Source organism: Kitasatospora sp. NPDC001095 (assembly GCF_053598615.1).
In genome coordinates this window covers 1-113,621 of record NZ_JBSFKQ010000019.1, presented here as the reverse complement: position 1 = coordinate 113,621, position 113,621 = coordinate 1, and the positions used below count along the sequence as shown (strand labels likewise).

86 protein-coding genes and 4 pseudogenes are annotated in these 113,621 nt (G+C 72.0%); 34 read left to right on the top strand and 56 right to left on the bottom strand.

Going from position 1 to position 113,621, the window contains the following annotated elements:
• Window positions 1–323 precede the first annotated feature (323 nt).
• The 6 genes from ACWDBB_RS18535 to ACWDBB_RS18510 all read left to right on the top strand — a co-directional run bounded on the left by ACWDBB_RS18535 (window position 324) and on the right by ACWDBB_RS18510 (window position 6,753).
• Window positions 324–698 (top strand): type VII secretion target, encoded by a 375-nt coding sequence (locus tag ACWDBB_RS18535; protein ID WP_449790611.1) that lies wholly within the window; start codon window positions 324–326, stop codon window positions 696–698.
• Window positions 698–2,470: an alpha/beta hydrolase gene (locus ACWDBB_RS18530; RefSeq protein ID WP_449790610.1), complete on the top strand. Its 1,773-nt coding sequence runs from the start codon at window positions 698–700 to the stop codon at window positions 2,468–2,470. The genes ACWDBB_RS18535 and ACWDBB_RS18530 overlap by 1 nt, the downstream gene beginning before the upstream one ends.
• Complete coding sequence (locus ACWDBB_RS18525; RefSeq protein ID WP_449790609.1) at window positions 2,467–3,087, top strand: hypothetical protein; 621 nt, start codon at window positions 2,467–2,469, stop codon at window positions 3,085–3,087. The genes ACWDBB_RS18530 and ACWDBB_RS18525 overlap by 4 nt, the downstream gene beginning before the upstream one ends.
• A 65-nt stretch (window positions 3,088–3,152) precedes the next feature.
• On the top strand, window positions 3,153–3,632 hold the full coding sequence (locus ACWDBB_RS18520) for a hypothetical protein (protein WP_449790608.1): 480 nt from the start codon (window positions 3,153–3,155) through the stop codon (window positions 3,630–3,632).
• A 43-nt stretch (window positions 3,633–3,675) separates the two neighbouring features.
• Window positions 3,676–4,047, top strand: a complete 372-nt coding sequence (locus ACWDBB_RS18515; RefSeq protein WP_449790614.1) for a transposase family protein — start codon at window positions 3,676–3,678, stop codon at window positions 4,045–4,047.
• Between the two features lie 156 nt (window positions 4,048–4,203).
• Window positions 4,204–6,753, top strand: coding sequence for a collagenase (locus ACWDBB_RS18510; protein WP_449790607.1), 2,550 nt, complete (start codon window positions 4,204–4,206; stop codon window positions 6,751–6,753).
• A gap of 163 nt (window positions 6,754–6,916) precedes the next feature.
• Here the strand turns inward: ACWDBB_RS18510 and ACWDBB_RS18505 are convergent, their stop codons facing one another.
• From ACWDBB_RS18505 to ACWDBB_RS18485, 5 genes are all read right to left on the bottom strand, one after another.
• Window positions 6,917–7,369, bottom strand: a complete 453-nt coding sequence (locus tag ACWDBB_RS18505; RefSeq protein WP_449790606.1) for a hypothetical protein — start codon at window positions 7,367–7,369, stop codon at window positions 6,917–6,919.
• Between the two features lie 192 nt (window positions 7,370–7,561).
• The gene (locus ACWDBB_RS18500; RefSeq protein ID WP_449790605.1) at window positions 7,562–7,831 is read right to left on the bottom strand and encodes a hypothetical protein; all 270 of its coding nucleotides are present in this window, start codon (window positions 7,829–7,831) and stop codon (window positions 7,562–7,564) included.
• Between the two features lie 512 nt (window positions 7,832–8,343).
• Window positions 8,344–8,880 (bottom strand): hypothetical protein, encoded by a 537-nt coding sequence (locus ACWDBB_RS18495; protein WP_449790604.1) that lies wholly within the window; start codon window positions 8,878–8,880, stop codon window positions 8,344–8,346.
• Window positions 8,881–8,921: 41 nt separating this feature from the next.
• Window positions 8,922–9,491 carry a hypothetical protein gene (locus ACWDBB_RS18490; protein WP_449790603.1) on the bottom strand — a complete coding sequence of 190 codons (570 nt, stop codon included), beginning with the start codon at window positions 9,489–9,491 and terminating at the stop codon, window positions 8,922–8,924.
• Between the two features lie 15 nt (window positions 9,492–9,506).
• The gene (locus tag ACWDBB_RS18485) at window positions 9,507–9,941 is read right to left on the bottom strand and encodes an ATP-binding protein (protein WP_449790602.1); all 435 of its coding nucleotides are present in this window, start codon (window positions 9,939–9,941) and stop codon (window positions 9,507–9,509) included.
• 161 nt (window positions 9,942–10,102) lie between these two features.
• Between ACWDBB_RS18485 and ACWDBB_RS18480 the strand changes: the two genes are divergently transcribed.
• Window positions 10,103–11,050: a helix-turn-helix domain-containing protein gene (locus ACWDBB_RS18480; RefSeq protein WP_449790601.1), complete on the top strand. Its 948-nt coding sequence runs from the start codon at window positions 10,103–10,105 to the stop codon at window positions 11,048–11,050.
• The gene (locus ACWDBB_RS18475; protein WP_449790600.1) at window positions 11,013–11,150 is read left to right on the top strand and encodes a DUF397 domain-containing protein; all 138 of its coding nucleotides are present in this window, start codon (window positions 11,013–11,015) and stop codon (window positions 11,148–11,150) included. The genes ACWDBB_RS18480 and ACWDBB_RS18475 overlap by 38 nt, the downstream gene beginning before the upstream one ends.
• Before the next feature lie 58 nt (window positions 11,151–11,208).
• On the opposite strand, the gene ACWDBB_RS18470 is transcribed toward ACWDBB_RS18475, so the two are convergent.
• Window positions 11,209–11,586 (bottom strand): nuclear transport factor 2 family protein, encoded by a 378-nt coding sequence (locus ACWDBB_RS18470; RefSeq protein WP_449790599.1) that lies wholly within the window; start codon window positions 11,584–11,586, stop codon window positions 11,209–11,211.
• An 88-nt stretch (window positions 11,587–11,674) separates the two neighbouring features.
• Here ACWDBB_RS18470 and ACWDBB_RS18465 point away from each other — a divergent pair.
• Window positions 11,675–11,833: pseudogene (locus tag ACWDBB_RS18465) on the top strand (ATP-grasp ribosomal peptide maturase); the annotation flags it as partial.
• A 223-nt stretch (window positions 11,834–12,056) separates the two neighbouring features.
• Here the strand turns inward: ACWDBB_RS18465 and ACWDBB_RS18460 are convergent.
• From ACWDBB_RS18460 to ACWDBB_RS18400, 13 genes are all read right to left on the bottom strand, one after another.
• Entirely contained in the window at window positions 12,057–12,830 is a 774-nt protein-coding gene (locus ACWDBB_RS18460) for a hypothetical protein (RefSeq protein ID WP_449790598.1), read from the bottom strand.
• A 4-nt stretch (window positions 12,831–12,834) separates the two neighbouring features.
• Window positions 12,835–19,350: an RHS repeat domain-containing protein gene (locus tag ACWDBB_RS18455; RefSeq protein WP_449790597.1), complete on the bottom strand. Its 6,516-nt coding sequence runs from the start codon at window positions 19,348–19,350 to the stop codon at window positions 12,835–12,837.
• A gap of 89 nt (window positions 19,351–19,439) precedes the next feature.
• Complete coding sequence (locus ACWDBB_RS18450) at window positions 19,440–23,855, bottom strand: LamG-like jellyroll fold domain-containing protein (RefSeq protein WP_449790596.1); 4,416 nt, start codon at window positions 23,853–23,855, stop codon at window positions 19,440–19,442.
• Window positions 23,856–24,137: 282 nt separating this feature from the next.
• Window positions 24,138–25,316, bottom strand: coding sequence for an MAB_1171c family putative transporter (locus tag ACWDBB_RS18445; protein ID WP_449790595.1), 1,179 nt, complete (start codon window positions 25,314–25,316; stop codon window positions 24,138–24,140).
• Window positions 25,309–25,827, bottom strand: coding sequence for a ParH-like protein (locus ACWDBB_RS18440; RefSeq protein WP_449790594.1), 519 nt, complete (start codon window positions 25,825–25,827; stop codon window positions 25,309–25,311). The genes ACWDBB_RS18445 and ACWDBB_RS18440 overlap by 8 nt, the downstream gene beginning before the upstream one ends.
• A 107-nt stretch (window positions 25,828–25,934) precedes the next feature.
• Window positions 25,935–26,357 (bottom strand): XRE family transcriptional regulator, encoded by a 423-nt coding sequence (locus ACWDBB_RS18435; RefSeq protein WP_449790593.1) that lies wholly within the window; start codon window positions 26,355–26,357, stop codon window positions 25,935–25,937.
• Window positions 26,358–26,565: 208 nt separating this feature from the next.
• Window positions 26,566–26,757, bottom strand: coding sequence for a hypothetical protein (locus ACWDBB_RS18430; protein ID WP_449790592.1), 192 nt, complete (start codon window positions 26,755–26,757; stop codon window positions 26,566–26,568).
• A 22-nt stretch (window positions 26,758–26,779) separates the two neighbouring features.
• Window positions 26,780–26,965 (bottom strand): hypothetical protein, encoded by a 186-nt coding sequence (locus ACWDBB_RS18425; RefSeq protein WP_449790591.1) that lies wholly within the window; start codon window positions 26,963–26,965, stop codon window positions 26,780–26,782.
• 22 nt (window positions 26,966–26,987) lie between these two features.
• Entirely contained in the window at window positions 26,988–27,179 is a 192-nt protein-coding gene (locus tag ACWDBB_RS18420; RefSeq protein ID WP_449790590.1) for a hypothetical protein, read from the bottom strand.
• A gap of 22 nt (window positions 27,180–27,201) precedes the next feature.
• Complete coding sequence (locus ACWDBB_RS18415; RefSeq protein ID WP_449790589.1) at window positions 27,202–27,387, bottom strand: hypothetical protein; 186 nt, start codon at window positions 27,385–27,387, stop codon at window positions 27,202–27,204.
• A gap of 46 nt (window positions 27,388–27,433) precedes the next feature.
• Window positions 27,434–27,625, bottom strand: a complete 192-nt coding sequence (locus ACWDBB_RS18410) for a hypothetical protein (protein WP_402399431.1) — start codon at window positions 27,623–27,625, stop codon at window positions 27,434–27,436.
• Between the two features lie 89 nt (window positions 27,626–27,714).
• Window positions 27,715–29,925, bottom strand: a complete 2,211-nt coding sequence (locus ACWDBB_RS18405; RefSeq protein WP_449790588.1) for a peptidase domain-containing ABC transporter — start codon at window positions 29,923–29,925, stop codon at window positions 27,715–27,717.
• On the bottom strand, window positions 29,922–33,314 hold the full coding sequence (locus ACWDBB_RS18400; RefSeq protein ID WP_449790587.1) for a type 2 lanthipeptide synthetase LanM family protein: 3,393 nt from the start codon (window positions 33,312–33,314) through the stop codon (window positions 29,922–29,924). The genes ACWDBB_RS18405 and ACWDBB_RS18400 overlap by 4 nt, the downstream gene beginning before the upstream one ends.
• A gap of 309 nt (window positions 33,315–33,623) precedes the next feature.
• On the opposite strand from ACWDBB_RS18400, the pseudogene ACWDBB_RS18395 reads away from it, so the two are divergent.
• Window positions 33,624–34,011 (top strand): annotated as a pseudogene (locus ACWDBB_RS18395) (IS30 family transposase); the annotation flags it as partial.
• Between the two features lie 108 nt (window positions 34,012–34,119).
• On the opposite strand, the gene ACWDBB_RS18390 reads toward ACWDBB_RS18395, so the two are convergent.
• Window positions 34,120–35,349 carry a helix-turn-helix domain-containing protein gene (locus ACWDBB_RS18390; RefSeq protein ID WP_449790586.1) on the bottom strand — a complete coding sequence of 410 codons (1,230 nt, stop codon included), beginning with the start codon at window positions 35,347–35,349 and terminating at the stop codon, window positions 34,120–34,122.
• A 511-nt stretch (window positions 35,350–35,860) separates the two neighbouring features.
• Here ACWDBB_RS18390 and ACWDBB_RS18385 point away from each other — a divergent pair.
• From ACWDBB_RS18385 to ACWDBB_RS18350, 8 genes and pseudogenes are all read left to right on the top strand, one after another.
• Window positions 35,861–36,070: a hypothetical protein gene (locus ACWDBB_RS18385; protein WP_449790585.1), complete on the top strand. Its 210-nt coding sequence runs from the start codon at window positions 35,861–35,863 to the stop codon at window positions 36,068–36,070.
• 67 nt (window positions 36,071–36,137) lie between these two features.
• Window positions 36,138–36,485, top strand: a complete 348-nt coding sequence (locus ACWDBB_RS18380) for an ATP-binding protein (protein WP_449790613.1) — start codon at window positions 36,138–36,140, stop codon at window positions 36,483–36,485.
• An 88-nt stretch (window positions 36,486–36,573) separates the two neighbouring features.
• The gene (fxlM, locus tag ACWDBB_RS18375) at window positions 36,574–37,785 is read left to right on the top strand and encodes a methyltransferase, FxLD system (protein ID WP_449790584.1); all 1,212 of its coding nucleotides are present in this window, start codon (window positions 36,574–36,576) and stop codon (window positions 37,783–37,785) included.
• Window positions 37,786–37,834: 49 nt separating this feature from the next.
• Window positions 37,835–38,056, top strand: a complete 222-nt coding sequence (locus ACWDBB_RS18370) for an FxLD family lanthipeptide (RefSeq protein WP_449790583.1) — start codon at window positions 37,835–37,837, stop codon at window positions 38,054–38,056.
• Between the two features lie 82 nt (window positions 38,057–38,138).
• On the top strand, window positions 38,139–41,213 hold the full coding sequence (locus ACWDBB_RS18365; protein ID WP_449790582.1) for a lantibiotic dehydratase: 3,075 nt from the start codon (window positions 38,139–38,141) through the stop codon (window positions 41,211–41,213).
• Window positions 41,210–42,403, top strand: coding sequence for a lanthionine synthetase C family protein (locus ACWDBB_RS18360; RefSeq protein WP_449790581.1), 1,194 nt, complete (start codon window positions 41,210–41,212; stop codon window positions 42,401–42,403). Before ACWDBB_RS18365 ends, ACWDBB_RS18360 begins: the two co-directional genes overlap by 4 nt.
• 22 nt (window positions 42,404–42,425) lie before the next feature.
• The gene (locus ACWDBB_RS18355) at window positions 42,426–43,235 is read left to right on the top strand and encodes a thiopeptide-type bacteriocin biosynthesis protein (RefSeq protein WP_449790580.1); all 810 of its coding nucleotides are present in this window, start codon (window positions 42,426–42,428) and stop codon (window positions 43,233–43,235) included.
• 57 nt (window positions 43,236–43,292) lie between these two features.
• A pseudogene (locus ACWDBB_RS18350) lies at window positions 43,293–43,502 on the top strand (IS30 family transposase); the annotation flags it as partial.
• Between the two features lie 105 nt (window positions 43,503–43,607).
• Here the strand turns inward: ACWDBB_RS18350 and ACWDBB_RS18345 are convergent.
• The 5 genes from ACWDBB_RS18345 to ACWDBB_RS18325 are packed head-to-tail and all read right to left on the bottom strand — an operon-like array spanning window position 43,608 to window position 55,371.
• On the bottom strand, window positions 43,608–44,303 hold the full coding sequence (locus ACWDBB_RS18345; protein ID WP_449790579.1) for a formyltransferase family protein: 696 nt from the start codon (window positions 44,301–44,303) through the stop codon (window positions 43,608–43,610).
• 40 nt (window positions 44,304–44,343) lie between these two features.
• The gene (locus ACWDBB_RS18340) at window positions 44,344–45,594 is read right to left on the bottom strand and encodes a cytochrome P450 (RefSeq protein ID WP_449790578.1); all 1,251 of its coding nucleotides are present in this window, start codon (window positions 45,592–45,594) and stop codon (window positions 44,344–44,346) included.
• A 2-nt stretch (window positions 45,595–45,596) separates the two neighbouring features.
• Window positions 45,597–47,381 carry a beta-ketoacyl synthase N-terminal-like domain-containing protein gene (locus ACWDBB_RS18335; protein WP_449790577.1) on the bottom strand — a complete coding sequence of 595 codons (1,785 nt, stop codon included), beginning with the start codon at window positions 47,379–47,381 and terminating at the stop codon, window positions 45,597–45,599.
• Between the two features lie 53 nt (window positions 47,382–47,434).
• A complete protein-coding gene (locus ACWDBB_RS18330) occupies window positions 47,435–49,294 on the bottom strand; it encodes a non-ribosomal peptide synthetase (protein WP_449790576.1) in 1,860 nt (619 codons plus the stop codon).
• Complete coding sequence (locus ACWDBB_RS18325; protein ID WP_449790575.1) at window positions 49,291–55,371, bottom strand: acyltransferase domain-containing protein; 6,081 nt, start codon at window positions 55,369–55,371, stop codon at window positions 49,291–49,293. Before ACWDBB_RS18325 ends, ACWDBB_RS18330 begins: the two co-directional genes overlap by 4 nt.
• 551 nt (window positions 55,372–55,922) lie before the next feature.
• Between ACWDBB_RS18325 and ACWDBB_RS18320 the strand changes: the two genes are divergently transcribed.
• Entirely contained in the window at window positions 55,923–57,320 is a 1,398-nt protein-coding gene (locus ACWDBB_RS18320) for an MFS transporter (RefSeq protein ID WP_449790574.1), read from the top strand.
• Window positions 57,321–57,534: 214 nt separating this feature from the next.
• Here ACWDBB_RS18320 and ACWDBB_RS18315 read toward each other — a convergent pair whose 3' ends face one another.
• Both ACWDBB_RS18315 and ACWDBB_RS18310 read right to left on the bottom strand, forming a co-directional pair.
• Window positions 57,535–58,260: a helix-turn-helix transcriptional regulator gene (locus ACWDBB_RS18315; RefSeq protein WP_449790612.1), complete on the bottom strand. Its 726-nt coding sequence runs from the start codon at window positions 58,258–58,260 to the stop codon at window positions 57,535–57,537.
• A 464-nt stretch (window positions 58,261–58,724) separates the two neighbouring features.
• Window positions 58,725–59,396, bottom strand: a complete 672-nt coding sequence (locus ACWDBB_RS18310) for a TetR/AcrR family transcriptional regulator (protein ID WP_449790573.1) — start codon at window positions 59,394–59,396, stop codon at window positions 58,725–58,727.
• A gap of 214 nt (window positions 59,397–59,610) precedes the next feature.
• Between ACWDBB_RS18310 and ACWDBB_RS18305 the strand changes: the two genes are divergently transcribed.
• The 4 genes from ACWDBB_RS18305 to ACWDBB_RS18290 all read left to right on the top strand — a co-directional run bounded on the left by ACWDBB_RS18305 (window position 59,611) and on the right by ACWDBB_RS18290 (window position 64,061).
• Window positions 59,611–61,095 (top strand): MFS transporter, encoded by a 1,485-nt coding sequence (locus ACWDBB_RS18305; protein ID WP_449790572.1) that lies wholly within the window; start codon window positions 59,611–59,613, stop codon window positions 61,093–61,095.
• Between the two features lie 240 nt (window positions 61,096–61,335).
• Window positions 61,336–62,154: a TIGR03084 family metal-binding protein gene (locus tag ACWDBB_RS18300; protein WP_449790571.1), complete on the top strand. Its 819-nt coding sequence runs from the start codon at window positions 61,336–61,338 to the stop codon at window positions 62,152–62,154.
• A gap of 39 nt (window positions 62,155–62,193) precedes the next feature.
• Window positions 62,194–63,564, top strand: a complete 1,371-nt coding sequence (locus ACWDBB_RS18295; protein WP_449790570.1) for an FAD-dependent oxidoreductase — start codon at window positions 62,194–62,196, stop codon at window positions 63,562–63,564.
• Between the two features lie 128 nt (window positions 63,565–63,692).
• Window positions 63,693–64,061: a YciI family protein gene (locus ACWDBB_RS18290; protein ID WP_449790569.1), complete on the top strand. Its 369-nt coding sequence runs from the start codon at window positions 63,693–63,695 to the stop codon at window positions 64,059–64,061.
• Window positions 64,062–64,133: 72 nt separating this feature from the next.
• On the opposite strand, the gene ACWDBB_RS18285 is transcribed toward ACWDBB_RS18290, so the two are convergent.
• On the bottom strand, window positions 64,134–65,294 hold the full coding sequence (locus ACWDBB_RS18285; protein WP_449790568.1) for an acyltransferase family protein: 1,161 nt from the start codon (window positions 65,292–65,294) through the stop codon (window positions 64,134–64,136).
• Window positions 65,295–65,584: 290 nt separating this feature from the next.
• Window positions 65,585–67,171 (bottom strand): MFS transporter, encoded by a 1,587-nt coding sequence (locus tag ACWDBB_RS18280; RefSeq protein WP_449790567.1) that lies wholly within the window; start codon window positions 67,169–67,171, stop codon window positions 65,585–65,587.
• 211 nt (window positions 67,172–67,382) lie between these two features.
• Here ACWDBB_RS18280 and ACWDBB_RS18275 point away from each other — a divergent pair, with 211 nt between their 5' ends.
• Both ACWDBB_RS18275 and ACWDBB_RS18270 read left to right on the top strand, forming a co-directional pair.
• On the top strand, window positions 67,383–67,745 hold the full coding sequence (locus ACWDBB_RS18275; RefSeq protein WP_449790566.1) for a YciI family protein: 363 nt from the start codon (window positions 67,383–67,385) through the stop codon (window positions 67,743–67,745).
• Between the two features lie 4 nt (window positions 67,746–67,749).
• Window positions 67,750–69,000, top strand: a complete 1,251-nt coding sequence (locus ACWDBB_RS18270; protein WP_449790565.1) for an RNA polymerase sigma factor — start codon at window positions 67,750–67,752, stop codon at window positions 68,998–69,000.
• A gap of 85 nt (window positions 69,001–69,085) precedes the next feature.
• On the opposite strand, the gene ACWDBB_RS18265 is transcribed toward ACWDBB_RS18270, so the two are convergent.
• The 16 genes and pseudogenes from ACWDBB_RS18265 to ACWDBB_RS18190 form a co-directional block, all read right to left on the bottom strand.
• Window positions 69,086–69,790, bottom strand: coding sequence for an EboA domain-containing protein (locus tag ACWDBB_RS18265; RefSeq protein WP_449790564.1), 705 nt, complete (start codon window positions 69,788–69,790; stop codon window positions 69,086–69,088).
• A 628-nt stretch (window positions 69,791–70,418) separates the two neighbouring features.
• Complete coding sequence (locus ACWDBB_RS18260; RefSeq protein ID WP_449790563.1) at window positions 70,419–71,972, bottom strand: benzoate-CoA ligase family protein; 1,554 nt, start codon at window positions 71,970–71,972, stop codon at window positions 70,419–70,421.
• Complete coding sequence (locus tag ACWDBB_RS18255) at window positions 71,969–73,222, bottom strand: acyltransferase family protein (protein ID WP_449790562.1); 1,254 nt, start codon at window positions 73,220–73,222, stop codon at window positions 71,969–71,971. Before ACWDBB_RS18255 ends, ACWDBB_RS18260 begins: the two co-directional genes overlap by 4 nt.
• Window positions 73,223–73,313: 91 nt before the next feature.
• A complete protein-coding gene (locus ACWDBB_RS18250; protein ID WP_449790561.1) occupies window positions 73,314–74,429 on the bottom strand; it encodes a serine hydrolase domain-containing protein in 1,116 nt (371 codons plus the stop codon).
• A gap of 137 nt (window positions 74,430–74,566) precedes the next feature.
• Window positions 74,567–74,791 (bottom strand): DUF6052 family protein, encoded by a 225-nt coding sequence (locus ACWDBB_RS18245; protein WP_449790560.1) that lies wholly within the window; start codon window positions 74,789–74,791, stop codon window positions 74,567–74,569.
• Window positions 74,772–76,100, bottom strand: a complete 1,329-nt coding sequence (locus ACWDBB_RS18240) for a phenylacetate--CoA ligase family protein (protein ID WP_449790559.1) — start codon at window positions 76,098–76,100, stop codon at window positions 74,772–74,774. The genes ACWDBB_RS18245 and ACWDBB_RS18240 overlap by 20 nt, the downstream gene beginning before the upstream one ends.
• Window positions 76,097–77,899, bottom strand: a complete 1,803-nt coding sequence (locus tag ACWDBB_RS18235) for an FAD-dependent monooxygenase (RefSeq protein WP_449790558.1) — start codon at window positions 77,897–77,899, stop codon at window positions 76,097–76,099. Before ACWDBB_RS18235 ends, ACWDBB_RS18240 begins: the two co-directional genes overlap by 4 nt.
• Before the next feature lie 5 nt (window positions 77,900–77,904).
• Window positions 77,905–78,741 (bottom strand): tryptophan synthase subunit alpha, encoded by an 837-nt coding sequence (locus ACWDBB_RS18230; RefSeq protein ID WP_449790557.1) that lies wholly within the window; start codon window positions 78,739–78,741, stop codon window positions 77,905–77,907.
• Between the two features lie 3 nt (window positions 78,742–78,744).
• Window positions 78,745–79,452, bottom strand: a complete 708-nt coding sequence (locus ACWDBB_RS18225; RefSeq protein WP_449790556.1) for an indole-3-glycerol-phosphate synthase — start codon at window positions 79,450–79,452, stop codon at window positions 78,745–78,747.
• Between the two features lie 82 nt (window positions 79,453–79,534).
• Window positions 79,535–80,599: pseudogene (gene trpD / locus ACWDBB_RS18220) on the bottom strand (anthranilate phosphoribosyltransferase); the annotation flags it as partial.
• Complete coding sequence (locus ACWDBB_RS18215) at window positions 80,577–82,985, bottom strand: methyltransferase (RefSeq protein WP_449790555.1); 2,409 nt, start codon at window positions 82,983–82,985, stop codon at window positions 80,577–80,579. The pseudogene trpD and the gene ACWDBB_RS18215, both read right to left, overlap by 23 nt.
• A 148-nt stretch (window positions 82,986–83,133) precedes the next feature.
• Entirely contained in the window at window positions 83,134–83,934 is an 801-nt protein-coding gene (locus ACWDBB_RS18210; RefSeq protein ID WP_449790554.1) for a tryptophan 2,3-dioxygenase, read from the bottom strand.
• 169 nt (window positions 83,935–84,103) lie between these two features.
• Window positions 84,104–85,291, bottom strand: coding sequence for a kynureninase (locus ACWDBB_RS18205; protein WP_449790553.1), 1,188 nt, complete (start codon window positions 85,289–85,291; stop codon window positions 84,104–84,106).
• The gene (locus tag ACWDBB_RS18200) at window positions 85,288–86,151 is read right to left on the bottom strand and encodes an alpha/beta hydrolase (protein ID WP_449790552.1); all 864 of its coding nucleotides are present in this window, start codon (window positions 86,149–86,151) and stop codon (window positions 85,288–85,290) included. The genes ACWDBB_RS18205 and ACWDBB_RS18200 overlap by 4 nt, the downstream gene beginning before the upstream one ends.
• Before the next feature lie 60 nt (window positions 86,152–86,211).
• Complete coding sequence (locus ACWDBB_RS18195) at window positions 86,212–87,369, bottom strand: epoxide hydrolase family protein (RefSeq protein WP_449790551.1); 1,158 nt, start codon at window positions 87,367–87,369, stop codon at window positions 86,212–86,214.
• Between the two features lie 85 nt (window positions 87,370–87,454).
• Window positions 87,455–87,868, bottom strand: a complete 414-nt coding sequence (locus ACWDBB_RS18190) for an SgcJ/EcaC family oxidoreductase (RefSeq protein WP_402399514.1) — start codon at window positions 87,866–87,868, stop codon at window positions 87,455–87,457.
• Window positions 87,869–88,130: 262 nt separating this feature from the next.
• On the opposite strand from ACWDBB_RS18190, the gene ACWDBB_RS18185 reads away from it, so the two are divergent.
• The 4 genes from ACWDBB_RS18185 to ACWDBB_RS18170 all read left to right on the top strand — a co-directional run bounded on the left by ACWDBB_RS18185 (window position 88,131) and on the right by ACWDBB_RS18170 (window position 93,250).
• Window positions 88,131–89,309: an acyl-CoA dehydrogenase family protein gene (locus ACWDBB_RS18185; protein WP_449790550.1), complete on the top strand. Its 1,179-nt coding sequence runs from the start codon at window positions 88,131–88,133 to the stop codon at window positions 89,307–89,309.
• A gap of 92 nt (window positions 89,310–89,401) precedes the next feature.
• Window positions 89,402–90,634 carry a cytochrome P450 family protein gene (locus ACWDBB_RS18180; RefSeq protein WP_449790549.1) on the top strand — a complete coding sequence of 411 codons (1,233 nt, stop codon included), beginning with the start codon at window positions 89,402–89,404 and terminating at the stop codon, window positions 90,632–90,634.
• A gap of 21 nt (window positions 90,635–90,655) precedes the next feature.
• A complete protein-coding gene (locus tag ACWDBB_RS18175; RefSeq protein ID WP_449790548.1) occupies window positions 90,656–91,675 on the top strand; it encodes an alcohol dehydrogenase catalytic domain-containing protein in 1,020 nt (339 codons plus the stop codon).
• Between the two features lie 183 nt (window positions 91,676–91,858).
• The gene (locus tag ACWDBB_RS18170; protein WP_449790547.1) at window positions 91,859–93,250 is read left to right on the top strand and encodes a multicopper oxidase family protein; all 1,392 of its coding nucleotides are present in this window, start codon (window positions 91,859–91,861) and stop codon (window positions 93,248–93,250) included.
• Window positions 93,251–93,330: 80 nt separating this feature from the next.
• Here the strand turns inward: ACWDBB_RS18170 and ACWDBB_RS18165 are convergent, their stop codons facing one another.
• From ACWDBB_RS18165 to ACWDBB_RS18120, 10 genes are all read right to left on the bottom strand, one after another.
• On the bottom strand, window positions 93,331–93,693 hold the full coding sequence (locus ACWDBB_RS18165) for a YciI family protein (protein ID WP_449790546.1): 363 nt from the start codon (window positions 93,691–93,693) through the stop codon (window positions 93,331–93,333).
• A gap of 256 nt (window positions 93,694–93,949) precedes the next feature.
• Window positions 93,950–94,666: a DUF2306 domain-containing protein gene (locus ACWDBB_RS18160; RefSeq protein WP_449790545.1), complete on the bottom strand. Its 717-nt coding sequence runs from the start codon at window positions 94,664–94,666 to the stop codon at window positions 93,950–93,952.
• 38 nt (window positions 94,667–94,704) lie between these two features.
• Window positions 94,705–95,478: an SDR family oxidoreductase gene (locus ACWDBB_RS18155; protein ID WP_449790544.1), complete on the bottom strand. Its 774-nt coding sequence runs from the start codon at window positions 95,476–95,478 to the stop codon at window positions 94,705–94,707.
• A complete protein-coding gene (locus tag ACWDBB_RS18150; RefSeq protein ID WP_449790543.1) occupies window positions 95,471–97,024 on the bottom strand; it encodes an FAD-binding oxidoreductase in 1,554 nt (517 codons plus the stop codon). The genes ACWDBB_RS18155 and ACWDBB_RS18150 overlap by 8 nt, the downstream gene beginning before the upstream one ends.
• 162 nt (window positions 97,025–97,186) lie before the next feature.
• Window positions 97,187–98,701, bottom strand: coding sequence for a class I SAM-dependent methyltransferase (locus ACWDBB_RS18145; protein ID WP_449790542.1), 1,515 nt, complete (start codon window positions 98,699–98,701; stop codon window positions 97,187–97,189).
• Entirely contained in the window at window positions 98,698–99,561 is an 864-nt protein-coding gene (locus ACWDBB_RS18140; protein WP_449790541.1) for a class I SAM-dependent methyltransferase, read from the bottom strand. Before ACWDBB_RS18140 ends, ACWDBB_RS18145 begins: the two co-directional genes overlap by 4 nt.
• The gene (gene hppD / locus ACWDBB_RS18135; protein WP_449790540.1) at window positions 99,551–100,633 is read right to left on the bottom strand and encodes a 4-hydroxyphenylpyruvate dioxygenase; all 1,083 of its coding nucleotides are present in this window, start codon (window positions 100,631–100,633) and stop codon (window positions 99,551–99,553) included. The genes ACWDBB_RS18140 and hppD overlap by 11 nt, the downstream gene beginning before the upstream one ends.
• 15 nt (window positions 100,634–100,648) lie before the next feature.
• Window positions 100,649–100,870 carry an MbtH family protein gene (locus ACWDBB_RS18130; RefSeq protein WP_449790539.1) on the bottom strand — a complete coding sequence of 74 codons (222 nt, stop codon included), beginning with the start codon at window positions 100,868–100,870 and terminating at the stop codon, window positions 100,649–100,651.
• Entirely contained in the window at window positions 100,867–102,621 is a 1,755-nt protein-coding gene (locus ACWDBB_RS18125) for an amino acid adenylation domain-containing protein (RefSeq protein ID WP_449790538.1), read from the bottom strand. Before ACWDBB_RS18125 ends, ACWDBB_RS18130 begins: the two co-directional genes overlap by 4 nt.
• A gap of 49 nt (window positions 102,622–102,670) precedes the next feature.
• On the bottom strand, window positions 102,671–104,245 hold the full coding sequence (locus ACWDBB_RS18120) for a 4-hydroxyphenylacetate 3-hydroxylase family protein (RefSeq protein WP_449790537.1): 1,575 nt from the start codon (window positions 104,243–104,245) through the stop codon (window positions 102,671–102,673).
• 200 nt (window positions 104,246–104,445) lie between these two features.
• Between ACWDBB_RS18120 and ACWDBB_RS18115 the strand changes: the two genes are divergently transcribed.
• The gene (locus ACWDBB_RS18115) at window positions 104,446–105,783 is read left to right on the top strand and encodes an extracellular solute-binding protein (protein WP_449790536.1); all 1,338 of its coding nucleotides are present in this window, start codon (window positions 104,446–104,448) and stop codon (window positions 105,781–105,783) included.
• A 64-nt stretch (window positions 105,784–105,847) separates the two neighbouring features.
• Here the strand turns inward: ACWDBB_RS18115 and ACWDBB_RS18110 are convergent, their stop codons facing one another.
• Complete coding sequence (locus tag ACWDBB_RS18110) at window positions 105,848–107,236, bottom strand: condensation domain-containing protein (protein WP_449790535.1); 1,389 nt, start codon at window positions 107,234–107,236, stop codon at window positions 105,848–105,850.
• Between the two features lie 193 nt (window positions 107,237–107,429).
• On the opposite strand from ACWDBB_RS18110, the gene ACWDBB_RS18105 reads away from it, so the two are divergent.
• From ACWDBB_RS18105 to ACWDBB_RS18090, 4 genes are all read left to right on the top strand, one after another.
• The gene (locus ACWDBB_RS18105) at window positions 107,430–108,671 is read left to right on the top strand and encodes an acyl-CoA dehydrogenase family protein (RefSeq protein ID WP_449790534.1); all 1,242 of its coding nucleotides are present in this window, start codon (window positions 107,430–107,432) and stop codon (window positions 108,669–108,671) included.
• Window positions 108,672–108,713: 42 nt separating this feature from the next.
• Window positions 108,714–110,090, top strand: a complete 1,377-nt coding sequence (locus ACWDBB_RS18100) for an FAD-binding oxidoreductase (protein ID WP_449790533.1) — start codon at window positions 108,714–108,716, stop codon at window positions 110,088–110,090.
• Between the two features lie 406 nt (window positions 110,091–110,496).
• Window positions 110,497–112,479, top strand: coding sequence for an FG-GAP repeat domain-containing protein (locus ACWDBB_RS18095; RefSeq protein WP_449790532.1), 1,983 nt, complete (start codon window positions 110,497–110,499; stop codon window positions 112,477–112,479).
• Complete coding sequence (locus tag ACWDBB_RS18090; protein ID WP_449790531.1) at window positions 112,476–113,483, top strand: enediyne biosynthesis protein; 1,008 nt, start codon at window positions 112,476–112,478, stop codon at window positions 113,481–113,483. The genes ACWDBB_RS18095 and ACWDBB_RS18090 overlap by 4 nt, the downstream gene beginning before the upstream one ends.
• Window positions 113,484–113,621 lie beyond the last annotated feature (138 nt).

The window sequence follows — 113,621 nt, the reverse complement described above, 5'->3', positions numbered from 1 at the left end:
CTTTACTTATCTCGCCCCGCGGCCCCCCCCGCGCGGGGGGTGCGGCGGGCGGGGCGGCCCCCCGGGGGGCCCCCCCCCCCCCGCCGGGACTCCAGAGGTCGGTCCGCGCCGCCAACGCGCCCGAGTTTCCGGTCAGTTCGGTCGCGCCCTGATCGGGCCGCCACGGCGCTGCGCCGGCCGGGCACCAGGGGACGGGCCGGGTCTGCTACGTTCACCTGCACGAATGAACCGGTTCGGGCGCATGACTGTTCGATCGCCACGCTGCCGCCCCAGGGCTGGTTCGTCCGCGCACCACAGGTCGACGAGCAGGGGGACGGACAACCATGAACGCCTACGCGGACCCGGGCGGACCGGTCGGGCTCTACGGGCTCCCGCCGGCCGGGGCGCCGATCGCGCCGACCTTCGGCGTCAACCCCGCGGACCTGGACACGGCGGCCAAGGCGGCCAAGGAGACCGCCGAGGCGATGCCGAACGAGCTCAAGACCATTCACGACCCCTCGGACAAGGCCGCCGCCGCCCTGTCCGGCTGGCGCGTCGGCGCCTCGCTGAAGAACTGCGCGACCGCGTGGGAGGAGTGCCTGAAGAACCTCGCCACCGAGGTCGACCAGGTCAGTCTGAAGCTGGGCCAGACCGCCGCCGGCTACCGCAACGCGGACAAGAACAGCGCCGCCTCCCTCAAGCCGCAGGCGGGTGGCTGATGGTCACCCTCGCCCAGCTGCGCGACGCCGACCTGTCCGGCCTCCAGCCGGCCGCGACCGCGTACGACACCCTCGCCGGCAACTTCGGCAAGCACGTCCAGACGATGCAGCACGAGGTCACCAAGCACATCCTCAACGCGAACTGGGTCGGCAACGCCGCCGGTGCCGCCAACGCCTCCCTCCAGCGCACCAGCACCCGTCTGGACGCGGCGCACACCGAGATGTCGGCGGTCTCCGGGCTGCTGCGCGAGGCCTCGGAGAACTTCCTGCTGGCCCAGTCCGAGCTGAAGGTCGCGCTGCAGGAGGCGCAGAACCTGGGGCTGACCGTCGCCGACGACGGCGCCGTGTCCTGGCCCCCGCCGTCCCAGGCCGAGCGCAACGACCCGGGGTACAACGTCCCCGAACGGGCGAAGGCACTCGCGAACCGGATATCCCACGCCGTCGGCATCGCCGACAACGCCGACCAGAAGGTCGCCAAACTGCTCGACGACCTGACCGCGCGGGCCCGCAACGGCACGGGGCTCGACGCCGACAAGGCCGCCGCCGACCTGAAGGCCGTCACCCAGCAGGGCATCGACCTGATGGCCGCCGGGTTCCCGCCCGCCGGCGCCCAGCCCACCGAGGTCAACTCCTGGTGGAAGGGGCTGGCACCCGACGAGCAGCAGCGGCTCATCGAGTCCCATCCGGACCTGCTGGGCATGCGCGACGGCATCCCGGCGGAGGCCCGGAACCAGGCCAACCGGCTCAACCTCGCCCACCTCATCACCGAGTACGAGCACAAGTCCGGGCTGACGGACGGCGAGAAGCAGAAGCTCGAGGGCTTCCGCGCGATCAGGGCGCGGCTGGAGTCCGGCAAGGACAAGCAGCCCCCCATGTTCCTGCTCGGCGTCAGCGAGGAGGGCCAGGGCCGCGGCATCCTCTGCTACGGCAACCCGGACACCGCGAAGAACGTCAGCGCGTACGTGCCGGGGCTGGGCACCACGCTCGCCGCCGTCGGCGGCAAGGACGGCGACCGCGCCCTGAACGTGTGGAACGCCGCGCACAACGCCGACCCCAACGCCGAGGTTGCGTCGATGGTCTGGCTCGGCTACGACCCGCCGCCGGGCCTGGAGAAGCTCGCCGACGGCGACCTGCGCCCGCTGGAGGTGATGGGGACCGACCGCGCGTCCAAGGGCGGCGCCTCCTACGACCGGTTCATGGCCGGCCTGCGCGCCACCCACGACGGGCCGCCGGCGCACCTGGTCGCCCTCGCCCACAGCTACGGCTCCACCACGGTGGGCCTGGGCGCGCAGATGCCCGGCGGCAACGGCGCCGACGACATCATTCTCGTCGGCTCTCCCGGTACGGGCGCGCAGAAGGCCTCGCAGCTGCACATCGCCCCCGAGCACGTGTGGGTCGGCGACGCGGAGAACGACCCGGTCAGCCACCTGCCGAGCAAGGACCGGGTCGCCAACGACGCCGCGGGCGTCGAGATCGGCACCGGACTCCTCGGCCCCGGCGGCGGTTCCCTGCTCGGGGGCTTCGTCGGTGACAAGCTGTACGACTGGTTCGGCCCCGAGAACGAGCTCTGGTTCGGCCAGGACCCGGCCAGCAAGCAGTTCGGCGCCAACCGCTTCGCGGTCGCCGACGGGCCGTCGCTCTCCTTCGACTCCCACTCCGACTACATGACCGACCCCAACGACGCCCAGTCGAAGACCCTGGAATCCGTCAACAACATCGGCCAGATCGTGGCCGGACAGTACGACCACGTCACGAGGCAGGACCACCGATGAACCGTTCCCCCCGCCCCGCCCTCGTCCTGGCGGTCGCCTGCGCCGTCCTCGCGTTCGGCGTCACCGCCTGTGCCGGCGGGGGCGGCGGCGGTACGGGCGGCGGCCGGAGCGGCGGCGGGACCCCCGGGCCGCTCATGGCGCCCGCGCAGGCCCTGCAGAAGCTCGACTCCCTGCTCGACGAGGTGACCTCGGGCGTGCAGCCGGCGCTGCGCTGCCGGGACGCCTGGCCGGAGGCCACCGTGCAGTACTCCAAGGGCCTGGACGAGCACTCCCTCGGCTACGCCAAGGCCTCCCGCCAGCGCCACGTCATGACCAAGGTCGCCCCCGCCAAGTACGGCGCCCTGCTGGACGCGGTGCGCAACACCTGGCAGGCCAAGGGCTACAAGGTCGAAGCCGGGCCCGCCAACCTCCAGGCCCTGTTCGCCACCACCGCCGAGGGCCACGGCGTGAGCATCACCATCCACCCCGCCGGGAACATCGACATCGGGGCGACCGTCAGCCCGATCCCGGTGCCGGAGGGCCAGGACCCGTTCGGCACCCCCACGCCCGAGCCGACCACGGCCGGCGGGGCCCCCGACGTCATGCCGACGTACGACGACCCGTACTGGTCCGTCTGATCGCCGGGTCCTCGGCCGTCCCGGGGCCGCCGCCCCGCTTCCCCGCTCGCTCCGAAAGTCTCCGCATGACCCCCGAACAGGCCGTCCAGGCCCTCGACGCGCTTCTCGACGAGGCGATGTCCGCCATCCGCCCCCCGCTGCGGTACTGGGACGCCTGGCCCCGCTCCACCGAGCAGACGGCCGGCCCGGAGGACCGGTCCCTGGGCTACGCCACCGCCACCCGGGACCGCCATGTGATGACGAAGGTCGCCCCTTCCCGGTACGGCGCGCTGCTGGGGATCACCGAACGCGGCTGGAAGGCCCGGGGATACCGGATGACCGCCGTCAACCCCCGCCAGCCCGCCATGTTCGCCGCCACACCGGACGGGTACGGCGTGTGCATGCTCTTCGGCGCCGCCGGCAACATCACCGTCCAGGCCACCGTCGGCCCCATCCCGGTCATCCGCGACCGTGACCCCTTCGGCACCTACGAGCCCGAGCCGACCCTGCCCGACGGCCGGCTCGACGTGTTCCCCCGCTACGACGACCCGTTCTGGTCGTGCTGACGGGGCGTCCCGTGTAGCCGTGGTCGTAGCGGTTGCGCATCACATGGGGATCGGTGCCGGGTATTGCCGCGCCGGAGTCCTCGGGCCAGTGTGGAACGGTTCGGCGACCCACCGACGCGCACCGGGAGTCGGCCACGGAGGTGCCACGCGGCGAGTTGCTGTTCCCGTGCTGCCCCAGGTGGAGGTCTTCGGTGTCGAAGCGTCCGGTGCGGTGGTGCGGATCGCCGCCCGCGTGGCTGCTCCGGGTGCGTCATGCCCGGATTGCGGGACGTGGTCGGAGCGGGTCCACGGCTCCTACCTGCGCTATCCGTCGGATCTGCCCATCTGCGGGCGGCCCGTGACGGTTGCCCTGCGGGTGCACCGCTTCGCCTGCCAGGCCCCGGTGTGCCAGGGCCGCCGTTTTCGGCAGAGGTGAATCCGAGACAGGTGACATGTCACACCCTATTGATCGCCCCGCCGGTCCTGTGAGACGGTGCGTCACACGCTTCGGATGCCTCCCACGTCCCGACGTCCGTGGCGCTCCGTTCGCGTTTCCCCCACAAAGGAATAGACGATGCGTCCGCTCCCACGCATGTCCAGGCTGCTGGCCACGGCTGCCGCGGCAGGCACCGTCCTGCTCGGCATATCCGCCGGACCGAGCCAGGCCGCCCCCACGCCGGTCACCCCCGCACCGGCCGCTTCGAACACGTACCAGCCCTCCGGCAGCTCGTCGGAGGTGCCCGGCAGCCCGTTCGCCGATCCCGAGAGCCCCGCCGCGCCGCAGGCCCGCCGGCTCACGGCCGCGCAACTGCCGCTGGTCAACCCGCTGTCCGTCACGGCGCCGGAAGAGACCGGCCCGGACAAGGGCCTGGCCAAGGCCGCACCGCGCGCGCTCGTGGCGGGGCCGGTCACCGCCCAGTCGTGCACCCCGGCCGACTTCGCCGGCAGGACCGGGGCCGCTCTGGTGTCCTACGTCAAGGCCTCGACCCCCCAGTGCATCGGCTCGCTGTTCCTGCTCGGCGGCAGCCCGTACGCCTCGGCGCTGTTCCGCCAGAGCCAGATGGCGACGATGGCCGACGCCTTCCAGAGCGCCGCCGCCTCCTACCCCGGCGACAACTCCGCCGACACCTGGCAGGTCGTCCTGTACCTGCGCGCGGGCTACTACGTGCAGGAGAAGGACCTCGCGCACGTCGGCCCCTACGACGCGACGCTGACCGCCGCCGTCACACGCGGCATCGACGCCTTCCTGGCCGGCCCGCACGCCGCGGACGTCACCGACGCGAACGGCCAGGTCGCCAACGACGTCATCATCCTCACCGACAGCGCCGGGCAGCAGGGCCGCTACCTGAACACCTACCGGCAGGTGCTGAACGGCTACACCAGCGCGTACGACAGCTCGAAGAACCTGCTCACCTACGTCAACAGCGCCCTCAACGCGCTGGACCGGGGCCACCAGTTCAAGTCCTTCGTCGACGCCGTGACCGCGGACCCGGGCATCATCGACACCCTCGACGCGTTCACCCACACCCACCACGACCTGCTCGGAACCTACCCCGGCTTCCTGGAGTCCAACGCCGGCATCGAACTGACCCGGTTCGTCAAGTACCCGGCCTTCCAGGCCAGGATCCGCCCGCTGGCCAAGGCCCTGCTCGACAGCTCGTCGATGACCGGCCCCACCGCCCCGCTGTGGGTCGGCACGGCCAACACGGCCGCCTTCTTCGACAAGGAGCAGTGCTCCTACTACGGCGTCTGCGACCTGAAGCAGCGGCTGACCAAGGCGGTGCTGCCGATCAGGCAGACCTGCAACGCCACCCTCACCGTCCTGGCCCAGGACCTCACCGCGGCCGAACTCGCCGCCGTCTGCGCCGACCTCAAGGGCGAGGACGCGTACTTCCACAGCCTCGTCCGCGACAACGGCCCCATCCCCGGCCAGTACGAGTCGTCCGTGCAGCTCGTGGTCTTCGCGAGCCAGGCCGACTACCAGACCTACGCCGGCGCGATATACGAGGCGAACACCAACAACGGCGGGGTCACCCTGACCGGGACCCCGAGCGACCCGGCCAACCAGCCGGTCTCCCTCATGTACCGGCACCCGAACGAGAACGGCTTCACCGCCCGGATCTGGAACCTCAACCACGAGTACGCCCACGTCCTGGACGCCCGCTACGACATGAAGGGCGACTTCTACCAGCAGACCAGCGTGCCCGACCTGTGGTGGATCGAGGGCGTCGCCGAATACGTCTCCTACACCTACCGCGGCGTCACCGACGTCAACGCGGTCTCCTGGGCCCCCAAGCACACCTACGCGCTCAGCACCCTGCTACAGAGCACGTACCTGAACAGCGACGTCGTCCGCACCTACCACTGGGGCTACCTGGCCGCCCGCTACATGATCGAGCGGTACCCGGGCGTCGTCCAGACCATGCTCGGCTACTTCCGCGCCGGCGACTACGCCCGCGCCTACGCGTACTACAACGGCATCGGCACCGCCTACGACGCCGACTTCACCAGGTGGGTCGACACCTGCGCCACCGACACCTGCCTCACCGCGGGCACCCCGAAGGCGGCCTTCGACGCCACGGCGCGGGGCCTGAACGTCCAGCTGACCGACCGCTCCACCGAGACCGCGGGCAAGGGCAGCATCACCGGCTGGGCCTGGAACTTCGGCGACGGCACCACCGGTACCGCGGCCTCCCCGGCGAAGTCCTACCGCGCCGCCGGTAGCTACACCGTCACCCTCACCGTCACCGACAGCAACGGCAAGACGGCCACCACGAACCGGACCGTCACCGTCACCGCCCCGGCCGCACCGGTGGCCTGCACCGACCCCGACACCCGGAAGCTGGACTACAACTGCTTCCGCGCCGACCGCTCCGCCGAGGCCGGAAGTGCGGACATGATGTACATCTACATGCCGGCCGGCACCACCACGCTGACCGTCTCCGCCACCGGCGGTACCGGGACCGCCTACCTCTACTACAGCCCCACCAGTTGGGCCTCCAACACGGACTACGCCGCCTCCTCCACGAACAGCGGCACCACCCAGACCGTGACCGTCACCAACACCACGGCCGGCTACCGCTACATCACCCTCTACGGCAAGACCGCCTTCAGCGGCGTCACCGTCACCACCCAGTACTGACCGGCGCGTGAGCCCGGATGCCCCGGCTCACGCATCCCCGGGGATGCGTGAGCCGGGGCATCCATGTGGGCCTCTGCGGCGGACGAGGTCCATGCAGGCCGCCGCGGCGGCCGAGCCCAGGATGCTGACAACTCCCGGCCTCGGAACTCACATTGATGGAGCGTCAGCAAGTCACCGGAACTTCCACCACCGGCCGAGTGCCCCATGGGCCGCTTCCCTGCACCGTGAAGGTGGCACGCACTGTCGAACCGCACGGGGCGGTGGCGGTGAAGCCGTTCACCTGTACCGCGGTGGAATGGAACGCCGTGCTCCCGCTCACGGAGCCAAGCGAGTTGCCGCCGACCACCTCGGCCGACAGATTGGTGTACAGGGTCTGCCACGACACCGGCCCGTCGGGCGGGCCGGCAAGGCCGATCTTCCCGTAGATCACGATGCTGCTGCCGGTGACGTCTGCGCAGGCGTAGGTCGCCAACCCGGCCTGGAGGCCGTACTTGCAAGTCGTGACCGTGGCGGTGGCGGTGTCAGCGCCGGTCGCGGCGGCGAAGGCCGGCACGGGCGCCGCGAGCAGGGCGGCGGCACCGGCGGCGCCCACCGCGATGCGGGTGATGCGGTTCATGGTCTTCTCCTTCAGACGATGTGAGAAACCGTTCGAAGACAGGCACTGCTAGCCATGTGACATTTCACGTGTGCCATGACCCAAACTTTGTCATGCGATTCCAAGGCTCCGACCCATTTTTGCCTTCGATATGCCAGCCCGTCTGAAAGTCAATCCTGGGTGACGTAAATCCGCCCGGCTGGGCCAATGCGGCTACCACCTCGGGCGAACCCGCGTCGAACGCCGGGTGAACCACCTCCCCGCCGTCCGGCTCGCGGCCTCCGCCGTCGGCCAGACCGCCAGGCTCGACACCTCCCGGTCGGGCAGCAGGTCCACCGGCCGGCGGATCTCGGCGTCGACCAGCACCGTTCCGTAGGCGCGGCTCTTGCGCGTCGCGTACTCGTCGATGCCCACCACCCTAGGAGCCGGCGGCACCGGGTCGGGAAGCTCCTCGGCCAGAAGCAGCACCGTGATCCGGCTCACCGACACCCCGAACACGGCGGCGGGCCAGCCGGGCGCCGGCCCGCCCGGCAAGCCGCCAGGCCGACCGAGGCGAGCGTGGCGCACAACTGCTCGGGCCACCGGCCGTGGCGTCGTGTCAGCCCTTCGATCTGCTCGGCGAACGTCCACCGCCCGAACTCCGGGGTTGCCGCCTACGAAGTGCCTCACCCGCAAGCTCAACCGGACCCGTCTGCCCCCGACCGGACCGTCGACGGGAAACCGCAGGTAGGAGCTGTGCACCCGGATCGACCAGTCCCCGCACCCCGGGCAGCTGTGCCCCACCGCCGAGCACTCGACCTGCACGTTCACCGACTCGACGTCCACGTCGACCGACAGCACCCTGACGCCCGCGACCGACGGCAGGAGATCCCCCGACCAGTTCGACCTCACCGGTGAACTCCTCTACCGGCTCGCGGACGGCAGCATCCTCCTGGGATACACCCGGTTCTACGAGGAACATCGGCTGATGCCGCTGGTCGTGCGCGACGGCGTCGTCATCTGGCCGTAGCGGCTGTAGTGGCCGATCGGCCGACACCGGATCCGTGCACGGCCCGTTCCCAGAGGTCCAGCCCCGCGCGGAGGAGTTCGCGCACGGCCGTGGTCTCCTCGTCCGTCCAGGCTTCCTCGCCGGCGGACGCGTCGAGGGCTTCGCCGCCGAAGAGCTTCTCGTAGGCGCTGTCATGGACCGGCCCCTGGGACGGAAGGGCTGGGCCGCCCTTCAGGCTGTGGGAGAGGTCCTCGAAGAAGTTCCACGCGTCCAGCAACTCGACCGCCGCGACCGGGTCGGGGAGGCCGGGGTGCTCGACCCACCGCCGTACGGCGGCCAGATCGAGCGTGCCCTCGCCCTCCGGGACGAGCTCCCAGCCGTTGCGGTCGCAGGATTCCTGCAGCGGCCCGAGCTCAGCGAAGGCGAGGAGGCTGACGAGTTCGTCGACGACGAACTCGTCGGGGGCGTCGCCCTCTCCGGGACGCCAGATCAGCGTCAGGTCGCCGCGCCTGGTGACGATGCGGTACGGGTAGTGGTCGGCCATGCGGGGGCTCCCTGATGCCGTGGCGGCGTGCGCCACCGTGGTCATTCTGCCTGCCGTGATCGCCGCGTGGCGGTCTGGGTGCGGCAGTGGGTGAGGGCGTAGCGGATGCGGGGGTCGGGGTTGGGGGTCGTGGTGAGGAGTTCGCCGGCGGTGGTGAGGGTGGTCCAGTATGTGGTGGGGTCTCCGGTGCGGGGGAGGGGGTGGGTGGCGGCGAGGGAGAGGTAGGCGGCGGTGAGGTTGCCGGTGGTGAACCAGCGGGTGAGGCCGTGCTGGTGGCCGGGGCGGATGCCGCCGATGGCGTCGATGGCGACCAGGAAGAGGTCGACGACGGCGAGTTCGGTGGGGGTGAGGGGTTTGGGGATGTCGAAGACGCCGAGGGCTTCGAGGAGTTCGCCGGTGTCGGCTTCGGTGTTGGGGCGGGGGTCGGCGAGGAGGGCGTCGTGGCAGTCGGCCAGGCGGCGGGTGGTCTCGGCGAGGGGGATGTCGAGGGCGAGGCAGACCGCGCGGGCGACGGGCAGCGGCTGGTGCCCGAGGCGGGCGAGCAGGGCGTAGGTGGCGGCGGGGGTGGCGCCCCGGGAGAGGGTGTGGCGGGCGAGGGTCGCGAGGTTCATGGGGGGTTCGGGCTTTCAGACGGTGACGAGGGCGGGGGCCGGGGCGGGGGCGATGTGGGCCCAGACGAACTTGCCGATGCCGCCGGGGCGGGTGGCGCTGCCCCAGCGTTCGGCGATCTTGTTGACGAGGAAGAGTCCGCGTCCGTGCTCGTCGTCGGGGGCAGGCACGTGGAGGGCGGGGCACCCGGAGCCGGCGTCGTGGACTTCGATCCGCAGGCGGGAGCTGACGAGCGAGAAGCGGACTTCGACGTGCCGGTCGTCGGGCGCGTCCGAGTGCTGCACGGCGTTGGCGAACAACTCTCCGAGGATCAACTCGGCCGTGTCGCCGTAGCGTTCGCCCGAGGGGAGCCCGGAGAGGTAGGCCCGGAGCATGTAGCGGGCCAGGGGCGTGGATTCGGTCCGCGAGTCGAGGCGGGCGACGAACGCGCGGGGCTGGTGGGTTTTGAGCATGGGGGAGCACCTCACGGGGGCAGAGGGGGGCGTGCGACAGGAGCGCGCAATCACGCTATGCAGGCAGATGACTGCGTTCCGGTCTCAAGTGTCCGGGGTGCAGAGGTACGGTGATGGCCGAAATCAGGTACCAGACACATGCGGTACGTAAGGGGTCGGGCATGGCACACCGGCGGCTGAAGAGCGAAGTGACGGCCAGTTCGGCACGGATCTTCGGCGAAGAGCTGCGGTTCTACCGGGAGGTGGCCGGCTACACGCAGGAGCAGCTGGCGAGGCTCCTGCACTGCACTCGACCGAACATCACAAGGTATGAGTCCGGCCAGAGGCGCATGCCGCCGGAGATGGTCGAGCGGGCCGACGTGCTGCTCGACACGGGCGGGTCGCTGAAGCGGCTCTGGGATCGGGTCGACTGGAATGCCGAGGTTGAACACCCGAACTGGTTCCAGATCCATGTCGACATGGAAGCCGAGGCGGTAGCCGCACGGATCTTCCAACTGGCCGTCATTCACGGACTGCTGCAGTGCCGGGAGTACGCGGAGGCCGTCTTCGGCATCAGCGATGCGGCCGGAAAGCCAGAAGAGATCGAGGAGCGGACGGCGGCTCGACTGGCGAGGCAGACGCGCTTCCTCGATCCGGAGGGCCCGCTGCTGCTGGTGATTCTGGACGAGAGCGCCATTCGAACCGTCTTCGGCGGTCCCGGTGTCATGCGACGCCAGATGGAACACCTGCTGACTGTTGCGGAACTCCCGAACGTGATCATCCAGGTCGCGCCATTCGGCTCCCGACAGGCCATCATCGACAAGTCCATGGTGATGCTGGAGATGCCTGACGGTCGGAACTGCGTGTACTCCGAGAGTCTGGATCGCGGGCACGCCAGTGACGATCCGGCGATCGTGGCGGCGCATCGCCGCAGCTATGATCTGGCCCACGGGGCGGCACTGCCAGTCGCCGACTCGCTTGCACTGATCGCCGATGCGCTGAAGGGGTTCATTGATGACGAGGATCGAGCTCAACGCGACCGACTGGCGCAAGAGCAGCCACAGCGGCGGCAACGGCGGCGACTGCATCGAGGTGGCCCCCGGATTCCCCGGCCTCGTCCCCGTGCGTGACTCCAAGGACCCCCACGGCCCGGCGCTCGTCTTCCCGGCCGCCTCCTGGGACTCCTTCATCGTTGCGATCCAGGCGGGTGAGTTCCCGATCGGGAGCTGACACTCGCTAAGCAGTGTCCTGACCTCCTCCCGGCCCTAAAGGACCGGGAGGACGTCAATCAGGAGGCGCACGGCTCGATCTCCCCCGCGAAGACGATGATCTGGTCGATGAGGCTCCGTCGCAGGTGGACGACATCCGTTCCCGCCAGGCGGGGGCCTCCGTCAGGCGTGGTGAAGACCCACTGGTACCGGGCCCATTCGTCAGGCATGTCCACCGCTGAGCAGCGCACCATCGTGCCGGTCCCGGCCGGGTGGCGTCGGATGTCCAGCACGAACCGCTCGACCGCCCCGATCCCTTCGGTGCGACCCAGCGGCCCCCAGAAGATCACGTCTGAGGTCAGGGCCTGGGAGAGCAGGGCAGTCACATAGCTGTCGTCCGAGGCGTTGAACGCGGAGATGAACGTGTCGATCGCGGAGCGTGCGGTCTCTTCCTGCATACCCCAGTAATACCAGCCGTTTCGCGTGCGCTCGACCCAACCACGGACCGCCTTCCGATCACGGTGAACCTTCCCGGTTACCGCACCAGCCGAGTTCCGGCTGGTCTACGGTGCGTTCGACTTCGCGGTGACCGCCACCGACGACGGGTACTTCCTGGAACGCAGCCCCAACGGGCAATGGGCCTGGCAGGGTTGCGGCTCCACCTCGGCGATCGCCGGGCCATCGCCGGGGCCGTGGCGGAGGTGACGGCCTCGTGCAGGATGTATCCGTCCGCCCCGGTGCACCGCTGAGCTGGTCCCGTTCGGATCCGTCCACGAGGCAGGCCACCCGGGCGCCGCGACGGCGATCGCCTCCAGCGCCGCACACAGTGTCCCGCCTACGAACGTCGGCCGTCGTGGGCGGGCCGATGTCGAATACGCGCAGGGCCCCGACCGCAGGCAGCGGTCGGGGCCCCTCAGTGCGCATCAGGTCAGTCGAGCGGCGGCGTGAGCTCCACCTCGTAGCGGTAGAGCCGGCCGTTCACCCAGCAGGCCAGGTCGGCGCCGTCGGTGTGCCGGGCGAGTTCGGCGAGTAGGCGCTCGGTGAACTCGCCCAACTTCCGGGCGTCGAGCGGGGCGGCGGCGGAGCGCGCCCCGGCAGCGAAGGGGAGTTCCTCCGCCCGGTGGGACACGGTGTAGGTCACCGAGTCGCCCGCGCCGTCCGACGGGACGATGTGCCGGCCGGGCTCGTCCTCGCTGAAGACGAGTCCGGTGCCCGAGGCGGCGCGGTTGGCCGCCTCGACCAGGGAGAAGCCGAGCTCCGCGGGCGGAGCCCCGCTCCCCAGCCGCAGGTCGACCACGCCCTGGGACGGCTCCGGGAGGGCCCGGTAGCTGTAGGCGTCATCGACCTCGAACACCGACTCCGCCTCCGGCCACACGGTGTGCAGCTCGGCGACGAGGGAGCGGCAGAACGCCCGCAGCGAACCGATGCTGTCGTCGGTCTCCTCGGTCGTCCAGTAGATGGACACGTGGATGAAGCAGTCGTAGTCCCGCTCCCCGGCACCGGACGACTCGACGGCCGGCCCGGAGAGGTCGCCGGGCGCGCTGCTCAGCCGGAGCCGGAACTTCGACCCGTCCGTGCCCACGACGTGGTGCCACGGATCCGTGAGCGGATCGGCGGTCAGCGTGAGGACGTCGGAGATCTCCCGGGCGGTGAGGGCGGGACCGGAGGGTCGTCTTACCAGGATGGCGGCATCGGTCGACATGGTCTCAGCACCCGTGGCCCTTGCACTTGTAGCCGCCACCGATCGTGCCGCTGATGCTCCAGCCGCTCGGGTCTCCGGCCGCCCAGATGTGGTACTCCTGGAAGTCCGAACTCCGCCTGCGCAGGTAGTCGTCCAGGCTCGCCATGGCGGTCTTGGCGGAGTAGTCGTCCGGCATGCGGATGTAGGTACGCACCGCACCCTTCCCGTTGGACTTCCTCATGTTGTCGTGGACGGCGTTCGGTCCGGGCTTGGTCTCCTTGAACTCGGACGGCACTCCGTCGACCCAGGCGTCGAAACCCTTTCCGGACTTTCCGCCGTCGTCCAGTGTCGCCTTGACGTGGGATCCGCCCTGAGCCAGTTGGAAGGCTATCGCGTACTCGCTGTTGCTGAGCGACCAGGTGGTGAGGTTGCTCCCCTTCTTGGTCAGCGTCCTGAACCGGTCCTCGTCGAAGGGGGTTTCGGACTCGTCGATCCGGCCGGCGATGTCCTCGACGTAGTTCCGGTCCACGAGGTCCTGCGCCATGTTGGCGAAGCCGCAGCCGTCCCGGGCGGAGCGGTGGCAGTACTTCTTGTTGATCTCCCGGATCTTCTCCAGGTACTCGCCGATGATCGGGTTGTCCGGCTGCATCAGCCAGGCCACGCGGGCCTCGTGCCACTTCTTGCGGTTCTCCGCGGTGCCCTTGGTGGTCTTGGTCGGGGACGGCGATCCGCCGTCGCCACCGCCACCACGCGTGCTGGGGACCTCGTCGTCGTCACCGTCGTCGGTGCAGTGGGTGACGCACTGGTCGCCCATGGTCGGCTCGTGGAAGACGCCGTTCATGCCGACCCAGCCGTGCAGCGCCATGTCGTTGCCGGAGCAGTCGTCGGCGCACATCTTGCGGCCGTCGGGGTCGCTGGTGCTGGTCGGGTTGCCGCCCGAGTAGGCGTACCCGTTCAGCTCCTTGGGGCTGGTCGGGTCGAACAGCGGGTCGATGCTGAGGAACCGGCCGAGGGACGGGTCGTAGTCGCGCGCTCCGAGGTGGACCAGACCGGTGGGCTCGTTGACGCCGCCCAGGAACCCGTGGTTGCCCGACCAGGTGGCGGGAGCCGTCCCGCGCTGTTCGCCGTACGGCGTGGTCCGCTTCTGGGCCGCTGCTCCGGTGGCCGCGTCGACGTTCAGTTCGGCGGTGGAGTGGTGGTCGGCGACCTGGAAGGCGACCTTGTTGTCGTCGGTCCGCACGGCCGAGGCCTGGCCGAGCGAGTAGAACCGGGTGGCGGTGGGCTTGGCCGCGCCCTTGGTCAGGGTCAGCTCGGTGGCGCCGAGGTAGAGCGTCCAGCTCTCGGCGCTCGGGTTCGCGCTGTCCAGGACGTGAGAGGTCAGTCGGCTGCCGCTGGGGTCGTACAGGTACTCCGTCGTCTTCGTGCTGGTGACGGGCCCGTTCTTGACGGTGTCGACGACCTTGCCGAGCTTGCCCTCGGCGTCCCAGGTCAGCGCCTGGTCGCTGGTGGCCCCGGCGGTGAGGTCCCGGTGGCGGGCGATGGTGTTGCCCGCGGGGTCGTAGCCGGCGGTCTCGGCGAGGACGCCGGTGCCGCTGGTGCTCTTCAGCGTGTGCGGCTGGGCGGCCGTCGGGCCGGGGTAGTTGTACTTGGTGGTGACGTCCTTGGTGGGGTCTCCGGTGGTGTCGTGCCGGGTCTGGGTGTCCCGGGTGCTGTCGGGGTTGAACTGCCAGCTGGTCCAGTACGGCGCCGGGCCGCCTAGCGCCTTGGCGTCGGGCTTGGCCGGGCATCCGGTGCCGCTCGGCGTGAACGCCTCGGTGAGCCGGGCCAGGTAGTCGTACTGGAAGCACTGCCGGTCAGTGCCGGAGCGCGAGGTGTCGGTGATCGAGGTGACGTTGCCGGACTGGTCGTAGGTGTACGCGGCCGCGCGCAGCGGGTTCGCCTGGCCGTACTGGTCGGTGCGGCTGGACGCCAGCCGCTGGGTGCCCCACTCGTAGGCGTTGGTGATGTAGAGCTGCTTGTTCGCGGTCCCGTCGGACAGGGTGCTCTGCAGCGGTTTGCTGGTCAGACTGTAGGTCTGGTTCGTGAGGTAGCTGCTCAGACCCTCGGCCGTGATCATCCGGGTGAGGGAGTCGTAGCCGTAGGCCACCGACTCGGCCGCGAGGTTGCCGGCCGCCGGGTAGCTGGTGCTCTGCTGCTTGCCGTCGAGCCGGTAGGTGGTGCCGCTGATGTAGTTCCCGGCGAGGGCCTCCTGGCCGGGGACGGACGGAACGCTGAGCGTGCTGCGGTTCGCGCGGCCCAGCGCGTCGTACAGCGACCAGGTCGTGGTGTACGGGTAGGTGGCGCCGCCGACGGTGGAGTACCGCGTGGCCGAGGAGATCAGACCCTTGTTGCCGGCCGGGTCCCAGGTCTGCGAGGTGAGCAGCGGGCCCGAGACGGACCCGGAGTGCAGCTCGATCTGGCGGTCGAGGTTGTCGTAGACGTAGGCCAGGGTCTGGTTGTTGCCGTCCCGGCTGGTGGCGAGTCGGCCGCGGTCGTCATAGGTCCTGACCGACGTACCGGAGTCGGGGTCGACGGTCTTGACCTGTCGGCCCTGCTGGTCGTACGTCCAGCTCCACTGCGTCCCGTACTGGTCCGTCAGCTGGGTGGTGTGCCCCGCCTGGTCGTAGCCGTACCGGATAGTGTCGTAGGCGCCACCGGGGGAGCCCCCGCGGTACTGGCGGATTTCGGTGGTGCGGCCGCGGGCGTCCTTGATGCTCGTCGACGGGGTGCCGCCCTGGGGCGGGGTGACGGTGACCCGGTCGCCGTCGTACTCGGTGAGGGTGGTGGCGATCGGGGTGCCGACGCCGTTGCCCGCCAGGGTGGTGGACTTGACGACGCGGCCGAGGCCGTCGAAGGTGCTGGCGGTCTGGGTCTCGACGCCGGTGGCGTCCTCGACCTTGAACAGCGTGCCGGAGGGCGCGCCCGTCGCGTAGTAGCCGGCGTAGGCGAGCGCGGCCTGGCCGTGCTCGTCGTAGAAGGTGTCGGTCAGGACCCGGCCGCCGTTGTCCCCGGGGGACTGGGTCTGACGGGCCCGGCCGAAACCGTCGTACAGGGTGTACGCGGTGGCCTGGGAGCCGTCGGCGTTGAGCGCCTTGGTGGAGACGACGCGGATCTGGCCGTCGTTGTCCGTGTAGCCGAACTCGTGGTTGGGGGTCTGGCCGCTGCCCTTGGAGCGGTTCGGCAGCCAGACCTTGAGGGTGCGGCCGAGTGCGTCGTACAGGGTGTCGGTGCGGCGGTTGTTGGCGTCGACGGTGTCGATGGTCAGGCCGCGCAGCAGGTCGACGTCCGCGACTGAGACCATGGCGGTGGCGGGGTTGCCCGCGACCACCGGCGGTCCGGTCGTGGTGACCTTGGTCGGCCGGCCGTTCGCCGGGGCGTAGCCGGTGGTGGTGGTCTGCGCCAGCGGGCTGGCCGTGGTCACGGGTGCCGTGGTGCCCGTGGTGTCGAACACCGTGGTGGACGCCAGCTTGGTGGTGCTGTCGGAACGGCCGTAGGCGTCGTAGTGGGTCGTGCCGTCCAGGTAGGTGGCCCGGTTGCCGGAGCGGGACTTCAGGGTGTGCACGGTGGTGACGTCGCCCTTGACGGGGGCGGCGCCGTAGGCCTGGCCGTCGTAGCGGGTGCGGACGTCGGACAGGACGGCGGAGGTCCCGTCCGCCTGGGTGTCGCGGTTCACGGCTGCCGAGCAGTTGGCGGCGACCGTCTCGACCTGGATGCTGCCGGTCAGCATCCACGCCGCGGTGTTGTCGGCGTACGTCGTGCGGGTGCACGTGTCATCGGTGCCGACCGCGACGTCGCCCAGGTCCTCGCTCTGCGTCGCACGGCCGTAGTCGTCGAAGGAGGTCGAGGTGCGGGTCTCGCGCCAGGCGGCGCCCGCGCCCTTGTCGAGCGAGGTGAAGGTCCTGCTCGCCTGGGTGCCGGTGAGGTTGGCGGTGGTGGTGCCCCAGTCGTTGGAGCGCTTGGCGGTCTCCTTCTTCCACGGGGTGCTGACGGACTTGGAGAGGACCACGCCGCCGGGCTTGTCGTACTGCTCGCTGCGGTACTCGAAGCCGGACCAGGCCTGGTCGTCGGTCAGGACGGTGCCCTGGCCGTCGTCGACGGTGACGCTGCGCTTGCTGTTCTTGTCGGCGGGGTTGTTGCGGTCCTGGTCCATGCCGCGCAGGAACCAGTGGTCGGCCTGGGTGGTCATCCCCGTCACGCCACCGGTCTCGACCCGGGCGTGGGCGTAGCCGCGCCACTGGGACCAGGTCTTGAGCTTGGCCGGGGTCAGGCCGTCCTCGTCGTCGAAGTGCCAGGCGGCGTCGCCGAGGTACGTGTAGTGGGTGACCATGTCGGGTGCGCCGCCGGTGCGGTCGGTGGCGATGACCGCGTCGACGACGTACTTGTTGAACCACTCGGTGGTCACCGGCACGTCGTTGGACGGCTGGTACATCTGCGGGAAGCAGCGGGTGGTGTTGCTCTGCGGCGTGGGCAGGTTGTTCCAGTCACAGGCCGCGGCCGAGTAGTTGACGTCGATCTGGCCGCCCTGCTCGTCGGTGATGGTGCCCAGCCGCTGCTTGATGAACGGCATGCGGCCGTCGCCGACCTTGTCGAGCCGGTTCGCCATCTGCTTGTAGGCGAAGCCGGTCTTGGGCAGGGCGATCGCCGGGGTGGCGGAGGAGCCGGTGTGCTGGATGGAGTCCAGCAGCAGCTGGTAGTCGAAGTCGGCGGTGCCCCACTGGTGGGTCAGGCTCCAGGTGTCGACCGCGGCGTAGCTCCCGTCCGCCTGGAGGGTCTTGGCGGTGACGGAGGTGAGGCGGGTCCGGGTGAAGTAGGTCGGCGAGTTCTGGCCGGTGCAGTCGGTGCCGTCCTTGCAGTTCTGGTCCCACGGGGTGTCGTACCAGTACTGCCGGTTGGTGTCGATCTTCGCCGGGTCGCAGAGCGCCGCGTTGCTCTCCAGGCAGCGTTCGGCGGTGCCGAACTCGACCCGGCCCATCGGCTTGACGGTGGCCGAGTGGATGTCGCCCTGCTGCTGGCCGTACTCGATGTGGTCCAGGCGCCCGCCGCGGATGTAGGGGGTGCGGTCGGTGGCCTTCAGGTTGCGGCCGTAGTTGTTGGTCTCGGGCGTGTACCAGTACGTGATGTCGTTGCCGTGGGCGTCGACCACCAGGTCCAGGTTCCACCGCCAGCCCTGCTGGCACCACGAGGACGCGAAGTCGGCGCCGTTGCACGGCTCGCCCGCGTTGTTGCCGTAGACCGGCACGGTGTAGACGGACTTGGTCTCCGGCTTGCCGGCGCTCCAGTTGGGCAGGCGGTTGTAGCCGAAGTAGTAGTTGGTGCCGTCGGTGGTGGTGGCGCGGAAGTACTCGCCGTCGTTGTCGCCGTTGCCCCGGCCGTTGTCGCGGACGCGGGTGACCTTGGTGTTGTCGTCGCCCTTGATCCGCCACTCGTCGCCGGAGACCGGGATCAGTTCGCCGGAGTGCCCGTCGAAGCTGATGGTGGCGTTGTCGGTGGCCCAACACAGGTCGCCCGGGCTGGCGGAGCCGGTCTTGGGCGCACCGTCGTCCGCGCAGGCCTTGTAGCTGCGCTCCACGAATCCGGGGGAGAGCTCGAAGCCGTCGCCCGCCCAGGAGGCCTGGTTGTTGCTGTTGGCCGTCCGCCCGTCGATCGCACCGGAGTTGTAGGACAGGCCGATCTTCGGGGTCAGCCCGCCGGGCATCGCCGTCAGCGGCATGTCGTACGACCAGCTGAACGATCCGCTGTTCAGGGACGTCGACCAGGAGGACGCCGAGGTGAGCGGCGTCGCCTTGTAGTCGCCGCTCGGCCCGGCCGTTCCGGCCGTGGCCGCCACGACCATGGCGCCCGGCGCGGACGCCAGCCGCATCGACCCGGCCGGGGCCGCCGTCAGCGCGTCCGCGGCGACGGTCTGCTTCGCCACGTCGTTGCCGCCCGGCAGCGGGGTCTGCACCCGGCACTCGGGCAGGTCGGGGGTGGTCAGCGCGCACTCGGGCAGGCGGACCAGCTTCAGCCGGGAGCCGAAGCCGGAGCCCGCCGCCTGGGCGAAGGACGAGTAGTCGACGGCCAGGCCGCTGTTCTCGTCCGCGCCGGAGACGGTCAGCAGCACGCCGTTGATGCCGGCCCTGGTGGCGGCGTCCTGGCCGAGCAGCTCGACCTTCGCCTTGCCCGCCGCACCGGAGGAGGAGACGGCGACCGGCAGCTTGCCGGCCTTGACCGCCTTGCCCTTCTCGCCGGGGACGTCGACGGTGGCGCTGCCCGCGGCGGGCAGGGCGCCGTGCTTGCCGTCGGTCCTGCTGACGGTGGTGTCGGCCTTGCGGTCCTTGGTCTTGGAGTCCGAGCCCTTGACCGGCTTCTCCGGGGAGACCGCCGAGGGCTTGGTGTACGGTTCCGCGGCCGCCGCGACGGCGGCCAGTGGCAGTGCCGGCAGCAGCGACCCGACCAGCGTGCCCGCGATGACCGCGGACACTCTGGAGCGGGTCGGCCGGGGCACCGACCTCTTCCTGCTCATGGGGAAACAACTCCTTGAGGGGTGAAACGGGTGTGACGGACCACGGGCCGGGCGGCAGGAAGCCGCCCGGCCCGCAGAGAGAGGGGGGATCAGACCCCGGTGGAGGTGGCGAGCTCGACGTTGTAGTCGGCGAGCTTGGTGATCTGCGCGGGGCTCAGCACGCCCTGGTACAGCCAGACGTCGTCCAGCTCACCGGAGAAGTACTCGCCCCAGGCGCCGGAGTCCTTGCTCCGGCCGAACTGGAGGCCGCCGCCCGCCTCGAAGGGCTGCGGGGCGGTGGTCCAGGAGATGTGCGGGGTGCAGCCGGTCGAGCCGTCCGGGCAGCCCTGGTTCTCCACCTGGCCGTTGACGTACAGGACCAGCCGGTCCGTGAAGGCGTCGTAGCTGACCGCCAGGTGCGTCCAGTTCTCCATGACGGAGACGGCGGAGCTGTGCGCGGTCAGGGTGCGCGTCGCGCCGGTGGCGTCGGAGTCGCGGACCTCGGCCTGCCACTGGCCGTACGGCTGGCCGTTGGCGTCGTTGCCCAGCGGGACCCAGCGCACGGCGACGGCGCTGTTGTTGGCGCCGGCGACCGACAGGGCGGTCATCTTCCGGGCCGGGACGCCCGCGGTGTTCGCCCAGCCGGCCAGGGTGAAGCTCTGGCCGGTGTGCAGCGGGGTCGAGGCGGTCGCCGCGTAGCCGGTGGTGCCGTCCAGCAGCAGAGTGCCGGGGACGGGCAGGACGCCGCCGTCGGCCTTGATCGAGGCACCGCCGCCGAGCTGGGCGCCGGCCTTGGCCGGGCCCTCGTCGGGAGTGACGGCCGGGGTGCCGGTGGCCGAGGAGAGCTTCCAGCGGCCGGCCAGCTGCGGGCGCTGCTGCACCAGGGCGCCGGCCTCCGGGCCGGTGACGACGCGGTCGTAGACCCGCACGTCGTCGATGTCGCCGCCGAAGAACTCGCCGTTGACGCCCTCGCGGTTGACGGCACCGAGCTGCAGCGGGCCGGGGTTGGCCCACGGCGCGTTCTGGGTGTAGTCCGACTCACCGACGAGGAAGCCGTTGATGTAGAAGCGCAGCTTCTTGGCGGCGGTGTCGGAGACGCCCAGCAGGTGGGTCCACTCGCCGGTGGTGCCGGCGAAGCAGGGCGCGCCGTTGATCTGGGTGCCCGGGGTGCAGTCGGGCTGCCAGGTGCGCACCAGGGTGTCGGCGGAGGTGTCCTCCTTGTAGCGGCCGAAGATCCAGCGCTTCCAGTAGGTGGAGTAGTACAGCGAGAACTCGCTGTTGTGCTGGCCGATCTGGGTGACGGCGATCTTCGCGGTGGTGTCGTTGGCGGCGGGGGCCGGCAGCTTCACCCAGGCGGAGACCGAGAAGTCCCGGCTGCCGTCGACCTGCGGGCGGGTGCCGCGCAGGTAGTCGTCCACGCCGTCCAGGTGGATCGCCTTGTCGGCGATGCCGGGCTGGCCGAGCGCGACGCCGTTGTAGGCGGTCAGGTTGTCGGTCTCGGCGGTGCCGGCCGGCTTGGCGGAGGCGCCGTCCAGGTGCCAGACCGCCTTGGCCGGGCGCCCGGTGGCGAGCTGCTTGTCCACGGCCACGTCGGCGACCTCGGTCGTGCTCAGGGAGCGGTCCCAGACCCGGACCTCGTCGATCGAGCCGGGCCAGTTGCCCACCCACTGGCCCTTCCAGCGGTTGCGGCCGATTTCCAGCGGGCCGTGCCCGTCCCAGACCGTGCCCACGACGGCCGACTTGGCGAGGGTGCCGTTGACGTACAGCTGGATGGTCTTCGCGTCGGCGTTCCAGACGCCGGTCAGGTGGGTCCACGCGCCGGTCGTCGCCGGGTCGGCGGACTGCACGCCGATCGTGGTCGCGTCCTGGTTGCCGGCCGCGGTCTGGACCTTGAAGCCCCACTTGGAGACGCCGCCGACGTTCTCGATGCCGAGCTGGAAGGCGTAGTAGTCCGGGCCGCTCTGGCTGACCGCCGCGCGGTTGTAGTCGCCTCCGTTGAACTTGACCCAGGAGGAGACGGTGAAGCTGCGGGAGGTGTCCAGGACGGCGGAGGAGGCCTCGGCGTAGGCGTTGGAGGTGCCGTCCAGGGAGAGGCCCTCGTTGAGGTGGCCGGGTGCTCCCGGGGTGGCGCCGGAGCCGAGGGCGGTGTCGAAGCTGCCGCCGGTGCCGGTGACAGCGGTGCCGCCGGGGTTGTCGTCCATCGACCAGCCGGCGCGCTGCGGCTGCCCGGCGAGGACGTTGAAGTAGTACGTCTCGGGCTGCGAGGCGTTGCCCGCGCCGTCGACGGCCCGGGCGGAGACGAAGTGGACGCCGGCGGTCTGCGGCTGGACGCGGATCGTCTGCCCGGCGCCACCGCTGGTGGCCACCTCGTTCGCCGCGGACGGCGAGGTGTCGAGGCCCCACTGGTACTTGACCACGTCGGTGGCGGCGGACTTGAGGGTGAACTGGCCGGTGCGGCCGACGCCGTCGGTCCACGGGAGCGCCGCGGTGGCGTCCTTGGAGCCCGGATAGGCGTTGGAGGTGATCGCCGGGCCGTCCGGGGCGGAGGTGTCGACGATGAAGTAGCAGCCGGTCGGGTCACCGTCGGAGGACCACGGCCCCCACTGCGCGCCGTCCCAGGCGCGGGCCTCCCAGTCGAGCTGGAGGTTCTGCGGGAGGTTGGTCGGCAACGGCCAGGAGAAGATCGAGCCGGAGGCCTTGAAGGTGTCCCATCCCGGCGCGGCGTCCTCCGAGCCGGTGGACCACCAGCGGCGGCGCAGACCGGTGCCGTCGTCCCAGCCGACCGCGAACTGCACGCCGATGGCCTCGCCGTCCGGGTCGGTGGCCCGGGTGGTGACCTGCGGCATTTTGTTGATCTTGATGCCCGGGTACTGGCAGACCGAGCCCGGCGACATCGTCATGTCGGACATCGGGATCTGGTTGGGCCGCAGGTTGTAGTACACCGACAGGTAGGCGTCGTCGGTGAAGCGCTTCCAGGCGAGCGTGTCGCCCTCGTTCTGGGCCTTCAGACCGAAGGTGATGGTCGGCCAGCCCCAGTTGGCGGCGTCCTGGACGAGGTTGCGCACCGCGCCGTCCGCGCCGTACTCCAGCCAGCCGCCGGGGCAGCTTCCGCTCCAGCCCTTGGCGGTGTTGATGGTCTGCAGGTAGCGGCCCCAGAACCCGGAGGCGTTCTGGCTGTTCCAGTTCAGGCCGGGGGAGATGTAGCCGGTGTTCCACAGCTCGACGGGACGGGCGTCGCAGGAGTACGACCAGCTCTCGTAGGTGCCGAAGGTGGCGCTGAGGATCTGCTTGCCGGCGAACGGGTTGGGCACCTGGAAGAACGCCCGCTTCACGTCGGTCGGCGCGCACCGCGAGGTGTCGCCGCAGTAGCCGACGCCCCAGTCGTGGACGTAGGTGCTGTTGTACGTGAAGTGCCAGTACGCCTGGTTCGGGTAGGTGCGCGAGACGCCCGCCCAGTCGCCGGCGTGCGGGGTGTTCCACGCCGGGTCGATCATCACCGGGTAGACCGTGTCCGGGGCGTCCAGCATGGCCTGGTCGGGCGTGAGCAGCAGGCCGTCCTTGGGCAGGTCGACCTTGAGGCGGGTCATCTTGGCGCCCTCGCCGGGCAGGTCGCCCTCGCCGTACGCGGTGGGATCGGGCTGACCGGCGGCGGGGGCGGCCTGGGCCGGGGCGGGGGCGGCGGCCGGGGCCTCGGCCTGCGGGGCCTGCTGCGGGGCGGCCTTGAGCGCCTTGGGGGCGGCGGCCGCGGGGGCAGCGGGGGCTGCGGGGGCCGCGGCCGGGGTGGCCGGCTTGGTGGAGTCCCACATGACCGGGACGGGCGCCTCGAAGACGGTGCCGCCGCCGGACGGGTCCTTCGCCTTGAGCGTGCCGTCGGCCTCCTGGCTGACGGTCAGGCCGTCGCCGTGCAGGCCGAGTCGAAGCTGGTCCAGCTCGGGGTTCTTCGCGGCCTCGGGCGTGCGCACCACGATGACCTGGGTGAACCCGGTCTTGGTGGCGGTCAGCCGCAGGTCCACGTCCGGCAGGATCGAGGTGTACTCGGCGGTCGCGCCGGTGACCTTCGGCTTGGGCAGCGGCTTCGGCCAGCTGAGCTTCAGCTCCTTGCCGGCCCGCGCCATCCGGACCAGCGGCTCGCTGCCGCCGCCGGAGAACCGCAGGTCGGCGGTGGAGCCCTTGGGGGCGACGGCGCCGTCGGGCAGCGTCTGCAGCGTCGGGTCGAGGTCCACCCAAGTGCCGTTCTTGCGCACCCTCTTGGGCTGGACGTAGGTGGTGGTCTTCAGCTTGCCGTCGGGCTGGGCGACGGTGTCGCTGGACTCGCCGCGCTTGGCGAGCACCTCGACCGGCTTGCCGGTGCGGGCGGCTTCCTTGACGGCCAGGCTCTCCGCGCTGTCCTGGGCGTCCGTCACGCCGGGCGGCGGTGTTCCGCCGGGGACTGCGGCGGCGGCCGGGGCCACTGCCGTCGCGGCCAGCGCGACCGCGGCGAGTGCCGCGGTGAGCAGGCCGCCCGACCGTCTTGCTGCTGTTCTCACTGTGCGTAAGCTCCGACTTCCGGTGTGTGGGCGAAGGTTGAGCGGATCTTCATGGACGCTTAAACGACTGTCAAAGGTTCATGAGAAAGCCGCGAGGATCCGCACACTCGCCGATGCACCGTCAGACGGGGAGCAGCTCCGTCAAAAACGGATAAACTGCCTGGCCTGTTGTGGCGCAACTCACATCCGAGAAAGAAGCCGGAGGGTCAGATTCCGGATCGAGAGGCGGTTGCGAACAGTAACCATGCTGGTCGTGAGGGGTGTTCGGGCGCCGCGCGAGGTTCAGCGGGGCCCGGCGGCCCGGGGCGACAGGGTCCGGAGGGCCTGGGCGATCTGGCCGAGCCAGCGGGTCTCCGCCTCCATGCCGCCGACGTGCGGCAGGTGGGGCTCGGCCGCCGGAGGGGCCGCGGTGGGGGCGCTGTCGTCGGGATCCCGCGCCCGGGCGCGGGCCAGGGCGTCCGCGATCCTGGTGGCCTCGGCCCGCGCCGCGGCCTCGGTGCCGCGGGGCGCGCCGCCGGCCCCCGCCGGCGGCTCCGCCGTGCGGTAGCGGCGCAGGATCAGCAGTCCGTCCCGGATCTCGATGACCCGGCGGTAGAGCGCGAGTTCGGCGTCGGCCGGCGGCATCCGGCCGGAGCTGAGGGCGATCTGCGGGAACGCCGCGTGCAGCGCCCGCCACAGCGGCCCGAGTGACCGGTAGCTGCGGTACGCGGCCCGCCAGCGCCGGGCGGCGCGGCCGGCCCGCGCCCACAGCAGGGTGGTGGCACCGGCCAGCAGCAGGACCGCGCACAGCCGTCCGAGCACCAGCGAGACCGGGTCCTCGGTGGTCAGCTGGCGGCCCGAGCGCAGGGCGCCGAGGACGTCGTCGAACCCCCACGCGGCCCAGAGCAGGCCGACGGCGGCGGTGAGGGTGATCAGGCCGAGGGCCGTGCGCAGCGCCGTGGTGTCGGCCTGGCGGGTCCAGTACAGCGTCTGGCGTGCCAGGGTGACGAGGCAGCAGGTCACGTAGCCGGTGATGACCAGGTCGTAGCCGGCCAGCGCCACCGGGCCGAACGCGCCGGTGGCCACCATCTGGCCGCTGTCCTCGCGGATCCCGGCGAGCAGGAACAGGGCGGTCGCCGAGAGGACCGCGAGGGCGGTGCCGGCCTGGCGCAGGCGCAGGCGCGGCGCCCGGGCGTCGTCCGCGGGACGGCGCAGCGAGACGGCGGTCAGTGCGAGGAACCCGGCGGAGCCCATCTTGAGGTGGTCGGTGAACATGCCGGACAGGCCCGCCAGGCCGGTTCCGTGGTCGATGTCCGCCCTGGTCTGACCGGCCATCAGCGCAAGGAAGGCGCCGAAGCACCAGGCGAAGCAGCAGGTGTGGCGCAGGGCCGGTGTGCGGCCGCGGCGCCCGCCCGCGAAGAAGCGGTACGTGCTCAGGCCGAGCAGCAGCACCGCGGCGCCGGCGAGGACGGGGTCAGTCATGCGGGCCCGGCGGGCGGCGGGTGCCCAGCAGGGGGAAGAGCCGGTGCGCCCACTCGGCGTCGCGGGACTGGGCGCCGGACGGGCGGCCGCCGGGCAGCAGGGCCCGTTTGAGGATCAGCGAGGCGAGCAACTCCGCCTCCTGTTCCTGGGGTTCGAGGTAGACGGTCCGCCCCAGGACCTTCCCGATCATCGTCGGGGAGAGGTGCGGCAGCAGGCCGCGGGTGAGCCCGGGGTCGGGTGAGGGGCTGTCGGCGTGGCCCAGCAGCAGGTGGGCGTACTCGTGCACCAGGATGTGCTGGCGGTGCACCTCGGTGGTGTCCTCGGCGTACACGATGTAGTCGGCCTGACCGGTCGTCACCAGCAGTCCGCAGGGAGCACCGGGCTTCGCGGGGACGGCGATCAGGTCGATCGGGCGGCCGCGGTCGCGGGCGAGGCGGGCGACGAGCTCGGCGGCGTCGAACGGGTCGGGGAGGTCGAGCGACTCGCTGATCGCGCGGCAGCGCCGCATCATTCCGCCGTGCCGTCGGATCCACCGCAATGCGCGCCTCGCCTATCCGCCGGGGCCGACGTGGCCGGTCAACCGTCGCGGGGTGCCTCCTCGGCGGCACCACGTCGTGCTCACTGGGAGGACTTGCCCCTGGCAGCCTCCCGGCGAGCGATAGTCTCGATCACATCGGAGACCGTGTCCAGGGCTTCGGGTGAGAGTTCCACCGCCCGCAGCGCCATGTTCCGGACACCGGCGTCCCGCAGCGCCTCCAGCAGGGCGAGTTCGGCGACGATCTCCTCGGGGCGGTCGTCGAAGAAGTAGGCAGGTGAGACGTGGAAGAACGCCGCCAGCGCCTCCAGGTGGCGCTTGGTCGGATTGTCCCGCTTGCCGGTGCGCAGCTGCCACAGGTAGGTGGCCGAGAAGGTCTCGCCGGTGGCCTCGCGGCAGGCGCGCGCCACGTCCTCGTTGCTGTACTGCTCCCGGTTGGGGCGCCGGACCGTGCGGAACAGCGCCTCGATCTTCTCGGCGAGCGTGCTCGCCCCGGCTTCCGCCATCTCCGCCTCCTGCGCCGTCACTTCCGGTCCCGGCGACGCTGGAGCACGGGGCCGGCCGCCGGGTAACCATCGTAGCTTCGGGCGTGGTGCCGCCTCCCGGCAACGGTCCCCCGGGGCGAACACGGGAACGAACGCCGGAACGAACGGGGGCCCGGCCCTCCGGGGAGAGGGCCGGACCCGACGTCCTGTGCGCAGGGGCGCCCGCGGATCAGCAGCAGCCGTAGCTGAAGCTGCCACAGGTGCCGCACCAACTGCGGTCGGTGTCGCCGCAGAGGTCGTTGTAGGTGATCTGCTCCTCGCCTCCGGTGAGGGTGGTGAGGTCCGGTTCACCGAGGGGGTGGCCGGGGGCGGTGTGCGCCTCCGGGTCCTTCCAGGACCGGACGACCTCGTCGTCGCTCACGGTTCGACTCCTTTCCGGTCGCTCAGCAACAGCCGAGGGTGTAGTTGCCGCAGGTGCCGCAGCCGGTCTGCAGGGGGCAGATGTCGAAGATGGTGATCTGCTCCTCGCCTCCGGTGAGGGTGGTGAGGTCCGGTTCGCCGAGGGGGTGGTCGGGGGCGGTGTGCGCCTCCGGGTCCTTCCAGGACCGGACGATGTCCTCGTTGCTCATCGTTCGACTCCTTCCGGTCCGCTCAGCAACAGCCGAAGCTGAAGCTGCCGCAGGTGCCGCAGCCGGTGATGTTGGTGGTGCAGATGTCGTACACGGTGATCTGCTCCTCGCCACCGGTGAGGGTGGTGAGGTCCGGTTCGCCCAGCGGGTGGCCGGGGGCGGTGTGCGCGGCCTCCGGGTCCTTCCAGGACCGGGCGATGTCCTCGTCGCTCATGGTTCGACTCCTTCCGGGCCGGTCAGCAGCAGCCGTAGCTGAGGCTGCCGCAAGTGCCGCACGCGGTCTGGTTGCTGCACATGTCGAAGATGGTCATCTCCTGCTCGCCTCCGGTGAGGGTGGTGAGGTCCGGTTCGCCCAGCGGGTGGCCGGGGGCGGTGTGCGCCTCCGGGTCCTTCCAGGACCGGACGATGTCCTCGTCGCTCATGGCGTTCCTTCCGTTTCGGGTTCCGGGAGTGGAGGTGGGCCGGCCGTCAGCAGTGGGTGCCGGTGGCCCAGGTGGGGCAGCAGCCGGCGCTGCCGAGGGCCTCGCTGCCGCCCTCCTCGTCGGAGAGGCCGCCGACCATCAGGCCGAGGTCGACCTCGCCGGAGGGGTGGGCGGGGGCGGTGGCGCGGGCGGTGTGCTCCGGGTCCTTCCAGGCGCGGGCGATGCTGTCGTCGCTCATGGCGGTCCTGCCTTTCGGTGGGTGGTTGCGCGACCGGGCGGCCGGGTGGCCGACCGGGGTTCCGGGGACGGGCGTCGGGCCCGTCGGATTCAGTGGCTCGGGGCGGGGCGTACGTCGCTGTCGGCCGCGCCGAACAGCGAGCGGTAGACGCCGTCCTGCTCGATCAGCTCGTCGTGGCGGCCGCGTTGGACGATCCGGCCGTGTTCGAGGACGAGGATCTGGTCGGCGTTGCGCACGGCGTTGAGCCGGTGGGAGACGACGATCCGGGTGACGGCGAGTTCGGCGAGCGCGCCGTCGACGTGGCGTTCGGTCTGCGGGTCGAGGTGGCTGGTCGCCTCGTCGAGCAGCAGCAGCCGGGGCCGGTGCACCAGCGCCCGGGCCAGGGCGACCCGTTGGCGCTGCCCGGCGGAGAGGGCCGAGCCGCTCTCGCCGACGGGCGTGTCGTAGCCCATCGGCAGGGCCAGCACGTCCTCGTGCAGTCCGGCGATCCGCGCGGCCCGGATCACCTCGGCGTCCTCGGCGTCGGGCCGGCCGAGGGTCAGGTTGTCCCTGATGCTGCCGCCGAAGAGGCTCAACTCCTGGAGGACGGCGCCGCAGTGGGCACGCAGGTCGGCCAGGTCGAGCCGGTCGATCGGCACGCCGTCGTGCCGTACCGTCCCCTCCTCGGGCCGCAGCAGGCCGAGCAGCAGCAGGGCCAGGGTGCTCTTGCCGGAGCCGGTCCTGCCGACGATGCCCAGCTTGCCGCCGGCGGCGACGGACAGGTCGATCCCGCTGAGGGCCGGCGCCCCGGACGGCTGGTAACGGAACGTCAGCGCGCGGACGTCGACGGCGGTGGCCCGGTCCGACGCGAGCCGCAGCCCGCCGCCGGTCTCCGTGGGTGCGTCCAGGACGTCGAAGAGGCGTTCCACCTGGGCGTTGACGGTGAGGTAGAGCTGGCCGGTGGTGGACAGGGTCTCCAGCGGTGCCAGCAGGGACAGCACCAGGCTGTTCGCGGCCAGCATGGTGCCCAGGGTGGAGCGGCCGGTCATGACCATCCAGGCGCCGACGCCGAGCATCAGCAGCGGGCCGAGCGAGGTCATCGCCCGCTGGGCCCCGGAGAGCCGGGCGGTGGCGCGGCCGCGCCGCAGCATCGCGCCCTGGTAGCGGGTGAACAGCCCCTGCCAGTGCTCCACGGCGCGGCCCTCCACGCCGTTCGCCTTGAGCGGCAGGATCGCCTCCAGCGCCTCGACCAGGTAGCTCTGCTCCTCCGCCCGCGCCACCAGCTCCAGTTGGGCGAGGTTACGCAGCCGGCGGTGGGACTGGAGGACCAGGAACAGCTGCAGCAGGAACAGCGGGGCGACGGCGAGCAGGTACAGGGGCTGCAGCAGCACCACGGCGACCAGGTAGCCGACCAGCAGGACGCCGTCCAGGGCGACGGTCATCAGCTGCTGGGTCATGGTCTCCCGGGTGCTGGAGACGCTGGACATGCGCATCAGCAGGTCGCCGCGTCCGCGCTCGAGGAAGAACTGCAGCGGCAGCCGGAAGAGGTGCTCGACGAAGGAGCGGGTCAGCACCAGGTCGCCGCGCCGGCGCAGCGCGAGCAGGGCCAGCGCGCGCAGCGCGGTGAGCAGCCCGGTGAGCACGGCGATGCCGACGGCGGACAGCGCCAGCAGGACGGGCAGGCCGGTGCGGTGCTGCGGCAGCAGCGTGTCCACCACGGTGCGGGTGAGCAACGGGACGGCCAGGCCGAGCAGTTGCAGCCCTCCGGTGACCAGGGCGGTCAGGGCGAGCAGCGAGCGGCCGCCCGGGGCGGCGAGGAAGCGCCGCAGGTACCGCACCATCGGACGGTCGCGCAGCGGGGTGTGCCGCTCCTCGAAGTGCTCGCCCGGTTCCAGGGCGACGGCCACGCCGCCGAACAGCTCGTCGAAGTCCCGCCGGGAGATCTGGCGGCGTCCGCCGGCCGGGTCGACCAGCCGGACGGAGCGGCGGTCGACCCGTTCCAGGACCACGAAGTGATGGGTCCTCAGGTAGGCGATCACCGGGCCGCGCAGCGGTCGTTCCAGGGCGGCCGGTCCGCGGTCGACGCGGACGGTCAGGCCGACCCGCCGCGCCGCGTCGACGAGCACGGCCACCGAAGCGCCGTCGCGTCCGGCGCCGAGCAGCGGGCGGCAGTCGGCCACCGTGGAGTCGCGTCCGTAGTGGCTGAGCACCATGGCCAGGCAGGCCGCGGCGCACTCGGTGCGGGTGAACTGGAGCCGCAGCGGCACGCGGTGGGCGCGTCGCCGGGGGCGGGTCCGGGCGGCGTCGGACGGGGAGGTCACGGGGCCTCCTGCGGCGCGAGCAGGAGCACGGGGGCGACGCGGTCGGGTGCGGCGATCCGCAGCAGTCCGTGGCCGATGCCGGCCAGGCCGGTCATCAGACCGGGCGTGGGGATGCCGCCGGGGGTGCCGCAGACCGGGCCGCGCTCCTCGATCCCGGCCAGCAGGGTGTCGCGGGTCCGCCGGAAGTGGTCCCCGGCCCGCGCGACGCCGGCGCGGGCGGCCGCGGCGAACAGCTCCAGATTGCCCAGCCCGCCGTGGCAGAGGCTGTCGTTGCCGTCCTGGCCGAAGGCGGCGGTCGAGCGTACGGCGCGCAGCAGGGCCCGGTCGTTCGCCGGGGTGCGGACCGCGGCGGGCAGGTCGGCCCGGAGCAGTCCGATGCCCGGGGCGCCGTGGCACCAGGCGTGCACGTGGGCGACGGTGCCCGGGGGCGGGGTGGCCTGCCAGGGCCTGGGGGTCTGCTCCCGGAAGTCCGGCCAGTTGTCGAGCCCGGGGTCGAAGCCGTCCTCCTCGTAGGCCAGGGCGGCCCGCCCGGTGCGCAGCGCGTCCGCGTCCCCGGTGCGGGCGGCGTGGCGCAGCAGTGCCCAGCCGATCCCGCCGGCGCCGTGGGACAGCCCCAGCAGCGGTCGTTCGCCGGTCAGCGCGGTGCGCCAGGAGACGGTGCCGCCGGGGTGCGGCTCGGCCTTCTCCACCAGCAGTCGGGCGCAGCGCCGGGCGCAGTCCCGCGCGGTGCTGCCGTGCCGCCGCACCAGGGCCTCGGCCACGGCGAGGCAGCCGGCGGCGCCGCCGATCAGGTCGAGCTGCCGGTCGTCGTCGAGGCCGCGGGCGGCCGCGGTGAGCAGCTCCGGTACGGGCTGCGCCAGCGCGGGGTCGTCGAGCAGGACGGCGGCGCAGTCCAGTGCGTAGGCGGTGCCGGACAGCCCGCCGAACGCCCCCCAGCTCCGCTTCGGGGTGCGGTGCAGTGCGTGCGCGAGGTGCTCCGGGAACGGTGCCAGGACGCGGCGGGCCCACTGCGCGTAGCGCTCCTCCCCGGTGACGGAGGCGAGCTGGGCGAGGAACAGCGCCGGGCCGGGGTAGCCGCCGTACAGGTCGTCGCGCAGGGCGGTGACCCGCCACTGGTCCCGGGCCAGGTCGAGCCCGAGCCAGCCGGTCCGCGCGCCGGCGTGGCGCGCGTCGGCCATCAGGCGGTCGGCGACGGACCGGGCGAGGCGCAGGGCGCGCTCGGCGGGGGAGCGGTCGGGGTCGGCCGGGGCGGGCCGGGCCGGCCGGGTGGCGGTGGCCGCGGATTCCGGTCCGCCCGCCGGCGGGTTGGTGGCGCGGGCGGCGAAGGCCGCCCGGATGATCCAGTCCTGGGTGGCGAGGTCGTGCTCGTCCATGGCGGCGATGATCCGCCGGGCCCGGTCGAGCCCGGACTCGGGCAGCGCCCGCGGCAGCGAGTGCCCGCGGTGGGTGTGCAGGTCGCGGGAGCCGACGACGGCGCGGAACAGCGGGACGTCGCCGCTCCAGAGGTCCTCGGCCTCCAGCGCCAGCAGCGACCGGAGCGCCGGGTTCTCGGCGGACTGGGCGAAGATCAGCCCGAGCACCCGGTCGCGGTCGAGCGCGTCCCGGGTGACGTCCGGGTGGGTGCTCTCGCTCAGCAGGTGGGCGTAGACGCGGGTGGCGCGGACGATGGTGCGGACGGTGTCCTCCCGGAACCGCTCCAGCGGGCCGTCGGGCGCGAGCAGTGCCTCGCGGTGGGCGGCGATCGTCCGGTAGCCGGCCTCGAACCCGGCGCGCAGGGACGGCAGGTGGTTCGCCGGGTCGACGTCCCGGCCGTCCAGGCTCGGCCGGTTCGCGCTGCCGCCGAAGGCGCGCTGCACCCGGGTCAGGCGCATCCCGTCGGTGCCGCCGTCCTCCCAGGCGGGCATCTTGAAGGGCAGCACGGCGCCCTTGTCGGCGCCCATCCCGCCGACGTCCAGCACCGCGCCGCCGTCGCCGACCAGCACCGAGGGCAGCAGGCCCACCCGCTGCACCGAGTGGGCGAGCAGGTGCTGCGCCGGGTCGTCGTCGACCAGCGGGCTGCCGCTCAGGTGGGGCACGCCCACGTGGAACAGCGACTCCAGGTCGACCGCGATCGGCTGTTCCCCCACGGCGATCACGTTCTCGAAGTGGAAGTCGGTGGCGGCGAGCGCGTAGAGCAGGGCGAGCAGCGCTCCGAGGCGGTGGTAGAACCGTTCGGCCGCCGCGTGGTCGGCGCAGGGCGTCGGCTCCACGAACTCGATCCAGCCGTACTCGCCGCGGTCCCACACCGCCACGGTGCCCAGGCCGAGGTCCGGCAGGGCGGTGTCGTACCAGTCGACCACCGCGTTGAAGTGCTCGTGGACGGCCAGCGGCCGGGGCTTGTACACCAGCCGGGCGCCGGAGGAGAAGGTCAGCAGCGCGACCGAGCGGCCCGCCTCGTGGCCGTCGCCGTGGCCCATCCGGACGTCGGTCAGCTCGCCGGGGTCGCGCCCGTCGAAGAGCCGCTCGACGAGTGACGGCCGGTCGGCGGTGAAGCGGTCGAGGAACTCCCGGTGCGCGTGGACGGCGTTCGCGGTGACGGACGCCAACAGCCGGGCCAGGACGGCGTATTCGTCGAGGAGCGCGGCCAGCCGCTCGGGCTGTCGCTGCCAGGCGACGAAGGAGCGGAAGCGTTCGCGCGGGGTGTCGCCGGCCAACTGGCCGGAGAGCCGGGCCACGTGGAGTTCCAGGACCAGGGTGCGGCCGAGCGAGGAGACCAGCTGGTCCCGCAGGCTGTCGGTGAGCGAGCGCCGGACCGCCGTGCGGGCGTCCTCGGCCGGGTCGGCGGTGGCGTTCCCGGCGGGGGTGGAGGCGGGGTCGGAGGCCGCCAGCAGGCGGTGGGCCTCGGCGAGGAAGGGTTCGACGAGGACCGCGAAGTCGGCGAAGCCGTGCTGGTGTTGGTCGCCGGGGGCCGCGTCGTGCTCGTCGCCGGGCTCGCCGCGGTGCGCCTCGTCGGGCGTCGGCGGCCGTTGTGCGGCGCGCGCCATGACGTCCTCGACGAACCGGGCCCAGTCCGGTTTGGCGGTCCGGGAGGCCAGGCTGTCGGGGTGTTCGGCGAGCAGCCGGCGCAGCAGCGGCGGGTCGATGCCGAGGGCCCGGGCCTGGGCGTCGGCGGTGTCCGGGGTGTGGTCGGGGAACGCCGAGCGCCAGCGGGCCAGCCGGCGGTCGGCGCGCCAGCCGAGGCTGCCCTCGGCCGGGCTGTCGGGCACCGGGGCGGGCGGTTCGCCGTCGGCGGTCAGGCGCTCGGCCAGCCACAGGCCGCGCGCCCACCAGCTGCCGGTCAGCGGTGCGCGGTCGACGCGTGACCAGGGGGCGGCGGTGTCCGCGGCATCGGGCGGGGTCTTCGAGGGCATGCTGAACTCCTGGGACGCGGAGGGCGGACGATCCGGGGGCCGGACGGGATTGGCGCGGTACCGGAGGGAGAGGAGCTGGCTCAGCTGTTGTGAATGAGAGTGCTCGATCAGTGCCCGATCGATTCACATGAGCTGATGGCCGCGAAGTGAGTCTGCTTGCTCCGTGACGGCCCGTCAAGTGGTGTGAATGGCCATGCCCAAGCCATTTATCTCAGCTGCCAAGGCCGGCCCGGCCGCGCCGGACGGCGTGACCTGGCGGAACGCGCGCAGGCGCCCCCGGGACGCTTGGGTCCCAGCGGTCGTTGCCACACCCGCTACGTGATGCTCCTGCACCTGCCGAACGGCCGCACCGCCGAGCACGTGCGCGACGCCCCTCGTGGAAACCGTCCAGACACTGCTCGCCCACTCGGTGCGCTCGCTGACCTGGGACCAGGGCGCGGAGATGGTCGCGCACGGCTCCTTCACGGTCACCACCGGCATCCCGGTCTGCATCTGCGACCCGGCCAGTCCAAGGCAGCGCGGCAGCAACGAGAACACGAACGGCCTGCTGCGGCAGTACTTCCCGAAGGGCACCGACCTGTCCATCCACAGCCCCGAACACCTCGTGGCGGTCACCGCCGAGCTCAATGGCCGTCCACACAAAACGCTCGGCTGGGAAAACCCAGCCGAGCGCCTGCACAATCTGCTCGCCGCTTGATCAACTAACCACGTGTTGCAACGACCCCTGGAAACCGCCCCGAGGCGGGGGGCTTCGTCGTTTCCGGACTCACGCCGTCGCCCGCTCGTCCGCTCCGGATTCGAGGTGTCAGCGGTTCCGTCCGGCCAGGCCGACATGACGGGCCAGCTGAGCGAGCCCCGCCAGTTGGCGACGTCCCTTGTTCTCCTGGACCTGCCTGATCACCTCGCGGCCGAGCACCTGGTAGCGCAGCCACTCCGGGGCCATCCCATACACGCGGTTCATGGTCGCCACCGCGTCGCCGTACTGCTCCTGCCAGGTCTGGGCGTGAGCCACGTCCAGGAGGTGACGGCCGCGCGTCATCGGTGGAATCCTCGGCGTCGGCGAGACCGAGCGGGCAGCCTTGAGCGCGTCTGCGGGCTTGTGCTGGGACATGGCCACCTCGGTCATCACCATGGCCACCTTCGACGGGCCGAAGGCCGCGTGGTGGCCCCCGTGGAGGTAGTCCATCGCGTCCACGTCCACCACCGTCGTGCACCGCTTGGCGTCCGCCAGCATCTCCTTCGCCGCCTGGTAGTCGTCCTGCCTGGACGCCGAGGTGGCGGCCGACAGCCGCAGCCTGCCCCACATCCGCACGGCCGCATAATTGTCGCGGGTGAACCGCGGGTTCAGCTCGTCGGCGGCGGCGGTGGCGACCAGGCCGGCCAGCTTCCCCTCGTTCTGCCGCAGCAGCACCCAGGAAAGGGCGTTGCGAGCCCCGGCGATCAGCACCCGGTCTTCCGCCAGGTCGGCTTCGGCCATGGCGTACTCGATCGCCGAGCGGGCAAGGTCGTCTTGACCGAGGTGTCCGGCGGCCTGGGCGGCGACCTGGTAGGCGAGGGAGAGCGCGGCGCGAGCCTTGCGGCGGTCGGCTCCTCCAGCGTCGCGCACAGCTGCGCGGACCCCTTCGAGCAGGACGGGCAGGTCGGCGACCAGGTCGGCGAACTCGCCGCGGTGGTAGGTCTCCCACGCATCGGTGATCGAGCGGTCCAGCTCGGACAGCGGCGGGGCCTCCACGATGGTGACCGGAAGGAAGGCGATGGGGTGGATCACGCGCCGCAGCGCGGACACGCTCTCCTCGCGTCGGCCGTCGTCCTGGTGCAGCGTCTCGCGTTGGCCGAGCAAGCTGGACCGGTTCACGTCCAGTGCGGTGGCGAGCTTGGAGATCGTGCCCATCAACGCCGTGGTGCGCTGGTTCTGCTCCAGGGCCCGGATGGTGGCGACGCTCACACCCGACTTGGTGTGGAGTTCTTCTTGGGTCAGCCCGGCCTGGTTGCGCAGCCGGGCAAGGTTCTCGCCGATCGTCGGCTCTCCGCTCATGGTTCCCGACCCCCTGTCGTCATGGGGGACGGTACCCCTTTCCGGCGCTGATCACGGCGAACTACTACACGGCGTATTAGTTCACGAGAAGCGATCACGAAGTTACGCGGAGACACCGTTTCCTGGCGGTGCGTCACGCGGTTTGGTTGGTGCATGCCGCTCGGCAGAGGGAGACCAACCCCTCTTTGGACTCCGGACGTTGAGCTGCTGCGGCAGCCCGTCGGTGCCCCCGTCATCGGCGGACCGCCAATTACCCGGCGAAAGGAGCGATCGTGACCAGCGCTGATTCTGCCCGCGACAGACCGCACCCGTGGAGCTTGAACGGGGCCGCGACACTGTCGGCCGCGAACCCGTCGCCGATGCGCCGCACGGTGCACCGTGAGGAGGTCACCCCCGCGACCGCGGACCGGATTCTCCTGGACGAGTACCGCGCGAACTACGGCCGGTGCGACCGGTGCGAAGAGCCGTGGCCGTGCGCCGTGGTGCGGGAGATCCGGTATGGGGGTGCGGCGTGATCAGGCTCTCGGCGGATCAGCAGATCCGGCGTCAGGAGCTGATCGAGGCCGCGTCCGGCTGGCACTCCTGGGGCATCTGGGTCGCCGATCACGACGGCCGCGAGATCTTTGCGGAGAACCTGACCAGAGCCAAGCGGCGGAAGTCGGTGCTGTCACAGCTCGCGGCGGGAGGGCGCAGACGGGCCGCGTGCCGGGCAGCCCGGTGAACACCGCCATGGCGCCCCAGGAACTCGTGGACCTGGTGGCGAAGCAGCCGGCGACCGCTGACCTGAAATACCGGCCGGCGTCGCCCGGCGTCCGGGGCGCGGGAAACTCCGCGAATGGGCCCTTGGCGATCTGACCGGAACTGCTGAGCTGATCCTTTCGGAGCTGGTCGCCAACGCCGCCCGACACACCCGCCGCCTGACGACGATGCGGGTCCGCATCCGCCATATCGACGCCGGCGCCGTCCGGATTTCCGTTCGCGACGGCTCCCGCACGCTGCCGATGGCGATCCAGGCCGGAAACGAAGACGAAGGGCACCGTGGGATGGCGCTGGTCAACCGCCTGGCCAAGGGTTGTTGGGGCGCCGACCTCGACCCTCGCGGCAAGACCGTGCACGCGACTCTCAAGATCCGCTGACTTCGCGCCACACGGCAAGTTCCTTGTACCACGAAGGTTCTTCTGCAAGCGCTCAACCGAAGGAACCACAGTGTCTAAGCTCCCGGACATGACCACTGACAGTGACAAGACCGTCACTTCCGCCGAGTCGCTGAGCGCGGCTCTCATCAACCAACTGCGCGACCTGAACGCGATCCGTTCCGACCGGGTGGCGGACGCGTTCCGCACGGTCCCACGCCACCTCTTCGCCCCCGAGGCCCCCATGGAGGAGATCTACTCCAACCAGCCCATTGTGACCAAACGCGACGAACGCGGGCTGGCGATCAGCACCGTCTCCGCCCCCCGCATCCAGGCGTTCATGCTGGAGCAGGCTGATATTCAGTCGGGCATGCGGGTGCTGGAGATCGGCTCGGGCGGGGTGAACGCCGCGTACCTCGCGGAACTGGTCGGCGAGGCCGGCGAGGTCACCACCATGGACATCGACCCGTTCGTCATCGACCGCGCCAGGCGGTTCCTGCCGCAGGCCGGGTACGCGCGGGTGAACGTAGTGCTCGCCGACGGCGAGTTCGGCGCCCCGGAGCACGCTCCGTATGACCGCATCGTGGTGACCGTCGGGGCCTGGGACCTGCCTCCCGCCTGGTGGCAGCAGTTGGCGCCGGGCGGCCGGATCGTCGTCCCGATCAGGGTGCGCAGCCTCAACCGATCCGTGGCCTTCCAGCTGGACAGCGGCAGTCTGGTGAGCCGGTCGATCGAGCGGGCCGGCTTCGTCGCGATGCAGGGGGCCGGAGCTTTCGGCGAGGAGGTCGTCTACCTGCACGAGGACACCGTGGCACTGCGGGTGGATGACGGGCAGCAGGCCGACGGGGCACTTCTGGCAGCCGCGTTGAAGCAGCCCCGGGTCGAGCGGTGGTCCGGGGTCACGGTCGGCGACCAGGAGCCGTTCGATGACCTGGACATGTTCCTCGCCACGACGCTGCCCGGCTTCTGTCTGCTGATGGCGCACGACTCCGCCGTTGGTGCCGGGATCGTGCAGGCACGGCCGTGGGGAAGCTCGGCGGTGTTCAGTGGGGGCACCTTCGCCTACGTGGTGCTGCGGCAGCTGGGCCCGGACCGTCACGAGTTCGGCGTGTACGGGCACGGCCCCGATGCCGAGCACCTGGCCGCCAGGGTGGTCGAACAGATCAGCGCCTGGGACGGCCGCCACCGCAACGGGTCGGCCCCGATCATCACCGCCTACCCGGCGGGCACCTCCGACGACCGGCTTCCCGGGGGCCTGGTCATCGACAAGAAGAACACCCGGTTCACAGTCTCCTGGTCCTGACGCGGACCAGGTGTTCCTGATCACCAACTCTGCAAGGAGGGGATCAACTATGGCCAACAAGGTCATGGACAGCACGACCGAGTTCGACTTGGACGTGTCGATCGTCCGCAACACCGGCGTGCTGACGGCGATCATGCGCAGCACCGACGACGGTTGCGGCAGCACCTGCCCGGCGTGCGCCAGCGGCGCCGGTGGCGGGGGCGGCAACGGCGGTGGCCGCGGCAACGGTGGCGAGGGCGGTGGTGGCGAGGGCGGTCTGATCACCGCCTGATCCACCTGAACCGACTGGTCACGCCCCGGCCCGGTGCTCCTAGGAGCACCGGGCCGGGGCTGCGGAGAACCGAGGTGGCACCTTGTACGCGTACGTCGATGCGGCCCTGATCCGGGCCGTCTCCCATCCGTCCGGTCTGCGGCTGCCGCCATGGCCGCAGCTAGGCGGCGATCGAACGCCCGGTCAGGTCGAGAGTTGGCAGGACTGGCTGCACCAGGTCTGGGCACTCCCGACGGTTGCCGAAGCCATTGAGGTGGCCAGTCCAGGGCTCGCCGAACGGCTTCAACAGATTTGTGCAGGTCGGCCGTTGGACGAGAGGCAGGTGCGCCGGACCGTGCTGTCCACCGTCCGGTACCTGCTCAGGCTCACCAGCCGCGCCACTCCGTTCGGGCTGTTCGCCGGAGTGGCGCCGATCGGCTTCGGATCGCGCAGCACCATCCGCTGGAGCGACGGGCACCACGCCACACTGAGGCCGGATGCCGTCTGGCTGGACGAGATGATCAGGACCCTGGAGGACATCCCCGAACTCCTCTGGCAGCTACCGGTGATGGCGAACAACCTGTGCTTCGTGCGAGACGGGCGCCTGGTGCTGCCGGTCCAACCGAGTACCGACGGCAACAAGGACATCAGCCCGGCCGAGGTCGCCGTGCGCCACAGCCGTCCCGTCCGGGCGGTGATGGCAGCTGCCCGCAGCCCACGGACGGTGCGCCAACTCGGCGAGCACCTGGCCGCCGCCTTCCCTGAGGCGTCGGCAACCTCGATCACCGCGATGCTGACCGGGCTGGTCCGGCAGCGGTTCCTGATCACCGCCCTGCACGCGCCGGCCACCGCCACCGACCCACTCAACCACCTCCTGGAGCAGCTGGAGCGTGCGGGCGCCAAGGACCTTCTCCCGGCCCGCCTCCTTCTGGGCGGCCTCCGCGAGGTCAGCGAGACCTTGACGGCGCACAAGACCGCCGCCAGCGCCGGCCAGCGACACGCCGCCCGGCGACAGGCCGCCGACCGCATCCGGTCCCTGTGCAGCACCGCGGAGCATCCGTTGATGACGGACCTCCGGCTGGACTGCGCGATCACCCTGCCGGAAGAGGTCGCCCGCGAGGCCGTTGCCGCCGCCGGGGCCCTGGCCCGTCTGACCCCGTACCCGTTCGGCAGCCCGGTGTGGCGCTCGTACCACCAGCAGTTCGTTGAACGGTACGGGCCCGGCGCCCTGGTGCCGGTAACCGAGCTGGTTCACGCTGACACCGGACTCGGATTCCCCGCGACCTACCGCGACTCGCTGCTCAAGAAACCCGCCTCGGACGTGTCCCGGCGCGACCGCCGACTCCTGGCCCTGGCCCAGCGCGCCGCGATCGAGGGTGCAGGCGAAATCCTGCTGGACGACCGTGCGGTGGCTGAACTCGCCGCCGAAGGTGCCGAGAACGCCCGGCCCACGCCCCACGTCGAGCTGTCGTTCCATCTCCAAGCCGCCTCGCGAGCGGCTCTCGACAGCGGCGCGTTCCAGCTTGTCGTGGTCGGCGCGATGCGGGCCGCCGGGGCAACAGCCGGCCGCTTCCTCCACTTGCTCGACCCCGCCGACCGCGACCGGATGGCCACCGTGTACACCAGGCTGGCGACCATGGACGAAGGCGCGGAGCTGGCCCAGATATCCGGGCCGCCAATGTACGTGCGCACCGGCAACGTCCACCGCGCACCCGCCGTGCTCCCCACCGTGATCCCGCTCGCCGAGCACACCCCGGCCAACACCGGGACCACAGCGTTGGACGACATGGCAGTCACCAGCAACGGGCTACGCCTGCGGCTCATCTCCCTCTCGACCGGCCGCCCGATCGAGCCCACCGTGCTGAACGCGGTGGACTTCCTCCACCACACTCAGCCCATCGCCCGGTTCTTGTGCGAACTCGTCCGCTCCCACACCGCCACCTTCCAGACGTTCTACTGGGGCGCGGGAGACGAACTGCCGTTCCTGCCGCGCATCCGCTTCGGCCGCACCGTGCTCTCCCCGGCCCGCTGGACCCTCACCCCCGCCGACCTGCCCGAGCACCGGGAGGCGTGGCCACGTTGGGCTGCCGCGGTGGACAACTGGCGGACGCGTCTGCGGGTGCCCCGGGTGGTACAGCTGGACGACAACGGACTCCAGCTCCGACTGGATCTTGACGAACCCGCCCACCTCGCAGTGCTGCGCGCCCACCTCGACCAGCGAGAAACAGCTGTGCTGACCGAGGCCGGCACCCCTGACGATGACGGCTGGCTGGACGGCCGGACCCACGAAATCGTCGTGCCGCTGAGTTCCACCGCCGCGCCCGCCCGGCCGCACCCCGTCCATCTCCCGGCAGCCGGGACCGTCCGTGGTCACCTGCCGGGCCACTCGACGTGGTTGTACGCCAAGGTGTACTGCCACCCGGGACGGCAAGCGCAGATCCTCACCGCCCACCTACCCAAGTTGCTGGACGGCTTCGAGCAGCAACCCCGCTGGTGGTTCCTCCGGTACGCCGACCCCGAACACCACCTCCGGCTGCGGCTGACGCTCGACAGCCCCGAGGACTTCGGCCCCGCCGCCGCTCGGGTCGGGGCTTGGGCCGAGCGGCTGCGCGGCCTGGGCGTGGTCAGCCGTCTCCAACTCGACACCTACCTTCCCGAGTCCGGCCGCTTCGGTACCGGCGAGGTGCTGGCAGCCGCCGAGGAGGTGTTCGTCGCCGACTCCGCCGCCGCCATCGCCCAGCTGGCCGCCCGGCACCAGGGCACCGGCCTCGGCGCGCTGACGGCCGCGAGCTTCCTCAACCTGGCGACCGCCTTCCTGGACGACACCCCGACCGGGATGAACTGGCTCGTCAACCACATCAGCACCGGCCACAAGGAGCCGCTTGACCGGGCAGTGCTCGCTGAGGCTGGGCGGCTGGCCGACCCGGACACCCGCGCCGCTGTGCTCGATCCCGAAGTACTCCGGCTGTGGGAGGAACGCCGCGCAGCGCTGGCGGCCTACCGCGACCAGCTCACGGCGACCGGTGATCTTGAGCCGACGGACGTGCTGCCGAGCCTGCTGCACCTGCACCACATCCGCATCCACGGCCTTGACCGCGACGCTGAACGCGCGACCAACCGCCTTGTCCGAGCAATCGCGCTCTCCTGGATCAGCCGGACCGGAAGGAGGCCGAGGTGAGCACGACGGACGCCGCTGCCGACCACCTCACAGAGCAACTGGTTCGGGCCGCTGCCGGAAACGATCTCGATCCGCAGTCGCTGATCCGTGGCGCCGCCGCCATCGCCCTCCTGGCGGTCGAACACGCCGCCGCCGGCCGTGGCACCTGGGTTTCCGCGCACCAGTGGCTGGCCACATCGATCCGCGGAGGCGCGGACACCGGGGAACACGCCACGGCCTTCTACGGCGCCCCGGCCCTCGCCTTCACCTTCCACGGTGCGGCCCGCCCCGGCAGCTACGACCGGGCGCTCAGCGCTCTGGACTCCGCCACCACCGAGCTGACTCGTGAACGGCTCAGGTCGGCTCACGCCCGCATCGGCCGCCGCGAGCGTCCGGCCCTCGCCGAGTTCGATCTGATCTACGGACTGACCGGCCTCGGCGCACACCACCTTCGCCGCGACCCGCACGGCCCCGTGCTCCGCGAAGTACTCGCCTACCTGGTACGGCTGACCGATCCGATCGACGCGCCCCCGTACGGTCTACCAGGCTGGTGGACCGACCGGGCGCCGTCCGGCGACACCTCGCCGCACTTCCCCGACGGCCACGCGAACACCGGGATGGCCCACGGGATCGCCGGGCCCCTCGCCCTGCTGGCCCTGACCATGAAGCGCGGGATCACAGTGACCGGTCACGCCGCAGCGATCGGCCGGATCTGTGACTGGCTGGACCAGTGGCAGCAGCACAGCGCCACGGGACCTTGGTGGCCGGAGTGGGTATCTCTGGACGAACACCGAACTGGCATCGTCCACCAGCAAGGCCCTCTGCGGCCGTCCTGGTGCTACGGAACCCCGGGGCTCGCCCGCGCGCAGCAACTCGCCGGACAGGCCACCGACGACGCTGCCCGCCGACGGCTCGGTGAAACTGCACTGCTCGGCTGCCTCACCGACCCGGCCCAGCTTGGGCGTATCACGGACCGTGGCCTGTGCCACGGCTGGGCCGGGCTGCTCCAGACTGGCTGGCGCATCGCCAACGACGCGCACAACGCCGCGATCACCGAGCAGTTGGCCAACCTCCTGCCACACCTGGTCAACGGCCCCCAGCTTCCCCACACCGGACTCCTGGACGGCTCAGCCGGCCTCGCCCTCGCCCTGCATACTGCCAGCGGCACTGCTCCGGCCACCGGGTGGGACAGCTGCCTCCTGCTCAACTGACCGACGGGGAAAGGAGACGGAAATGAACGACGACCACGACCTGTGGAAACAACTGGACATCCGGTTCACGGACCCGCACCGCGCCGAGCAGGCAGTCGCCAGCCACCTCGGGGACGCGCTACGCGTGACGGCCACGGGGCCGCTGTCCTCCTGGTTCTTCATCCGCAAGGGCGAGTGGCGGGTGCGGTACCGCCCTACGACCCCGACCGTCGCGACCAGCGCCAAGGCGCAGGTGACGAGGGCCCTGGTCGAGATGAGGGAGCACGGTGCCGTCCAAGGCTGGGTGGAGAAGATCTACGAGCCCGAAGTCCACGCCTTCGGCGGCCAGCAAGCCATGGACAGCGCGCACCGGCTCTTCCACCAGGACAGCCAGCACGTTCTGGACTACCTGCGCCTGCCCGGCCCCGAGCGCCGCCGAGAACTCTCGGTACTGCTGTGCTCGGCATTGATGCGCAGCGCGGGCCTCGACTGGTACGAGCAAGGCGACGTGTGGGCCCGCGTGGCGGAGAACCGGCCGGACACCGGAGGCGCGACCAACGAGCAGATCCACAAGTTCCGGGAGGCCGTTGGTCGATTCCTCGTTGCCGACCCCCGATCCGGGCTGAGCACAGTTTCCGGCGCTACCGAAGACCTCGTCATCATGTCCTGGCTGGACGCCTTCGAAGCGGCCGGCCGCGCACTGGCTCTGCTGTGGTCCGACGGCCGACTCACCCGAGGCCTGCGCGCGGTGATCACTCATCACGTGATATTCCACTGGAACCGCATCGGGCTGCCTTACCCCGCTCAGGGCGCCCTGGCCCTCGCAGCCAAGACCGTCGTTCTGGGATCCTGAGCCCCAGGAGTCGGCCGCCGCCCCGGGATTTCCTCCCGACGAGCTGAGCAGGACCACTACTTCTGCGACCCGGCCAGTCCATGGAAGCGCGGCAGCAACGAGAACACGAACGGCCTGCTGCGGCAGTACTTTCCGAAGGGCACCGACCTGTCCATCCACAGCCCCGAACACCTCGTGGCGGTCGCCGCCGAACTCAACGGCCGTCCACGCAAAACGCTCGGCTGGGAAACCCCAGCCGAGCGCCTGCACAATCTGCTCGCAGCTTGATCAACTAACCACGTGTTGCAACGACCCCTAGAAACCGCCACGAACACCCGGGGGCACCTGCTGAGTTGCTCGGACCTCTTCGGTTGTCCGGGTGGTGCGCGGAGCTCAGCACTCGTGCAGCGCCCACTTGTCGCTGTCGACCCGCACCGAGCCCGGCAGGGCGATGAGCTCGGGCTTGAACAGCGGCTGGGTGTCCATCGCAGGCTCCCAGGTCGCCAGCCGCTCGTCCTGGGGGACCTCGATCCGCCGGTCCGCGGCGAGGTCGGCGACCACCTTCAGCAGCAGCCGCACGCCGAGCGGAGCCAGGTGGTCGCGCCACAGGCTCTGCGCGGTCGAGCCGGGCGGTACGAACAGGTGCTCCTGGGCGGCGATCGGGCCGCCGTCGGTGCGCTCGGTGAGGTGGTAGACGCTCCCGCCCGTCACCTTGTCGCCGTCGCGGATGGTCCACCGGATCGCGTCCCGGCCGCGGTGCAGCGGCAGCAGGCTGGGGTGGTACCCGATGGTGGCGACGGCGGCCCTGGCCCGCGTCCGGCGGCCGAGGAAGGCGTGCGAGTGCGCGGCGAGGATGATGTCCACCCCGTCCGGGACGTGCATCGCGCGCAGTTCGGCCGAGTCCGTCCAGGGGATGTCCCGCGGGAACGCCCAGGCGCGCAGCCGGTCCCAGGACATCGGGTCGCCCTCGTCGGACTTCCCCTTGCGCAGCCGGGGCGCGGCCGCCCCGACGATCTTGTGCCCGTTGTCCAGCAGGGCTTCCGCGACCTGCACCGCGAACGCCCCTTGCCCTGACATGTAGATGTTCATCCGCACTCCCTCGGTCGCTGGTCGGGTGGTTGCCGGTCCCTCAGGCCTCCGTCGGCGCGTCCAGTCCGGGGCGGTCGGGCTCGAAGCGCACCGGCATGGTGGAGAACCCGGTCAGGAAGTTCGACCGGATCGGCAGCGCCTCGCCGGTCTGCTCGAACCCGACGGTGAAGTCCCGCAGGGCCTTGAGCAGTTCGGCGATCTCCACCTTGGCCAGGTACGAGCCGACGCAGAAGTGCGGGCCGTAGCCGAAGGCCAGGTGCTTGTTGGGGGTGCGGCCGAGGTCGAACACCCCGGGCCGGGCGAAGACCCGCTCGTCCCGGTTGCCGGAGGCGTGCCAGAGCGTGACGATCTCGCCCGGCCGCAGCCGTACGCCGTGCAGTTCGGTCTCCCGCTCGACGCTGCGCCCGAAGTGCATCGTGGGCGAGGCCCAGCGGAGCACCTCGTCCACCGCGGTCTCGACCGCGACCTCGCCCCGCTTGAGCCGCCGCCACTGCTCGGGCTGGGCGGCGAGGGTGCGCACGCAGTCGATCATCGTCAGCCGGCTGGTCTCGTCGCCGCCGATGATCAGGCTGTAGCAGTTCAGCACGACGTCCTCGTCGGACAGCGGCACCCCGTCGATGGCGCTGCCGATCAGCATGCTGATCACGTCCTCGCCGGGTGACTCGCGCCGCTCCTCGACGACGTCCATGAAGTACATCAGGATCTCGTTGCGGGCCATCTCGGAGTCGACCTCGTCGACGTCCTCGTCGTCCGCCGACAGCGCGGTCCTGGTCAGCGAGAGCAGGTAGTCCCGGTCCCGCTCGGGCACGCCGAGCAGGTTCGAGATCGTCGTCATCGGGATCCGGCTGGCGATCCGCTCCGCGAAGTCGCAGCCGCCGGACTCGACCGCCTCGCGGATCCACTGCCGGGTGTTGGTCCGGACGGTCTGCGCGACCTCGTCGAGCACCCGCGGGGAGAGCACCCGCTGGAGGATCTTGCGCAGTTCCAGGTGCCGGGGCCCGTCGGTGACGGCCAGCATCTTGCCGGCCGCGGCGTCGCCGCCCTCCAGGAGGGTGACGAGCACGTTGCCGCGCTGGGACGTGAAGTTCACGTTGTCCCGGTAGGTGGCCATGATGTCGTCGTAGCGGGAGAGCACCCAGAACCCGGGGCGGCCGCCGGCCGGCGGGTTCCAGTGCAGCGGCGCGGTGTCCCGCAGGGTGCGCCAGAATCCGTCGAGGTCGTGCTCCGCGAAGGTGGCCGGGTCGCCCAGGTCCACGGTGTCCAGGGAGGGTGTGGTCGTCGGCGCGTTCATGCTCACCAGTCCGTACGCCAGAACCGGCGGGGCTGGAACGGGTAGGTGGGCAGCGGCACGCGCCGGCCGCCGCCGTCCCGGTGCAGGACGTCGAAGTCCACCTGCTGGCCGGCCACCCAGGCGGCGGCCAGGTCGAAGAGCGCCGGTGCGTCCTGGCCGGACGGCACGATCCCGTTGTCGTTGCGGGAGAAGGCGCCCGGGTCCGTCCGCGGGGCGGCGGCGGTCGAGGTGGCCGGGCCGCGGGCGCCGTCGTCGGACAGCGCCGCGATCAGCTCCTCGCGGCTGCGGACCACGGCCGCCCACCGGCGGGCCATCACCTTGCGGCCGAGGTTGAGGGTGAAGCAGACGTCGTCCAGGCGCAGGCCCGGGTCGGCCTCCAGCCGCTCCCTGAGCCGGGCGCGCTGACGGGCCAGCGCGTCGTCGTCCATGGCGGACAGGGTGGCCAGCCACGGCCTGCCCGCCTCCTCGGGGGCGCGCTCGGCGGGCGTCGGCGCCTCCTCCAGCACCAGGTGGGCGTTGTAGCCGCCGCCGCCGATCGAGGTGACGCCCGCGCGGCGGATGCCGGCCTCTGGGTCCCAGGGTGCGCCCTCGATCTGCGGCACGAAGGGGGTGCTGGGGAAGTCGAGGTCCGGGTTGACCTCCGTCAGGTTGATCGTGGCCGGGAGGGTCCGGTGGTACAGCGCCAGCGCGGCCTTGACGGCACCGAAGCCGCCCGACACCACGCCGCCGTGGCCCACGTTGCCCTTGACCCCGCCGATCGAGGTGGTCGCGGTCTGCTTCCCGAACGCCATGGTCGCCGCGTGCACTTCGAGTTCGTCGGTCATCGGCAGGCCGAGCCCGTTCGCCTCGTACATGGACACGGTGTCCGGGGTGACGCCGCCCACCTCCATGGCGGCGGCGATGCAGGCGCTCAGCCGCTCGGGCTGGGCCAGGCCGTACGCCATCGCGCTGACGCCGTTGTTGTTGACGGCCGAGCCCCGGACCACGGCGTAGACGTGGTCGCGGTCGGCGACGGCCCGGCCGAGCGGCTTCAGCAGCACGGTGACGACGCCGCTGGAGAGCGCGGTGCCGGTGCCGTTGGCGTCGAACGGGCGGCAGTGGCCGTCCCGCGACAGGATGCGGTTCTCCTCCCAGAGGTGACCGCGGGGGTGCGGCAGGCGGACCAGCGCGCCGCCGGCGATCGCCAGGTCGCTCTGGCCGAGCAGCAGCGACTGGCAGGCCAGGTGCACCGCGTAGTGGAAGCCCGCGCAGACCGCGGCGACGGTGACGGCCTCGCCGGTGAGGCCCATGTAGTACAGCGCGTTGGAGGTCATGGTGTCCGGCGACCACGCCAGGCTGGCCTCGATCGCCTCGGGGCCGACCGACACCCGGTCCGGCGGGGAGCTGTACTGCGCGGCGGTCTGCGGGTTGTTGGCGCCGTACATGCCGACCTCGGCCTTGAGCCGGTCCGGGTCGTAGCCGCCGTCCTCCAGCGACTCCCACGCGCTCTCCAGGTACAGCCGGTTCTCCGGGGTCATCCTGGCGGCCATCCGGTCGCTGATGCCGAAGACCGACGGGTCGAACTTGTCGTACGTGTCGAGGACGCCGCAGGCCCGTACGTAGAACGGGCTGTGGATCAGGGTCTCGTCGACGTGGATGTCGTCCTTGGTCAGGAAGGACACGGACTCCCGGCCGTGGACGAGGTTGTCCCAGAACTCCTCCTTGGTGCGGGCGCCTGGCGCCCGCAGGGACATGCCGATGACGGCCACGTCACCCGGGTCGTACTCCTGCTCGGGGCTGTCGGTCATGGGAAGGCTCCTGTTCCGTCGGCTTCGTTGGCTTCGGGTGGGGCAGGGGGTGCTCAGCGTCCGCCGGCAGCGCCGCCGCCGCGGCCGCGCAGCGCGGCCCGGCGGGCACCGGCGCGCTGGCGGGCGGACTCGACCACCTCGGGGGTGGCGCCGCTCTCGTCGTCCAGCCAGCGGGCGAGGGAGGCGATGTCGCGGAAGCTGAAGAGGTCGGGCACGCGGACGCGGCGGTCGAAGCGCCGGGTCATCAGCCGGGCGAGGCGGACCAGCAGCAGCGAGTCGCCGCCGAGGTCGTAGAAGGCGGACTGCACGTCGATGGCCGACGGTTCGAGGTCGAGCAGCTGGCCCCAGATCTCCGACAGGGCCACCTCGGTCGGCGTACTGGCGGCCGTCAGCGGACCGCCGGAGGCGGCCGGCGGCTCGGGCAGCGCGTCGCGGTCGAGCTTGCCGCCCGGGCCCAGCGGGAGGGCGGGGAGGACGACGAGGGTCGCGGGCACCATGTAGTCGGGCAGTTCGACGGCGAGCCGGCCGGTGACGGCGCTCTGCAGCGCGGCGTCCAGCCGGGGGCCGTCCTGGGCGGCGCCACCCGGGGCCGTGCCGTCCTGCGTCGCGCCGTCGCCCGCGGGCACGACGTAGCCGACGAGCCGGTTGCCCCGCACGACGGCGGCCGCCTCCCGGACCTCGGGACAGGCGGTCAGCCGGGCCTCGACCTCCTCCAGCTCGATCCGGTAGCCGCGCAGCTTGACCTGGTGGTCGGAGCGGCCGAGGAAGCGCAGTTCGCCGTCCTCCGTGAACTCGACGAGGTCCCCGGTGCGGTACATCCGCTCGCCCTCGCGGAACGGGTCCGGCAGGAAGCGCTCGGCGGTGGTGCGCGGCCGGTTGACGTAGCCGTGCGCGACGCCGACGCCGCCGAGGTAGAGCTCGCCGGGCCGGCCGGGCGCCACCGGCCGCAGGTTCCCGTCGAGCACGTGGACCACGGCGTCGGCGGTCGGCGGGCCGATGGTCGGCTCGTCGGTGCCGTCCTCGGGCACCAGCCCGAAGGAGCAGAAGACGGTTCCCTCGGTGGGGCCGTAGGCGTTGAACACCCGTACGGCGCCGGTCTCCCGGTAGGCCCGGTCCACCAGCTTGCGGCGCAGCGCCTCGCCGCCGAACACGATCGAGCGCACGTTCGGCGGCAGGGCGCCGGCGTCCAGCAGGCCGTTCATGACCGACGGGACGACGGTCAGATGGGTGATCCGGTCCGCGTACCGGCTCTCCGGCAGGTGCACGGCGCTCTCGACGAGCACCACGGCGCCGCCGCGGCAGAGCGCGTTGAAGACCTCCATCACGGACATGTCGAAGCAGATCGAGCTCGCCGCCGAGACGCCGCTCAGGTCGCAGCCCTCGAGGACCCGGTCCATCGCGGCGAGCATCGCCACGGCGCCGGCGTGCCGGACGGCCACGCCCTTGGGCCGGCCGGTGGAGCCCGAGGTGTAGATGACGTACGCGGTGTCCTCGGGCACGACCGCCACCGGCTTCGCGCCGGGCTCGGTCGTCACGGTGTCCCCGAGCACGACGACGGTCGCGCCGGGCGGGCAAGCGGCCCGGGACGCGGGCGTGGTGAGCAGCAGGCGGGTGCCGCTGTCCTGGACCATGAAGGCCAGCCGGTCGGTGGGGTAGTTCGGGTCCAGCGGCAGGTAGCAGGAGCCGGTGCGCAGGACGGCGAGGACGGCGACGAGCAGGTCGGGGGTGCGCTCGACGCAGATGCCGACCGGGACGCCAGGGCCCGCGCCGTCGGCGGCCAGCCGCTCGGCCAACTCACGGGAGCGCTCGTTCAGTTCGCCGTAGCTCAGGACGCCGGCGTCGGAGTGGACCGCCGTCGCGTCGGGGTTCTTGACGGCCTGGGCGATGAACTCGGAGTGCAGGGTTTCGGTCAACGGTCCGTCTCCTTGGGGAGGCCGGCCGGCGCGACGGCGCCGAGGGCCTGGTCGGGTCGGGCGATCGAGTCGAAGAGCACGGTGCGGTACAGCGACAGCAGCGCCGTCACGGTCCGCCGCTCCAGGTAGGCGGGCTTGAACTGGACGTGGCCGGCCACCCGGCCGTCGATGTCGGCCATCGAGATCTCCAGGTCGAACTTGGCGAGGTGCCGGCGGACCTGGAGGGGTTCGAGCGGCAGCGCGCCGTCCGGGGTGAGCGTGTCGCCGACGCCGTGGAAGAGCTTCACGGAGCGCGGGAAGGCGTCCGAGGAGAGCCAGTTCACCACCACGTCGAACCACGGGGAGCGGCCCTCCGCGCGCGGCGGCTTCAGCTGGGCGGCCAGCAGGTCGAGGGGGTAGTTCATGTGCTCCAGCAGGCCCAGCGAGAAGGCGTGGACCTCGCGCAGCAGCTCGCGGAAGCTGCGGTCGGCGGTCGGGTTCGCCCGCACCAGCACGGTGTTGAGGTAGTAGCCGATGGCGGACTCCCAGCCGGGTTCGGCCCGTTGGGCGATGGCCGTGGCGAGCACCGAGTCCTCGGTGCCGACCGCGCGGTTGAGCGTGGCGAAGAACCCGGCCAGCACGACGGTGCTCACCGACACGCCCTCGCGCACCGCGAACTCCCGCAGCAGGCGCGTCTCCTCGGCGCTCCAGCGGAACGCGACGTCCCGGCCCTCGTAGGTGACGCCCGGCGGCCGCTCCTTGTCGGAGAGGTCGAGGTGGGCGGGCGGGTCGGCGAGCTTGCGCGACCACCAGTCCAGCGCTGCCTCGGCGGCCGGCCCGGCCAGCCACTGCCGCTCCCACGCGACGAACTCGGTGTACGGGGCGACCGGCGCGCTGCGGGCCGGGTCGGCGCCCTCGTAGTACTCCTGGATCTCGCGGATCATGACGTCGGCCGACGCCGCGTCCGAGGCGATGTGGTGGACGAGCACCAGCAGGTAGTGGTCGGCGGGGCCGCGCCGCATCAGGACGATCCGCACCAGCGGCCCGTTGTCCAGGTCCAGCGGCTCGTGCCCGTACCCGGCCAGTTCCTCGCGGGCCTGTTCGTCGTCCAGGTCGGCGGTGTCCACAACGAGGAACTCGTACACCGGCTCGTCCAGGATGACCTGGTACGGGCTGCCGCCCGCCTCCACGAAGACGGTGCGCAGCGCGGGATGCCGGTCCAGCACGGCCAGGACGGCGCGCTCCAGGGCTTCCTCGTCGACCGCGGCCCGGATCCGGGCGGTCACCATGAAGTTGTACGGCACGGCGTCCGGCGCGACCATCTGCATGAACCACAGCGAGGCCTGGCCGTGCGAGGCCGGCGCCACCTCGAGGCCGAGGCCGTCGGCGAGCAGCTGCTCCAGCGCCGGGGCGTCGGTGGCCTCCAGCAGCCCGCGCGCGTCCAGTTCCTCCAGCAGTTCCTCGGCGTCCAGTTCGGAGAGGTCCGCCAGGAAGCTCCGGTCCGGCCGGGCCGCGGGAGCGGTGACGGGAGCCGTGACGGGAGCGGGGACGACGGGGACGGCGGGGACGGCGGGGATGGCAGGGGAGCCGGCGGGTGCCGGAGCGGGTGCGGCCGGTCCGGCGGTGAGCCCGACGAAGTGGGCGACGACCTCGGTGATGGAGCGCCCGTCCAGGAACACCACAGGCGACACCCGGTGCCCGAGTACCGCCTGCAGCCTGTTGACGAGGCGGATCGCCAGCATCGAGTCCAGGCCGAAGTCGCGCAGGCCCGCCGCGGTGTCGAACCTGCTCACCGGTACGCCCAGCGCGTCGGCGAGTTCGGCGAGGACGACCTCCGCCACCGGCCGGTCCGCCGCCGCCGGGCTCTCGACCACCGGCCGCGCCTCGACGGGAGCCGTGACGGCCACGCCCGCCGCCGCGGTCCCGACGGCCGCAGCCGGGGCGGGCACGGCCTCTCGGCGGGGCTCGGTGTCGATCCAGTAGCGCTCCTTCTGCCACTGGACGAGCGGGGTCTCCACCACCTCGACGTCGTCACCGAACAGCGAGTCGAAGCTCAGCGGCAGCCCCCTGACGTACAGCGAGGCGACGGCGCCCAGCAGGCAGCGGACGTCGCTCTCCCCGCGCCGCAGCGAGTTGATCGCGTGCACCCCGGTGCCGCGGGACAGCCCGATCTCCTCGACCGCGCCGCGCAGCGTCTCGTGCGGGCCGATCTCGACGAAGGTGGTGACGCCCCGGTCCACCAGCGCGCCGATCGTCTCGGCGAACCGGACCTGGTTGCGCAGGTTGTGCACCCAGTAGTCGACGTCGGTGACCGGGTTCACCGTGTCGGCCAGGGCGGTGGAATGGAAGGGGATGCCCGGTGTCAGCGGGGTGATGCCGTCGATGCCCGCGCGCAGCGGTTCGAGCAGCGGGTCCATGCCGGGGCTGTGCACCGGCCGCTCGACCCGGATCCGCCGGACGGAGACCCCGTCCCGCAGGAGGTCCGCCTCCAGGGCGTCGACGGCCTCGGGCGAGCCGGAGACCGCGGCGCTGGTGGGGCTGTTGACCACGGCGACGGCCGCGTGCTCGGCGTACGGGGCGAGCCGGGGCCGCAGCTCCTCCTCCGGCAGGTCGACCGAGATCATGGCGCCCTCGGCGGCCTTGCGCTCCAGCAGGTGCGAGCGGGCCACCACGACCCGGGCGGCGTCCTCCAGGGACAGCGCGCCGGACACGCAGGCGGCCGCGACCTCGCCCAGGCTGTGGCCGACGACGGCCGCCGGCTCGACGCCCAGGTCGAGCCAGACCTGCGCCAGCGAGACCTGCAGGGCGAACAGCACGGGCTGCTGGAAGTCCATCTCCTCGTACCTGGCCTCCTCGGCCGGGGCGGCGAGCAGGTCGAGCACCGAGAACCCGCCGGCCGCGCGGACGGCGGCGTCGCAGGCGGCCATCCGGGCCCGGAAGCCGGCGTGGGAGCGCAGCAACTCGCGGCCCATGCCGACCCACTGGGTGCCGCCGCCGGAGAACACCAGCGCCACCCGCCGGTCGGCGTTGCCGGAGACCGTACCCGTGACGACGTCGGGGTGCGGCCGGCCGGTGGCGACCCGGGCGAGTCCGTCCAGGACGTCCTGCCGGTCGCGGGCGAACAGCGCGATCCGGTGGCCGTGGTGGCTGCGCCGGGCGGAGAGGGTGTAGGCGAGGTCGGACACCCGGAGGGCCGGGTCGCGTTCGACGTGGTTGGACAGCTCGCGGCAGGTGTCGGCCAGCGCGCCGGCGGTCCGGGCGGTGACGGGCACCAGGTGCAGCTGCCCGTCGGCGGCGGCGTCGCCCGGGCTCGGCGCGAGGTGGCGGCCCCGGTCGCCGGCCAGGAACGGGTGGGCCGCGACGGGGAGTCCGGCGGTGTACAGGGCGCCGAGCGAGCCGAGCAGGGTGGCGGCCTCGTCGGCGCCGCGCCGCAGGGAGGGCAGGGTGGCCGCCGCCGGGAGGATCTCCGAGACCGACTTGAGCAGGAGGGGGTGCGGGCTGAGCTCGACCACCGCGTCGACGTCGTGGTCGCGCAGGGCCGTCAGGGCGTCGACCATCCGGATCTCCCGGCGCAGGTTGTCCGCCCAGTAGTCCGGCCCGAGCTCCGCGCCGTCGACGAGTTCGCCGGTGACGGTGGAGATCATCGGGATGCGGGTGGACCGGGGCCGGATGCCGTCGAGTTCGGCCTTCAGCGGGGCGAGGACGTGGTCGACCAGCGCGGAGTGCGGGGCGTGGCCCATCCGCACCCGGTGGTTGGTGACGCCGGCCTCGGTCAGCCGCAGGACGAGGTCGTCGATCTCCTGCGGGGTGCCGGTGACGAGGGTGGAGCCGAGGCCGTTGCGGCCGGAGAGGGTGAGCCCGCCGGTCAGGTGCGGCAGCACCTCCTCCGCGGGGGTCATCACCACGATGCCCTCGCCGCGGCCCACGGCCAGCAGTTGGAGGAGCCGGCCGTGGTGGGCGGCCAGCCGGGAGGCGTCCTCGAAGTCGAGGGCGCCGGCGATGTGGGAGGCGGCGAACTCGCCGACGCTCTGCCCCACCACGACGTCCGGCTCCAGCCCCAGCGAGCGCCAGGTCTCGGCGAGCGCGACCTGGAGGGAGAACAGCAGCGGCTGGAAGACGTCCATGTCGTCCAGGCGGCCGTCGGGGTCGAGCAGCTGCTCGACCAGCGAGAAGCCCAGCAGCTCCCGCATCCGGCGGTCGGACCTCATCATGGAGCGGCGGAACACGGGCTGGCCGGCGAGCAGTTGACGGCCCATGCCGATCCACTGCGAGCCGTTGCCGGAGAACAGGAACGCCACCCGCGGCCTGCGGCCGGCCTTCCCGACCTCCCCGACGCTCAGTCCGGGAGCGTCCGCGCCGTTGCCGAAGGCGTCCAGGCTGCCGCGGAGCTCGGCCATGTCACGGGCGGTGGCGGCGAGCCGGAACGGGCCGTCGCCGGGGGTGCGGCGGCAGAGCGCGCGCAGGTCGTCCGCGTCGCGCACCGCCCGGGCCCGCTCGGCCAGCTCCTCGGGGGAGTCCGCGGCCAGCAGGAGCAGCGAGGCCTCGGGGCGCGGCAGTTCCTCGACGGCGAGGTGGCAGATCGAGCCGCCGAACCCGAACGAGCTGACGCCGCCGCGGCGGGCGTCGGAGCGCCGCGGCCACGGTTCCAGCCGGTCCTGGACGGTGAGGTTGTACTCGTCGAACAGGATCTGCGGGTTCGGCGCGCTGAAGTGCAGGCTCGGCGGCAGCACGCCGTTGCGCATCGACATCGCGAGCTTGACCAGGCCGACGATGCCGGCGGCCGCCTCCAGGTGACCGACGTTGGACTTGACGGAGCCGAGCCGCAGCGGCTCCGCGCGGTCGCCGCCGAGGACGGCGCCGATGGCGTTGGCCTCGATCGGGTCGCCGAGCGGTGTCGCCGAGCCGTGGCACTCGATGTAGTCGACGAGGTGGGGTGCGATGCCGGCCCGCTGGTAGGCGGTGCGGAGCATCTTCTCCTGGGCCTGGGGGTTCGGCGCCGTCATGCCGTTGCTGGGGCCGTCGTTGTTGGAGGAACTGCCCTTGATCAGGCAGTACACCGGCAGGTCGCGTTCGAGCGCCACGCTCAGCGGGGCGAGCACGACGACGCCGGCGCCCTCACCGCGGACGTAGCCGTCGGCGCGGGCGTCGAAGGACTTGCAGCGGCCGTCCGGGGCGAGCGCCCCCATCTGGTCCATGGCGGTGTAGTAGTCGGAGACGAAGCTCAGGTTCACGCCGCCGGCCAGCACCAGGTCGCTCTCGCCCAGCCAGATCGACTGGCAGCCCACGTGCACCGAGACGAGCGACCCGGCGCAGGCCGAGTCGATGGCCATGCTGGGGCCCTGCAGGCCGAGGACGTAGGAGACGCGGTTGGCGATGATGCCGTCGTGCATGCCGGTCGCGGTGTGCGGGGTGATCTGGCTGTCGGGGCCGCGGTAGTGGGCCAGGGCGGCGTAGTCGCCCCAACAGGAGGCCATGAACACGCCGGTGTCGCTGCCGACGAGGCTGTGCGGCGCGATGCCGGCGTCCTCCAGGGCCTCCCAGGACAGCTCCAGGACCAGGCGCTGCTGAGGGTCCATCTGGACGGCCTCGCGGGGCGAGATGCCGAAGAACAGCGGGTCGAAGCGGTCGATGTCGTCGATGAACCCGCCCCAGCGCACCCGGTCGTTCAGCAGCTCGCGGCGCGCGGCCGGTACCGGTCCGACGGCGTCGCCGCCCTCGGTCAGCAGCCGCCAGAACGAGGACGGGTCCGGCCCGCCGGGGAACCGGCAGCCGATGCCCACGACCGCGACCGGCTCGTGCGTGGGAGAGCGGCGTTCGGTGCTCCGGGCGGGCTCCGCGGCCCGCGGACCGTCGACCAGGGCGCGGGCCAGCCCATCGACGGTCGGGTACTGCCACATCCAGGTGGCCGGGACCTGCCAGCCGAGGAACTCGGACAGGGCGGCCGCGAGGTTCACCGACTTCAGGGAGTCCAGTCCGTACCGGTGCATCGGCGCCCACCGGTCTACGGAGTTCGCGGAGACGTCCAGTAGCTCGGCGAAGCGGGATAGCAGGAAATCCGTGACGGCGGATATGTCTCGCGCTGCGCGCTCTTGGGGCATGGCGACTCCCTCGACAGGGCGGGTGGAATGGACGGTTGGAGCTTCACAGCCGATCGTTCGCAGAGGGGGACTGACGGTTCTTTCACGCAAGGGGAGTTCGGACACGAAGGAGAGCCTCAGGCATAGGCCTGTACATGACATGGCTGCGCTCGTGGTCGGACGGCACTGCTCCTCTCGTGGCAGGAGGGAGGAAACGGAGCGCCGATCGCGTGACTCGCCAACGCGTGTGGGGAACGGGGGGTGCTACGAGGTGACCGGAGTGATCGCGGATCAGCGGCTCACTGTGGAATTCTCACTGGCGCTCACGGTGCCGCGCCGGCGGAGCTGTCGCGCATTCTCGCTGCCGGGATTTCGGCAGCGCTGTTCATCCGCGCGTTCGGGTGGGGAGCTTCTCGACTCCAGGATTGCGCACTTCGCGCTTCGGTTGTGGCAGTGGCGAAATTTGATCGACAAAGTGTCCGATTCGATCTCCTGGGACGGTACCATTCAGTGCCGTTTTGCGGGCCGGGGTGGAGTGGACAGCGGATGAGCGGCCAATGCAAGCTGTCCGCATGGCAGTTGACAAATTTGACGCGGCGTCGACCGATGCCGAGAACTCCTTACCCGGACCTGCACCGGCCTCCCCGGTCCGCCGGCCGGGACTGGCACTCGGCGTGCTGGCCGGGGCACTCGCCCTGGACGTGAGCGGCCTCGGCGTGCTCAACGCCGCTCTGCCGTCCGTCGGAGAGCGCTTCCACCTGGACGAGACGACGCTCCAGTGGGTCATGACCGCCTACGCCGTCACCTTCGCCGGCTTCCTGCTGGTGGGCGGCCGACTGGCCGACGTGCTCGGGCGGCGGCGGGTGTTCGAGGTCGGCGTCGCGCTGTTCACCGTGTCCGCGCTGGTCGGCGCGGCGGCCCCGAACACCGCGACGCTGCTGGGGGCGAGAGCCGCGCAGGGCATCGGCGCCGCCCTGTCGGGTCCGGCCGCGCTGGCGCTGCTCACCGACGCCTTTCCGGCCGGTCCCGCACGCAACCGGGCCTTCGGGGTGTACGCGGCCGTCGGCGCCGCGAGCTTCAGCGGCGGGGTGCTGCTGGGCGGCGTCCTGACCGAGTTCCTCGGCTGGCGCTCGGTGCTGTGGTTCTCGGTGCTGCTCGGGCTCGGGGTGCTGGCCGCGACCCGCGTCGGACTGCCCGACGGCGCCGGCCACCGCGGCCGGCTCGACCTGCCCGGCGCGATCACCGGCACGCTCGGCCTCACCCTGCTCGTCGTCGGCGTCAGCACCGGCGGCGCCTCGGCTTGGATCGTCCTCGCCGCCGCCGTGCTCTTCCTGGTGCTGTTCGTCGTCCGGGAGCACCGCACCGCCGACCCGGTGCTCCCGCTCGGCCTCTTCCGGGCCAACTCGGTGCGGGAGGCGAGCCTGGCGGCGTTCCTCCAGTACACGGGCTCGGTCGGGATGCTGTTCTTCGCCCCGCTGTACCTCCAGGGGATGCTGCACTACTCGCCGTTCGAGTCCGGCATCGCCCTGGTGCCGATGTCCCTGGCCGTGTTCCTCACGGCCAACTTCGCCACCGGCCGGCTGCTCGCCAAGCACTCCCCGCGGACGCTGATGGCCGTCGGCCTCGTCCTGATCGGGGTGGGCACCGGGCTGTGGCTGGGCACGCCGCAGGACGGCGACTACCTGCTGCACGTGCTGCCCGGACTGGTGGTCAGCGGCATCGGTCAGGGGCTGAACTTCCCCTCGATGACCTCCGTCGGCCTCTCCGGCGTCCCGGAACGGCAGCACGCCGTCGCCGGGGCGGTGAACGTGGTGACCCAGCAGATCGGCGCCAGCGTGGGCGTGGCGCTGCTGGTGCTGGTCGCCGCGACCACCGAGGACCAGCTCGCCGGCTACCACCTCGCCTACGTCACCGCCGCCGCCGCGTGCGTGCTGGGCGCGGTGTTCATCGCGGTACGGCGACGGGCCTGAGCGCCCCGCGCGGTTCCGCGGCCGGGTGACGCGTACCCCGCCGACCAAGACGCCCGAGTCGCCGATCCGGAGCCCCGGATCGGCGACTCGGGCCGATCCTGGGTCCGAGACCCGGCAAGAGGTTCCCCGTGGCGGCCACGCTCACCCGATGGCACGTCAGGCATACGGCCCGGAGCCGGAGTTCCGGGCCGTCGCCGTGTTTCCCGGTGCCCGCTCAGCCGGCCTCGCGTAGCTCGCTGTTCCTGGAGATGGCCGCTGCCCGGACATCTAGCAGCGCGAGCAGGACCGGTGGGTCGAGGGCGCGCACGGGGCGAAGGTGCAGTTCGAGGGGGTCCACCGGGACGTTCGTCCTGATCTCGATGGGGCCGACCGAGCCGACGGAGGCCTCGTCGGTGAGGACCTCCTCGCAGGAGGCGGGGACGGAGTGCGCGAGCAGGTACCAGGTCCCGGCCGGCACGTGTTCGAGCAGGAAGGAACCGGGGCGGGGGAGCACGGCGCAGGCGGCCGGCCGGCCCTCGGGGATGCGGGTGCGGAAGAGTCCGACGAAGACGCGGCCGAGTCGTTCGGCGTCGCACGCCCGGATCTCGCCGCGGACGGTGGCGAGTTCCGTCGGCTGGTTCCAGCGCCGGGTGTCGAGCTCGATGCGGTTGGTGAAGCCGCGTAACTGGCGGAACATCGTGGGCGAGGTGCCGACGCTGCTGGCGAACCGTGAGCTGAAGGTGCCGACGCTGTTGTAGCCGACGCGGTGGCTGATCTCGGTCACGGTGCAGTCCGTCTCGAGGAGCAGGCGCTTGGCGGCCTCGATGCGAATGGCGGACAGGAAGCGTCTCGGCGAGACCCCGGTCACCCGCTGGAATTCCCGGGAGAAGTGGAATTTGCTGTAGATGGCAGCCTCTGCCATATCGTCTATGGTCAGTAATTCGCCGATGTTCTCGTGCATGATCTCGATGGCTCGGGCCACGGCTTCTTCGATTGCAGGTTTCAAGGTGACTCCAGATTCTCGCTGTACCCGGTGGACGACGGAAACTTCGCTCCGGCGCTGCGTCCCGTGACGCAGCCGATCGGGGGGATGACATTCGGCTGCCGGAGCGTGCGAGGTATCCCGGCTCCCTTCGTTAAAGCGCCAGTGACACTGCGTGTTCTCGCGATTGCGATTGACGACCGTAGCAGGCGGACATGACAAGTACAACGGTGTGTTCACGCCCTTATTCGGCAAAGCCGAAGAGGAGATACTCGCCGGTATATGTTTGAAATATCGCAGCAATTGAAGAGGTGTGGCGGAGGGGGGAAGACGTAGCTGCCGGGTGGTGCGGACGGGGCGGGCGGGACGCCAGTGACCGGTGTGACGAGCGTGCCGGGCCGGTGCCCGCGGATGTCCTCCCCGGATCACGGCGGTTCCACCCCTCAATCCGCGTCGGCCGCCGAGTCCACCTCCTCCCGGAGCCGCTCCGCGGAGGCCGACACCGAGTTGACGGCGGCCTCCCGGGTGTCGCCGACGGCGACCATCAGCCCCACCAACTGCGCCTCCAGCAGGCTATCGGCGTTCCAGGGCTCGGTCAGGTAGTCGCCGAGCTCCAGAGCGACGAGACCGTGAACGGCGGACCACATCTGGTGTGCGACCAGGTCGGCGTCCGCCGCCCGGAACCGGCCGGCCTCGATGCACCGGGCGGCGCACTCGGCCACGCCCGCCAGCGTGTAGCGGCCGTATTGCCGGTCCTCCTCGCCCAGTGAGAAACCGGCCAGTGAGGACCCTCCGAACATCACCGCGTACAGGTGCGGGTTGGCCAGCGCATTGAGCCGGTACGCACGACCCAGCAATGCCAGGTCGCTCACCGGGTCGTCGCTGAACTCCACCAGGGTGAAGTAGTGCTGGAGCCGGGCGAACCCTTCGTGAACCATGGCGCGCACCAGACCGCGCATTCCGTTGAAGTGGGTGTAGAGGGCCATCGTGGAGGCGCCGATCTCGCTCGCGATGCGACGGGCGGACAGCGCCTGCGGCCCTTCCTCCGCGAGCAGCCGGGCGGCGATGTCCACCAGCGCCGGACGGGTGCTGGGATCCGTGTGACGCGGACTCATTCCTTCAGTCAAGCAAAATGCCGTTATCCCAGGGCGGTTCGCGCCCACAACCCTCGGATCCCCGCACAATGCGAGAAGCAGCCCTTCGCGCGCCGGGCATAGCTTTCCAGTCACTCAGCGCGACATTCCAGGGCCCACCGGCGGCCGGAGAACAGCCGGGAAATGTCGAGGGCCCTCGCGCGATCACCACACCCCTGGTCAACGGAGGTCGCTCTTGTCCACCACAGCCCCCGGCCGGACCACCGGCGCCACGCTGCTCCTCTCCCTGGGCAGCCTGATCGTGCTGGTCTCCTCGGCATTCGCCTTCCACCATTCCTTCGCCATGGATCCCTCGATGCCGATGGCCCACATGCCGGCCGACGACGGCCGGAAGCTGCACGGCATGGCACTGGCGGACATGCCGGAGATGTTCACCGCCCTCGGCGGACTGCTGCTCGTGGTGGCCGGCGCCGCGCTGCGCGGGCGGCCGAAATCCGTCGAGGCCGACTCCGGGTCCGCGCGGCGCGGCCGGCTGCTGGTCGCCGTCATCGGCACGGCCGCCCTCACCATCGACATCAGCAAGACCTCGACCCTGGGCTTCGTCATCCCCGGCATGCGGGCCGAGTACGGGCTCGATCCCCGTACCGCCTCCCTGCTGGCGGTCTGCGGGCTGACCGGGACGGCGGCCGGGGCGCTGCTGTTCGGCGTGCTCACCGACCGGATCGGCCGGCGCAGCTCCTACCTGATCGCCACCCTCGGCTTCACCGCCACCAGCATGTGCGGCTCGATGCCCACCTTCGAGGGGAACCTGGTGATGTGCGGCCTGATGGGCCTGGCGGTCGGCGGCCTCGCCCCGCTGCTCATCACCCTGCTCACCGAGACCGCCGGCGGAAAGGTCCGCGGCTCCGTGGTGGTGGCGCTCTCCGTCGTCGCCACCGCGGTCGGCTACCTCGTCGCCGCCGGCTCGGCGCTGTGGCTGGAGCCGGTGTTCGGCTGGCGGATCCTCTGGCTGATCGGCGCCCCCACCGGTGCCGTGCTGGCCCTACTCACCCCCTTCGTCCCCAACCGCGTCTCCGCCCCCGCCCCGGCGGCCGCGGACGCACCGGCCGTCCGGCACCTGCCCAGGTCCTCCCGGGCCCTCACCCAGGGCCTGCAGCGCGCCTTCGCCACCCTGATCGGACTGCTCACCTTCGGCCTCACCACCTGGGTGCCGAGCCTGGCCAGGATCGGCGGCGTACCGGTGCACACCGCGAACCTGATGCTCACGGTCGCGGCGATCGCGATGATCCCGTGCGCCCTGCTCCTGATGCTGGGCTACCGCCGCTTCGGCCCGACCTCCATGGCCGCGGGCCTGGCCACCGCAACCGCCGTGCTGCTGTTGGCGCTCACGGCCAGCGGCGCGGTGGCCGAGGTGGGCTGGATCGCCGCGGGCGCGCTGGTGGCGGCGCTGTTCTCGGTGAACTCGATGGCGGCGATCTTCCTCCCGATCGCGGCCGACCTGGCGGAGCCGGAACGGCGCGGCCGGACCACCGGGTGGGTTTCCCTCTTCAACCGGCTGGGCGGCCTGATGGGGCCGCTGCTGCTGGCGAGCCTGGTCTCCTCGGCCTCCGCCGTCCTGGTGGCGGTCTCCGCCCTCGCCCTGCTGTGCGGCGCGGCCGCCTGGTACATCAGCCGCCGGCACCGCCTCGCGCTGGCGGGCCTCGAACCGGCGACCGACTGACCGCGACCGACCGACCGGCGATCGACCGGCCGCGACCGACCGACCGGCCGCGACCGACTGACCGGCGGGCCGCCCGCGGGCCGCCCGCCGGTCGACCGCGGGGCGCACGGGCGCACAGCACGAGCAGAGAAGCCCGCCGATCTCGGCCCGGCCGATACTGGGCAGGCCCCCGAATCCGACGCTCCGCAAAGCGAGTCGAGACGGCGTCGGCATCCGGACCCCCTGACGGAAGGAAGAGGCATGCCCGACTCACAGGACGTGACAGCCGCACTGGCGGCGGACGGCGACGCCGTCGAGGCCCTGGTGGCGGACCTCGCGGACGCCGACTGGGCGCGGCCCACCCCGGCGCCCGGCTGGACCATCGCCCACCAGATCGCCCACCTCGCGGCCACCTTCAAGCTGGCGGGCACCGCCGCGGCCGATCCGGAGGCGTTCAAGGCGCTGGCCGCGGGCGTCGGGCAGGACTTCGACGGTGCGGTGCAGCAGTCCCTCAAGCCCTACCTGGCGCCCTACCTGGCGTCCGGCGCGCCGAAGGAGCTGCTGGAACGCTGGAACGCCGAGCGGAGGACCGCCGAGCAGGCCCTGGCGGCCGTCCCGGCCGGTCAGCCGGTGCCGTGGCTGGTCCGCCCGCTGCCGGCGCCCGTCCTGGCCGCCGCCGGGATGATGGAGCTGTTCGGCCACGGCCAGGACATCGCCGACACGCTCGGGGTGCACCGCGAGCACACCGACCGGCTCCGCTACCTGGTCGAATTCGCCGTCCGCACCTGGGACTTCGGGTACCAGGCGCGCGGACTCGCCGCCCCCGCGACGGAGTTCCGCTTCGAGATCACCGCCCCGTCCGGCGCCCGCTGGGAGTTCGGCCCCGCCGACGCCGAGCAGCGCGTCAGCGGCCCCGCCGTCGACTTCTGCCTCCTGGTGACCCGCCGCCGCCACCGCGACGACCTCGCCCTGACGGCCGAGGGCAGGGACGCCGACGGCTGGCTCGACCTCGCCCAGGCCTACCGCGGCCCGGCCGGCGAGGGCCGCACTCCCGGCCAGTTCCGCCCGTCCGGGAACTGACCGCCGTACCCGTCCTGAATCCGTAGAGAGGGGACCTTCATGGCCACCCGTACCGACGAATGTGCCGTGGTTCTCGGCGGAAGCATTGCGGGCCTGCTGGCGGCCAGGGTGCTCTCCGAGTCCTATCCGAGGGTCGTGATCGTCGAACGCGACAAGATCCTCGGGGTCCGCGGGCCGCGCCGCGGCGTCCCGCACGGCAACCACGCCCACGGGCTGGTCGCCCGGGGCCACCAGATCATGGAGTCGCTGTTCCCGGGCCTCACCGAGGAGTTGATCGCCGCAGGGGTGCGGCCCGGTGACTTCAGCGGCGACATCCGCTGGTACTTCAACGGGCTGCGGCTGCGCCCCGCGCGTACCGGCCTGCCGTCCGTGCCGGCCACCCGGCCGGTGCTCGAGTACCACCTGCGCGAGCGGGTGCGGGCGCTGCCGGAGGTGTCGTTCCTGGAGGAGCACGACGTCGTCGCCCCGGTGACCGACGCCTCCGGGCACCGGGTCACCGGGGTCAGGGTGCAGCAGCGCACCCCCGGGGCCGAGGAGCGGACGCTCTCCGCCCACCTGGTCGTCGACACCACCGGTCGCGGTTCGCGCACCCCGCTGTGGCTGGCCGACCTCGGGTACCAGGCGCCCCCCGAGGAGCGGATCGAGATCGACCTGGCATACACCACCCGCCACTACCGGCTGGAGAAGGACCCGTTCGGCAGCGAGATCGCCATCATCCCGGCCGCCACGCCCTCGCACCCGCGCGGGGGGTTCTTCTACCGGGTGCCCGGCGACGACAACCGGGTGGAGCTGTCGGTGACCGGGATCGTGGGTGACCACCCGCCCACCGACCCGGAGGGGTTCGACGCCTTCGTCCGTTCGCTGCCCGCCCCCGAGATCCACGAGGCGATCCGCGACGCCGAACCCCTCGACGAACCGCTGCGCTTCCGCTTCCCGGCCAGCGTCCGCAGGGACTACAACCGGCTGGAGCGCTTCCCCGCCGGGCTGCTCGTCATGGGCGACGCGGTCTGCAGCTTCAACCCCGCCTACGCCCAGGGCATGACCTCGGCCGCGCTGCAGGCGCTGGTGCTGCGGCGGCACTCCGCGGGGCGCCGGCTGCCGCGCCCCCAGGACTTCTTCCGCGAGGTCGCGCGGGAGATCAAGACCCCCTGGGAGTTCGCCGCGGTGTCGGACCTCGGCTACCCCGGCGTCAAGGGCCGGCGGACCGCCCAGACCAGCCTGGTCAACCGGTACGTCGCGCTGGCCCAGCGGGCGGCGGTGCACGATCCCCGGGTGACCGACGCACTGGTGCGGATCGCCGGACTGGTGGCCTCCCCGCAGTCCCTGATGCACCCGCGCACCCTGCTGCGGGTCCTGCGGGCCTCCCGCCGCCCCGTGCCGCCCTCGGCCTTCGGATCGCCGACTTCCTGAAGCGGACGTCGGCGATCCGGTTGGGAGGGAAGGCACTTCTTCGCCACTATGTCGAGAGCGGCGCGTCGGCGCCGACGAAGTAGTGGAGGGGGGCGCAGCAGGCGCCTCACGTCGCAGGGAGCGGAACCATGAAGTACCTGATCATGATGTACCCGAACGCCGCGGTCCTGGACGCGATGTCGGAGGAGGAGCGCAACGCCCTCTTCCAAGGGCACGGCGGGTTCATGGAGAAGATCAAGGCGAGCGGCGAGTTCGTCGGGACCCTGGCGCTGGCCGGCGTCGACCAGAGTGCCGTGGTGAGCGTCCGGGGCGGTGTGCCCGCGGTGACGGACGGTCCGTACGCCGAGGCCAAGGAGTACATGGGCGGAATCTACGTCATCGACGTCAGGGACGCGGAGCGCGCCCGGGAGGTCGCCGCGATGATCCCGGACGCCGCGGTCGAGGGCCTGGGCATCGAGCTCCGGCCGGTCGTCTACAGCGATGGTTTCTCTTCCTGACCGGTCGCCCGGGGGCCCTCGCGGCCCCCGGGCTTCCGGCTCTTCCGTGTTCTCACCCGTGCCGGCGGGTGGTCAGGTCCTGAGCTGGGGCTCCGGGTCCGTGCGGTCGGGTGCGCGTCGGGCCGGTGGCCGGCCCCAGCGGCGCATGGCCGGCACCTCGACGGTCTTGTGCAGCACCCAGGCAAGTGCCACGCAGAGCGCGTAGAGGCCGAGGATGAACAGGATGGCGACGGGTGTGGAGAACGTCGTCGGGGTGTATCGGCCCGCGTAGCCCACGAACTGGCCCGAGAACGCCGCGTGTGCCGCGAAGATCACGGTGATGTGGATGATGTAGAAGGCGAAGGACAGTTCGCCGAGCCACATCATGAAGCGCCCGTCGAGGATCGTGCCCCTGCCGGAGCGGTCACCGGAGGCCAGCGAGCCGATCAGCAGCGCGGCCGGGATGGGGTAGAGCGCCGCGACCATGAAGACGGCGGGCAGGTGGGCCAGCAGCAGGAAGACGGCGAGGTTGAGCAGGACGGCCGGCAGGACGCGGATCCTCGGCCACCGCCCGTCGGCGACGATCCGGGCGAGGAGCATGCCCATCACGAACTCGATCGTCCGGACGGGCGGGAAGAAGCACAGCGCCCACATCTGGGGCCAGGACCCCGCGGGGTAGAAGCTCGGCGGATACCCCGAGAGCAGCGGCCGGCTGATCACCGGGATCAGGGCGGCGGTCACGCCGAGGCCGATCAGCCAGGGCCACAGTGCCCGCCGGTCGATCCGCCGGACGAACCGGAGCAGCAGCGGGAACAGGGCGTAGCACAGCAGGTCCACCGTGAGGGTCCAGCTCGGCCCGTTGAACTGGTACAGTATCAGGTCCTGGGAGGGCCACCAGGTCTGCACCAGGAAGAGGCCGGCGATGGCCGGAACCCATCTGATGGTGTCGCCCGCGGCGGCGAACTGGCTCAGGGCGAGGACCGCGACCAGGGCGTGGGACGGGCCGATGCGCATCAGTCTGCGCCGCCAGAAGTCGACGGTTCTGCGGCCCGGTCTGGCGGACCAGGTCAGCACGAACCCGCTGAGGACGAAGAAGACCGAGACCGCGAGGAAGCCGACCCGCCCGTTGCCCGTCAGGCTGTTGAAGGCGGAGTGGGCGGCGGGGTCCGAGAACACGGGGAGCAGGAGCGCGTGGTTGGCGAAGACGAAGACGACGGCGACGGCCCGCAGGCCCTCCAGCGACGGCAGCGTCATCGCAGGGACGGGTAACTGGGATTTCACGGCAGTCCCTTTCTCCGGGGTGGAGAACGCTCGGACGGTGCCGCCCGGTCTCTCGGCCGGTACGCGGCACCGGGCGGCGCCGGGCGGCGCCGCCGGCCCCTACGTCGAACGGGGGCGGGGGGATTCGACACCGTCGTGCCCTTCTTCCTCGAGTCGCGCCGGGGCGGCGGGAGTTGCCGGATGTACCCGGGAACGGACCGACGGCTGTGGCCGGGGTGCGAAGCCCCGGCCACAGCCGTCGGTCGTCGTGCTGGGTGGTGCGGTCAGCCGGTCGCGGGGACGGAGTCCTCGCTGCCCTCGGCGGCGGCCTCGGCCGCCGGCTGGCCGGTGGGAGGCACGTGCCGGAGCAGGGAGGTGACCAGGGCGGCGGTGGCGACCAGCAGGACGCCGGAGATGGTCACCACGGTGTGGAGCTCGGAGGCGAAGGCCGCCCGGGCGGGCGTGAGGAGGGTGTCGGCGACCTGGGCGGACAGCGAGCCGGCGGCCTCCGTCGCGCCGGCGAGGGAGTCCTTCGCCGCCCGGACCGCGTCGGCCGGCAGGCCGTCCGGAACGCTGAGGGTGCCGCGGTAGACGGCGGTGCCGATGCTGCCCAGGGCGGCGATGCCGAGGGCGAACCCGAGCTGGCCGCTGGTCTCGTTGAGCGCGCCCGCGGAACCGGCCTTCTCCTGCGGCGCGGAGCCCATGACCAGGCCCATGCCGAGGGTGACCATCGGGCCGGAGCCGAGGAAGACCACGGCGAAGCCGGTGATCAGCACGACCGGGCTCGTTCCGGGCTCCGCCATGGTGATCACCAGCATGCCGACCGCGGCGAGGACCAGTCCGCCACCGATGACGTACGCCGGGCGGAAACGCTGGCCGAGCTTGGGGGAGATGCCGAAGCTGATCGTGTTGGCGAGGATCGCCGGCAGCATCCACAGGCCCGAGTGGAGCGGGTCGCGGCCGTACACCAGCTGCAGCGTCTGGGTGACGAAGAACATCACCGCGCCGGTGAGCATGGTGCCGAGGAACAGGCTGACCAGGGCCGCGGAGAAGGAGCGGCTGCCGAACAGGCTCAGGTCGAGCAGGGGGTTCGGCAGCTTGCGCTGGCGGTGGACGAAGAGGATGCCGAAGCCGATGCCGACCAGCACGGCCGCGATCGACAGCGGCTGCCAGCCGTCCTTGGCGATCTCCTTCAGTCCCCAGATGGCGAGCAGGACGGCCGCCATCGACTCCAGCGCGCTGATCGGGTCCAGGCGTCCGGCCTCGGGGTTGCGGAACTCGGGCAGGAAGACCGGGCCGAGCACGAGCAGCAGCACCATCGGGGGGACACCGAGCAGGAAGGCCGAGCCCCACCAGAAGTGGTCGAGCATGGTGCCGCCGATGATCGGGCCGATGATGGCGCCGGCCGAGAAGCACGCGCCCCAGATGCCGAACGCGGCGCCGCGCTGCTTGGGGTCCTGGAACATGGTGGTGATCAGCGAGAGGGTGCCCGGCGCGAGGGTGGCGCCGGCGATGCCGAGCAGGGCGCGCGAGGCGATCAGCATCTCGGGGCTGACGGCGTACGCGGAGGCGACGGAGGCGAGGCCGAAGGCGCCGGCACCGATCAGCAGCAGCCGGCGCCGTCCGATGCGGTCGCCGAGCGACCCCATGGTGACGAGCAGGCCGGCCAGCATGAACGAGTAGATGTCGGTGATCCACAGCTGCTGCACACCGCTGGCGTGCAGGTCCTCCGACAGGCTGGGCAGGGCCAGCAGCATGACGAAGACGTCGATCGAGACCAACAGGGTGGGCAGGGCGAGGACGGCGAGTCCGGTCCACTCTCGCCGTCCGGCCCGGGGTGCGGCCTCGCCGGGGGACGTGGTGTCGCTCATTACGGGGGTCCTTCCGCGTTCTCGGGGCACTCGGCATCCGCGGGTGCCGTCACACCGGTACGTCGGACCCGGCGACAAGGTCTCGACATCTCCGGCGGAAACTCGGGCGCAGCGGCGTCATCTCGGCTTGGATGTCGAGGGCGGGCCGCCTGCGGCGACGTCTCAGGTGCAGAGCACCAGCCGACCGCGCGAAGGACCAAGGAATGATGGTATGAAATACATGCTTCTGATCCATATGAACCCGGTCATCTGGGACGGTCTGCCGGAGCGGGAGCGGAACGAGGTCTACTCCGGGCATGCCACGTTCCAGCAGAAGATCCTCGACTCCGGTGAGATGGTGACGACCCAGGCCCTCGCCGATCCGTCCGCCAGCACCACGGTCAGAGTCCGCAACGGGCGGCCCGCGGTGACCGACGGCCCGTACACGGACACCAAGGAGTTCCTGGCCGGCTACTACCTGGTCGACTGTGCGTCCAGGGAGCGCGCAGTCGAACTGGCCGGCCAGATCCCCGATGCCCGGTACACCGGCATCGAGGTCCGCCAGGTCGTCTTCGAAGCAGATGCGGAGAGTTGAGCCGATGAACCGTGACGCCCGGGTCGAGGGCCTGCTCCGATCGCTGGCACCGCAGGTCCTCGGCGCGGTCGTCCGCCGCTACGGACACTTCGACGCCTGTGAGGACGCCGTCCAGGACGCCCTGCTGGCGGCGACCGTCCAGTGGCCCGACCAGGGCGTCCCCAACAACCCCCGGGCGTGGCTGATCACCGTGGCCGCCCGCCGGGTGATCGACGGGCTGCGCAGCGAGCAGGCCCGCCAGCGCCGTGAGGCCACCGTCGCCGCGCTCACCCCGACCGACGAGACGGTGACGCCCGGCCCCGGCGAGGAGCCCAAGGCGGCCGAGCACGACGACATGCTCACCCTGCTCTTCCTGTGCTGCCACCCCTCGCTCACGCCCGGCTCGCAGGTCGCCCTCACCCTGCGGGCCGTCGGGGGTCTGACCACCGCCCAGATCGCGCACGCCTTCCTGGTCCCCGAGGCGACCATGGCCCAGCGGATCAGCCGGGCCAAGCAGCGGATCAAGGCCACCGGCTCGTCGTTCCGGATGCCTCCGCAGAGCGAGCGCGAGGAACGCCTGGCGGTCGTGCTCCAGGTGCTCTACCTGATCTTCAACGAGGGCTACACCACCACCAGCGGCCCCGACCTCCTGCACCCCGAACTGGCCCGCGAGGCGATCCGGCTCAACCGTGAACTGCACCGGCTGCTGCCCGGGGAGGGCGAGGTCGCGGGCCTGCTGGCGCTGATGCTGCTGACCGATGCCCGCCGCCCGGCCCGCACCCGGCCCGACGGCAGCCTCGTCCCGCTCGCCGAGCAGGACCGCTCCCGCTGGGACCAGGCCGCGCTCAAGGAGGGGCTGGCGCTGATCGCCGAGACGCTCCCGCGGATGGTGACCGGGCCGTACCAGGTACAGGCGGCGATCGCGGCCGTGCACGGCGAGGCCGCGCGCGCCGAGGACACCGACTGGCCGCAGATCACGGCTCTGTACGAGGTGCTGGAGCGGATGTCCCCCGGCCCGATGGTGACGCTCAACCACGCGGTCGCCCGCGCGATGGTCGACGGCCCGGCGGCCGGGCTCGAGATGCTCGCGACCCTGGAGGCCGACGGCCGGCTCGCGGGCCACCACCGGCTCGCCGCCGTCCGCGCCCATCTCCAGGAGCTGAACGGCGATCCGGCGGCGGCCCGGGAGAGCTACCGCGAGGCCGCCCGGCAGACCGGCAGCCTTCCCGAACGCCGCTACCTGGAGGCCCGCGCCGAGGCGACGAACAACCGGTGACGGAACGACCGGTGACGGAACGACCAGTGACGAGCCCGCCGGTGACGGAACGGCCGGTGACGAGTCCGGGCCGCTGAGGCCCGCCTCAGCGCAGGCCGCCGCGCGGGCGCGGCATGAGCGCCAACAGCACGGTCATGCCGAGCAGGGCCCGCAGGTCGGGGCCGATGTCCCGGCCGGCCGCCCGCTGCTGCTGCGCCAACTCGTGTGCCATCCGCAGCAGTTCGGAGTCGGTACGGGGGACCAGCTCCGCGACGGCGGATAGCGTCACACCGGCGAGCAGGCAGGTCATCACGCCGTGCCGCCACCTGGTCTGGTCGAGGTGCAGGGCCGCGAACGGGCCCATCGCCGCCGCGATCAGCAGCGGGTCCCTGCTGCGCAGGCCGTCGGCGACCAGCTCCAGTCCGAGCCGCGTGCAGGAGGCCGGCAGCAGCGCCAACGCCCGTAGCACGCCGCGCTGTTCGGCGTCGTCGCCGCGGCGGTAGAGCCGCTCGACCTGTTCCTCCAGGAGCCCGGCGGGCAGCACCTCGGCCAGCACCGTGAGCAGCCGGGCCCTGGCCCGGTCGTCGACGGTGCCGAAGACCAGGCCCTGCGGGTCGGCCTCCGGCCGGACGGGCCCCCGGCCGACCGCCCGGCCGACCAGCGAGAACTCCTCGTGGACGGCGGTGGGGCGCTGCCGGATGCGGCGTTCGGCACCGGCCAGCCAGCCGTTCTCCGGTGCGTGCAGGATGGCCACCGAGCCCCCTCGCGGGATGTCGGTGGCAGGCCAGGGGTGTTCCTCGTGGAACTGCATGATCGACGGTCTCCGAATCGTGGACGTCAGCGGTGCAGCCGTGGGCGGCAGCTGAACGGAAACGGTTTGTCCGGTGGCCGACTGGTGCCCGGCGGGCGGCGGTTGGTGCGCAGGCCTCAACCGCGGTCGGCGATGCTCGCTATGAAACAGCGGGGCGCGGAGCACGGTCAAGAACCGCTGCGGGGCCGCGAACCGGCCGGACGATCACGGGGGAGCACGCGTTCGCGCAGGTCGCGGCGGACGCCGGGAGGCGCGGAGGGGGCCCGGAGCGGGCACGGGGAGCCCCGTGGACACCGCACGACACGAGAAGGGAGGCATGCGGGGCCTCCCGCGGGGCGCCGCGTGCCGGGCGGCCGTCGGGACGGCGTCCACTCCGTCCCGGCGGCCGCAGCAGCCGGCATCTCTGCCCTGCACTTGGTAGTCGAAGCCGACGACGCGTCATCGACATCCGCGGGCAAGATTCTTCGGACTTCTCTCGAAGCCGCTGCAGGACCGCTGCCGGGCCGCCGCCGGGCCGCCGCCGGACCGCGACCGCGCCTCCACCGGGCCCCGGGAACGACGAACAGCGGTCACCGGCGCGGCGGTGGTGCCTGCCGCGCCGGTGACCGCTGTGCTGCCCGAGGGGCGCTCAGAGCCGCTGCAGCGCCTTGCGGTCCACCTTGCCGTTGGCGGTCAGCGGCAGGGTGACGACGAACCGGACGTCCCGCGGGTACTTCTGCGGCGACATCCGGGCGCGGACGAAGTCCTTCAGCTCGGCGGCCGAGACCTCGGCGCGGGGGACCACGTACGCCCTGGTGAGGGTGAGGCCGTCCTCCTGGTAGCCGACGACCGCGCACTGGTCCACGGCCGGGTGGTTCAGCAGGCAGTCCTCGATCTCGACCGGTGCCACCCAGACCCCGTGGACCTTCAACAGGTCGTCCGCCCGGCCCCGGTAGTAGAAGAAGCCCTCCTCGTCCCGGGTGAAGAGGTCGCCGGTGCGCACGGTGTGCTCCGCGGGGAAGGTCACGGCCGTCTGCTCCGGCGCCTCCCAGTAGCCCAACGCGGCCGTCTCGCCCACCACTTGGAGGACTCCGAGCTCGCCGTCGGGCAGCGGTTCGCCGTGGTCGTCGACCACCTTCACCCGGTACCCCGGCACCTCCTTGCCCAGGCTTCCGATCCGGGCCTCGCCGGGCCGGTTCGAGATGTAGGCGTGGTAGACCTCGCAGGAGCCGATGCTGTCGGTCACCTCGACGCCGAAGGTGTCCAGCCACCTGCGGTGCAGCTCGCCCGGAAGCGCCTCGCCGGCCGAGATGCAGAGCCGGAGCGAACTCAGGTCCCGGGTGCGGGCGTCGGGGTGGTCGACCATCGCCTTGATCATGGTCGGCACGTTGACCAGGACGGTCGGCCGGTGCCGCTCGATCAGGTCGAAGATCCGCTCCGGCGTGCTGCGCTCCGGGAAGACGACCCCGGCGGCGCCGACGCCGAACGGGAACAGCACCGCCGTGTCCCGCGAGTAGCCGAAGAACAGTTTCGGCACCGGCAGCACGACGTCGTCCGGGCGCAGGCCGAGGACGCCGCGGGCGTACCAGTCGAAGCTCAGCACCGGGCTGCGGGCCGGCACCAGGACGGCCTTGGGCGCGCCCGTGCTGCCCGTGGTGAACTTCCACATGACGATGTCGTCCCGGTCGACCTCCACCGCGGCCAGCTCGTCCGACTGCCCGGCGAGCAGCGTCTCGTAGTGCAGCTCGCCCTCGAGCAGCTCCTCCGGCGCCAGGCCCATCACCAGGAGGTTGCGCTCCCCGGCCTCGCGCAGGGCGGCCACCGTCGCCCGGTCGACCAGCGTGAGCGACGGCTTCACGTAGTCCAGGTAGTACCGGTAGTCCTTCGGGTGGAGGTAGCTGTAGACCTCCGCGGTGACGGCACCGATCTTCTGCACGCCGTACCAGGCCGCCACGTACTCGACGCCGTCGCTCAGCGCCATCATCACGCGGTCGCCGCGCCCGATGCCCAGGCCGCGCAGCAGGTTGCCCACCCGGTTGGCCAGCGCGCCCAGTTGGGCGTAGGTGGTGTGCCCGGTGTCGGTGATCAGCGCGGTGCGCTCGCCGTCGTTGCGGTCGACGAACCAGTCGGCGACGTTGAGCCGCGACGGCACGTCCGCGTAGCGCATCGGCCCCTGTGGCCCGGATGTCCCCGTCTCGGTCATTTGCCGGACCCCACCAGGTCGCGCAGCCGCTCGGCGGGGCGCTCGATGAGGTAGTGGCTCACCGTCGCGAACAGCACGCTGCCCGCGAGGACGAAGACCAGCAGCTCCCAGAAGCCCGCCTTGCCGACGAACGCGCCGACCGGCATGGCGTGGTTGTCGAAGATGCTTCCGTTCTTGAACCAGGCGTGGATCATCGGCAGGTGCCAGAGGTAGATGCCGTACGACATCCGCCCGAGGAAGCGCACCGGCGGGTTGCCGAGCACGCCGTCCATCAGCCGCGAGCTGACGCCGGGGACGGTCAGCGGCAGCACCACCAGCATTGCGAAGAGGATGGTGAGGACCTGGACGGTCAGCTCCTGCGCCAGGGCGCCGTAGGTGCCGGTTCCCGGGATGCCGAAGGGCTTGGGGATGTTGAGCAGGAACACCACGCCCGCGCCGAGCCAGCACAGGTTGGGCCGCGCGGCCACCATCCGGAAGAGGGCGGGCGGTTGGGACGTCGTCTCGGCGTAGGCCAGCAGGGCCGCGAGCGCCATGCCTCCGGCGAAGAAGCTGAAGGAGCCGAAGGGGAAGAAGGAGTAGTAGAAGACGTCGGCCTTCATGGCGGGCAGGTACGCGAAGGTGGTCCAGCCCAGGCTGGCCAGCGCGACCAGGGCCAGCGGCAGGGCGATCCGGCGGGCCCGGCGGCTCGGGTCGGCGGCGCGGGACGCGTACTTCTGGACGAGCCAGCCGATGAGCGGCAGGCTCAGGTAGAACACCAGTTCCGTGGGGACCGTCCAGGTCGGCTCCAGGCCGGCGATCCAGTCCATCGGGTTCCTGGTCAGCACGAAGTGCACCATCAGGAACGGCTTGAGCACGTACCAGGGTCCGTCGATGTTGTCGAAGTCGATCAGCAGCAGGACGGCCAGGACCATCGCCCAGTAGCCCGGCACGATCCGCAGCGCCCGCTTCCAGAGGAACGGGAGCGTCGCGGGTCGCCGGGTCCCGGATATCGTGGCGCGCGCGAACGGGCGGAACAGCAGGAGGCCCGACAGCACGAAGAAGGGCGACAGGCACACCTCCAGGCCGTTGGCCAGCACGCTCCACAGGTCATGCCCCGGCTCGGCCATCGAGTGGCTGACGTTGGCCTCGTACGCGACGTGGTACGCGAGCACGCCGACGGCGGCCAGTCCGCGCAGCCCTTCGAGGGTCGGAACCCTCTTCGTCTTCGGTGCCCCCCCGGCGAGGCCGACGGATCTCTCTGTCACTGCCATGCGTGTGTCCCCCTCTGGTGACTGTGTTCCGGTGTTAGGGAGCCGTCAAGGGCCGGGCCGCCGAGGTGGCGGCCCGGCCCGACCAGAGGTCTCAGTTGGCGGCGGCGTGCTGCGCGACCAGCTCGCTGAGCTGGTCGACGGCGGAGGCGGGACCGGGGAAGAACCGGTTCTTCGTCAGCGCGAAGGCGATGCCGGTCTCGGTGTCGGCGTAGGCCGTGCTGCCACCCATGCCGGGCATGCCGAACGTGGTGAGCGTGTCCTGCGGGTTGGCACCCGGCCGGCCCAGGTTGTAGCCCAGCGCGCGCGGCATCGGGAAGCCGATCATCTGGTCGACGTCGGCGGTGGCCACGGCCGTGACCTCGCGCAGCCGCTCGTCCGAGATCAGCCGGACGCCGTCGACCTCGCCGAGCAGGGCGGCGTACATCCGGGCCACGGCGCGGGCGGACATCGTGCCGCCGGAGGGGATGTCCGAGCCGAGCACCAGCGGGTGGTTGCCGTAGTCGGCGCTCGGGGTCACGGCCGCCGGGGTGGCCTTGAACAGCGGCAGGTCGGCGGGCATCGCGGCCAGCATCTCGGCGGTGCCGGGCGCGTCCTCCAGCCGGGCGAGCCGGCCGAGCTCGGACTCCGGGACGCCGAAGAACAGCTCGTCCGCGATGCCGAGCGGACCGGTCACCTCCTCCTTGAGCACCTGGGAGATCGGCTTGCCGGTGGCCCGGCGGACGATCTCGCCCATCACGAAGCCCCAGGTCATCGCGTGGTAACCGGTCTTGGTGCCGGGCTCCCACCACGGCTCGGCGTCGGCGAGCAGACCGACCATCCGGTCCCAGTCGGCCAGGTCCGGGATGGTGAGGTCGGACGGCACCGCCGGGACGCCGACCGAGTGGGTCAGCGCGTGGCGCACGGTCGCCTTGTCCTTGCCGTGGGCGCCGAACTCCGGCCACAGCTCGACGATCGGGGTGTCGTAGTCAAGGGCGCCGCGCTCGGCGAGGACGTGCACCACCGTCGCGGTGACACCCTTGCCGGTCGAGGCGCTGTAGAACGGGATGTCCGAGGTGACCGGACGGCCGCTGTCGGCGTCGGCGACGCCCGCCACCGCGTCCACGACCAGCTCGCCGTGCTGGTACACCGCGACCTGGATCCCCTGCTCGGCGCCGGACTCCACCATCTCGTCGATGGCCTGCTGGACGATCTTCTGCATGATGCTCATGCCCTTTCGACTTTCGCTCTGTGGATCCGGCGCCCCACGGGCACCGCTCACATGAGACATCGGTGCCGTCGTCGGGATCTCGACATCGGCCCGCCGGGTGCTCGAAGATTTTTTTCGGTTCACCCGGGCGGCGGCGGTCAGCCGGTCCAGCGGTGGCTGTAGAACTCGAAGTCCAGCGCCTGCCCGTCGAGAGCGGCGTGCAGCTCGGCGACGGCGGCCCGGGCCGCGGCCCGCACGGAGGGCACCCGGCAGTCGGCCGCCAGCCCGTGCAGCACGCGGTAGCAGTCGCGCAGCTGCCCCTCCTCCTCGGGCGAGAGCCGGGCCGCGGCGGCGGGGGAGTGGTCAACCGGCTCGTTCGTCATGGAATCGCGCTGCCTTCACTTCGAATCGGGGGAGGCTGCCGGGGTCGGCCAGCTCGACCTCGGGGCGCAGGCCGAGCTGGCGCTTCATCTCGGCGCCGATGCGTGCGCAGAGCTCGGCCTGGTCGGAGCGGCGCGCGCCCGGTGCGGGCCGCGGTTCGACCCGGACGACGACGGTGTCGAGCCCGCGCACCGTCCGCAGGACCGTCTGGTACTCGCTGACCTGGTCGAAGCCGCGCATGATGTCCTCGATCATCACCGGGGTGACCGAGATGCCGCGGATCTTGCGCATGTCGTCGGTCCGGCCGAGGATGCCGCCGTCGTACCAGTCCCAGCTCCGGCCGCAGCCGCACTCGTGCCACGGCCGCTTCACCACGAGGTCGTCGGTCCAGTACCGGAAGATCTGGATGCCCTCGCGGCCGAGCGCCGTCATCACGCGGATGCCCTGCTCGCCGTAGCCGACCGGCTCGCGGGTGACCGGGTGCAGGACCTCCTCGATCACCCCGGGCTCGATGATGTGGCAGCTGCCCGCCCTCGCCGGGCACTCGAACATGAAGACGGTGGCGAGTTCCGTCATCCCGGCGAAGTTGTACACCCGGGCGCCGAAGGCGTCGGCGATCGCGCGCGCGGTCGAGTCCGGGCGCGGTTCGGCGCCGGTCACCACGATCCGCACGTTCGCCTCCGCGGCCAGGTCGACGCCCATCTCCCGGGCCGTCTCCACGAGCCTCATCGCGTAGGTGGGCGTGCAGCCCAGGACGTCGATCCGCTGGTCGACCAGCAGCCGCACCCGGCTGCGGGAGTCCATCGAACCGACCGGGACGACCATGCTGCCCATCCGCTCCAGGGCGTAGTGCATGCCCCAGTAGCCCATGAACAGGCCGTACCCGAAGGCGACGCAGCCCCGCTGCCCGGCCCGCACGCCCGCGCCGTACAGGGCCGTGCACCACATGTCGACGGCCCAGGTCCAGTCGCGCGCCGTGTCGAAGGTGCGGAACGGCGGGTTGCCGCTGGTGCCGCTGGTCTGGTGGTAGCGGACGGCCAGGGCCGGATCCGTCGAGGGGATCGTGCCGTACGGAGCCGGCTCGGCCTGCTGGGCGGCGATCAGGTCGGACTTGTACACCAGCGGCACCCGCTCGGTGTACTCCTCCAGGGAGGCGATGCCCTTCGGCAGGCGCTCGCGCCAGAACGGCGAGTGCTCGGCGTGTTCCAGGGCGCGCCGCAGCTTCCGCCACTGCCAGCGCACCAGTTCCTCGCGCGGCATGGTCTCTGTTCTCGGGTTCCAGTACGGGGTGTCGGTCGGCAGGGGCGTCATGACACCACGTCGGTCTCGGTGGGCGCCGGGCGCAGCACGCAGAGGTCGGCCCAGCCGGCCGCGAGCACGGTGTGGACCTGGTCGAGGGTCCGCAGCGCGTCGTCCACCATGACCGCGATCCCGGCCTCGTTGCGTACCGCGTCGGCGAGTCGGAGGACGTCCGAGGGCTCGTCGGCGGCCCCGCGGGCCTCCAGGAGCAGCAGGTCCGCGCCGTGTTCGGCCAGCCGCCGGGCCAGCGCCACGAGCGGACCGGACCCGGTGGACCGCGGGCCGGCCGGGTCGGGGCCGAGCGCCACCGCGAGCGGGCGGGGGGAGGGCCAGGCGGCCCGCAGCGAGTCCAGCGCCGCGAGGACCCGCTCCGGAGGGCCGGCCGCGGGCTCCGGCCACGGCTCGGCGTGGAGGTCGAGCAGCAGCATCGCGCAGCCGTCGTCGACGGCCTGCCGGGCGAGCTGCCGGTAGCTCCCCGGGTCGTCCGCCAGGGGGAGCCGGCGGCAGGTCGGCGCGGCGGCCCCGTCCACCGGGCCGGGTTCCGGGCCGAGCACCAGGGCGCTGCCGAGCGTCCCTGGCGTCCCGGCCTCGCTGACCAGGCGGTTCTCCAGGTGCAGCCCGCCGATCCGCAGCGGGGCGAACGCCGGCGGCGGCGCCAGCTGCGTCTGCCGTCCGGTCGCCCGGCTGTGGAACCAGCCGTCGAAGCGGGCCGAGAACTCGGGGTCGCGGGCCGCGATGTCGGCGTGGGTGATCCGCCAGGACCGGGCCACCAGCTGGTACGCGAACTGGGTCGGCTCGTAGTCGGTGTAGCGGTGCAGGTTCTCGAAGTAGCGCTCGGACCTGCGCGCCGCCTGCTGGAACTTCTCGACCCGTGGCATCCGGGCCCGCTCGAAGCGGGCCAGGGCGTCGGTGAGGCTTCCTGACCGTGCCCGCAGTTCGTCGGCCAGCACGATGGCGTCCTCGATCGCGAGCCGGGTGCCCGATCCGATCGACCAGTGCGCGGTGTGGGCCGCGTCGCCGATCAGGACCACGTCGCGGTGGTGCCAGGTGGCGCAGCTGAGCTGCCGGAAGTTGGCCCAGGGCGCGCCGTTGGACCGGATCGGCCGTCCGTCGAGGTCCGCGGCGAAGATCTCCTCGCAGCGGCGCACCGACTCCTTCTCGTCCAGCTCCGGGAACCCGGCCCGCTGCCAGGTCTCCTCGGAGACGTGGATGATCATCGAGCTCCAGGGCTGCCCCGACGGGTAGCAGTACCCGTGGAAGCGGCCCCACTCGGTGTCGCGGAAGATGTAGGTGAAGTAGGGGAAGACCTTGTCGACCCCGTACCAGACGTAGCGGAACGCCGACTGTTCGAACTCCGGCCGGAAGACGTCCTCGTGGGCCCGCCGGACCACCGAGTTCACGCCGTCGGCACCGACCACGAGGTCGGCCCCGGAGTGGTCGTCGAGGCTCTCCACCCGGTGGTGGTGGTGCACCCGCGCGCCGAGCCCGGTGGCGGCGTCGCGCAGGATGGCGAGCAGGGCGGCCCGGGGGACGCCGTGGAAGCGGTTGCCGTTCACCAGCAGCCGGGAGGAGCGGTACCGGACGTCCACCGGGGTCCAGGTGGTGCCGGCGGCGACGATCGCGGCGTGCGTCGCCGGGTCCACCCGCCCCAGTTCGTCCAGCGCGCCCTCCGGGAAGACGACCCCCCAGCCGTACGTCGTCTCCGGCCCGTTGCGCTCGAAGACCCGTACGTCGTCCGCGATTTCGTACCGGCGCAGGAGTACGGCGAGGAAGAGCCCGCCGGGACCGCCGCCGATGATGTCGACCCGCATGTGTCTCACTGTTCCGTTGGGGATCCGTCAAGGAGGGTGGCCGCCTTCCAGCGGCCGATGTGCTCGCGAAGTGCGTCCGGGCGGGCCGTGGGCGCCGCCCGGGACAGCACGCTGATCAGCCGGCTCCCGACCACCACGCCGGCCGCGTCCGGGGCGAGGGCCCGGATCTGCCGCTCGTCGCGGATGCCGAAGCCGACCAGGAACGGCCGGGCGGCCGTCGCGCCGAGCCGCCGGGTGAGGCGGGTGGCCTCGTCGAGGTCGAGGTCCGCCCCGGTGCGGTCGGCCAGGTTCCGGTACGTCAGGTGGGCGGCCGCCGACTCCAGCTGCCGGACCCGCGCCGGGTCGGCGGCCGGAGCGATCCCGGGGACGGCGCTGAGGCCGGCCGCCGCGACCCGCTCCAGGTCCTCGGGCCCGTCCGGGCGGGCGAGCACCAGCGCGTCCGCCCCGGCCGCGGCCGACCGCGCGAGGAGCAGGTCCCAGCCGAGGTCGGCGACGGTCTGCGGGTACACCAGGAGCAGCACCGGGAGGTCCGCCGCGGCCCGGCGCAACTCGCCCAGCCACTCCCAGAGTTGCTCCTGGTCCGCCCCGCGGGCGCGTTCGAAGGAGCGCGCGATCTCCGCACCGCGCGGGCGGGCGCCCGGAGTCGGGATGCCGAACTCGAGCATGTCCGCGCCCGCGTCGACCGCCGCCAGGGCCAGGTCCGGCCGGTCGCCGGTCAGCGGGTCACCCAGCGTCAGGTAGATCGCCAGGGCCCGCTGCCGTGCGGCGGCCAACCGGTCCAGGCAGCGTCCGAGCCGGTCGCCGGGACCGCCGGACGAGGCCGGTGGGAGATCGTCGGACACCTCCTAGGCCCTCGCCGCGTCCCGCAGCGACCGGACGGTGGCCGCCGGGTCGTCGCTCTTGGCGATGGCCGTCCCGACGAGGATGCAGTGGGCCCCGGCGTTCGCGGCCCGGGACACGTCCGCCTCGGAGTGGAAGGCGCTCTCGGAGATGACCAGGAGGTCGTCCGGGCAGCCGGCGATCAGCTTCTCGCTGAGGCTGACGGTGCCGTCGTCGAGTTCGAGTGCCGTGATGTCCCGGTTGTTGATGCCCACGGCGACCGCGCCGAGCTCGATCGCCCGCTCCAGCTGCTCGGCGTTGTGGACGCCGACCACGACCTCCAGCCCGAGGCGCTCCGCGCGGCTCTTCATCGCGCCGAAGAGCTCCGGATCGGGGACCGTGCTCAGCGAGATCTGCACCGCGTCGAAACCCGCCTCGTGCGACTCGTCCATCTGGTCCACCGTGCGGAAGAACTCCTTGCGCATCAGCGGAACCCCCGCCACCCGGCGGATCCTCCGGGCGATCGGGATGCTGCCGCCGAAGAAGTCGGGGTCGGTGGGGGTCGAGAGCGCGTCCGCGCCGCCGTCGAGCAGCACCCGGACGTAGGGCTCGAGCTGCTCGTCGGAGATCAGCTCCCCGTCCCGTGGGGACCGGCACTTGACGTCGACCATCAGGGCCGGCCGGCGGTCCCGGCGTGCGGTGGCGAGTACGTCATACAGGCTCAGGCTGTTCATGATCCTCCTCTCGGGTCGGTGCCACCACATTGTGGTCGGCCCCGGTGCGACGGACTTCTTCCGTCGTGCTGTGACGGATCCGGTCGGAGACCTTGACCCAGCGCGCCAGCAGGTCCGCCGCCGCTCCCGAGTCGACCGCCCGGGCGGCCCGCGCCAGCCCGGAGGCGAGGTCCTCCTCCAGGGATCCGGTGAAGCCCGTGTACGCGGCCAGGGCCGCGGCCGCGTTGAGCAGCACCGCGTCCCGCACCGCGCCGCGTTCGCCGCGGACCAGCCGGCGGACCGTCTCCGCGTTGGCCGCCGTGTCCCCGCCCCGCAGGTCCCGCGGCCGGGCCCGGGGGATGCCCAGCGCGACCGGGTCGAGCGTGCGCTCGGTCACCGTGCCGCCCTGGACCAGCCAGACCCGGCTGGTGGTCGTGGTGGTGAGTTCGTCCAGGCCGTCGTCGCCGCGGACCAGCAGCACGGTCGCGCCGCGCCGGGCGAACACCTCGGCCAGCAGCCCGGTCCGCTCCGGGAAGGCGCAGCCGACCAGGGCGTGCGACGGCCGGGCCGGATTGAGCAGCGGCCCGAGCAGGTTGAAGACCGTCGCCACGCCCAGGGCCCGTCGGGTCTCGGCGATGTGCCGCAGCGCGGGGTAGCACACCGGACCGAACAGGAACCCGATGCCGATCTCGGCCACGCAGCCCGCCACCGCCTCCGGTTCCAGGTCGACGGCGACCCCGAGCCGCTCCAGCACGTCCGCCGAGCCGGACCTGGACGTAGCGCTGCGATTGCCCACCTTGGCGACGGTGGCGCCGGCCGCGGCGGCCACCAGCGCCGCCATGGTCGAGATGTTCACCGAGTCGGACCGGTCGCCGCCCGTGCCCACGATGTCGAGGGCACGGGCGGCGAGCCGGACCGGACGGGCGTAGCCGAGCGTCGTGTCGGCCAACGCGCCGACCTCGGCCGGGGTCTCGCCCTTCGCGCGCAGCGCCACCAGGAAGCCCGCGACCTGGGCCGGGGCCGCGGCACCGGACATGACGCGGCCCATCACCCAGGCGATGTCCTCGGCCGAGAGGTCCCGGCCGTCCAGGAGCTGCTCGATCAGCCGCTGCCAGCCGGGCACCGCCCGGCCGGCGACCGGCTGACTACGCGCCGGCAGCGCTCCCATTCCCGCCCCCCGGCTCGTCGTGCCGGGCGGCCGCACCGACGACCGCCGGAACCTCCGCCGGACGGGCCTCGATCAGCGACGACCTCGCCGAGCGGTCGATCCCGACGAACTCGAACCCGCTCTCGGTGAGCAGCCGCCGCCAGGAGCTCTCGCTGCGCTCGCGTCCCCCGAGCAGCACCAGCATGTGCAGGTCGAGCAGCTTCGCGGGGTGCGGCCGGGAGTCGTCCGGGATCACCTGTTCGAGGATGAGCAGCCTGGCCCCCGGCCCCATGGCCCGGTGACAGCTGCGCAGGATCTCCACGGCCCGGTCGTCGGACCAGTCGTGCAGGATCTGCGCCAGGACGTAGACGTCGCCCCCGGACGGGACCTCGTCGAAGAAGTCGCCGCCCACCACCCGGCAGCGCTCCCGCAGTTCGCCCCCGCCGAGCCCGGACAGCGCCTCGTCCGCCACCTTCGGCAGGTCGAACAGCACCCCGCGCAGCTCCCGGTGCCGGGACAGCAGGGTGCCCAGCAGCGTGCCGTTGCCGCCGCCGACGTCGACGACCGTGCCGACCCCGCTCCAGTCCCGGTCGAGCAGGGGCAGCAGCCGCAGCGTCACCAGCCCGGCCTGGCCCTCGTTGAAGGCGGCCAGCTCCGCGGGGTGGTCGCCGAGCCAGTCGAACATGGGCTTGCCGAAGACGGTATCGAAGGCCGCGCGGCCGGTGCGCAGCGAGTGGCCGGCCGCCGTCCACGCCTGGTACGCCTCGCCGGCCATCAGCGAGGCGAGGTGGTGCAGCGAGCCGGGCGCGTCGCGGTGCAGCAGCGCGCCGAGCGGGGTGACGGCGAAGGTGCCGGCGGGCTGCTCCACGAAGAGCCCCTCGGCGGTGAGGACCCGCAGGAAGCGGTGCAGGGCGTCCGGGTCGGCGCCGACCCTGCGGGCCAGCTCCGCGGCCGGGACGGCCTCCTCGCCGAGGCTCTCGACCACCTTGAGTTCGGTGACGGCGAAGATCGCCTGGGAGACGATGTACCCCATGATCTTCCGGCGCAGCAGGCTGTTCTGGTCCTCGGGGTCGGGCATGGTGTTCTCCGTCGGTCGCGGCGGTCTCCGGTCGTGGTCGCGGGTGCGTTCCCCCGCGCCCCGCAGGTCCGGGAAGAGTGGTATCGCGGCGGTGGCCTTCAGGTAGTCGGCACCGGTGGTGCCACCGGTGCCGGGGGAGTCCTTGATGATCTTCCGGGTGATCCCCCAGTGGGTCCGCTTCATGGCGCGCCAGCTGTCGTCGAGCCGGGCCATCGCCGCGGCCACCGGCTCCAGCGCGGGCTCCCCGAGCACCGGTGCCAGCTCCTGGAAGACCTCCTGGAGGGTGGGGCTCGGCACCTCGACCCGGGCGACCTTGTCGTCGGTCGCCGTACGGGGCCGCGGCGCGGTGATCCGCTCCACCTGCCGGTAGGCGCGGGACTGGATGGCGCTGCGCCCCTCGGTGTGCGCGCGGATGATCGCGAAGCCCTCGCGGGACATCGTGGTGAGCACCCGGTAGAGGATCGGGGTGCTCTCCACCCGCTCGGCCGCGGCCTCGAGTTCGGCGACCGCGGTGCTGAGGTCCGCGGCCCGCAGCGCCGTCAGCGCCCGCTCCAGGCACCGGTACGTCCGCCGGTAGACCAGTTCGAAGAGCTGCACGCTGCGCACGAACATCAACTCGTCGTGGACGGGCGTGGACGGGAGCATCGAGATCTCGGCCGCCTGCCGGACGGCCTCCGGCGTCGCGTCCAGCGCCGCCTGCGCGAGCCGCCGGCCGAGCGCGGCCAGCGCCGGGTCGTCCCGGTCGAGCGTCCGGACGAACCGCGCCGGCGGCACCACGCCCCCGCGTGCCCCCGGCGCCAGTTCGGCCACCCGCGCCAGGGCCTGGGCGACCGCGTGGGTCCGCACCCGCTGCCAGTGCGCGTCCGGCGTCACCGCCAGGGCCTCGCTCTCGGCGAGCAGGAGGTCGGCCAGCAGGACGCGGATCTGGGTGTCGAGGCCCGGGTCGGTCTGCGACTCGCCGTCGGCGGCGGCCAGCCGTTCGAGCATCGGCACGAGGAGGTAGGAGTCGTAGTCGCCGTCGTCCTGGTCGAAGGTGCTCGGCAGCCAGTCGAGGAGCAGCCGCCGGTCGGGCGGCAGCCGGTGGTCCGGCAGCGCCGTTTCGGCCAGCCTCCGCTCCAACCCGCGTAAGGCGTCGACCAGTTCGGGGGAGGCGTAGTTCCGTCCCGTGGTCTGGAAGTGGTCGAGGATCTCCTTGAACGGGAAGCTCTCCGGTGACCCGCGCTCGCCGTCGGTCTCCAGCCCGGCGGTCCACTCGGCGAGGCGGGCCAGAGCCGCCGCGGGATCCGGTCGGTCGCTCGGGCGGGCTCCGCGGAGGCTGATTCCCGCCACGCCGGTGTGCTGCGGCCACTCGGCGGTCGGGCCGGCCGGGGCTCGGCCTTCGGTTCGGACGGACGGGGACTTGTGTTCCGATAGGTACATGCCACACCTCGTGGAATAGTGGCGGGATGGCCGCCGTGAGGTGGATCGGGGATCGGTCTCACATCTCGCTGCGGATCGCCCAGAGGTCCGGGAACACCGGCTGGTGCAGGGTGCCGCGCAGGTACGCGGCACCGGCGGATCCCCCCGTGCCGGGCTTGGCACCGATGATCCGTTCGGCCATCTTGGCGTGCCGGTAGCGCCACTCCTGGATGAGTTCGTCGAGGTCGAGCAGCCGCTCGCACAGCTGCGCCGCCACGCCGTCGTCGCGGTAGACCCGCAGCAGCACCGACTGCACCGCCTCCGAGGGCTCCTGGGGCAGCGAGACGTCCCGGTGCAGGCGGTCCTGCGGCACCGGGTAGTCGTGCTGCGCCAGGTAGCGCAGGACGGAGTCGAACACCGGCGGCCGGGTCATGGCCGCGGTGATGGCGGTCCGCTCGGCACTGTGCTGCGGGTACTGGCTGACCATCGCGTCCCCGCGCCGGCCGAGCACCGCCTCGATCTCGCGGAACTGCGCCGACTGGAAACCGCTGCCGTTCAGCACCGACCGGAACGCGTTGAACTGGTCGGCCGTCATCGTCTCGATCAGGCCGACGTGACCGACCACGGCCCGGAAGACGGCGAGCAGCCGGTTCAGCCGGCGCAACGAGCCGCCGCTGTCGCCCTCGGACAGCGTTCGCTGCATTTCCGCGAATTCATGGAGGATCAGCTTGAAGAAGATCTCGTGCGCCTGGTGGACCACGATGAAAAGCAGCTCGTCGGGCACGTCGGTGCGCGGCCGCTGCAATGCCATGAGTTCGTCCAGTGCGAGATATGCGGAATAGTCCAGAACCGCTGTGTCTTCGCCCGTCACAACCCACATCCGATTCGAGTGGTGAATCTTGAGCTGGAATGTCCGCCAGGCTAGCGGGCGGCGCCGAAGGTCAACAAGGCGAGGATGGGGAGTTCAGCAATCCGGAAGATGTGACGTGCCGTCAGGTCGGTGCCCCGCGGTCACCGTGGGGCCGGTGACCGCGGGGCGCGCAGGACCGTCAGGTCAGTGACCGCAGGGCCAGGACGGTGGTCAGGACGTCCGCGTGCGAGACGTAGAGGCCGTTCAGGCCGAAGCGCAGCAGGTTCGGCGGCCGCACGTCACCGGTGATGCCGCGTTCGACCAGGACCGCCATGAGCCGGGCCGCCTCCGGATGGCCGAGGGTCAGCTGACTTCCCCTGCGGCCGTCCTGGCGCGGCGTCACCAGCTCGAAGCCCCGGCCCGCCAGGTGTTCGTCGACGCAGGCGATGAAGAACCGGCTCAGCGAGAGGCTCTTCCGCCGGAGCTGCCGGAGGTCGACTCCGTCGAAGACGTCCAGTGCCGCGTCCAGGGCCAGCAGCGACAGGACCGCCGGTGTGCCGATCCGGCAGCGGGCGATCCCCTCGGCCGGCCGGTAGTCCGGCGTCATCGCGAAGGGGTCGGCGTGGCCGTTCCAGCCGGTCAGCGGCTGGTCGAGGCGGTCGTGGTGGCGGCGGGCCGCGTAGCCGAAGGCGGGGGCGCCCGGGCCGCCCGACAGGAACTTGTAGCCGCAGCCGACGGCGAAGTCGACGCCGTCCCGGTCCACCGCGAGCGGGACGGCGCCCACCGCGTGGCTGACGTCCCAGACCACCACGCCCCCCTCCCGGTGGGTGGCCGCGGTCAGCCGGGCGAGGTCCCACAGCTCGCCGGTGCGGAAGTCGACGGCGCTCGCGGTGGCGACGGCCAGGCGCTCGCCGCAGTCGGCGAGCGCCTCCTCGAACCCGGACACCGGGGCCTCGCGCAGCTCCAGACCGAGCATCCGGGCCACCGAGGCGGCCAGGTAGCGGTCGGTGGGGAAGCCCGCGTCGTCCATCAGCAGGATGTCGCGCCCGGGGCGCAGCCGGGCGGCGGCGGTCAGGGCGTTGAACAGCTGGACCGAGGTCGAGTCGCCGGCCACCGTCTGGCCGGGGGCCGCCCCGAGCAGCCGCCCGAGCCGGTCGCCGACCCGCAGCGGCGCGTCCCACCAGCCGTCCTCGTACCAGCCGCCGATCAGGTGCTCGCCCCACTGCTCGGCGACGACCCGGCGGACCCGCTCCGGCACGGAGGCCGGCAGCGCGCCCAGCGAGTTGCCGTCCAGGTACACCGTGCCCGGGGGCAGCAGGAACGCCTTGCGGGCGGCGGCGAGCGGGTCGTCCCGGTCGAGCTGCGCGGCCACCTCGTGCGTGGTCACAGGCCCACCTGCGCGAACACCGCGGCGCCGAGCCCGGTCGTCGGATCGGCCAGGTCGAACGGCAGGTCGAAGTGGTTGCGGTCGGCGGCGACGAGCTCGCGCACCACGGCCGCGCGCGGGCCGACGGCCCGTACCAGGTCCTCGTGCTGCCGGGCGAACTCGTCCGTCTCGGCGCCGCCCCGGGCCACCACGAGGGCGGGCAGGCGCGCGGGCAGCCGCAGGATCGGGCTGAGCCGGGCCGCCGCCGCGGCGTCCAGCCCCAGCGGCTCGTTGACGTAGGTGTGCCGCAGCGGTTCGAGGTCGTAGACGCCGCTGAGCAGGACCGCCCCGGCGAACGCGTCGGCCGGGTGGCGGCCGCCCGGCAGCCAGTCGTCCAGCAGCGCCATCAGGGCCAGGTGGGCGCCGGCGGAGGAGCCGCCGATGTGGACGCGGTCCGCGTCCACCCCCAGCTCCCGCGCGTGCTCCAGCAGCCAGAGCAGGCCGCGGCGGACCTGCGCGACGATCTCGTCCAGCCGGTACTCGGGCGCCAGCCCGTAGCCCAGTGCCGCGAACGCGGCGCCGGCGGGGACCAGGCCGCGGGCCGGGAAGGACGCGTCGTCCTTGCTCAGCTCCTGCCAGTAGCCGCCGTGCAGGAAAACCACCAGCGGCGCGTTCCGGGAGCCCGCCGGAAAGAAGTCCAGGGATTCCGCGGGCGAGCGGCCGTAGGGTATTCCACGGCGGACCTCGAAATCCGCCCGGGCTTTCTCGCTGTCGCCGGCGTACCGGTCCACGAAGACGGTCAGGTCGGGCACGCGGGAACTCGGCGAGTACTGCCGGTCCAGGGTGCGCTGGTCGTATCCGCGATACACCGGCGATTCCATACGGGGCCTCTCCGTTTCTGCCCGGCGCCGCCACCGGCGCCGGGCGGGTCGAGTTTTCGGTCAGCGCACCCGGCGCGCGAAGGTCCGGACGTCGCCGACGAACAGCTCGGGCTCCTCCAGCGCCGCGAAGTGCCCGCCGCGCTCGAGCTCGGACCACTGGGCGAGGGTCGGCAGGATCCGCTCGGCCCACCGGCGGATCGGCCGGACGGCGTCCTCGGGGAAGACGGCCACCCCGACCGGCGCGGCGAGCGGCCACGGGCCGGCCCAGGTGCGGATGAAGTCGGCGTCCAGCCGGTTGGACTCGTAGTAGAGCTGGGCGCTGGAGCCCGCGGAGGCGGTGAACCAGTAGATCGCCGCGTTGGTCAGCAGCCGGTCGCGGGCCACCGCGTCCTCCGGCACCGTCTCCGCGGCCGTCCACTCCTTGAACTTCTCGACGATCCAGGCGAGTTGGCCCACCGGGGAGTCGGTCAGACCGTAGCTGAGGGTCTGCGGGCGAGTGGACTGGATCTTCCGCCAGCCGGCCCCGTCCTGCTCGAAGTTCGCGGCGAACTGCAGCCGGGCCAGGTCCGCCTCGCCCAGGTTCGCGAACTCGGCCGGGTCCTGCGGCGGGAAGGTGGCGAGCATGTTGAGGTGGACGCCCGCGACGTGCGCCGGATCGGCCAGGCCGAGCTGGAGCGAGACCGGCATGCCCCAGTCGCCGCCCTGGACGAGGTAGCGGTCGTAGTCGAGCCGGTGCATCAGCTCGGCCCAGGCCCGGCCGACCCGGGCGGTGTCCCAGCCGGCCTCCTGGGGGCGGCCGGAGAAGCCGTAGCCGGGCAGCGAGGGGATGACCACGTGGAACGCGTCGGCGGGGTCGCCGCCGTGCGCCCGCGGGTCGGTCAACGGCCCGATGACGTCCAGGAACTCCGCCACCGAGCCGGGCCAGCCGTGGGTGATGATCAACGGCATGGCATCCGGCTCCGGCGAGCGCACGTGCAGGAAGTGGATGTCCACGCCGTCGATCTCGGTCAGGAACTGCGGGAACGCGTTGAGCTGCTCCTCGGCCTTGCGCCAGTCGAAGCCGGAGCGCCAGTACTCGGCCAGCTCCTTCAGGTAGCCGAGCGGTACACCGCGCTGCCAGCCCACGCCCGGCAGCTCGCCGGGCCAGCGGGTCGCCGCGAGCCGGCGGTCCAGGTCGTCGAGGGCTTCCTGCGGGATGTCGACACGGAAGGGGCGCATGGTGGAGTCCTCTCGGTGGGACGGTCGGGGCGAAGGCGGGGCAGCGGCGGGGCCGGAAGCCGGCCGGGTCTCGGACGGCGGTGCCTCAGGCGGCGAGGGGGGTGTTCTGGTACGAGGCGATCCGCCAGTCGGCACCCTGGCGGGCCAGCACCCAGGTCGCCCGGATCGCGCGCTCGGCCGTCACCTCGGCGTCCCCGGGGGCCAGCACGCCGCCCCGGGTGACCAGCACGGCGACGTCCTCGGCGAGCGGGCGGACCGACACCGGCTCGCCGGTGACCCGGGTCCCCTTGAACGGGCCGGCGAAGGCCTGGGTCATGAAGGCGCGGATCTGCTGACGGCTCGTCAGGAACACGTCCCCGGGCAGGATCAGCGTCGCGTCCTCGGTGAAGACCTCGGCGAAGCCGTCGGCGTCCTGCGCGGCCCAGGCCGCGACGATGCGCTCGGGAACGGCGCGCAGGGCGGCGGCGTCGGGGGTGTTGGGCGCGGGAGTGGCGGACATGGTCTCTCCTTCTCCGGTGGTCCCGGCCGCGATCACGCGGGCCGGGTGACGGCCAGCCTCACAGCAGGCCGGGAGGGGGGACAACTCCCGGATTGCGATGGTGTGTTGCCCGGAACCCGGGGCAGGGCATGCCTCGGGTGCGCCGCAATCCGGGAGATGCGGGCACCCCGGCCGACTGCCAGCCTCGACAGGGCCGATCAACGACCGCGGCCCGGACGGCCAAGCCGTCCCGAGTGGGCCGCCCACTCCGGAGGAGCCCCCGATGACAGCCAAGGAATCCCCGTCCAGGGAAGAACTGGTGAGCCGTGCCGCCGAGCTGGTGCCGCTGCTGCAGAAGAACGCGCTGTGGCACGAGGAGCACCGCCGGCTGTCCGACGACACCCTGGCGGCGCTGACCGACTCCGGACTGCTGCGGATCCGGGTGCCGCGCCGCTACGGCGGCTACGAGTCCGACATGCGCACCGTGGTGGACGTGATCGCCGAGCTGGGCCGCGGCGACGGCTCCACGGCCTGGGTCATGGCGGTCTACGCGATCAGCTCCTGGATGGCCGGCCTGTTCCCGGACGAGGTGCAGGACGAGATCTTCGCCGACCCGGGTGTGCGGGTGAGTGGCATCCTCAGCCCGACCGCGGTCGCCGTGCCGGTCGAGGGCGGTGTGCTGCTGAACGGCAAGTGGACGTTCAACTCCGGTGCGCTGCACAGCTCCTGGAACACCAATGCGGCCGTGCTGATGACCCCGGACGGCCCGCAGCCGATCATGGTGGCGGTCCCGCTGGCGGACCTGGAGATCGTCGACGACTGGCACACCACCGGCCTGCGCGGCTCCGGCAGCGTCACCACCGTCGCCACCGACCTGTTCGTTCCCGAGCCGCGGGTGCTGCCGATGGTCCCGGTGCTCCAGGGGCAGCACCGCTCCCTGGCGAACGCCGACTCGCCCATCTACCGGGCGCCGTTCATGCCCACCGCGTGCGCCACCGTGGCCGCGCCGGCCCTCGGGCTGGCCCGGGCCGCCAAGGAGGCGTTCTTCGAGCGGCTCCCCGGCCGGAAGATCAGCTACACCGAGTACGCCAACCAGGCCGAGGCCCCGGTGACCCACATCCAGGTGGCCGAGGCCGTCACCCGGATCGACGAGGTGGAGTTCCACGCCCACCGCGCCGCCGCCCTGCTCGACACCAAGGGCCCCACCGGCGAGGAGTGGACGCTGGAGGAGCGCGCCCGGATCAGGCTCGACCTCGGCGCGGTCTGCTCGCGCGCCAAGGAGGCGGTGGACATCCTCAACACCGCCAGCGGCGGCTCCTCGATCTACACCACCGTCCCGATCCAGCGCATCGAGCGGGACGTCCAGACGCTCAACCTGCACGGCATCCTGCACCCCAACACCAACCTCGAGCTCTACGGGCGGGTCGCCTGCGGGCTCGGCCCGAACACGCTCTACCTGTAGCCGACGCTCTGCCCTGACAGGGCCGCCACCAGCGGCGGCGGCCCTGTTCGGCATGCCGTCCGACCGTTCCCATCGACCGCTCGGAGACCTCCATGGCAATCCCCGAACCCGTCGTCATCGACCGCACCGGACGTGACATCCACGCCGAGGCCGCCCGGATCCGGGCGAACGGCCCGGTCACCCGGATCGAACTGCCCGGCGGCGTTCTCGCCTGGTCGATCGCCGACCACGAGACCGCCCGACAGGCCCTCAGCGACCACCGGCTGTCCAAGGACCCGCGCCGGCACTGGACGGACTTCGCCGAGGGCCGGATCGGCGAGGACTTCCCGCTCATCGGCTGGGTGCTGATGGACAACCTCACCACCCGGTACGGTGCCGACCACACCCGGCTGCGCCGGCTGACCGCCGGGGCCTTCACCCCGCGCCGGGTCGAGGCCATGCGCGCCGAGGTCCAGAAGGCCGTCGACGAGCTGCTGGACGAGCTGGGCCAGTGCGAACCCGGCGAGGTGCTGGACCTCAAGGCCCGCTTCGCCCGCCCGATGCCCGCCCGGGTGATCTGCGACCTGTTCGGCGTCCCGGCCGAGGACCGCGCGCAGATTCTGCGCGGCGGCGAGGCGAACATCGACACCAGCCTCACCCCGGAGGAGGCCGCGGCCAACGTCGAGCAGTGGCACCGGGAGATGCTGGAGTTCGTCGACTCCAAGCGCCGCAGCCCCGGGGACGACCTGACCAGCGACCTGGTCCAGGTCCAGGAGGAGGACGGCTCCCGGCTGAACGACTCCGAACTGGTCGGCACCCTGCACCTGCTGCTCGCCACCGGCACCGAGCCGGTGATGAACCTGCTCGCCAACGCGACCCGAGCCCTGCTCACCCACCCCGAGCAGCTGGCGCTGCTCCGCAGCGGCGCGGTGAGCTGGGAGGACGTGATCGAGGAGACCCTGCGCGTCGAGGCGCCGGTCGCCCACCTGCCGTTCCGCTTCGCGGTGGAGGACATCGAGCTCGGCGGCGTCGTCATCGCCAAGGGCGACCCGGTCCTGATCAACTTCGCGGCGGTGGGCCGCGACCGCGCGATGCACGGCGACAGCGCGGACGCCTTCGACGCCGGCCGGCCGGACAAGGAGCACCTCTCCTTCGGCCACGGCGTCTACCGCTGCATCGGCATGCCGCTGGCCCGGATGGAGGCCGAGATCGCCCTCTCCGCGCTGTTCAGCCGCTTCCCCGACCTCGAACTCGCCGTCCCCGCAGGGGAACTGGAGCCGCAGGTCACCTTCATCATGAACGGCGTGCAGACCCTCCCGGTCCGCCTCACGCCGCGAACCCGCTGACACGAAAGGATGGTCGGACCGATGTGGGCTGCCGTCGTACCGGAGGCCAAGGCGCGCTGGGAACTGCGCGAGATCCCCACCCCCACGGCTGGACCGGGTCAGGTGCTGATCCGGGTCCACGCCTGCGGGGTCTGCCACAACGACCTCTGGGTGAGCCAGGGCGTCTTCCCCTTCCCGCCGCTCGACCCGGTGGTGGTCGGGCACGAGGCGGCCGGCGAGGTCGTCGAGGTCGGCCCGGGCGTGACCACCCGCCGGGTCGGCGACCGGGTCGGTACCACCTGGGTGCAGGCGACCTGCGGCCGGTGCGACTACTGCCGGCTCAACCTCCCGCTCACCGGGCAGTCCGGGATGAACTGCCCGGAGTCGGTGATGAGCGGCCTCACGGTGCAGGGCGGCCACGCCCAGTACGTCGCGGTGGCGGCCGACAGCACGGTGCTGCTGCCGGACGCCCTCTCGTACGAGACCGCCGCGCCCGTGCTGTGCGCCGGCTACACCGCGTGGAGCGCGCTGCGCGCCGCCGACCCCAAGCCGCACGAGCGGGTCGCGGTGCTCGGGATCGGCGGACTCGGCCACCTGGCCGTGCAGTTCGCCCGTGCGGCCGGCTTCGAGACCGTGGCCGTCACCAGCTCGCCGGACAAGCACGAGCTGGCCCGTTCGCTCGGCGCGGACCACGTGGTCGCCGACGGCGAGCAGCTGCGGGCGGCCGGCGGCGCCGACGTGGTCCTGGTGACCGGCACCTCCTACCGGGCGGCCACCGAGTCCCTCCAGGGGCTGCGGCCGAACGGCCGGATCGTGCTCGCCACCATCGACCCGGTCGACTCCTTCACCATCCCGCCCACCAGCCCGTTCTGGGCACAGCGCCAGCAGGTGATCGGCGCCACCCACAACGGCCTCGACCAGCTCACCGAGGCCCTCGACCTGGTTGCGTCCGGGGCCGTCACGCCGATGGTCGAGGTCTTCCCCAAAGAACGGGTGGCCGAAGCACTCGAACGGGTCGAACAGGGTGGGGTACGCTTCCGCGCGGTCGTCAACTACCTCTGATCCGCCGTCAAATACCGCAACCCGCAAGAAGCGTACGGTCTGATCAACGATCAGGATGGCGACCTGGGACGCACCCGAACAACGTTTCGGGCGCGCGGATACCGACTTGGGGAGGACATCCTGAACAGGCGACACTTTCTCGGCCTGGCGGGCATAGCGGCGAGCACCGGCGTACTGCTACCGGTGAGCGCGCTGGCCGCCGGGGAGTCGGAGCGCCCCGGGCAGGCCGCCCGGGGCGCGGCCTCCGGGCCGTTCTCCGTACGGATGCCGGTACCGCCGACCCTCAACCCCGTGGCCCGCACCGCCGACACCGACGTGTACCGGCTCGACATCCTGCCGGCCGAGCTCGAGCTGATCCCCGGCGTCAAGACCAAGTGCATGACCTTCGGCGGCAGCTTCATCGGCCCGACGATCCGGGCCAAGGAGGGGCGCCGGGCGCTGGTGACCTACCGCAACTGGCTGCCCGAGCACGCCAACGTGCACCTGCACGGCGGCCACGTCCCGGCCGACAGCGACGGCCACCCGATGGAGGTCATCGACCCGGGCGCCGAGCGGCAGTACGAGTACCCGAACCGGCAGCCCGGCGCCACGCTCTGGTACCACGACCACAGCCACCACATGGAGGCCGAGCACGTCTACCGCGGCATGCACGGCTTCTACCTGATCGAGGGTCAGGGCGAGAGCCAGTACCAGCTGCCGTGCGGCGAGTACGACGTCCCGATCGCGATCCGCGACGCCGAGATCGACGCCAACGGGCAGCTGGTGGCCGGCGATCCGCGGAACCGGAACGTGATCCTGGTCAACGGCCGCCAGAAGCCGTACTTCCCGGTGGCCGCGCGCAAGTACCGCATCCGGCTGCTGAACAACTCGACCCTGCGGTTCCTGAAGTTCAACTTCGGCTCCCTGCCGGTGCTCCAGATCGGTTCGGACGGCGGTCTGCTGCCCGCGCCGATCGACCGGACGGGGACGGACTTCCCGCTCGCCGCCGGCGAGCGGGTCGACCTGGTGGTGGACTTCTCCCAGCAGCGGGTCGGCACCCAGTGCTTCCTCACCAACCAGGGCCAGTTCACCGGCAACGACGAGGTCGAGCAGGTGCTGCGCTTCGACGTGACCCGCCCGGCCTTCGACTTCAGCCGGGTGCCCACCGCGCTGCGCGCGATGCCCGCGCTGGCGCCGGCCACGGTCCAGCGCGAGGTGCGGCTCTCCTTCGACCTGACCGGCAACCCGGTCGGCCTGATCGACGGCAAGCCGTTCGACGAGAACCGGGTGGACCAGCGGATCCAGCGCGGTGCCACCGAGATCTGGACGATCATCAACGACGACGGTGCCACCAAGTACGGCCCGATCCAGCACTCGTTCCACATGCACATGACGCAGTTCCGGGTGCTCGACCGGGACGGCCGGCCGCCGCTGCCCGGTGACGTCGGCCTGAAGGACACCGTCCCGCTCCCGCCCGGCACCTCGGTCCGGGTCCAGGCGACCTTCGCCGACTACCTGGGCAAGTACATGTACCACTGCCACATGCTGGAGCACTCCTCGGCGGGCATGATGGCGCAGATGGAGATCGTCGACTGACCCCGCGCAACACGAAGGCGGCGGGTCGGGCTGACCAACAGCCCGACCCGCCGCCGCCGTTTCCGCGGGGTGCTACCCGATCACATCTCCAGGCCCTGCTCGAACATCACCTGACGGACCTCGATGCCGGTGTGCTTGGCGTCCGGGATCATCCCGGCCAGCTCGATCGCGCGCTCCCGGGTCTCGACGTCGACCAGGTAGAAGCCGCAGACGAACTCCTTGTTCTCCAGGTACGGGCCGTCGCTCAGCGCCGGGGCGCCGTCACGGACCTTGACGGTCGTGCTCTTCTCGGGCTCCGCCAGCGCCTGGGTGTGGACGAGCTCGCCGGACTCGCGGAGGAGCTTCATGAAGTCGCCGTGGCCGGCGTAGACCGCCTGCTTCTCGTCCTCGGGCAGGCCCTCCCACAGCACGGGGTTCATGTGCATCGTCAGCATGTACTTCATGACTGTCTCTCCTTGGGGGTGGCGCCCCGGGCGCTTCCCGGGGCTTCCACCGGAGACGTCGGAGCCGGCGGCCCGTTCTCGACATCCCCGGTCGTGCGTACAGGACGAATCCCAGGCCGGACGGCCTGCGGGCGCTCCGGCGGCGCTTCGGCGGCGGCCCGGCGGGCCGACGGGCCCGGGCCGGCCGGGGCCGCCGGGGCCGCACACGCCGACGGCCGGCCGTGGGACACCACGGCCGGCCGCTCGGTTCTCGACGTCAGCGCACCAGTCGGGCGGCCCGCGGGGCCGTCCGCTCGAGCCACCAGTGGGCGACCAGCAGGTTGAACACCCAGCCCGCCCAGTTGGCCAGGTCGAGGAGGGTCATGACGTCGATCCGGAAGCCCGGGACGTGCAGCATCAGTTCGGCCAGCACCCGGCCCCAGGTGGTGCCGAGGGCCAGGGCGAAGCTGTAGACCATCCACCGCCGGTGGTCGACGAACCGGCGCTGGAGCGCCGCCCGGAGCCCGAGCAGGGTGGTGCCCAGCCAGAGCACCGCCATCATGGCCAGCCCGGTCTTGCCGGACGGCGCCGCGGAGTACGGCACCAGCACCAGCGCCAGCACCCCGCTGGGCAGCGCTCCGGCGAAGATGTACACCCGGCCGCTCATCCGGTGCACGGCCGGGTGGTGGCGGCGGATCCACGGCAGGACCTGGAGGAGGACCGTCACCAGCGAGATGTTGCCGAGGACGACGTGCGCTACCAGGACCGCGTAGTGCGCCGGGAAGCCCGGGTCGAGCGGGATCCGGGCCTGATGGCTGTCCCCCGACAGGTAGCGCGGGAAGGCGTACAGCAGGTTGAACACCACGACGGCGGCCAGTGCCGCCGCCCACGGGCTCTGCCACCAGCTCGTCGCGGCCGTGGCCGGTTCCGTGCCGGGTCTCGCCCGCCGTGGTCCGGTGGCCAGCGCACCGGTCTGCTCCGTGTTCTCTGTCACCGCTGGTCCTCAGCTTCCGTGTCGTCGTCCTGACAGGTTCAGTGGTGGTATTCGCCGGCGTTGACGTCCAGGCAGTGCCCGGTGACGGCGCGCGCGAGCGGGGAGACGAGGAAGAGCACCGCGTCGGCGACCTCGTCCGGCTCGGGCAGCCGGCCGAGGTCCAGGGTGGCGGCGATCTCGTCGTAGACGTCCTGGACGGTGACCCCGCGCTGCGCGGCGACGTGCCCGAAGCCCTCGCGCAGCGCGTCCGCCCAGATGTAGCCGGGGGCGACGGTGTTCACCCGGACGCCCCGCGGGCCGAGTTCGGTGGCCAGGCTCTGCGCCAGCGACAGCAGGGCGGCCTTGCTCATCTTGTAGGCGCCGAACGGCCGCTTGGAGTGCCGGATCACCGCCGAGTTGATCATGACGACCGATCCCCGGTTCTCCGCCAGCGCGGGCGCGAACAGCCGGGTGAGCCGCAGCGCGGCGTACACGTTGGTCTCGAACCCGGCGCGCACGTCCGCGAGGTCGACCTCGCCGAGGTCGACCATCGGCGGCACCGCGAAGGCGTTGTTGACCAGCGCGTCGACCCGGCCGAAGGCCTCCGTCGCGGCCTTGACCAGCGCGGCGGCCGACGAGTCGTCGGTGATGTCGGTCGGCACCGCCAGCGCCCGGCGCCCGGTCCGCTCGACCTCCGCGGCGATCTCGGCGAGCCGGGACTCGGTCCGGGCGGCGAGCACGACGTCCGCGCCCGACCGCGCGGACCGCAGGGCGATCGCCCGCCCGAGGCCGGGGCCGACCCCCGAGACCACGACGACCTTGTTCTCAAGCATCCTGATCCTCCTTCACATCTACTTCGCCACAGGGGAGTTCGACCGACAGGGCGTGGCGGAACACGTTCCCGGGGTCGTACGTCCGCTTGACCTGCTGCAGGCGCGGGTAGTTGCCGCCGTAGTAGAGCGTCGACCAGGGCACCCCCGAGGTGTTCCAGGCCGGGTCGGCCAGGTCGCGGTCGGGGTAGCCGATGTAGGTGCCGTCGCTGTTCTCGTCGGGCACCGGGACGCCGCCGCTCGGGGCGTACGCGTCGCGGTAGAACGCCCGGACCCAGGCGATGTTGGCCTCGTCCTGGTCCTCGGACTGCCAGATGCCGGCGCAGTAGAGGACCTTCAGGACGGAGTCGCGCTGGACGGCGGCGGTGGCGTCGGGGGCGACGGTGTTGACCTTCCCGCCGAAGCCCGCGACCACGATGCACGACATCGGATTGGTGTGCTCCGGATCGCTCAGGTAGCGCCAGATCACCCCGAGTTGGTGATCGGTGAACCCCTTCCGCAGATAGCCCGCCTTGTCCTTGTAGCGCCCCTTCGGGTCGCTCGGGAAGCTGTACGAGGGCAGCCAGGAGCTGAACCAGGGGACCACCTCGGCGGTGTGCACCACCGGCTCCACGCCGACCCCGGCGGACACGGACTCGAAGTGCTCGGCGAACACCTTCTCGGCGTCCGGCCCGTCGTGGTCGATCACCACCGTCATCCCGAACATCCCGGAGTTGCGGTGGGTGACGATCAGATTGCTCCACAGACCGGCCGCCGGGGAGTCGGCGTCGTCGTTGTTCTCGTACCAGGTGGCGTAGTTGCGCAGCAGCGTGGTCAGGGACCGCTCGGTCATCCCGTCCCAGGGCCACATCACCGTCCGCTTCCAGACCCGGGCCGGCGCCTTGGGCAGCAGCCCGGCCGGGTCGTCGGTGTCCGCCCCCGGAGTGCGCAGCCAGTACCTGGTCACCACGCCGAAGTTGCCGCCGCCACCGCCGGTGTGGGCCCACCAGAGGTCCCGGTGCGGGTCGTCGGGCTCGGACGTGGCCACCACGACCCCGGCCCGGCCGGACTCGTCGACCACCACGACCTCGACGGCGTACAGGTGGTCGACGATCAGGCCGTCGCGGCGCGAGAGGGGGCCGTAGCCGCCGACCGGGAAGTGGCCGCCGACACCCACCTCGAAGCCGGTGCCGCCCGGGATCGTCACCCCCCAGCGCTTGAACAGGGTGCGGTAGACGTCACCCAGCAGGGCGCCGGCCCCGACCTCGATCGCGCGGCGCGCGGGGTCGTGGGCGATGCGGTTCAGCTCGGACAGGTCCAGCAGGATCTCGATCTCGGGCGAGGTGGTGAAGTTCTCGAAGCAGTGACCGCCGCTGCGGACCGCGATCCGCTTGCCCGCCGCCACCGCCTCGCCGACGGCCGCCACCACCTCCTCGGTGGTGGTCACCAGGCGCACCTCGTCGGGTCGTCCGACGAAGCGGTGGTTGTAGCCCTGCACGAGGTTCTCGTACCTCGGGTCCCCGGGCCTGATCACCGCCGGGCCGGTCGGATCAACGGTCTTGTCGGTCATGCTCGTTCGTCCCTCCGTGTTCCTGCGCCGCAGAGACGTTCGCACGGCACGGCCGGGCGTCACATCTCGCGGATTGCGGTGTGATCGGGCGGGTCTGGTCGGGCGCGTCCGATCGGGCGCCGGGATCGGGCGCCGCGGTCGGGGAGCGGTCGGGCGCCGGGATCAGGCGGCGCGTTCGGCGGTGATGACCGCGAAGGTGCCGGGGGTGTACTGGTCCCGGACAGTCAGGCCGGCGGCCGCCAGCCAGGCGCGCAGGTCGGCGAGCGCGAACAGCGGCATGCCGTCCGGGAAGCCGGGCCCCCGGAAGGTGCCCTGGAAGTGGCGGTCGACCGGGTCGGCGGCCTGGAGGAAGGTGAGCAGGGTGAAGCTGCCGCCGGGCCGCAGGCAGCGGCCGACCTCGGCGATCACCCCGGCCGGGTCCGGCATCGCCTGGAGGGCGTTCCAGCAGTTGACCGCGCCCAGCGTGGCGTCGCCGAACGGGAGCGCCTGCGCGCTCGCCCGGAGCGCGGGGACGTCCGGCAGCCGTCCGCTCAGCCAGGTGAGCATGGCCGGGTTGAGGTCCAGCGCGATCAGCCGCTCGGCGCCCACCGCCTCGGCCAGCACGGCGGTCCACCGGCCGGCTCCCGCGGCCAGGTCGAGCACCGGCCCGTCGACCGGGGCGGTGTGCGCGGCGATGTAGCGGTCCTCGTCGGCCGGCGTCACCTGGCCGCCGAAGTTGCCGCCCATCAGCCGCAGGAAGGCCGGCCGCAGCACGGTCTCGTAGTGCAGCCCGATGTTGCGCATGGCGGCGGCGTTCTGGAGGACGTCCTTGGGGTCCGAGGGCTCGCTGCGTTCGAACAGGTCCAGGTGGCCCGCCGCGGAGGAGTACGCGGCGGCGCAGTCGGCACAGCGGGCGCCGCCGGGGGAGACGTCCAGGCGGCCGGTGCAGGCCGGGCAGCGCAGCACCTCGGCGTGGCGGGTGAGGTCGGCGGTGCCGACGGCGTCGGCCGTCAGCGCGGTGGTCCGGTGCGGGCTGGTGTCGGCGACCACCTCGGTGGTGCCGTGGCGCAGCGCCCAGTACGCCTTGGCGCCGGAGTAGCCGATCAGCATCCGGGTGTCGCCGTCCCAGGTGGCGGCGAGCTGCGCGGGGGAGAGCGCGTCGACCCACGAGCGGTCGAAGGCGCGCTCGGCCTCGCTGAGCACCCACTCGGCCGGCGAGGGCCAGACCCGGCCCAGGACGGCGGTGGCCGGGTCCAGCGGCCGCAGCACCCGGTCGAGCCGGCTGAGGTCGTCCTGGGAAGGCTCCAGCGGTTCGACGGCCGCCAGGATGCGGTCGCGGTCGGCGGGGAAGTGCGAGAGCAGGTACAGCAGGGCGAGGGTGCGCCCGGGGTGGGCCCCGCGGTCCGCGAGCAGTTCGAGGAAGCGGTCCAGTTCCTTGCCGATCGACTCGGCCGACCCGCCTCCGACGGAGGGCGGTTCGGCGCCGGCCAGCAGGCCGAGCAGCAGGACCAGCCAGCCCTGGCGCTCGGGCGGGGCCTGGTCCAGTGCGGTCAGCAGCGCCGGCACGGCGGCCGGGGCGAGGTCGCTCGCCCGGCCGTCCTGCCACAGCGCGGCCACCAGGTGCCGGAAGGCGGCGTCGCGCTGTTCGGCGCCGGCCGTCGTGAAGGCGGTCAGCAACTCCACGGGGGTCTGGGTCATCGGGGTGTCCTGTTCGGGCTCTGGCCGGCGGCTCCGGTCATCGAGCGGGCCAGGGCGAGGGCGTCCTCGCGGACCTGGCCGCCGAGGCGCGGGCGCTGACCGGTGTCGGAGTACTGCCGGGGCCGGCTGCCGCTGGTGCGGCGCAGCACGGTCATGCTGTTCTGGCGCAGCTTGCGGCTCTCCAGCAGGTTCAGCATCTCGAACTCGCCGGGGGCCAGCCGCTGGGTCTCGGCGATGTAGTCGAGGATCGCCTCGCCCTCGGGGTAGGTCATCAGGTAGTGCATGACGACGATCCCGCCGTCCGGATCGATCAACTCCCAGAAGTTCTCGAAGAAGTAGAGGCAGTCCCAGGCGTCGACCCAGGCGAAGTCGATCGGCCGGAACTCCTCGGGGAGGCGTCCGACGGCCCCGCGCATGTCGGAGTTGACCACGGTGACCCGCTCGGCGAGGCCGAGTTCGTCCAGCACCTCCGTCACCAGCGGGGCCGAGGAGCCGCTGTCCGAGAGGTCGTCGATCGCCACGAACCGCGGCTCGTACGGCTCGCGGTAGCCGGCCGGCAGCAGCAGCGCGGGCTCGCTGTCGATCCACGCCTCGTCCAGCTCCCGGCCGTCCGCGAGGTACGGCCGGGTCTTGCGGACCAGCGCGGCGGCCTCGGCCGCGGCCAGTTCCTCGGCCTCGGCCAGGGCCTTCGCCAGGAACGGCGTGGTGTACCCCATGCCGACCTCCAGCACCCGGCGGGGCCGGGCCAGGTGGATCAGGTGGGAGAGCAGCGGCGCCACCACCTCGGTGCCCATGCCGGGCACCCGCAGCCGCTCCACGGCCGTCCGGAACCGGTCGTCGAAGATCCCGTCACGCGCCATCGGCCGCACCCCTGCCCTTCTGGTACTCGATGGCCTGGTACAGCGCCTTGATGTTGCCGCTGCCGAACGAGCGGGCCCCCATCCGCTCGATGACCTCCAGGAAGAGGGTGCCGCGCGGGTGCACGGACTTGGTGAAGATCTGGAACAGCTGCCCGTCGTGGTCCTGGTCGATCAGGATGTTCAGCCGCTCCAGGTCCGCCACGGAGTGCCGCAGCGGGGTGAGGCGGCCGGAGAGCAGCCGGTAGTACGCCTCCGGGGTGCCCAGGAACTCCACGCCCCGGGCGGCGATCGCGTCGACCGACCCGACGATGTCGTCCGTGGTGAAGGCGATGTGCTGCACCCCGGGCCCGCCGTGGTCCTTCAGGAACTCGTCCAGGTGGCCGGTGACCTGGGCCTGGTCCGGTTCGATCAGGGTGAAGGTGACGGTGCCGTTCTGCACCACCTTGGTGATCATCACCTGGCCGTTGACCTTGATCCGCTCCGTGAAGATCAGCTCGAAGTCGAGCACCTCCCGGTAGAAGGCGACCGTCGCGTCGATCTGCCCGGGCTCGACGCAGATCGCGAAGTGGTCGACCTCCCGCAGGCCGAAGTCCGGTGCGGCCGGGTCGGTGGCGACCGGCGCGAGCCCGGGCAGCGGCCGCTCGTCGGCCGGGGCCGGCCGCTGGACGAAGGTGTGGGCGATGTCGCCTACGCCCATGATGGTCGCGGTGACCAGCTCGCCGTGCGCGGCCGGCCCGGCGACGGGCCGGGCGCCGCGCCGGACGGCCTCCGTGAAGGCGGCCCGGGCGTCCGGGACGCGCAGCGCGATGTCGGCGACCCCGTCACCGTGCTTCTCCACATACGCCGCTCCCGGGTGGTCGCCCGGCAGCGGCTGGCTGAGCACCACCCGGATGCCGTTGCGGCCGAGCGCCACCGAGCGGAGGTCCGGCGCCTGCGGGGCCGAACCCGCGTACACTTCCAGGCCGTAACCCCGGACCAGCCACTCGGTGGTGGCGGCGAGGTCGGCGACGTAGCAGGCGATGTGGTCGACGAGCATGCCGCCGAAGGTCTCCTGACCCGCGTCGAGGCTCATGTTCCAGACTCCTCGTCAGTCGTCGGGCTGCCCGAGGGGGCGCCCGGTGAGGCTCTTCGGCCTCAGATCGGTCCAGTGCTCGTTCACGTACGCGAGGGCGGCGGTCCGGTCGACCGGGCCGTGCTCGGCCGTCCAGCCCGCCGGAACCCCGGCGGCGGCCGGCCAGAGCGAGAACTGGCCCCGCGCGTTCACCAGGACGGTGAACCGGCCGTCCTCGGCGTCGAAGGGACTGGTCATCCCCGCTCTCCTTCCGGTCGGTCCAGCAGGCTCTCCAGCGCGGCCACCGAGGGCACGTCGAAGAACTGGGTGACGGTGAGCCGGACGTCCAGCGCCGCCCGGATCCGGCTGACCAGCCGCATCGCGTCCAGGGACTGGCCGCCCACCTCGAAGAAGCTGTCGTCGATGCCGACCTCCGGCACCCCGAGCACCTCGGCGAACAGGGCGCACAGCTGCCGCTGGCGCTCGGTCGCCGGCGCCCGGCGGGCCGAGTCGGTCACCGGTTCGGGCAGCGCCCGCCGGTCCAGCTTGCCGTTGGGGGTCAGCGGGAGGGCCGGCACGCTCACGAAGGCCGTCGGCACCATGTACGCCGGCAGCTGCGCCACCGCGTGCGCCCGCAGCGCGCCCGCCTCGACCCCGTCGGACTCCGGGACGTAGTACGCGATCAGGCGCTTCTCCCCGGACTCCGACTCCCGTGCCACGACGGCGACATGGGCCAGGCCGGGGTGGCGCGCCAGCGCCGCCTCCACCTCGGCGGGCTCGATCCGGAAGCCCATCACCTTGAGCTGGTCGTTGGCCCGGCCGAGGTACTCCAGCATGCCGTCCCGGTCGACCCGGACCAGGTCCCCGGTGCGGTACATCCGCTCGCCCGGCGCGTCGAAGGGGTTGGCCACGAAGCGTTCGGCGGTCAGGTCGGGCCGGTTGAAGTAGCCGCGGGCCAGGCCGCGTCCGGCGATGTGCAGCTCGCCCACCCCGCCGGCCGGCACCGGCCGCAGCTCGGCGTCCAGGACGTGCAGCCGGACGCCGTCCATCGGCCGGCCGACGCCCACCGGGCCGTCGGCCACGTAGGGGGCGGTCATCGCCGCGCTGGTGCTGAACAGCGTGGCCTCGGTCGCGCCGTACATCGCCCGCACCACCAGGCCGGGGTTGTGCTCCAGCACCCGCTGGACGGCCGAGGGGGCGATGACGTCGCCGCCGGTGAGCACCTCGCGCACGCCGGCCAGGCAGCCCGGGTCCTCCTCGGCGAGCACCCGGAACAGGCCCGCGGTCAGGTGGATGCCGGTGATCCGCTCCCCGGCGATCAGCCGGCGCAGGGCGTGCACGTCGAGGTCGCCGGGCGGGGCCACCACGATCCGCCCGCCGTGCAGCAGCGGCACCCAGAACTCGTAGGTGGAGACGTTGAAGGCGTACGGCGCCACCATCAGCACCCGCTCGTGCCGGCCCTGCGACCAGATCGGGTCCAGGGCCAGGCCGAGCGCGTCCCGGTGCGCGACCGCGACGCCCTTCGGCTCCCCGGTGGAGCCCGAGGTGTGGATCACGTAGGCGAGCGCGTCCGGCTCGACCGGGACGGCCGGGTCCGTCGCGGGGTGGTCGGCGAGGCCCTTCTCGCCCTCGACGACGACCACCTCGGCGACGTCCGGCAGGCCGCGCCCGCGCATCGCCTCGTCGGTCAGCAGCACCGGCGCCGCGCAGTGCTCCACGATCCACTGCTTGCGCGCCAGGGGGTAGGCGCTGTGCAGCGGGAGGTAGCAGCCGCCGGCCTTGAGCACGGCCAGCACCGCCACCACCAGGTCCGCGGAGCGCTCCATCAGTACCGCGACCGGCGACTCGGCCCGCACGCCGAGGTCCCGCAGCCGGTGCGCCAGCCGGTTCGCCCGCTCGTCCAACTCGCGGTAGCTGAGCCGGACTTCACCGGACGATACGGCGATCGCGTCCGGTGTCCGCAGCGCCTGTTGTGTGAAATGCCCCTGAAGGGAAGGGGAAGCCACCATGCCCTCCGATCCTCATCGATTGGTTGTCGGCCGGTCGTCGGCGCACGGATCAGCTGTCGAGCAGCCCGTGGACGGAATCGCTCAGGTCGGCGAAGGAGGACAGATCGGGTACGGTCCACCCGTTCAGGTCGTACTCCGCCAGGCACTCGTCGACCAGGCCCTTGTAGGCGTCCAGCTGGCCGTTGGCGAGCTGGGCGAAGAGCAGCTCGATCCGGGTGTTCTCGTGACTGCCCGCGTAGTTGCGCTCGTAGAGCTCGTGGCGGCCGCCGAACTCGCTGCCGACGGCGTCCCAGAGCAGCTTCATCACCTTGACCCGCTCGACCGCGTCGACACCGCCGGAGCCGCGCAGGAACCGGTCCAGGTAGGGCCGGATCCCCGGGTTGTCGAAGTCCTTGGCGCTGGAGTTCACGTAGATCAGCCCGCTGGCCACGTCCTGGAGCACGATCTCCCTGATTCGCGGGTAGCCCGTCTGCATGAACCACCGGTAGGCCAGTCCGTACTGGGAGTTGGGCAGCACCGCGCCGTTGTGCCAGGCGACCGGGTTGCGGGCGGCCGCGTCGGACAGCCCCCAGAACAGGTTGCGCCAGGCCAGCACCTCGCCGAGCCGGCTCTGCACCCCGCGGAAGTCACCGGTGCCGGTGATGTCCAGGGCCTTGGCCAGCAACCCGGCGATGAACTCCAGCTTCACCGCGAGCCGGGTGCAGCCGTGGAAGGTGAACCGCTCGATGAAGCCGGACTGCCCGGTGAACATCCGGATCTTCTCCGGCTGGCCGTAGACGAAGACGTTCTCCCACGGGATGAGCACCTTGTCGAGCACCAGGATGGTGTCGTTCTCGTCCAGCCGGGAGGAGAGCGGGTGGTCGAACGGGCTGCCCATCGCCGCCGCCGTCGCGGTGTACGACGGGCGGCAGATCAGCTTCATCCCGGGCGCGTCCATCGGCACGGTGGCCACCAGCGCGAAGGTGCGGTCCTTGATCGGCAGGCCGTAGTGGGCGATGAAGTTGTAGTGCGTCAGCGCGGAGCCGGTGGCGACCACCTTAGCGCCGGACACCACCAGGCCGGCGTCCGTCTCCTTCTCCGCGTGGATGAAGACGTCCTTCACCTGGTCCGGCGGCAGTGAGCGGTCGACCGGCGGGTGCACGATCGCGTGGTTCCAGTACAGCACCTTCTCCTGCGACTCGGCGTACCAGCGCCGGGCGTTGTCCGCGAACGGCTCGTAGAAGTCCGCGTTCGCGCCCAGGGTGCCGAGGAAGGACGCCTTGTAGTCGGGGCTGCGGCCCATCCAGCCGTAGCTCATCCGCGCCCAGGCGGCGATCGCCTGCTGGTCGGCGACCAGGTCCTCCGCGCTGCGCGGAGTGGTGAAGAAGCGGTGGGTGTAGCCCTCGCCGCCGCTGTCGACCGGTGCGGTCAGCACCGGCCGGTGTCGCGGATCGTGCAGGGCGTCGTAGAGCCGCGCGGTCATCCGGACCGGGTTGTGGAACGCCGGATGGGCGGTGACGTCCTTGACCCGGTCGCCGTAGAGGTAGATCTCCCGGTCGTCGCGGAGGCTCTCGATGTACTCCGCCCCGGTCAGCGGGCGGCTGCCGCGCGCATCTCCGGCGGTGGTCTCGCGGGCTTCGGCCATCAGACGCCTCTCCTTGCTGCCAGTTCACCGGACGAACCGAGCCTGACAGTTCCGAATGGCCGGCCGCTTCTCCCGTCGTGCGCTCGCGCCGGACCGGGCCGCGAGGGGCCGCGCAGTCAGCACGAGCGGAGATGCCCGGGGCACGCCACCCCCGGAGCATGAGCATCTGGATTGCCCGGCCTGCCAGGAAGGATTCCGGAATGAGCAAGCGGATCGACCTCGACATCGTGGTGCCGCTCTACCCGTTGATGCCCTACTTCCAAGACCGGACCAGGGAGTTGGCGGAGAAGTTCACGGCCAACCACCCCGAGTACCGGATCCGGGTCACCGGCGTGGACTGGCTGTCGGTTCCGCAGACCATCCACGACGCCGCCCTGAAGGGCGAGGCGCCGACCATCGCGCAGTACTTCTACACCTCGACCCGGGACGCCCTCGACGCCCGACGGCCCGACGGCTCACCGCTGTTCACCTCGGTCGAGCGGGCGATCGCCGGCCGCACCGAGATCCTCGGCGAGCCGGTCGTGCTCGGCGACGTCGAACCCGCCGCCCGGCACTTCTACACCTACGACGGCGCGGTCGCGGCCATGCCGCCGCTCACCTCGACCACCCTGCTCTACGCCAACACCACCCTGCTGGAGCGGGCCGGGATCACCGAGGTCCCGCTGACCTGGGCCGGCATCGAGGCCGCCTGCCGGGCCGTCACCGCGCTCCCGGACGGGCCGGCCCACGGGATCACCTGGCCCAACCACGGCTGGTGGTTCCAGCAGTCGGTGGCCCAGCAGGGCGCGCTGCTCGCCGACCGGGACAACGGCCGCTCCGGCCGCGCCGAGAAGCTGTACCTCGACTCGGACGCGATGCTCGCCTACGTCGAGTGGTGGCGGGGGCTGCACCGGGCGGGCCTGTACCGCTACCACCCGAGCCGGGTGAACACCGAGGTCGACTGGAACCGCAACTTCCGCGCCTTCGCCGACCAGGAGGTCGCCTTCGTCCTCACCACCTCGGTCGAGGCGGCCCGGATGGCCCAGGCCGGCCACGACGGCGGCTTCGTCGCCAGGGCCTGCCGGATGCCGTACAACGACCGGGTGCCCTACGCGGGCAACGTGATCGGGGGGGACGCGCTCTGGCTGGCGTCCGGGCTGGACAAGGAGACCGAGGACGGCGCCCTGGCCTTCATGCAGTACCTGAACGCGCCGCGGACCGCCGCCGAGCGGCACCGGGAGACCGGGTTCATCCCGGTCACCGGCGGGGCGATCGAACTGCTGGAACAGGAGGGCTGGTTCCACCGCAACCCGCACTTCCGCACGGCGCTGGACCAGCTCGCCGCCAACTCCGGCTCGCCGGCCGCCCGGGGCGCGCTGCTCGGCGAGTTCGCCGCGATCCAGAACGTCCTGACCACCGCCATGCACGACGTCCTGGCCACCGACGTGGACCCGCGGGAGCGCTTCGCCCGGGCGAACGCCGAGGCCCAGCTGCTGCTGGACCGGTACAACGACGCCTACCGGGGCCTGCGCCCCCGCGGCCCGATCCGGGTCGGCTGAGCGGGCCGGTCGACGAAGGGGGCCGGCGGTTCCGTGGGGAGCGGAACCGCCGGCCCCGGCGCACTCAGGAGTTCCCGGCACCGAGCTCCAGCGGCGCGTCCGGCGCGCCGACCAGCTCCCGCAGCACCTCGCGGAAGCGGTCCACCTGCTCCGCCACGGTGCTCTCGTCGTAGAGGTTGCTGTTGTACTGGATGCCGGCGACCACGTCACCGGCCGGGTCCAGGTTGAGCGTCCACAGCGCGCCGTTGGGCACGTCCGAGCCCACCGGCTGCGAGGTGAGCCGGCGGCGCACCTCGGTGAACTCCAGGTCCCCGATCAGCTCGCCGTCCAGCAGGAACGGGAACGGGAAGACCTGGAAGACGCACGCCGCCCGCTCGTCCTCCAGCGTCGGCAGCATCAACTCCGGCGCCTGGGCGAGGATCTGGCCGAACGGGATGTCATGGGCGTACGCCTCCAGGCTGGTGGTGCGGATCCTGGCGACCACCTCGGCGAAGTCGCGGGCCCCGGCGAGCTCCGTGCACAGCGGGAGGAAGTTGAAGAACGGCCCGACCGTGTGGTGGAAGCGGTCCTCGCCGCGGCCCGGCGAGAAGGTCGGCACCACCACCCGGGTCGTCCCGGTGGAGCGCGCGACCATCACCGCGAACGCGCCCATCAGCACCATGAACGGCGTGCTGCGCAGCGCCCGGCCGATCTCCACGGCCCGGGTGGTCAGGTCCGCGTCGACGGTGAAGCGGTACACGGCGGTGGACTCCGGCAGGCCGGAGGACTTCGGCCGGTCGGTGGGCACCGAGAGGATCCGGGCGCCGGCGAGCTGCTTGCGCCAGAACGCGCGCGACTCCTCCAGCGCCGGGTTCTCGGCGAACTCCCGCTGCCACTGCGAGAACTCACGGTACGGCAGGGCGGTCGGCAGCTCGGGCCGGCGGTGCCCGCGGCGCTCGGCGTAGCGGACGGCGAGGTCGCGGATGATCAGCCGGACCGACCATCCGTCGGCCGCGGTGTGGTGGACGACCAGCGCCAGGATCGCGTCGTCCTCGTCGAAGCGCAGCAAGGTGGCCTTCAGCAACGGGAGTTCGCGCGCGCTGATGGTTCCCGACTCGACCTCGGTGATCAGCTCCTCCACAGCCTGCTCGCGGGCCTGAGCGTCCGCTCCGGGCAGCTCCCGCAGCTCCAGCGGGACCGGGGTGGGCGGGTGGACCTCCTGGTACCGCTCGCCGTCGCCCCGGACGATGGCCGTGCGCAGGGCCTCGTGCCGGACCACCACGTCGTCCAGGGCCAGTTGCAGCGTCGCGGCGTCGACCTTCCCGCGCAGGCGCCAGCCGTGCACGATGTGGAAGTGCGGGCCGAACGGTCCTTCCTCGTCGCCGCGGTCGAAACCGCAGAGGAATTCCTGGTTGAAGGAGAGCTGCGTCCTGCTCTCCGGTGCGTTCGACTGCGGCTTTCCATCGGAGATCACGGGGAATTCCTCTCGCTGGTTCCGGGGCGAATTCGCCCCGGAACCGTAGCAACGGCCCCGCCGCCGTGGTTCTTCGATCGTGCTGGCAATCAGGGAGATGCGCCCCGCCCCCGCCGCGGGCGACAGTGGCCGGGAAATGTCCGCCCGGCCCCGGGCGGAACGCCCGCGCCAACCGTAGAGGAGCCGCGCCGCAATGACGGTCGCCACGAATGCCGCAGGGTCCGGCTCGCCGCAGCCGCCCGAACCCGGTCTGACGCCGAAGGAGGTCATCGCCAGGGCCGAGGCCATCGCGCCGCTCCTGGTGGCCCGGCAGGCCGAGACCGAACAGCGCACGTACTACGCCCAGGACACCCACGAGGCGTTCGCGGAGGCCGGCTTCTACCGGATCCTCGTCCCCAAGCGGTACGGCGGCTACGAGTTCGGCATCGACACCTTTCTGCGGGTGGCGATGACGCTCGCCCGCGGCTGCCCGTCGACCGGCTGGATGTACTGCCTCGGCGCCACCCACGCCCTGCCCGCGGCCTCGCTGTTCGGCGAGCGGGCGCAGGCCGAGATCTTCGCCGGAGGCGACTTCATCTGCCCGGCCACCATCGTGCCGAACGGCCGGGCCGAGCGGGCGCGGGACGGCGGCTGGCGCATCGACGGCACCTGGAACTACTGCTCGGGCTCGCCGTACGCCACGCACTTCATGGGGCACGTCCCGGTGCCCGGCGAGGACGGCGAACCGCCGGCGCCGATGCTCTTCGTCGCCCCGCGCTCCCGGTTCCGCCGGCTCGACGACTGGGGCGGCCAGCTGGGCCTCAAGGGCAGCGGCTCGCACAGCATCGTGATCGAGGACGGGCTGGTCCCGGACCACCTGACGCTGCCGCGCACCCACATGAGCGAGGTCCTCGTCGACGGCGGCACCCCCGGCTACCGGCTGCACGGCAACCCGGAGTACGGCGGCGGTTCGCTCAGCTTCATGGTGCTGGAGGTCGCCTCGCTCGCCGTGGGCATGGCCCAGGGCGCGCTGGACGCCTACGGGGAGCTGATGCAGTCCCGCACGACGCTCTTCCCGCCTGTGGTCACCCGCGCCGAGGACCCGGACTACCAGTTCTGGTACGGCGAGGCGGCCGGCATGATCGCCACCGCCGAGGCCGCCGTGCTGCACGCCGTCACCCAGTGGCAGGACCTCTGCGCCCAGGGGCCCGGCGCCTTCACCCGGGAGCACGACCTGCGCCTCGCCACCATCTGCCGCGAGGTGATCCGGCTGTGCTGGCACGCCGTGGAGGGGCAGCTGTTCCCGACGGCTGGGTCGAGCGCGGTGCGCCAGGGCGAGCGGATCGAGCGGGTCTGGCGCGACCTGTCCACCCTGCACAGCCACTCCGGGATCGGGGTCTTCCTGTCCGCGGTGACGACCCGGGAGCTCGCCCGTGCGCGGTTCGGTGTCAAGTAGCCCGTCGAGTCGAGTAGCCCGTCGAGCCGAGGAGTTCGTGTCATGACCGAGACCGATCCGGTCGTCTCGCTGCCCGGGGAGCGCGCCTACGCCGCCGCGACCGCCGTGTTCAACCTGGCCGCTCCGGTCCGGCCCGCGGCGGCGGTGACCGTCCGCACCGTCGAACAGGTCCAGGCGGCGCTGCGGCACGCCCACCGCGCGGGGCGGTGGGTCCGGGTGCACACCACCGGGCACGCCTCCTCCTCGGCCCGGCCGATGGACGACGCCCTGCTGATCCGCACCGAGCCCGCCGGGCCGGTCGTGGTCGACCCGGTGGCCCGCACCGCCCGCGTCCCGGCGGGAACGCGCTGGGGCGCGGTGGTCGAGGCCGCCGCGGAGCACGGCCTGGCCGCGCCGCACGGCACCTCGCCCACCGTCGGGGTGGTCGGGTACCTGCTGCGCGGCGGGATCAGCTTCTACGGCCGCCGGGCCGGGCTCGCCGTGAACAGCGTCCGGGCCGTCGAACTCGTCACCCCGGACGGCGAGTTCCGCCGCGTCTCGGCGATCGCCGACCCGGAGCTGTTCTGGGCCCTGCGCGGCGGCGGGGGAGGGCTGGGCGTCGTCACCGCGGTCGAGCTCGCGCTCTTCCCGGCGGCCCGGGTGGTCACCGGCGCGGCCTTCTGGCCCGCCGCGTACGGCCCCGAGCTGCTGTCCCGCTGGCTGCGCTGGACCGGGGACGCGCCCGAGGCCGTCACCACCGCGTTCCGGGTGATGAACCTGCCGGCCGTGCCGGAGATCCCGCCGGTGCTGACCGGCGGCCCGGTGATCTGCCTGGCCGGCGTGGTGCTCAGCCCGACCGAGGACGGCCTGGCGACCGCCGAGCGCCGGGCCGCGGACCTGCTCGGGCCGCTGCGGGCGGTCCGCGAGCCGGTGCTGGACACCTGGTGCACCACCACCCCGCCGGCCGTGGTCCGCACGCACATGGACCCGACCGACCCGGTGCCGGTGCTCGGGGACCACCTGCTGCTGTCCGACCTCGGCCCGGACGGCGCCGAGACCTTCCTCAAGGTGCTCGGCGAGGGCTCGGGATCCCCGCTGGTCAACGCCGAACTCCGGCAGCTCGGCGGCGCCCTGGCGGTGCCCGACCCGAACGGCGGGGCGCTCAGCCACCTCGACGCGGCCTTCGCGTTCACGGCCGGCGGGCTGGCCGTCGACCAGGTCACCACGGCGGCGGTCCGGGCGCACTGCGCCGAGGTCCGCTCCGCCCTGACGCCCTGGGACACCGGCCGGACCGCGCCGACCCTGGTCGAGCGGCTGGAGCAGCCGCAGGGGCACCTGTCCGCGGCCGCCGTCGCGCGGCTGGACCGGGTGCGCCACCGGGTGGACCCCGCCGGGTGGCTGCGCCACGACGTCCCGCCCGGGTCCTCCAACCGCTACTGACCCGCCCCCGCCACCGCCCGGCGGCACCGCACCGCACGCACCCGCCGAAGCGCCCTCCGGAGCACCTCCGGAGGGCGCTTCGGCGTTTCCCCGGCCGCCGCGGCGGAATACGGGCGCCCGGCCGGCGGGAAGTCGCGCCCACCGATTTCCGGCGCCGCCGGGATTCCCCCGCTCGGAAAAGTCTTGGCAAAGCCGGTATGGGTTCGGTGAGCAATGTGAGAGATGCCCCCGGGGGTGCCCGGCGTCCATGCTCGTGGGGTAGACCTGCGAGTGAAGTGGATTCACCGTCGCATTTCGGGAACGCGGATCCAGGACCCCGGGACTTCTTCCTCCCGCCGGAGTCGGTCGCGTCAGTGCACTCGATGCGAAAGCAGGGTCGTACACGATCTGCCGAGAGGGGAATTCGGTGACATACCATGAACGGTTCCGCAGACTGGTACCCGGCCTGGTGGTGATCCTGGTGGCCGCCTCGCTGTTCTTCGCGGCGCGGAGCTCGGTCGCGGTGGCCGGAGCGGAACAGGTCGCGAAGCAGTACGGCTTCAAGGAGATGCCCATCGCGATGCCGCCCGGTTACGACCAGCGGCCGATGAGGACCGTGCGGAACGTCAACCCGGCCTACCAGAAGATCCGTTCGTGGATCTCCTCGGTCGGGGCCAGCATCGCGATCAACGACCTCACCGGGCACGGCGTGGCCGACAGCATGTGCATCGTCGACACCAGGACCGACAGCGTGGTCGTGACGTACACGCCGACCGCCCGGCCGGCCGACCGCTTCACGCCCTTCGTGCTGGACGGCAAGCCGCTGCCGATGGACGACACCATGGCGCCCACCGGCTGCACGCCCGGCGACTTCAACGGCGACGGCCGGATGGACCTCCTGGTGACGTACTGGGGCCGCACGCCGATCCTGTTCATGGCCAGGTCGGACGCCACGACCCCGGCCGCGAGCTCCTACGTGCCGCGCGAGCTGGTGCCCTCGGAGTCGCTGGACGGGAAGTACCACGGCCCGCGCTGGAACACCGACGCGGACTACGTCGCCGACCTCGACGGCAGCGGACGCCCGTCGATCGTGATCGGCAACTACTTCCCCGACTCCGACGTGCTCGACCCGAACGGTCTGAAGAACGTCGTGATGAACGAATCGCTGTCCAGCGCCAGGAACGCCGGCGGCGACCACGTCCTGCGCTGGCAGCAGAGCACTTCGGGCCCCGAGCCCACGGTGTCGTACGTGGAGGAGAAGGGCGCGATCCCCTTCGACGCATCGACCGGCTGGACACTGGCGATCTCCGGCGCCGACCTGACCGGCGACGGACTGCCCGAGATGTACATCGCCAACGACTTCGGCCACGGGCACCTGATGTACAACAGGTCGACACCCGGGCACATCCGGTTCACCGAGGCCACGGGCGAGCGCACACCGAGCACCCCCAAGTCCTTCGTCCTGGGCAACGGCTCGTTCAAGGGCATGGGCGTCGACTTCGGAGACCTCGGCCGCAACGGCAACTTCGACATGATGGTCAGCAACATCGCCGTCGCCTGGGGCCTGGAGGAGAGCAACTTCGTCTGGATCAACAAGGCGAAGGACGAGGCCGACATGAAGGCCAAACTCGCCGACGGCGTCGCACCGTTCACCCAGGAGGCCCAGGAGCACGGCATGGCCTGGAGCGGGTGGGGCTGGGACGCCAAGATGGGCGACTTCCTCAACAACGGCGACCTCAACGTCCTCCAGGCGACCGGCTTCGTGAAGGGGAAGATCAACCGCTGGCCGTGGCTGCAGGAGATGGCCATGACCAACGACGACCTGCTCTCCAACCCCGCGATGTGGCCCAACGTCCAGCCGGGCGACGACATCGCCGGGGACGAGGCGATCGCCTTCTACGCCAAGACCCCCGACGGCCCGTACGTGAACATCAGCTCCGAGCTGGGCATCGCCGTGCCGACACCCACCCGCGGCCTCGCCACCGGCGACACCACCGGGACCGGCCGGCTGGACTTCGCCGTCGCCCGCCAGTGGGGGCCGCCCGCCTTCTACGCCAACACCGCGCCCAGCGTGGGCAACCAGCTGAACCTGCGGCTCTACCGGCCGACCGCCGAGGGCGGGGCGGGCCAGGGCCTGGTGAACAGCGGAGCGCCCGCGTACAACGCCACCGTGTGCGTCATGACCCCGGACGGCCGCACCCAGATCTCCCAGCTCGACGGCGGCGGCGGCCACGGCGGCTACCGCAGCTTCGACGTGCGCTTCGGCCTCGGCTCCCAGCAGGGCCCGGTCACCGTCAAGCTGACGTGGCGGGACGCGAGCGGCGGGCTGCACGAGAAGACCGAGCAGATCGACCCCGGCACCCACACCCTCATGCTGACCAGCGACGTCCAGGAGGTCCCGAACCGATGAGCGCGACCGCGCAACCCGTTCCCGGCGGCGCCCCGGCGGCCGCGCCGGCCGCCCCCGCGAAACCGAAGGACCCCCGCTACCTGGCCCTGCGGAACTTCGCCATCTCCATCAGCGTGTTCAACGCCTTCGGCTACACCCTGCTCGGCTTCGAGCAGCCCTGGCTCTGGCCGTTCATCGCGGTGGTCACCGCCTACACCTGCGAGATCTGCTTCGAGCTGATCAGCGCCTGGGCGCAGCGGCGCGCGCCGCGCTTCCGCGGCCGCGGGGCGCGTGGGCTCTACGAGTTCCTGCTGCCGGCCCACATCACGGCGCTCGCGGTCAACATGCTGACGTACGGCAACAACCAGCTGCTGCCGATGTTCTTCGGGGTGGTCATCGGCGTCGGCGGCAAGCACGCCCTCCAGGCGCCGATCGCGGGCCGGATGCGGCACTACATGAACCCGTCCAACTTCGGGATCACGATGTCGCTGCTGTGCTTCGGCACCTGGTTCAGCATCTCGCCGCCGTACCAGTTCACCGAGAACGCGAACACCTTCTTCCGCGTGATGATCCCGCTGATCATCGCCACCGCGGGAACGGTGATCAACGCCCTGCTCACCAAGCGCACGCCGCTGATCGTCGGCTGGCTCGGCGCGTTCGCCATCCAGGCGTTCGTCCGGCACTGGATCTGGGACGTCGCGCTGTACTCCGCGCTCGGCACGATGACCGGCGTCGCCTTCGTGCTGTTCACCAACTACATGATCAGCGACCCGGGCACCACGCCGATGAAGGCCAAGGCCCAGTTCATGTTCGGCTCCTCGGTCGCGATGGTCTACGGGGTGCTGATGGTGTTCAACGTGGTCTACACCCTGTTCTACGCCACCACCATCGTCTGCGCCCTGCGCGGGATCGGGTGGTGGGTCGCGCACCTGATCCAGAAGTCCCGGCAGGCCAAGGCCGCCGGGGCGGGCGCCCCGGAGGGGACGGCCGCGCAGCCGCAGCAGGTCGGTGCGGTCGCGGCCTGAGACACCGCGGGTGGCACCACGACGGCGCTGTGGCGCTGCCCGGACCGGGCAGGCGCCCAGCCCCCGTATGCAGGCCCCGGGCAAGAACAAGCGCCCGGCCACCCGCACGACGGGCCGTGGCCGGGGGCCGCACCGGCC

What these genes read in the sequence shown, in the direction of transcription:
- ACWDBB_RS18270 (WP_449790565.1), top strand. Translation starts at nt 67,750, where the DNA reads ATGAACCGTGACGCCCGGGTCGAGGGCCTGCTCCGATCGCTGGCACCG.
- ACWDBB_RS18400 (WP_449790587.1), bottom strand. Translation starts at nt 33,314, where the DNA reads ATGCCCTCGAAGACCCCGCCCGATGCCGCGGACACCGCCGCCCCCTGG.
- ACWDBB_RS18265 (WP_449790564.1), bottom strand. Translation starts at nt 69,790, where the DNA reads ATGCAGTTCCACGAGGAACACCCCTGGCCTGCCACCGACATCCCGCGA.
- ACWDBB_RS18345 (WP_449790579.1), bottom strand. Translation starts at nt 44,303, where the DNA reads ATGAACATCTACATGTCAGGGCAAGGGGCGTTCGCGGTGCAGGTCGCG.
- ACWDBB_RS18455 (WP_449790597.1), bottom strand. Translation starts at nt 19,350, where the DNA reads ATGAGCAGGAAGAGGTCGGTGCCCCGGCCGACCCGCTCCAGAGTGTCC.
- ACWDBB_RS18445 (WP_449790595.1), bottom strand. Translation starts at nt 25,316, where the DNA reads ATGACTGACCCCGTCCTCGCCGGCGCCGCGGTGCTGCTGCTCGGCCTG.
- ACWDBB_RS18315 (WP_449790612.1), bottom strand. Translation starts at nt 58,260, where the DNA reads ATGCACGAGAACATCGGCGAATTACTGACCATAGACGATATGGCAGAG.
- ACWDBB_RS18130 (WP_449790539.1), bottom strand. Translation starts at nt 100,870, where the DNA reads ATGACCAGTCCCTTCGACGCCGAGGACGGCCGGTTCACCGTCCTGGTG.
- ACWDBB_RS18525 (WP_449790609.1), top strand. Translation starts at nt 2,467, where the DNA reads ATGAACCGTTCCCCCCGCCCCGCCCTCGTCCTGGCGGTCGCCTGCGCC.
- ACWDBB_RS18515 (WP_449790614.1), top strand. Translation starts at nt 3,676, where the DNA reads ATGGGGATCGGTGCCGGGTATTGCCGCGCCGGAGTCCTCGGGCCAGTG.
- ACWDBB_RS18125 (WP_449790538.1), bottom strand. Translation starts at nt 102,621, where the DNA reads ATGGTGGCTTCCCCTTCCCTTCAGGGGCATTTCACACAACAGGCGCTG.
- ACWDBB_RS18510 (WP_449790607.1), top strand. Translation starts at nt 4,204, where the DNA reads ATGTCCAGGCTGCTGGCCACGGCTGCCGCGGCAGGCACCGTCCTGCTC.
- ACWDBB_RS18420 (WP_449790590.1), bottom strand. Translation starts at nt 27,179, where the DNA reads ATGAGCGACGAGGACATCGCCCGGTCCTGGAAGGACCCGGAGGCCGCG.
- ACWDBB_RS18425 (WP_449790591.1), bottom strand. Translation starts at nt 26,965, where the DNA reads ATGAGCAACGAGGACATCGTCCGGTCCTGGAAGGACCCGGAGGCGCAC.
- hppD (WP_449790540.1), bottom strand. Translation starts at nt 100,633, where the DNA reads ATGAGCCTCGACGCGGGTCAGGAGACCTTCGGCGGCATGCTCGTCGAC.
- ACWDBB_RS18370 (WP_449790583.1), top strand. Translation starts at nt 37,835, where the DNA reads ATGGCCAACAAGGTCATGGACAGCACGACCGAGTTCGACTTGGACGTG.
- ACWDBB_RS18245 (WP_449790560.1), bottom strand. Translation starts at nt 74,791, where the DNA reads ATGACGAACGAGCCGGTTGACCACTCCCCCGCCGCCGCGGCCCGGCTC.
- ACWDBB_RS18240 (WP_449790559.1), bottom strand. Translation starts at nt 76,100, where the DNA reads ATGACGCCCCTGCCGACCGACACCCCGTACTGGAACCCGAGAACAGAG.
- ACWDBB_RS18195 (WP_449790551.1), bottom strand. Translation starts at nt 87,369, where the DNA reads ATGCGCCCCTTCCGTGTCGACATCCCGCAGGAAGCCCTCGACGACCTG.
- ACWDBB_RS18180 (WP_449790549.1), top strand. Translation starts at nt 89,402, where the DNA reads ATGGCAATCCCCGAACCCGTCGTCATCGACCGCACCGGACGTGACATC.
- ACWDBB_RS18150 (WP_449790543.1), bottom strand. Translation starts at nt 97,024, where the DNA reads ATGACCGACAAGACCGTTGATCCGACCGGCCCGGCGGTGATCAGGCCC.
- ACWDBB_RS18145 (WP_449790542.1), bottom strand. Translation starts at nt 98,701, where the DNA reads ATGACCCAGACCCCCGTGGAGTTGCTGACCGCCTTCACGACGGCCGGC.
- ACWDBB_RS18470 (WP_449790599.1), bottom strand. Translation starts at nt 11,586, where the DNA reads ATGCAGGAAGAGACCGCACGCTCCGCGATCGACACGTTCATCTCCGCG.
- ACWDBB_RS18300 (WP_449790571.1), top strand. Translation starts at nt 61,336, where the DNA reads ATGCCCGACTCACAGGACGTGACAGCCGCACTGGCGGCGGACGGCGAC.
- ACWDBB_RS18120 (WP_449790537.1), bottom strand. Translation starts at nt 104,245, where the DNA reads ATGGCCGAAGCCCGCGAGACCACCGCCGGAGATGCGCGCGGCAGCCGC.
- ACWDBB_RS18435 (WP_449790593.1), bottom strand. Translation starts at nt 26,357, where the DNA reads ATGGCGGAAGCCGGGGCGAGCACGCTCGCCGAGAAGATCGAGGCGCTG.
- ACWDBB_RS18175 (WP_449790548.1), top strand. Translation starts at nt 90,656, where the DNA reads ATGTGGGCTGCCGTCGTACCGGAGGCCAAGGCGCGCTGGGAACTGCGC.
- ACWDBB_RS18295 (WP_449790570.1), top strand. Translation starts at nt 62,194, where the DNA reads ATGGCCACCCGTACCGACGAATGTGCCGTGGTTCTCGGCGGAAGCATT.
- ACWDBB_RS18520 (WP_449790608.1), top strand. Translation starts at nt 3,153, where the DNA reads ATGACCCCCGAACAGGCCGTCCAGGCCCTCGACGCGCTTCTCGACGAG.
- ACWDBB_RS18115 (WP_449790536.1), top strand. Translation starts at nt 104,446, where the DNA reads ATGAGCAAGCGGATCGACCTCGACATCGTGGTGCCGCTCTACCCGTTG.
- ACWDBB_RS18235 (WP_449790558.1), bottom strand. Translation starts at nt 77,899, where the DNA reads ATGCGGGTCGACATCATCGGCGGCGGTCCCGGCGGGCTCTTCCTCGCC.
- ACWDBB_RS18485 (WP_449790602.1), bottom strand. Translation starts at nt 9,941, where the DNA reads ATGCTCAAAACCCACCAGCCCCGCGCGTTCGTCGCCCGCCTCGACTCG.
- ACWDBB_RS18185 (WP_449790550.1), top strand. Translation starts at nt 88,131, where the DNA reads ATGACAGCCAAGGAATCCCCGTCCAGGGAAGAACTGGTGAGCCGTGCC.
- ACWDBB_RS18440 (WP_449790594.1), bottom strand. Translation starts at nt 25,827, where the DNA reads ATGATGCGGCGCTGCCGCGCGATCAGCGAGTCGCTCGACCTCCCCGAC.
- ACWDBB_RS18190 (WP_402399514.1), bottom strand. Translation starts at nt 87,868, where the DNA reads ATGTCCGCCACTCCCGCGCCCAACACCCCCGACGCCGCCGCCCTGCGC.
- ACWDBB_RS18410 (WP_402399431.1), bottom strand. Translation starts at nt 27,625, where the DNA reads ATGAGCGACGACAGCATCGCCCGCGCCTGGAAGGACCCGGAGCACACC.
- ACWDBB_RS18320 (WP_449790574.1), top strand. Translation starts at nt 55,923, where the DNA reads ATGGCAGTTGACAAATTTGACGCGGCGTCGACCGATGCCGAGAACTCC.
- ACWDBB_RS18290 (WP_449790569.1), top strand. Translation starts at nt 63,693, where the DNA reads ATGAAGTACCTGATCATGATGTACCCGAACGCCGCGGTCCTGGACGCG.
- ACWDBB_RS18310 (WP_449790573.1), bottom strand. Translation starts at nt 59,396, where the DNA reads ATGAGTCCGCGTCACACGGATCCCAGCACCCGTCCGGCGCTGGTGGAC.
- ACWDBB_RS18255 (WP_449790562.1), bottom strand. Translation starts at nt 73,222, where the DNA reads ATGGCAGTGACAGAGAGATCCGTCGGCCTCGCCGGGGGGGCACCGAAG.
- ACWDBB_RS18100 (WP_449790533.1), top strand. Translation starts at nt 108,714, where the DNA reads ATGACCGAGACCGATCCGGTCGTCTCGCTGCCCGGGGAGCGCGCCTAC.
- ACWDBB_RS18105 (WP_449790534.1), top strand. Translation starts at nt 107,430, where the DNA reads ATGACGGTCGCCACGAATGCCGCAGGGTCCGGCTCGCCGCAGCCGCCC.
- ACWDBB_RS18280 (WP_449790567.1), bottom strand. Translation starts at nt 67,171, where the DNA reads ATGAGCGACACCACGTCCCCCGGCGAGGCCGCACCCCGGGCCGGACGG.
- ACWDBB_RS18285 (WP_449790568.1), bottom strand. Translation starts at nt 65,294, where the DNA reads ATGACGCTGCCGTCGCTGGAGGGCCTGCGGGCCGTCGCCGTCGTCTTC.
- ACWDBB_RS18225 (WP_449790556.1), bottom strand. Translation starts at nt 79,452, where the DNA reads ATGAACAGCCTGAGCCTGTATGACGTACTCGCCACCGCACGCCGGGAC.
- ACWDBB_RS18250 (WP_449790561.1), bottom strand. Translation starts at nt 74,429, where the DNA reads ATGAGCATCATGCAGAAGATCGTCCAGCAGGCCATCGACGAGATGGTG.
- ACWDBB_RS18260 (WP_449790563.1), bottom strand. Translation starts at nt 71,972, where the DNA reads ATGACCGAGACGGGGACATCCGGGCCACAGGGGCCGATGCGCTACGCG.
- ACWDBB_RS18535 (WP_449790611.1), top strand. Translation starts at nt 324, where the DNA reads ATGAACGCCTACGCGGACCCGGGCGGACCGGTCGGGCTCTACGGGCTC.
- ACWDBB_RS18390 (WP_449790586.1), bottom strand. Translation starts at nt 35,349, where the DNA reads ATGAGCGGAGAGCCGACGATCGGCGAGAACCTTGCCCGGCTGCGCAAC.
- ACWDBB_RS18490 (WP_449790603.1), bottom strand. Translation starts at nt 9,491, where the DNA reads ATGAACCTCGCGACCCTCGCCCGCCACACCCTCTCCCGGGGCGCCACC.
- ACWDBB_RS18090 (WP_449790531.1), top strand. Translation starts at nt 112,476, where the DNA reads ATGAGCGCGACCGCGCAACCCGTTCCCGGCGGCGCCCCGGCGGCCGCG.
- ACWDBB_RS18480 (WP_449790601.1), top strand. Translation starts at nt 10,103, where the DNA reads ATGGCACACCGGCGGCTGAAGAGCGAAGTGACGGCCAGTTCGGCACGG.
- ACWDBB_RS18355 (WP_449790580.1), top strand. Translation starts at nt 42,426, where the DNA reads ATGAACGACGACCACGACCTGTGGAAACAACTGGACATCCGGTTCACG.
- ACWDBB_RS18325 (WP_449790575.1), bottom strand. Translation starts at nt 55,371, where the DNA reads ATGCCCCAAGAGCGCGCAGCGCGAGACATATCCGCCGTCACGGATTTC.
- ACWDBB_RS18505 (WP_449790606.1), bottom strand. Translation starts at nt 7,369, where the DNA reads ATGAACCGCATCACCCGCATCGCGGTGGGCGCCGCCGGTGCCGCCGCC.
- ACWDBB_RS18530 (WP_449790610.1), top strand. Translation starts at nt 698, where the DNA reads ATGGTCACCCTCGCCCAGCTGCGCGACGCCGACCTGTCCGGCCTCCAG.
- ACWDBB_RS18200 (WP_449790552.1), bottom strand. Translation starts at nt 86,151, where the DNA reads ATGGAATCGCCGGTGTATCGCGGATACGACCAGCGCACCCTGGACCGG.
- ACWDBB_RS18140 (WP_449790541.1), bottom strand. Translation starts at nt 99,561, where the DNA reads ATGGCGCGTGACGGGATCTTCGACGACCGGTTCCGGACGGCCGTGGAG.
- ACWDBB_RS18165 (WP_449790546.1), bottom strand. Translation starts at nt 93,693, where the DNA reads ATGAAGTACATGCTGACGATGCACATGAACCCCGTGCTGTGGGAGGGC.
- ACWDBB_RS18460 (WP_449790598.1), bottom strand. Translation starts at nt 12,830, where the DNA reads ATGTCGACCGATGCCGCCATCCTGGTAAGACGACCCTCCGGTCCCGCC.
- ACWDBB_RS18275 (WP_449790566.1), top strand. Translation starts at nt 67,383, where the DNA reads ATGAAATACATGCTTCTGATCCATATGAACCCGGTCATCTGGGACGGT.
- ACWDBB_RS18495 (WP_449790604.1), bottom strand. Translation starts at nt 8,880, where the DNA reads ATGGCCGACCACTACCCGTACCGCATCGTCACCAGGCGCGGCGACCTG.
- ACWDBB_RS18155 (WP_449790544.1), bottom strand. Translation starts at nt 95,478, where the DNA reads ATGCTTGAGAACAAGGTCGTCGTGGTCTCGGGGGTCGGCCCCGGCCTC.
- ACWDBB_RS18210 (WP_449790554.1), bottom strand. Translation starts at nt 83,934, where the DNA reads ATGTGGGTTGTGACGGGCGAAGACACAGCGGTTCTGGACTATTCCGCA.
- fxlM (WP_449790584.1), top strand. Translation starts at nt 36,574, where the DNA reads ATGACCACTGACAGTGACAAGACCGTCACTTCCGCCGAGTCGCTGAGC.
- ACWDBB_RS18335 (WP_449790577.1), bottom strand. Translation starts at nt 47,381, where the DNA reads ATGACCGACAGCCCCGAGCAGGAGTACGACCCGGGTGACGTGGCCGTC.
- ACWDBB_RS18415 (WP_449790589.1), bottom strand. Translation starts at nt 27,387, where the DNA reads ATGAGCGACGAGGACATCGTCCGGTCCTGGAAGGACCCGGAGGCGCAC.
- ACWDBB_RS18340 (WP_449790578.1), bottom strand. Translation starts at nt 45,594, where the DNA reads ATGAACGCGCCGACGACCACACCCTCCCTGGACACCGTGGACCTGGGC.